Here is an 82,605-nt window from a genome sequence, read left to right as displayed (position 1 = left end):
CACATTTATTGGCTGTTGATTGTTAAAGAACTGTATTCTTTTCTGCTATCGCTGCGAAGCGTTGTGTTCGTCAGCAGCAGAGAAGCGAGATTATGAAGAAACGCGGGACGTATGTCAACAACCTTCAGCAAAAAAGCTGTCAAACACCAGTTTTCTTTACCGCATTACAACAGAACACAGCAAACATTGAAGGGTGATTGTGCATAGATCACAATAAGACCGCTAAAAAACGCTTTCTACGATTTTTCAGGAGTCAAAGTGCCGTCACCTCAACTTGATACCGATCTGGTCGCAGCAGCGATCATTGCGGATGACCAGCGGGCATCATCAGAACATACACATCACGGGAGTTGCCTGAATTGCGGTGCGACGCTGGCGGGAAAGTATTGCCACGAATGCGGTCAGGTCTCTCATTTACACCGTTCGCTGTTTCATATTGCTGAAGAACTGCTGCACGGTTTATTTCACTTCGACACAAAGATGTGGCGCACGATACCCGCATTGTTTTTCAATCCGGGGAAACTGACGCGAGAGTATATTGATGGCAAACGTGTTCGCTACGTCGCACCGCTGCCACTTTATCTGTTTCTGATTTTTCTGATGTTCTTTGTCTTTTCGATGACAGCTCATTTTTCGGGGCATGACGAAAAAGAGCCCGCAAGCGATAAGGCCGTCGTCAGCGATGCGAGTCAGAATAAATCAGCAAGATCAGATAAACCGGCCGCGCCGGCATCTTCGGCTGCCTCCACGGTAAGTAGCTCTGTTGAAGATGACAAGGAGAATGTGACGACGCACAGCAATCCTGAAATCGCAGCGATTCCTAAAATTGTTGCCGATCTGGAAAGTGATTCCGAGATATATAAAAACACGCCGAACTGGCTGCAGGAAAAACTGAACCACGCCGCAGCAAACCCGGAGCTGGTGATCTACAAGATGAAAGGCAGCGCTTCAAAGTTTGCATTGCTGTTGCTTCCGCTGGCATTACCGGTGATGTGGCTGTTATTTCCATTCAGTCGCAAACATCTGATGTTTGATCACTGCGTGTTTATTCTGTACTCGCTCAGTTTTGCTGCCTGTGCCATGATGATTTTGTCACTCATGTCATTAGCCGGGTTCGCCGGCACCGGATTTATGCTGGTCAGCCTTGCCATGCCCCTGCATATGTACAGACAGTTAAAAGGCGCGTATTTACTAAGCCGCTTTCACGCTGTTTGGCGCACCGTCGCACTGATGTTAGCTGCGTTTATCTCCCTGGCATTTTATGCGACTGCTTTACTTGCTTTCAGCCTGTAAGCAGATCCTGCCAATCTATCACCCACTACAAACGGAAATAAAAAATGAAAACTAAAATGATCGCAGCATTTGCACTGTTGACCGCTGCCATGATGAGCAATACTGCGATGGCGCAACAGAATTATCTGGATGAAATTGCACAGCGTGCATGTACCTGTGTGGATAAAGTGAAGACAAACGGCGCAGGCGAAAATGAAGTTACATTGCAGATGGGGATGTGTCTTTTGCAGTCAGTTGGCCCGAATGACCGCGACAAACTGATGAATGATTACAAGGTCAACATCAATGATCCGCTGAAAGATGGTCAAAGGACTGGCGCAATCATTGGCGCAAGAATGGCGGCATTCTGCCCAGCTACACTCCTGAAAATGACCAACTTTGTAAAAGAACCCGGCGCTGGCAGCAGCGTAACCGGCAATATTATCAAGGTTGACTCTGACGGCTTTGTCACGTTTTCGGTAAAAGAAAACGCCGGTAATACGCAAAAATATGTCTGGCTATTCCCGACTAAAGGCGGACTCGATCTGCCAGCCATGTATAACAGCATGACAGGCAAAACCGTGACATTGAAATACGAAACGAAAGACATCTTCGATCCGCGCATCGGCGATTACCGTCAGATTCGCATCATCACCCAAATTACTGAAGGGTTTGCGAAAATTCAGTAATCAAAATTTTTACAGGCGGGCGATGAAGTCGTGCGCTCATGGCAAAAAGGCAGAGAAACTCCGGTTTCCCTGCCTTTTTGCTTTTTATTTTGGCGTATTCAGTCAGGTGCCTTAACGCGGCCGAACCGCCATCGGAATTACATGGTGGAATGCGTGTTCAGATGCAGACGGCGGCCATCCGCTTCCAGCTCGCCCTGACAGCGTATGCAGCGTTCTGCAGTTGGCTCCACTTCCAGACGGGCGAACGGAATCGTTTCGCCGCATTCCTTACAGACATCCGCAATGTTTTCCGCCATTCTTGCAGATGCACGCTGTACTGCCTCCCATTCTGCATGCTGATGCAGATACTGTGACATTGCATCGTGCTGCAGAGTATCGTCAATCGACGCATCGCCGATTTCGACATGGGCAAATTGCGCAGGGTCGCGGTGTTTCAGTTCTTCCTGAATCCGACGCTTCATCGCGTCGAGTTTCTGTTTCAGGGCGTCATATTGTGCACTGGTCAGTGTCATTGTTACTCCGTAAGTGATGATCGGTATGGCACCAATTTACTCCTGAGTCACATACTGAGTTTGATGCTGCGCAATTCCAGCGTGCAGCACAGTATCAGATGCAGCGCGTCTGATCCCGGCCGTCATGTTTTGCCAGATACAGTGCGCGGTCGGCGCGCTCCATCAGTCTTTCCAGCTGACGGTCTTCCGGCTGATTCGCACTGATACCGATACTGACGGTCACACTGAAGTTGGCACCTTCATCATCAAAAAACCGCAATTGTGAAATACGGTGACGAATACGTTCTGCAACAATGCCGGCGTGCTCCGCGCTGGTGTGCTGCAATAAAACACAAAACTCTTCGCCGCCGAGACGACCGAATAAGTCGATTTCACGCAATTCGCGTTTTACCTGCTCGGCAAAACGTACCAGCACCTGATCGCCGACGATGTGGCCATGTTCATCATTGACGGTCTTAAACAAATCAAGATCCAGCATCAGCATGCTGACGACAGTACCGTAACGCTGTGCACTGCGGAATACGTGATCGGCGTGTTCGAGGAAGGCGCGGCGGTTTTCGATATTCGTCAGCGCATCGGTGGTGGCCAGACGTTTCAGCTCCTGTTCCATTTCCAGACGCTGACTGACGTCGCGGAAGATGCCTTCGATACCGGCAAATTTTCCTTCGTCATCCAGAATCGCCTGGCTGTTTAAAGAGATATCGACAATACGGCCGAACTTACTGCGCATTCTGGCCGGAAAATCCGTCACGCGACCATGCTGCAGAATGCGCTGGACATACGCTTCACTGTCCGTATCTTCGGTATAAAAACGGCGTACGTCTTCGCCCTTCAGTTCCTCGGCGCTGTAACCGAGCATGGCTTCAACGGATGGGCTGACCTGCACCAGCATGCCGCCCACATCGGTGCGATAGTACACATCCTGCATATTGGTAAACAGGCGGCGGAAATTGTGCTCGCTTTCACGCATTTGCGCATCCAGCGCTTCATGGTCCGTCATGTCCAGCCCGGACACCATCAGCGCATCGCGGCCTTCATGCTGAAAGGCACGACTGCTCAGTAACACCATGCGGTAAGCACCTTTGACGGTACGGATACGGAATTTCGCCGCCGGATTCACGAAAGACTCCCCCTCGCGGCGGGCTCGCGCCTGTGAGCGCGGCTGATCGAGCGGATGCACAAAATCCGACAGCTCGCGGCCTGTCAGTTCACTCAGATCCTGCGCTTCCAGCAGATTCAGTGCTGCCTGATTGGCTTCTTCAACCCGCCCGTCCACCGCAATGATCACGGCGGCAGGCAGAATGTCATTGAACAGCTGGGATTGCGGTATGAGGCTCAAGAGACACCTGTGTGAGTAGAAATTATGCAGAGATCATTGTAACCCTTGTCGCGGCATTGGTGGCAGTCCGCGAAACCGTAAATGCCGGAATCTGACGCTGTTTCACTCACCTGACATAAAGCGCTGGCAGGATACGCTTTGCAGGAATTTTGCAGAAGCATGGTCAAGCCCGCACAGTTGCAATATCATCCAGTGCCGGGTTTTGCTTTGCATGACACCGTCCATATTGGCCCAACTTTTTTCGGAATCCACATGAAGAATTTTCGCAGAACATGGCTGTCTGCCTTTGTCAGCCTGATCGTGATGACACCGGCGCTGAGCGTAGTCGCCGCCGATAAAACCGCAGTCGTTAAAGACAGCAAACCTAAGCTGGTGGTGGTGCTGGTGGTCGATGGTTTGCCGCAGGAACAGATCGTCCGCTACCGCGATCAGTTCGGTGAAGGCGGTTTGCGTCGTATGCTGGATCAGGGTGCCTGGTACAGTCAGGCACATCAGGCGCATGGCGTCACGCTGACGGCGGTTGGTCACTCTGCGGTGCTGACCGGCGCGTATCCTTACCAGCACGGCATTATTGCCAACGAATGGGTGGATAAAAACACGCTGGAGCAAATGTACTGCACCGAGGACAAAGCCCACACTTATATCGGTGAAGAAACCAAAAAAGGCGCGGGAACGTCTCCGGCCAATCTGCGCGTTGCCACAGTCGGCGATGAATTACGCTACGCCACCGGCAATCAGAGCAAAGTTGTGACCGTGTCCGGTAAAGACCGTGGCGCGATTCTGCTGGCGGGTAAAACCGGTACTGCCTACATGTATATGAGTAAAACCGGCCGCTTCGCCAGCTCGACTTACTATATGCAGCAACATCCGGCATGGGTCACCAAATACCATGAAGGCAATCCGCAAAACCGTTTCTACGGACAAGCATGGAAACCATTACTGCCTGACAGCGCTTATAAAAATGATGTGCCGGACAACATGGTCGCCACCGAAGACAAAGGCATGCCAATCACTTACGGCAGCTCTTCCGGCAAAGAAGACGCCGAATACTATGGCAAATTGCTGACCGGCCCGTTTGTCGATGAAATGACACTGGACTTCGCCCGCGCCGCAGTTGAAGGCGAACAACTCGGCAGCAATCCGGCCGGTGTGACCGATATGCTCGGCATCAGCCTGTCCAGCCATGATTATGTGAACCATGCTTTCGGCCCGGAAAGCCGTATGTCGCATGATCACTTACAACGTCTGGACCGCATGCTGGCGAAATTCTTCAGCTATCTGGATAAAAAAGTCGGCCTGAACAATACCATTGTGCTGCTGACTGCCGACCACGGCTTCCCGAATGTGCCTGAGATTTCAAAAACCATGCAGCGTGATGCCGGTCGTGTTGATGGCAAGGCGCTGGTAGATGACGTGAATCAGGTGCTGCTGAAGAAATTCGGTGTGGACAAACTGGTCAGCAAATGGTCTGGCCCGACCATGCTGCTGAACTATGCGCTGATCGAAGAAAAAAATCTGAAAGCAGCTGACGTGGAAAACGCTGCGTCAGCCTTCCTGCTGACCCGTCCGGGCATTGCGCAGGTATTCACCCGTACCCAGCTGGAACAGGGCGCCCTGCCGGATACCCGTCTGGGCAAGCTGATGCAGCGCGCATGGCACCGCCAGATTTCCGGTGATCTGATGCTGGTGGCCAAGCCTTACTGGTATTTCGGTTCCGGCAAATCCGGTACATCGCACGGTTCGCCGTATGCGTATGACACCAATGTGCCGCTGATGATCATGGGCACACCGTGGATTCGTCCGGGCTATTACAGCCAGTACGCCGAAGTGGTGGATATTGCACCGACACTGGCGCATATCCTGCAATTGCGTCCGACGGCAGCAGCCGATGGCCGCGTGCTGACAGAGGCGCTGAAGTAATCCTGTCGTTGCTGTTCCGCTGGCAGCATTCTGCGGAACCGGTGACAACACATAACGGGCTGGCACTGACCAGCCCGTTTTGCATTCTGATCCGTAACCGGCGCAACAAGCACCAAAGATCACGTTGTTTATGCAGAGATCGTCATTTCCATTTTCCGGAGGCCCAGACTTTCTGCCGACGACCGCCGGATCGCTGTGCCGGACTCCGCATTTGAGGCATTTTCGGGCAAAAAAACGGCTTTGCGGACGCTGTACCGGCCTCTTACGCAGACTGCATGTGATGACACAGTATCTGTCGAAGTCAGTCGCCATAAAAAAACGCTGCCGGTCAGGGCAGCGTTTTTGTTTTCCGTCAGCGGCGGGCTGTATCAGCCTTTGCCGCAGCAGCCGGTACTCAGGCTGAACGGTAATTGTTTTGCATTTTGTAGGTACGTGCGTACAGGGCAAACAGGAAAGCTGCCAGCAGCGCGAAGCCTGCAAAGAAGAACATCTGGAATGCGGTCACGCTGATGCCAGTCTGCTTGATTTGCTCGGTCACTGCCGGGCTCTTCACGCTGGAGTTCGACAGCAGCACCCACAGGTTACCGATGGTCACAGACAGGTTCCAGAAACTCATGATCACGCCTTTCATCGCCAGTGGTGCCTGGCTGTATGCGAACTCCAGACCCGTTGCCGATACCAGCACTTCACCGAACGTCAGCAAGGCGTATGGCAGAATTTGCCAGACGATGGAGATGGCATCGCCGCCGTCAATCGCCAGCTGCATAAAGCCAACCACAATCCATGCCAGACCGGAGAAGGCAATGCCCAGACCCATGCGGCGCAGCGCAGTCAGTTCGATACCCAGTTTTTTGAACAGCGGGAACAGAATCAGGTTATTGAACGGGATCAGAATCATCACCAGCGCCGGATTCAGCGCCTGCATTTGCGCAGACTGGAACCACTCCGGTTTGGTCATTGCATCTGCCTGCAATACCCAGGTCGATGCTTTCTGATCAAACAGGGACCAGAACGGTGTCACCAGCGCAAACACCACCAGAATACGCAGCACGGAACGCACGCCGTCCACGGCTTCATCAGGATGGATGCCGCGCGCTGTTTCCAGCTGCATCCAGGCACCGATACCACCGAAGCCCAGCACCAGTACCAGCGCCAGACAGAATGACGCCACGATACCGATCGCAGGAATCAGCGTCAGCGAAGCGACTGCCGCGATCATACCGATCACAGCGATACCGGTACCGGCACCTTTATGATCAAACAAAGCGGTACGCACCACGTTCAGGAAAGAATGCGGATTCTTCGCGGAAATCGGTACGTGTACATATTTTTTACGGCCGGACCAGAAAATCACCGTCGCAATGAACATCAGGATGCCCGGAATACCGAAGGCGACGCTGGCACCGAATTTCTTCAGGAAAATCGGCATCAGCAGCGATGCAAAGAAGGAACCGAAGTTGATGATCCAGTAGAACGCATCAAACACTTTTTGCGCCAGACTGCGGTTGCTCTTATCGAACTGATCGCCGACAAACGATGACACCAGTGGTTTAATACCGCCGGAACCGAGTGCAATCAGGAATAAGCCGAAATAAAACCCGTTGATATTATTTTCAAAAATCGCCAGACAGGCATGGCCGCAGCAGTACACCAGACTCAGCCAGAAAACGGTGTTGTACTTACCGAAGAAACGGTCAGACAACCAGCCACCCAGCAGCGGGAAGAAATACACGCCGATCACGAAGGTGTGGAACACTTCTTTTGCCATCGCTGCGCGTAAATGCTCAGGAATCGACAATAAAAGGCTGGTGATCAGGAACGGTGTCAGGATATTGCGCATGCCGTAAAAGCTGAAGCGCTCACACCCTTCGTTCGCAATAATGTACGGGATCTGTCCCGGCATCTTAGGCTTGGTCTGCCCAGTGGTGTCTGTCATCTGTCTCTCCGAGTTAAACATTTTATTTTTTCCGGACCTGCATAATGCTGTCCGGCGTTACGTCAAACCGGCTGCCCCTACAGCCGGTTTGTCTTTCAGGATGCCTGTCTGCGACCGGTCACCGCTCTGAAAATGCTGCGTGGCAAACGCCACAGGAAACGCAGTAAAGTCAGCGTTGCCAGTACTTCCAGTCCGGTCAGCACAAAGGCAACACCGGTATTCCAGCGTTGTTCACGACGATGGAATTTGGCGATCATGCGGTCGCGCGCAATTTCCACACCATCGTAGAACGTCGGCACGACCAGCAAAGTCAGTAACGTGGAAGTGATGGTGCCGCCGATAATCGCAATCGCCAGCGGACGATAGAATTCACCGCCCTCACCCAGCCCCAGCGCGACCGGCAGCATACCTGCAATCAGCGCGAATGTCGTCATCAGAATCGGACGCAGACGCTTGCGGCCCGCCATCATCAGCGCATCTTCGCGATCCATGCCTTCACGTTCCAGTTCGCGCGCGCAATCCAGCAACAGAATCGCATTTTTCGCAACCAGCCCCATCAGCATGATGATGCCGATAAAGCTCATCAGGTTCAGCGTGCCATTGGTCAGTATCAGCGCCAGCACCACACCGATCAGACTCAGCGGCAGCGATACCATCACCGGCATTGGCGCAGTGAATGAGCCGAACTGCATGACCAGAATCAGATACATCAGACCGATACCCATGATCAGCGCGATCAGCATTTCGGTGAACAACTCTTTCTGATTACGCGCAGCACCGCCCAGCTCCAGTGCATAACCGGCCGGGAAGCTCATTGCTTTCGCGATCTTCAGCGCATCCGCCGTTACTTCACCGGCAGAACGTCCCTGCGCATTCGCAGATACCGACACCATACGTTTACCGTCATAGTGCTGAATCTGCGACGGGCCTTTACCCATAGTGATGCGTGCGATTTGTTCCAGCGGCACCAGCCTGTCACTGCCGGTCACGGTGACTGGCAGGGATTCGATATTGCTCAGGCTGACGCGGTCGGAAGGTTGCAGACGTACCGCGACATCGCGGGTTTCACCAGTCGGGTCCACCCAGTCGCCGACTTCCACACCGGCGAATGCCACACGCAAGGCCTGCGCTGCATCATTGGCGGAAATGCCCAGATTATTCGCCAGACCACGGTCTAACTCGATCTGCAATTCATCTTTCGGTGCCTGTTCCGACAAACCGATATCCACCGCACCCGGTACCTGACGCAGCTTATCCATGAATTCATTGGTCAGCTCCAGCAAGCGGCGCGCATCCGGGCCGGAGAACTGAATCTGCACCGGCTTGCCTCCGCCATTGTTCAGGTCATCCTGCACCACATATTCCGCACCGATTAACGTGCTGACGCGCTGACGCAGTTCAACCGCGACTTCCTGCGCAGAACGCTTACGCTGGGTACTCTTGCCGATATCCACATACACACGGCCGCCATTGATATTCACGGTGGCATTGGTGGCTTTCGTCTCCGGCAGGGTTTGCGCCAGCTCCGCGGCTTTCGCCACTTTCAGACGCGAATATGCCAGACTGGAACTCGGCGGCGTACGGATGTCCACGAAAATCGTGCCGTTGTCTGCCGTCGGCAGGAAGGAAGAACCGCCCTTATAAGCATGCAATACCAGCGCACCGACCAGCGATGCCACCGCGATGGCACCCATCGATTTACGGTGATGTAAAGCCCACGCAATCACGCGGCCATAACGGTCGGCCTGATGATCGAACCAGTCATTGAAGCGGCTGAGTGCCAGGCTGATGCCTTTTTTCGGCGCATGATGATGTCCCGGCGGATCACCCCAGTACGCAGACAGCATCGGGTCCAGTGTGAAGGAAATAAACAGACTGACCAGCACCGAAGTCGCCACCGTCAGCGCAAACGGACGGAACCATTCACCCGACACACCCGGCATAAACGCCACCGGAATGAACACTGCCACAATCGAGAATGTGGTCGCCGCCACTGCCAGACCGATTTCCTGCGTTCCTTCAGAAGCCGCAGTACGGCGGTCTTTGCCCATCTCCATATGGCGCACAATGTTTTCACGCACCACAATCGCATCATCAATCAGCACACCAATCGCCAGCGATAAACCCAGCAAGGTCATGAAGTTCAGCGTGAAGCCGCACAGCCAGATCGCGATAAACGCTGCAATCACCGACGTTGGCAGACTCAGCGCCGTAATCAGTGTGGAGCGCCAGCTGTTCAGGAATACATACACCACAAAAATCGTCAGTACCGCACCGAAGATCAGCGATTCAATGACGTTGTTCAGACTGCTTTCCGCATCCTTACCGCCATCCTGCGTCACTTCCAGTTTGGTTCCCTGTGGCAGGGTTTTATTGATTTCCGCCACCAGCTCACGTACTTTTTTCGCTACCGACACCGTACTTGCATCACGCGAACGGGTGATGGAAATACCGACGTTAGGATTGCCGTTGCGCATGCTGTAACCGCCAAGCTCTGCAAAGCCATCCTGAATTTCTGCGACCTGCGCCAGACGCACGATTTCATTGCCGCGACGCTTAATCACGATGGACTGAAATTCCGCCGGCGAACCGATGCGGCCGATCAGACGAATATTCTGTTCACGCAACTCACCTTTGACTTTACCGACCGGCGCGGTGGTGTTTTGCGCGCGTACTGCTGCCACGACTTCTGCAACCGACACATTGAATTCGCGCAGTTTTTGCGAACTGATCAGGATGCTGAGTTCACGCTTCAGCGAACCGTTGACCGTGACTGTCGCCACGCCGTCAATGCCACGGAATTTATCCGACAATTCATCTTCTGCAATCCGCGAAATTTCCGCATGGGTTTGCTGACTGGCGGATAAAGCCAGCTGCATAATCGGTTGCGCCGACGGATCAATCCGCTGCAGCACAGGCTCGCGCATTTCCACCGGTAATTTATAGCGAACCGCCGCAATCGAATTGCGTACCTCGTCCGCCGCTTCCACCATGTTTTTCTTGAAGTTAAAGAAAATCAGGATGCTGGCATTGCCTTCACTGGCAGTCGAAGTCAGGCGGTCAACACCGGAAATGCTTTGCAGCGATTTTTCAATCCGGTTGATGATTTCGCGTTCAACTGTTTCCGGCGATGCGCCCGGATACGGCACATTCACTACCAGCAGCGGTTGTTCGACATCCGGAATCTGGTTGACCTTGAGTTTTTTCAGCGCCAGTAAGCCAAATGCCATCAGGGCGATGATGATCACAATCATCGCCACCGGACGTTTAATACTGAAATCGGAAAGGAACATGATTATTTCCCTGCGCTTGCAGCAGCCTGTGCAGAAGCAGCGCCCGCAGCGGCAGAAGCCGGTGCTGCAGCGCTGTTCGGTTTCGCGGATGGCACCAGCGTTGCAGTCTGACCATCTTTCAGCGTGGACATCGGCGTACGGATCACCTGATCACCGTTTGCCAGACCGCTGACGATTGCATAGTTACCGGTGCGCTGGTCACGCTCGCCCAGTTGCAGCAAGACTTTTTTCAGCACGCCATTTTTGAACTGCCATGCATACGCTTTGTCACCTTCACGCACCAGTGCAGAACTTTCCAGACTCAGCACTTCGCGGCTGCTGGAAGCAATCGTGCCTTCGGCATACAAACCGGCAATGCCCGGCACCTGACCATCGGTAAAGCCAATCAGCACGGCCAGCTGACGTGTGGTTGCATTAGCGCTGGTATCCACGCGTTTGACTTTGCCGGTAAAGGTTTGTCCGGCATAACCATTGATACGGAAAGTCACATCCTGACCGGCTTTGACCTGCGCCACGCGGTCAGCGGAAATCAGGCCTTCCAGCCGCATACTGGCCGGATCGATCACTTTCAGCATTTCTTTACCGATTGCCGCGGTGTCACCGCCGGACACTTTACGCTCGCTGACCACGCCATCAAACGGTGCGCGTATTTCAGTACGCTGCAATTGCTGACGCGCCTGTACGGTACGTGCCTTCGCTGCCACCAGATCACTCTGGGCGTTATTGCGGCGCACTTCGGCATCTTCTAACTGCTGCGCCGATGCCATGCCGGAGGCACGCAGGGTTTTATAGCGCTGCAGCTGGCGTTCTGCCTGATCAAAGCTCTGGCCGGAAGCACGTTCCGCTTCTTCTGCCGAACGCAGACTGTCGCGGATCGCCGTGTCATCCAGACGCACCAGCAAATCGCCGCGTTTGACCGGATCGCCGTTTTCTTTCAGCACCTGCAATACCACCGAACTGATTTCGGCGCGCAGATCGGCTTTACGTTCCGGTTGTATGGTGCCTGTTACCACCGGGCCGGATGTCTGGGCACTGGTTTTGACGGTATACAAATCTTCCGGTGTGACTTGCAGTGCTTTCGCAGCTTGTGCGCTGGCACTAGCACTGGCGTTTTTATCCTCTGCCGCTTTATCGCCTTTGGAACAGGCCGATAACATCAGCGCAATCATCACTAACAACAGACCAGGTCGTAACATAAGAATTTCTCCGGTAAAAACAGCTGCAAAGCCGGGGTAAGGCGGGGAAAATACAAACGGGCTGAGACAAAATTCGCGCAGACTAGTTCCATTTGTCGTTAAATCCGGCAAATTCCTGCAAGTATCGTTTGCATTTCTGCCATATGTCAACGCGCCTTTCGGGCAACTACTTGCCAGTGAGCGCAAACTCTTGTACCCTTCGCGACCTTTCTTTTGGATCGTCGTTGGTACGGATGTCTGCTGAAGCACTTGCCCCTGTTGTCATGCTGGTTACGGATGTGTTCGGACACACGCCGGCTGTGGATGCGATGCTGCGCACCCTGAATGTACAAGCCGTAATTGTGTCGCCCTTCGACGAAGCCGGTTTTCACTTCGATACCGAACCGGATGCCTACCAGAGCTTTGTGGTGAATGGCGGTGTTGCTGCCTATGCACGCAAGGTGCGCGATATCCAGCAACGCTATCAGTCCAGCCTGCGTTACATCATTGGTTTCAGTGCAGGTGCCAGTGCCGTGTGGATGGCATCTGCCCATGCAGAATTTGCCGGTATACAACAGGCAGTGTTGTTTTATGGTTCGCGTATCCGCGATGCACGCAATGTGCGGCCGGTCTGCCCTACCCGTTTAATCTTTGCAGAACAGGAAGTGGCGTTTAAACCGGCAGAACTGGTGGCGGACTTATACAAGCGCGGCCATCAGGCAGAACTGATACGCGGCACCAGCCACGGATTTATGAATGTCTACTCCGCCGGTTCCTGCGTCAAAACTCAGGATCGTTTCCTGCAGGAATTACATCAGTTAATTCACCAGCCTGCACTCGACGACGCGGCGTAAATTTGCCGCACTACGCAGCATCCGCATTTGCCCCTGAACAGGGCTTCGCTTTATACTCTGCCCCGCGTGACACAATCACCGCCCGCCCCGGTCAGGCATCAACCCGCATGCCGGGACACCCGTTTTCAGCATCAGAAGTCGCTTAATCACCTTTTTTCATTCACTTTTTGTGGACAGATGAGCCCGCCTTATCCGGCATTCCGGTTCAGTTCTTCCACGCGGAGCCATAAGCATGACCGCTTTTGTATTTAACGAAATCAATTTTGACAATCACGAACAAGTCGTTTTTGCCTCTGAAGCCAAGTCCGGCCTGAAAGCCATTATCGCCGTTCACAACACCAACCTCGGCCCTGCCATGGGTGGTTGCCGTATGTGGAACTACGCGACCGAAGCCGAAGCAGTACGCGATGTACTGCGCCTGTCGCGCGGCATGACTTACAAAAACGCCGTTGCCGGCCTGCCTATCGGCGGCGGTAAGAGCGTGATTATCGGTAATCCGAAAACCGATAAAACCCCTGCACTGTTTGAAGCACTGGGCGAAGCACTGGAACGTCTGGGTGGTCGTTACATCACGGCAGAAGACGTCGGCACCAGCCCTGCTGATATGGCAAATGTTGCCAGCAAAACAAAATACGTTGCCGGTCTGGGCGATCGCGGTGATCCGTCTCCGTTCACTGCGCTGGGTTGTTTCGTTGGTGCACAAGCTGCGGTAAAACACAAACTGGGCCGCGACAGCCTCGAAGGTCTGGTCGTTGCCCTGCAAGGTCTGGGTCACGTTGGTTATGATTATGCACGCCGCCTGAAAGAAGCCGGTGCAAAACTGATCGTTTCCGATATCGATGAAGGCGCACTGAAACGTGCCAAAGAAGAACTGGGCGCAGAAATCGTTGGTACCGACGCAATCTACGACGTACAGGCTGACATCTACGCACCATGCGCACTGGGCGCCACCGTGAATCCGGACACCCTGAAACGCCTGAAAGCGAAAATCATCGCCGGTGCAGCGAATAACCAGTTGTCCACACCGGACATGGGTATCGCCTGCCGTGAACAAGGCATCCTGTACGCACCGGACTTCGTAATCAACGCCGGCGGCATTATCAAAGTCTGCTACGAATACATGAACACACCGGAAGACGGCATGGACGCCCACGTACGCCGCATCGCCGACACCCTGACCGAAGTATTCCAGCGCGCTGACGCAGACAACCTGCCAACCAGCGTCGTTGCCGATCAGGTCGCAGAAGCCCGCTTCCGCAAGTAATTCCTGCCAGTTTGCTGATCCGGCTCTGCCGGATCAGCGCTGCAAACAGTACAAAAAATGCCGTTCCGCCTGCTGGTGGAACGGCATTTTTGTCTGGTGTGCCGAGTGCGCAAGACACACCGAAATTATCTTCTCTGTGCCAATATCCGCATCTGCCATTTCCGGACGACCAGACTTTCTGCCGACGACCGCCGGATCGCTGTGCTGAACTCCGCATTTGAGGCATTTTCAGTGCCTCTGAGCCGTTTCTGAGCACTCATCCGCGAACATCTTTACTTTTCAGCATCTTCTGATTACGCTGCCTCGTCTGTGTTTATCCATTTCAGGAGCCGGAATATGACGATACTGCACACGGCCAGACTGCGTCTGGAACCCATCAGCATGGCGCATTTTGAGGGATTGCGCGCGATGAACAGTGATGCGGAGGTGATGCGTTACATCACCGGAAAACCGGATACCGAAGCGGATACGCTGGCCGGTATCGAACGCATTGGGGCTGCCTGGCAGCGGCTCGGATATTCGTGGTGGGCGTGGATAGACAAAGACAGCGGCCAGCTGGCTGGTGCCGGTTGCATACAGCATTTAAACCGTGATCCGGCGCAGCCGCTGGAAATCGGCTGGCGTTTGCGCAAAGATCAGTGGGGCAAGGGACTGGCGACTGAGGCGGCGGTCTGCATGGCGAACTTTGCGTTTCATACCCTGCAGGGGGAATTGCTGATGGCGATTTGCGATCCCGCTAATCATGCTTCATCGCATGTAATGAAAAAACTCGGCATGCAGTATCGCGGACTGGAACGCTGGTATGAGACGGATGTGGATACCTATGTGATCCACCGTCAGGACTGGCTGGCATCAGCGCTGAACCAGCCTGCTCTGGCAGCCGCTGCCAGCAAGGCCTGATTCACCGGTGCGACGCGGCTTTGCGCCGGTGTCAGCACCGCACGCAAGCCCAACAGCATCGCTTCTGAACGCAGCACCCGCTCCAGATTCTGCGGTACATCTTCACTCAGCGCGGCACAAGCCGCCGCATCATACGAATGCGCTTTACGGCAGACACCGGGGCGCACTGCATACACGGAACATCGTCCCTGCTCCAGCATCACGCAAGGCTGATGCGCTGCAGTGGCTTCACTTTGCTGCAAGCGTTGCAGTAATGCTTGTTGTTGCGCAGCGTCGGTGAAAACGCTGAGCATCAGATCCGCCTCGGCTTCACTGATTTCAATTTGCTTTAACTGGCGACAGCAGTGATCGCAACCGGCAGCGCAGGCCAGCGTCATGCCCTGCGGCCCCGGCGCATCGGCAATCTGATCCAGCTGACGGTGTACAAAGCGGATTACGCTGACGCTGTCTGCACCGGCGGCGATCTTTTGCTGCAAATGCGCTGCAACGGCTTGTATGCCTTGCTGCAGCATCTGCTGTTCCTGTGCGCTGATCTGATTGCTCATGTTTTTCCTCAAAAAAAATCGCCAGCACAGGCTGGCGATTGGTATTACCTGCGGCGTGCTGCTTTATTCTGCCGCTTTTTGTGTTGCTGCTGGTGTTTTTTCTGCAGATGTTGTCGCTGCTTTTTCCACCGTCGGATCACTGGCTTTTTTCAGCGCCGGTTTAAAAAGCGGTGTCACATCACGCTTGCCGCGTTCCAGATACGGAGTCGGTTTCTCCATCCACTCCGGACGCGGTTTGCCGAGCAGGAAGTGATCGAAGAACTCTGCCATGTGCACGGTGTAATGCTTGACGTTTTCACGGTCACGCAAGCCGTGTTTTTCACCGTTGTAGTTGAACCAGTAAGCTTCTTTGTTCAGACGGCGCAAGGCAGTGAAGAATTCAATCGCCTGATACCACGGCACTGCATCGTCTTCATCATTGTGCTTGGTCAGCCACGGCGTCTGCACTTTGTCGATATGGAACAGCGGCGAATTCTCAATATATTCTTTCGTCTTATTCCATGGTGTGCCACCCATACGGCTCTGGCCGGTTTCATACTGGAAGGCACGGCTGACACCGGCACCCCAGCGGATACCACCGTAACCACTGGTCATGTTTGCCATCGATGCACCGGCTTCCGCTGCGCGGAACATATTGGTTTGCGTGATCAGGTAATTGATCTGATACGCGCCCCAGCTGTGACCCTGAATACCGATACGCTTCGCATCGACAAAGCCCATGCCCACGACTTTATTCACCGCGCCAGTCACGGCCTTCAGCGCACTCTGCCCCGGATGGCCGGTGGTGTAAGTAATATCAGGACGCAGCACCACATAGCCATTGCTCAGGTAACGGGTGACGTTGATGTTCTGGCTCGGGCCGGGCGGTACATGCAGATGCAGATTGTCCGTCATCTTTTCATAGATGTAGACCATCATCGGGTACTTCTTCGCCGGATCAAAATTCTCCGGTTTCGCCAGCAACGCACGCAGTTTGCGACCATCGGTTGTGGTGTATTCGATCAGTTCCTGCGTACCCCAGTTGTATTCTTTCTGCTGCGGATTCACATCAGAAATCTGTTTCGGTGTATTCAGATTCAGATCGGTACTCCACAGATTCGGGAATTCTGTGAACGACTGACGTGCGAATAAAACACGGTCTGCATTTTTCGCTTTAATCAGGCTGCTGTACAAGTGCGCGTCCTGCACCAGCTTACGCGGCTCTTTTCCGGCTGCGGTCAACTGGTACAAACCGGTGGATAAATCTTTATCTGCCAGCGCAGACAACATCCACGGCATCGCCGGCAGCGCTTTGCTGTCGACTACCGGGCCATCATCCATCGGCTCGTTACGGTTATTTTCCAGATTCACATAACGCAGGCGGGTTTGCGCCTTCTGACCTGCACCGGCGGTCAGATTCACTGCTTTGCCGGTTTGCGGTTCGATTTCCCACAGGTCGTAACGGTCATACAAAACGACGCTGCGGTCGTTCGCTGTCCAGCCTGCATAGCCGTAAGCAGAACGCGGTTCCGGCGTATCGTGTTCATGATCATGGAAACGGGCGCGGGTTTTGCTGGTCAGGTCTATACGCTGACCATCGCTGGTACGCCATGCATTCCACTGATAGGTATTCACATCAAATCCAAGAACGTACTGGCCGGATGGCGATAAGCTAGGGAAAGCGCGCTGTTTTTCCGCCAGCTTTTTCGACTGACCGGTTTTCAGATCAATCGCATAATAATCACGATAAGAACCATCCCAAGACAACAGTTGCTTGTATGGCACATCGCTGACACCCAGTGCATAACCGGCGTTTTCATTCACCAGCACCGACGGAATTTCTGCAGTGCCTAACTGCACAAAACGTTTGTCTGCCAGATGGAAAACAGCGCGGTAATTTTTTTGTTTATCTTTATCAGCACGGATTTTCTGTACTGATTGCAGCTCCGGGTCTTTCCAGTGCCAAAGGTCCACTTTCACCGGCTCCGGCGCATCTTTCGGTTCTGCTTTCGGTAACGCAGCGGTACCGAAGAACAGACGGGCACCGTCTTCACTGAAACCAGGCTCAGCAAATTCGCTGACGCCCCAGCCTGCTGGCATACCGGCAGTTGCGGCATTCACGGCAATCACTGCATCGGTTTTGCTGTCGCGCTGCCAGTGATACAAATCAAATACGGCAGGGTCTTCTTTTTCCGCTGCAGCATCTGCAGGCTTATCGGATTTTTCAGATTTTTCTGCTTTCTTCGCTGCTTTTTCCGCCTGTTTGCGCTGGAAATCTTCGCGGCTGCTGAGGAAGGCAATCTGCGTTCCTTTTTCGTCAGCGACCAGATGCTTGGTTACGCCAGCGCCTTTGAATACCTGCACAGCTGCACTGCCCGGCACGATGATCCAGACACCGTCACGGCTGACTTCTGCTGCTTTTGCCGGTGCACTTTCTGCGGCCGGTTTAGCATCGGCAGTCGCTTCCGCTTTGGTATTTTTTTCGTCTTTCTTCGCTTCTTTCGCGGCTTCTTTCGGTGCTTCTTTCGGTGCTTCTTTCGGTGCTTCTTTCGGCGTTGTTTTGATATTCAGCGCCAGCAATCCACCGTTTTTCGCCCACGCGAAATCCGTTACATCCTGATATTTTTCGCGCTTGCCATCGGCGGCATGCCACAGAATGAATTCATTACCGGCATCTTTTTTACGTGCACCGGCTGCGGCCGCTGCTGCGGGACGCGCCTGATCGTCGTCCTCATCTTTGGCTGCTTCCGGTTTTTTTTCTTCTTTCTTCGCTTCCGCTGCTTCCATCAGCACTGCCAGTATGGCCGGACCTTCCTGAGGCCATGCAAATTGTTTGACGCGTTCCAGTAATTCGGTTTTACCGCTTGCCAGATTCAGCAGACCGGCTCCGGCTTTCGGGCTGTCTTCCGGTTTTTTCTTTTCTTTACGTGCTTTGTCCAGATCAGCTTTCAGCGGACGCACGCTGAATGCCACGAATTTACCATCCTGACTGAATACCGGTTTTTCACCACGCGGCACACGGATTTCGCGCTGATCGTTCAGGTTACGCACCACCAGTTCACCATCCGCGTCCGGCGAAGACTGCGCCCATGCAGCCCACTGACCATCACGCGACACCACAGTGCCCTGCACCGAGCGCCAGTTTGCATACACATCATGGGTGATCACTTTTTTTGCTGTCGAAGGCACAGGTGCTGCGATGCTGGCTTCAGCAGCCAGACTGCGCGCATGTGCCTCCGGTGTCCAGTTACCGGCCAGCAGGCCGATCAGCAGCGCTGCAGCACAGGCAGAACGCCATCCGGATAAGGATGTAGTGGTATTCATAAGACCTAATTTCCCCAAAAAAGCAGTCGGTCAGACTGCGGCTCCCCCTGAAAACTCAGGACAAAATTTGTAAAGATTTATTCACGCGACTATCAGCGCGCTCACCGGCACCGGAGCTGCTGACGCGGCGCTCTTTTTTCAGCACGACCAGACGGTCTCCGGCGACACCAAAGGTCAGTTGTTCTTCATCTCTGGCTTCAAAGCTGATCACAACAAACGCGCGACCGGACATCACCTCGGTTGCTTTCATTTGCAAAGGCGTACCGTCGCTATCAATCCAGACTTCCAGCGTGCCGTCATACTTCTTAATATACTTTTTATCTTTTTCACTGAGCTTATCTATCGGAATTTCAAAGTTCAGCACCCTGACGTTCTTACCGTTCAGCACATCCTGACGCTCACTGCGCAGCACGGCTTTTTCCAGTCTGCGGCTGAGTTGCGGCGCAGAGGATGTCATGGTGCGCAAATCCGATATACCCAGTTCACGCATCGCCACGCTGACCGGCGAACGCGCTTTACTGTCTTTTTCTTTGGCCCGCTCTTCCTGCTCCACGCGCTGCAAGGTCTCACGACCGAAATGCATTTGCAAACCGCGCGGGCCGTCTTCCACCGTCAGACTGGCGCTGCCATTGATTTCTTCCTGATCTTTCCCTTCACCGTTACGGTTCAGCACTTTTGCTTCCACAGTTGCTTTCAGCATCGTGGTGCCGGGATAACGCCCGAGCGCCGATTTCAGATCCGTCAGGCTGTCTGCTGCCGCATAGCTGCAGCACAAGGACAAGATTGCAAAGCCTGCAATTTTCCAGCGTTGTTTCATGTTTATTTTTTTCAAAACAGATGGATTAGACAAAAAATGCCGTTCAGAGTTCAGCGTATCGGCTTACGGCCGTCACGCTTCCAGCATTCATAAATGCGTAATGCGCTCAGCGCATCATTCACGGCATACTGTATTTGTTTTTCACTCAGCGGAAACTGCGACCAGTCCGAAGTGGAAATCCGTTTGGATTTCGGCAGGTCCACTCCCAGATAGACTGCACTGGCTTTTTTCGCTCCGACTTCTGATTGCTTACGCTCGCGCAGCAAACGCGCCAGATCCACGGCATTCTGCACGCTGATGCCCAGTTTGCGTTTTACTGAACGCAAGTCATCAGATAAACCAAAACCGGCTTTGATGATGTCCGGATGTTCCAGCACACTACTCAGCATCGCACTCACCGCGCTGTCATTCTGGTCACGTACCGGAATCAGGTAAGCATCGGTCTGTGTCGCCAGCTGAATCAGGTGCGGCCCGGTATGTTGTACACCGCGCTGAAAAACCGGCCGGGTTTCGGTATCAAAACCTATCACCTGCTGTCGTAATAAATCCTGCACCGCCTGTTCTGCCTGCACCGCGCTGGTGACGATATGTATGTGCGCGGCTGACAATCCGGCAAATAGCGGCAGTGCCGGTGCCGGTTGTGCAGCCCCTGTTTCATTGTTGTCCGTTCTGCTGCCGTCCCGCACTACTGCCTGCTGACGCTCACCCTTCATGAATATCCACTTTCCTTCTTCCTTTTGTATTAGTGCCTGCGCCTTTTATCAGCACGACTTCACCAGCAGGCAGACTGATCACAATCTGTTCCTGACCTTCCAGCAGTAACTGGTACAGCGTACCGTTACCTACCGCCGCTGAACTTTTCAGCTCTGCATCGCTGAGTAAGCGTGCCAGTGCTTCCTCGCTGATTTTCTGCCATTCCAGTGCCTGCATGGATCAGTCCTCCTGTCGTCTGATGTAAGCAGCAAACTGCTCAGCTTCGACCGGGCGTGAAAAATAATAGCCCTGGCCCTGATGACATTTCATTTCGCGCAATTGTGCGGCCTGCTCTGCATTTTCGATACCCTCAGCGACGACATCCAGCCCCAGACTCAGGCTCATTGCAATCACTGCACTGGCAATCGCCGCATCATCCGGATTGGTATGAATGTCGTTGATGAATGACTTATCGATTTTCAATTCATCGATGGGGAAACGGCGCAGATAAGACAGGCTGGAATATCCGGTACCGAAATCATCCAGCGAAATCGATACCCCCAGATTCTTCAGAGAACGCAGGGTCGCCAGTGTACTGTTTAAATCCTGCATCACCATGCTTTCTGTCAGTTCCAGTGTCAGACGCGCTGGCCGGATGCCGGTATCGGCAATGATCTGAGCGACACGGCTGGCCAGATCATCCTGCCGGAACTGGCGGGAGGACATATTCACCGCCATTTGCAGCTCAGGCATGCCGGCTTCACGCCAGCGCACTTGTTGTTCGCAGGCATGGCGCAGCACCCATTCTCCGAGCTGAATGATCAGCCCGCTTTCTTCGGCTATGCCGATAAATTCCACGGGATGAATCAGGCCGATCTGCGGATGCTGCCAGCGTATCAGTGCTTCTGCGCCTACGACTTTTCGCGTCAGCAAATCAATCTTGGGCTGAAAGTGCAGCAGAAATTCATTCTGCTCCAGACCGCGCCGCATGGCCGCTTCCATGTTCAGCCGGCTGATCGCGTTCTGCCCCATTTCGGGAATGAACTGGCGCACGCTGTTACGGCCGTGTTCCTTAACGCGGTACATCGCAATATCGGCGTAGCGCAACAAAATTTCACCATGGTCACCGTCTCGCGGATATACCGACGTACCGATGCTGGCTGTCACAAAAATTTCCTGATCCTGAATCAGAATCGGGCGTGCCAGTGTCTGCAGAATTTTTTCTGCGACTACATCAATATCGGCAGTGTCTGCCAGATCGGTCAGCACGACCACAAATTCATCACCGCCGAGACGGGCGACTGTATCCGTATCACGCACGCACTGGGTCAGACGCGCCGCGACCTGACGCAGCATTTCATCACCGGCACCGTGACCGGATGCATCGTTAATCAGTTTAAAGTGATCCAGATCCAGCAACAGTACACCGGCAAATAAGCCGCTTCGCTTCGCCCATGCAATTGCCTGCGCAATCCTGTCGTTCAGCAGACTGCGGTTCGCGAGTCCGGTCAGGCTGTCATGTGTGGCCTGATATTCCAGTTCCTTCTGGTAGCGCACCCGCTCACTGACATCATTAATCACGCTGACGAAATGGGTGGTGACAGCGCCCTGCGCATCTTTTACCGGCGAGATGTGTAACTCATTCCAGAACTGAGTTCCATCTTTACGGTAGTTACGCAACAAGGCAGTTCCTGCCCGCTTTTCGCGCAGTGCGGTACGAATTTCTTCCAGATCGGGTTGCTGCAAATCATCACGAACCAGAAAACGTCCTTCGCGGCCGATCACTTCGTCCGCGCTGTAACCGGTGATTTTTTCAAACGCAGGATTCACATACACAATCGAATGATCGGTCGCATCGCTGCGGGTAATCATGATGCCATTGCTGCTGGACACCAGTGCCTGCTCGCGCAGCAACAGCGCTTGCTCCACTTCGCGCAACTGGCGTTGCGCATGACTCAGCGCCCGGCGTATTGCCACCAGATGGGTAACGGTTCCGTTGTGTGTCAGCACACTGACGGTTTGCTGCTCCCAGAAATGTCTGCCGTCAGCGCGTTTGCTGAGAATCTCGCCTTCCCAGCATTCGCCCTCCTTCAGAGCCAGTAGCTGACCGCGCAGGCGGTTATCAAAGCCATCGCCGGAACGCCATAACACTTGCTGACCACGCTGATCCTCCGGACAGTAACCACTGCTGACCGCGTATGCCTGATTGGCGTAAATCAATTCACCGGCAGCATTCAGAATCAGCACTGCAAAGGGGCTCTGTGCTGTCATTGCGCTGAATAACGCGATATCTTCATCCGCTTTTGCACCTGCCATCAGACCGGCCGCTACCGGCAGCATGCCACGCAGCCAGCCCTCCAGCGTTGCATGCATCAGCGGATGGGCGCGTAAGTGCAGCAGCAAACTGAATCCGTCATCACCCTTGTACTGCACTGTCAGCGGCGGCGTGCTTCCATCACCGGCGCTCACCGAACCGACTTCATCCGCACCGGTCAGATCCTGCCAGCAGATTCTGGCCTCCTGTACACCCGGCATCGCAACGATCAGTTGCAACAAATGGCTGGCCACCGTCTGTCGGCCTGTATCTTCCGCATTCAGTTGCAAAAACTGCCCGAGCTGTGCCACCCAGACACTGACGGGATGCTCGCGGATATCGCTGCCTTGCGGTTGGTTTGGTTCCATGCGCTGGTAGTCTCCCTCCGGCTGCGCCGGTTATTTTTCTGATCAATGGATTGTTATACGCCCGTTTTTGACCGGATATACAGCATTTCCGTGTGAACTTAACATTTTCATCATGCGGAGCGTCAGAATTTATACCTTCTGACCACATCCGTGGCAACCAGTTCAGAGGATGCAGCGCAGCAGATACGACAGGCTGTGCGGCAGTGCAGCGTAAAAGCAGGTCACGCATACCCCGGAAGCGCTGAAACACGCTGTTTCTGGGGTAAAATCAAGGGTTTCACGAACATTAACTCAGCCCCGGATGGGGCGTATCAGGCAGATCAAACGATGCTCACATTTCAACAAATTATCCTCAAGTTACAAGAATACTGGGACAAGCAAGGCTGCGCCCTGTTGCAACCGTACGATATGGAAGTGGGCGCAGGGACATCGCACACCGGCACCTTCCTGCGTGCCATTGGCCCTGAACCATGGCGTGCAGCCTATGTGCAACCTTCCCGCCGTCCGAAAGACGGCCGTTACGGTGAAAACCCGAACCGTCTGCAGCACTATTACCAGTATCAGGTTGTGCTGAAACCGGCACCGGCCAATATTCTGGACTTGTATCTGGGCTCGCTGGAAGCGCTGGGTCTGGATCTGAAACAAAACGATATCCGCTTCGTGGAAGACGACTGGGAAAACCCGACACTGGGCGCATGGGGTCTGGGCTGGGAAGTCTGGCTGAATGGTATGGAAGTCACGCAATTCACTTACTTCCAGCAAGTCGGCGGCCTCGATTGCAAACCGATTCTGGGCGAAATTACCTATGGTCTGGAACGTCTGGCGATGTATCTGCAAGGTGTGGAAAACGTCTACGACCTGATCTGGACTGAACGCGAAGAGAATGGCCAGACTGTGCGCCTGCGTTACGGTGACGTATTCCATCAGAACGAAGTCGAACAATCGACCTTCAATTTCGAATATTCGAATACCGAATTCCTGTTCTCGCTGTTCACCAACTACGAAGCAGAAGCGAAGCGTCTGCTGGCTGTCACCGAAAAGTCGCTGGCACTGCCTGCCTACGAAATGATTCTGAAAGCAGCACACACCTTCAATATGCTGGATGCGCGCGGTGCGATTTCCGTCACCGAACGTGCTGCCTATATCGGCCGTATCCGTAACTTGTCACGCGCGGTTGCCGCTGCGTATTACGCATCACGCGAAGCGCTGGGTTTCCCGATGTGCGCGGAAAACGATCCGCACAAACCGGCGCCGGTCAGCACTGAGGCTTAAACCAGAATCAGTACTTGCACAGCAAGTCATCAGGATATGAATATGAATCAGACATTATTAGTTGAATTATTTACCGAAGAACTGCCGCCGAAAGCGCTGGCAAAACTGGGCGATGCGTTTTCTTCCGCAATGGTTGCCGGCCTGAAAGCACGCGATTTTCTGAACGATGATTTCAGCGCAGAAAGCTTTGCGTCGCCGCGCCGTCTGGCCGTCAGCATCAAAGGTGTACGCGCTGTATCGCCGGATAAAGCGATGCGTGAAAAAGTATTGCCGGTGACTGTGGCACTGGATAAAGAAGGCAATCCTTCCGCACCGCTGGCGAAAAAACTGGCTGCGATGGGCTTTCCGGATGTAACGCTGGCACAGCTGGAACGTGCAGTGGATGGCAAGGCAGAAGCCTTCTTCTACAGCTATACGGCACCGGGCTCTGCGCTGGCACCGGCATTGCAAACCACGCTGGAAGAAGCCGTCGCCAAACTGCCGATTCCGAAAGTGATGAGCTATCAGCGTCACGATGGGCAGACCGTGCATTTCGTGCGTCCGGTACACCGTCTGACTGCGCTGCTGGATGATCAGATTATTCCTTTGTCGCTGCTGGGTTTGCAGAGTGACCGTATCACCGAAGGTCACCGCTTCCTTGCGCCGGGTCAGATCAGCCTGAGCAACGCCTCCGTTTATGCTGATGCGCTGCGTGAACAGGGCAAAGTCATTGCGGGCTTCGCTGAACGTAAAGAACGCATCCGCAGCGCATTGCTGGAAAAAGCTGGTGACGATCTGGTACTGATGCCGGAATCGCTGCTGGATGAAGTCAGCGCGCTGGTCGAATGGCCGGTGGTGTATGCCTGCGAATTTGAACAGGAATTCCTGTCCGTACCGCAGGAATGCCTGATTCTGACCATGCAGACCAACCAGAAATATTTTGCCCTGACCGACAGCAACGGCAAACTGCGTTCCCGCTTCCTGATTGTGTCGAATCTGGAAACCAGTACGCCGGAACACATCATTGGCGGTAACGAACGCGTTGTGCGTCCGCGCTTGTCCGATGCGAAGTTCTTCTTTGAACAGGATAAAAAGAAAACTCTGGAATCCCGCCTGCCGCAACTGGCCAGCGTGGTGTATCACAACAAACTGGGTACACAGGCAGAACGTACTGAACGTGTGCGCCAGCTGGCAGGCAAAATTGCCGCCAGCCTGAACGCCGATGTGGCACTGGCCGAGCGGGCAGCATTGCTGGCAAAAACCGATCTGCTGACCGATATGGTCGGCGAATTCCCGGAACTGCAAGGCATCATGGGTGCTTACTATGCGCGCCATGACGGTGAGCATGAAGAAGTGGCTGCGGCTGCGGCGGAACATTATCAGCCGCGCTTTGCCGGTGATGCACTGCCTGCAACCACCACTGGTACCATCGTCGCGCTGGCAGACAAACTGGAAACCCTGGTCGGTATCTGGGGCATTGGCCTGCAACCAACCGGCGATCGCGATCCGTTCGCGCTGCGCCGTCATGCGCTGGGCATCCTGCGTATGCTGCTGGAAAAACGTTTGCCATTGTCCCTGAATACGCTGCTGGATCAGACCGTTGCACTGTTTGCCGGTAATGCGCAGTTCACTGACAGCCGCACCGATATCCTGAACTTCCTGTACGACCGTCTGCGCGGTCAGCTGCGCGAACGCGGTTTTGCGCAGAATGAAGTCGAAGCGGTTGTTGCGCAGACGCCGGATCAACTGGCGGATCTGAATGAACGTCTGGAAGCGGTGAAAGTGTTTGCCGGATTGCCGGAAGCCGAAGCACTGGCTGCTGCGAACAAACGGATCACCAATATCCTGAAAAAATCGGATATCACACCGGGCGACGTCAACACCGCATTACTGACGGAAGCTGCGGAAATCGCGCTGGCACAGGCGGTTGAGCGTATTCGTCCGGAGGTCGATGCTGCGTTTACCGGTTCTGATTTCACACAGGCGCTGAAAGCCATGGCCGCGATTCGTCCGGAAGTCGATCAGTTCTTTGCGGACGTGATGGTGAATGCAGAAGATCCTGCGCTGCGTCTGAACCGTCTGTCCCTGCTGGCCAGCCTGCACCGCATGCTGAATCAGGTAGCAGACATTTCTAAACTGGCGGCCTGATGCAAACGTCCGGGAGAGCACCGATGAAACTGATTATTTTAGATCGCGATGGTGTCATCAATCATGATTCCGACGCCTTCATTAAATCACCGGAAGAATGGGTGCCGGTTCCCGGATCGCTGCAGGCAATCGCCCGTCTGAATCAGGCGGGCTACACCGTGGTGGTGGCAACCAATCAGTCCGGCGTTGGCCGCCGTTTGTTTGATATGACGACGCTGAATGCGATCCATCAGAAGATGCATCAGCTGGCGCAACAAGCCGGTGCCACCATCGATGCGGTGTTTTATTGTCCGCATATGGCGGACGATAACTGCGATTGCCGCAAACCACGTGCAGGTATGTTTCATGAAATCGCCCGCCGCTATGACACCAGCCTGAAAGGCGTACCTACCGTCGGCGATTCGCTGCGGGATTTACAAGCTGGCTTTGTTGCCGGTTGCCGCCCGTATCTGGTGCAAACCGGAAAAGGCAAAAAAACACTGGAAAAAGGAGGCCTGCCACCAGGCACCGGTGTTTTTGCAGATCTTGCCAGCGTCGTTGACCATTTGCTCGAACAAAATAACAGCCTGTCCGGTGAGTAATTCACCGGCCTGTATGGGGACTTTATGTATCGTATTTTTTTATTTATCCGCTCACTGATTTTCTTACTGGTCATGATCACTGCCACCGTGATCTGGGCACCGGTCAGCATGTGCTTTGCGTTTCTGCCGTATGTGCAGCGCTACAAAGTGACATCGATGTGGAACCGCTTCATCATCTTTGCTGCCCGCATTATCTGCGGCATTGAGTACGAAGTTCGTGGCAGAGAAAACTTCCCTGACAGCCCCGCAATTCTGCTGGCAAAACATCAGTCCGCATGGGAAACCATTTTCCTGATGACCATGACACCGCGCCCGCTGGTGTTTGTATTTAAAAAAGAAATCCTGTATCTGCCGTTTTTCGGCTGGGCAATTGCGCTGCTGCGTATGATTCCGATTGACCGCAGCAAAGGCAAAGATGCGTTCAACCATGTGGTACGCCACGGCACACGCCGTCTGGCAGATGGTCAGTGGATTGTGATGTTTCCGGAAGGCACACGGATACCGGTCGGCAAAAAAGGTACGTATAAAATGGGCGGAACCCGCCTTGCCGTTGCGACAAAATCACCGGTGATTCCGGTTGCACTGAACTCCGGTGAGTTCTGGCCGAAAAACAGTTTCATCAAGCGTCCGGGCAAAGTCATCGTCTCGGTTGGCAAACCGATTTCCAGCGAAGGCAAAGATGCCGGCGAACTGATGCAGGAAGTGGAAAGCTGGATTGAAGGCGAAATGCGTGTGATTGCACCACACTCCTATCAGGATAAAGCGGCAGCCTGATAATTCGCCGCACACCGGTTCGCCAGCACGCGAACCGGTCACTTTCCGGTGCAGCGCTGCCTGCGCTGCACATCCGCAAAAAATCCTGTAAAGTTGGCGTTTGTCTGCATAACACCAACAGCCTTCATGCCCGTTTCCCAGGTTTTTGACCGCGCGCTACAACTCGCCCTGCAGCTGGATTTATTCAGCGATCTGGTGACAGCACCGCGCACTCCGGTCAGGGAACCGCTTGCCACGCAACCACCACCGCAACAACCACTTCCGCCAGTTGCACCGACAGCCACAACACCCCGCACGACAGAACCGGAAACACCTCCGCCGTCGCTGCGTACCCGTCAGCTGCGCTGCGGTGACCAGCTGATTGCCTACACATTAACCCGCAGCAGCCGTCGTTCTATCGGACTGGCCATCCGGGATGCGCAATTACACATTACCGCGCCGCGCCGGGTAACGATTGCAGCAGTGGAAGAAGCCATCATCGCCAAACAGCGCTGGATTCTGAATAAGATTACCGAACAGAAAAACCGGCCGGCACGTCAGCGTGAAACGCAGCAGTGGAATGATGGTGCGTTGCTGCCGTTCATGGGGACTTCCCTGCAATTGCGCTTTGTGCCGGAATGCAAGCGCGTCGCGCTGACCGACGCCCGCTGGCTGGATCTGCCGGCTTCCGCACAGCTGGATGAAGCAAAAAGCCGTCTGCTGATCGAAGGCTGGCTGCGCAAACAAGCCTTACAGGTTTTCGAACAAAAGATTCGTGCAGCTGCATCACGGCTGGGCGTCAGCATCAGCAGCCTGCATTTATCTTCTGCCCGCACGCGCTGGGGTTCGTGCACAAGCAAAGGCGAAATCAGGCTGAACTGGCGACTGATATTTTTGCCGGAAAGCATGATCGACTATGTGGTGGCGCACGAACTGGCGCATCGCCGCGAAATGAACCACAGCCCGCGCTTCTGGGCGCAGGTGGAATTGATTTATCCGGCGTACCGCGAGGTACGCAAACAATTACAGCAATACCCGATTTCATCCCTGCCTTTGTAAAGGCAGCTTTGTTTAATTTGCCGGTCTGTTTGCAGTCCGGCGCATGATCTGACAGGAAAAAAGATGCGTATTCTTCATACCATGCTGCGCGTTGGCAACTTACAGCGCTCTATCGATTTTTATACCGGCGTACTGGGCATGAGCCTGCTGCGCACTTCGGATAACCCGGAATACAAATACACACTGGCATTCCTCGGCTACGGACGTAATCCGGAACATGCAGAACTGGAGCTGACCTATAACTACGGCGTGGAAAGCTATGATCTGGGCACCGCGTACGGCCATATCGCGATTGCCGTACCGGATGCCTACGCAGCCTGCGAGGCGGTGAAAGCCAAAGGCGGCAACGTGACCCGTGAAGCCGGTCCGGTCAAAGGCGGCACTACCGTCATCGCCTTCGTGCAGGACCCGGATGGTTACAAAATTGAACTGATTCAGCGCAGCAGCGAAGTCACGCTCTGATCCCCGCAACGACGCTGACAACACAAACGGGCTGCTTGATGCAGCCCGTTTTGCTTTCAACGAATAAAGTCGGATGACAACAGTAATGTGCAATATTCGTCATTTCGCTTTTCCGGACGACCAGACTTTCTGCCGACGACCGCCGGATCGCTATGCAGAACACCGCATTTGAGGCATTTTGAGGGGCGCAGCGGCATCCCGAATCAGTTCTGAGTTGCCGCCTGCAATTTCTGTCGCAGAAAATAAAAAAGCACCGTTTCCTGCAACAGAAACCGTGCTTTTTTGTTTTCTGAGTCTGAGCAGATCAGATCAGCGCATATCCGGCGTTGATGCTAATGTGAAGAATGGCTTTCAGCCGAAAGCCGGGAATTGTCTGCAGAATATGCCGGATAGGGCGACGCCTCTGTTTTCGTCACCTGACGCATCGCCTGCACAAGAAACCAGATACTCAATCCAAATAACAGCACTAATCCTGCCAGAAAACCCAACCAGACCATCACACTATTCCTGAAAGCAACAATGCTTTATAGCAATCCGGCACAGGAATCGTCAATCGCCTTGCGGCAAATCAAAGCAAATTTGGTCGAAGTGTCGTTATTTCACCGGATCTGCCGCAAAAACCAGCAGCAGACCAGTGTTTACTTTGTCAGTTCAGACGTGGCCGTGACGACGGAAATAATCAATCAGACCACGTGTGGACTGATCCAGCTGCGCATCTGCTTCCGACTGCCCCATGATCGCAGGCAGTAAGCGGCTGGCCAGCTGCTTACCCAGTTCCACGCCCCACTGATCAAAGGAGTTCAGCCCCCAGATCACGCCCTGCACAAACACTTTGTGCTCATACAGCGCAATCAGCATACCCAGCTGGAACGGATCCAGCGCAGGCAACAGAATTGTGGTCGATGGCTGATTACCGGCAAACACTTTGTGCGGCAACAAACGGGCAATCTGTTCTGCACTCATACCGGACTGCTGCAACTCTTCGCGGGCCTGTTGCTCGGTTTTGCCGAACGCCAGCGCTGCACTTTGCGCCAGACAATTCGACAGCAATGGTGCCTGATGTCCGGGCAAAGGATGATCACTGGAAGCCGCCACCAGGAAATCGCACGGAATCAGCCAGCCGCCCTGATGCAGTAACTGGAAGAACGCGTGCTGACCATTAACCCCGATTTCTCCCCAGACAATCGGATTCGCCGGGCAAGCCAGCGCTTCACCATCGCGGCCCACGGTTTTACCGTTCGATTCCATTTCCAGCTGTTGCAGAAAGGCCGGTAAATGCCGGATCGATTCGTTGTACGGCAGGATCGCGGTGGTTTCCGCACCGAGGAAATTGGTATTCCAGATCGAAATCAGTGCCATCAGCACCGGCAGATTCTGCTCCAGCGGCGAATCGCGGAAATGCTGGTCCATCGCCTGCGCACCCTGCAGCATGCGTTCAAACCCGTTCATGCCAATCGACAATGCCACCGACAAACCAACTGCCGACCACAGCGAATAACGGCCACCGACCCAGTCCCACATTTGCAGAACGTTTTCGGGTGGAATACCAAACTCAGCCGCTTTGGCGGTATTGGCAGATACCGCGATAAAGTGTTTCGCAATCGCCCACTCTTCCATCGCCGCCGCCATCAGCCAGGTACGCGCTGTCTGCGCATTGATACTGGTTTCCTGTGTCGTAAACGTTTTGGAAGCGACGATGAATAAAGTCGTGCGCGGGTCCAGCTTTTCCAGCAGTGGCGATAAATGCGCACTGTCCAGATTAGAAACGTAATAAAAATTAATATGCGGATGCGCGAATGCCGATAAAGCGCGGGTCGCCATTTTCGGGCCGAGATCAGAACCGCCAATCCCGATATTCACCACGTTCTGAATCGCATCACCTTTAAAGCCGCGCCACAAGCCGCTGCGCACGCGCTCCACGATGTCCCGCATCTGGCGGCGAACTGCGCGTACCTGCGGCATCACATCATGTTCATTACACGGAAACGGTGTCGCATCCATATGGCGCAAAGCCGTGTGTAATACCGCGCGGTCTTCGCTGACATTGATTTTTTCACCGGCAAACATACGGTCACGCCAGGCTTCCACATCGGCCGCGCGCGCCAGATCAATCAGACTGACCATACAACCGCGATCAACGCGTTGTTTCGAATAGTCAATCAGCAAGCCATCCAGTTCAGCTGAAAAATGGCTGAAACGCTGAGTGTCTTCAGCGAATAACTGGCGTAAATGGACATGCTGCAAACGGTCACGATGTTGCAGCAAAGCTTTCCATGCATTCGTTTTAGTGATATTCATTGTGCTCAGGATTTCGGTGTTTTTTGCGACCACAAATTGGCCAGTGCAACGTAGATTTCGAGGGAAATGGTTTCCGGTCTTGCCTGCGGCTCTGCGCCCGCCCGCAGTAATTCTTCTTCGGTGAACATGCCGCTCAGGCAGTTGCGAATCACTTTACGACGCTGCGTAAAGGCTTTGGTCACAACCTCTTCCAGTGCCGCACCGTCGCATGCCGGTACATCTTTACGCGGAATCATACGCACGATCGCAGAGTCTACTTTCGGCGGCGGATCAAAGGCTTCCGGTGGCACCACAAACAGCAATTCCATGTGATAACGCCATTGCAGCATCACGGATAAACGGCCATACACTTTCGAACCCGGCTCGGCCACCATGCGCTCGACCACTTCTTTCTGCAGCATAAAATGCTGATCCAGTACGTGCTCAGAAATCGTCGCAAGGTGAAACAGCAAAGGACTGGAAATGTTGTACGGCAGATTACCGACAACGCGCAGTTTTTTTCCTTCCGGCACCGGAATCGACAAAAAATCGAATTTCAGTGCATCGCCTTCATGGACTGTCAGACGCTCCGCCGGATACGATTTTTTCAGGCGCGCGACCAGATCGCGGTCCAGCTCCACCACATGCATATGCGGCATCGCCTGCAATAACAAATTCGTCATTGCCGCCAGACCCGGTCCGATTTCCACCATCACATCATCTTTGCCGGGACCAATGCCACGGATAATCTGATGCAGTACGCCATCGTCGGTCAGAAAGTTTTGGCCAAAGCGTTTTCTTGCAATATGTTTCATGAAAATTCCATTATTTTTTGATCATGGACGCGGCAACCCGCATCGCGACCTGCATGCTGCCGGCATCTGCCAGACCGGTACCCTGCGCAGCCACATCCAGTGCCGTACCGTGATCGACCGACGTCCGTATCACAGGCAAGCCCAGCGTGACATTCACACCCTGCCCCAGACTGGCATGTTTCAGCACGGTTAAACCCTGATCGTGATACATCGTCAGTACCGCATCGGCCTGTGCCAGATATTTATGCTGGAACAGAGTATCAGCCGGATACGGGCCGTGTACATCGATACCGGCCGCTTTCGCTTTTGCCAGCGCCGGAATGATCACATCCAGTTCTTCGCGTCCCAGATAACCGTTTTCACCGGCATGCGGGTTCAGTCCGCAGACCAGAATTTTCGGTGCAGAGATACCCCATTTGGTTCGCAAATCCGCATCGGTGATGCGCAATACTTCCATCAGCAATGTTTCGGTAATCGCGTCCGGTACAGCACGCAATGGCAGATGCGTGGTTGCCAGCGCAACCCGCAACGGATACGGCAAATGCGCATTGGCTTCACAAGCCAGCATCATTACGACGCGATCGGTATGCGTTTTTTCAGCCAGATATTCGGTGTGACCGGAAAACGGCACACCGGCATCATTGATCACAGACTTTTGTACCGGTGCAGTCACCATCGCATCGCACCAGCCATCACGTATTGCTTCCAGTGCGATATCCAGCGTCTGAACAACACTGCGCCCGTTACGTGGATCCGGAATACCGGGCCGCACATGCGCCTTCAACGGACAATCCAGTACCGTAATCCGGTCCGGCAAACCAGCCGGCAAACCGGTATGACGAACTGCCGCCATATTCGTCGCCTGCAGACGGATGTCGGGATCAAGTTCTGACGCAATCATCGCCAGAAAAGCGGCGTCACCAATAAGAACGGGCCGGACCTCATGGCGCAGCGACCAGGCTGCACGCAGAGAAATTTCCGGCCCGATACCTGCCGGCTCTCCTGTGGTGACAGCGAGAACCGGCAATCCGGATTCAGACATTATTTTTCTTCCGTACGGTATTCAACATAAGTTTTGTCACGCAGTTCGCGCAACCATTCCTGCAGCGCTTCATCGAATTTACGTTCACGCAAAGCCTGACGTGCCGCGGCGCGTTTGCGGTCTTTTGACTGCTCATCGGATTTACGCTCCAGCACCTGAATCAGATGATAGCCAAACTGGGTTTGTACCGGCTCACTGATTTCATTGACCTTGAGCTTGTTCATCGCTTGCTCAAATTCCGGCACCAGTGCATCACCCGGGAAAATCCAGCCCAGTTCACCGCCTTTGGCTGCCGAACTATCGACAGAATTGGCTTTCGCCGCATCTTCAAAGGAAATTTGTCCTGCTTCAATTTTCTTTTTCAGATCTGCCAGTTTCTGACGCACTTCCGCATCCGGCACGATCTGCGTTGGTTTGATCAGGATATGACGCACGCGTGATTGCTGTACCAGATCGCTGCCTGCTTTACCGTCATTGGTGCGCTTACCATTCAGTTTCAGAATATGGAAACCATTCGGGCTGCGGATAATTGCCGATGCCTGTCCAGGCTGCAATTTCGCGACGGCATCCAGAAACAGTGGCGGAATTTTGTCCTGTTCACGCCAGCCGATATCGCCGCCTTTCAGTGCTTCTGCGCTGTCAGAGTAAGTAACAGCCAGACGACCGAAATCTTCGCCAGCCTGCAGTTTGGCTGCGACTTCTTCGGCGCGTGCACGTTTCGCTGAAATCTGTTCAGCAGTTGCGTTTTCCGGCAAACGAACCAGAATATGCGCCAGATTCAGTTCCTGCTTCGCTGCTTTACCGGCGCTTTCCTGTGCGAGATAGTTGTCGACTTCGCTTTCAGAAATAAACAGTTTGCTTTCAACTTCACGGTCGCGAATCCGCTGCATCATGATTTCATCGCGGATTTCTTCACGGAATTTTGCGTACGGCGTACCTTCACGCTCAATCTGATTACGCATTTCCTGCAACGACATTTTGTTTTGCTCAGCCATTTTGACCAGCGTACGGTCCAGCGTCAGATCATCGACACGCATACCGTTTTCTTTGGCCAGCTGAATTTGCGCGCGGTCCAGAATCATACGTTCGACCAGCTGTTTCTCGAGTTCAGCACGATTCGGCGCCTGTGTTCCCTGTGCCTTCAGACGTTTTTCCAGCGCACTGATCTGTTCGTTCAGTTCCTGACGTGTGATCACTTCATCATTGACGACCACAACAATACTGTTCACCAGCTTTGGTTTGCTGGCCGGTGCGGATACCGAGGTTGCCTGCTTCAGTTGAGCGATGGCGGGAGATTGCGCGAACAAACCGGCTGATACAGCGATCAGGGTAAACAAAGTGCGTTGTTTCATGAAGAAAAATTGTCGCATAAATAATAGTTGATTGAAGCAACCCGGGCAAAACGCCCTCTTAAAGCACAAAGCCTGCAATATACACGCTGGCAGGAAATTCATAAACCGGAAACCGCGCCGGCACAGCACCCGGTTCCCTCAGTACTGCAACACGGGTCATCCCTGTACGGACATGAATCCGGTTTTGCATTCGACTGTTTGCGTCAGCAGAATAGTATCCGTTAATTAACGCTCAGAGACTGACTGGTAACCGGCAATATTCCGTTTCAGCGCTTCCAGCGGGTTTCCACCGACGCCAAGACGTGCCAGACCGGTCAATTCCAGCTGCAGTGAAAAGCCAGTATTGCTGGTTGTAGTGCTGGTGGCAAAACGCTGCGCGACAAAACGCAGCGACCAGCAGTCTGCTTTATATTCAAGGCCAGCTATCCCGTCGACGACACGCTTATCCATCAGCGAGTAATTAACCCGGCCCACACCGTACAAACGATCTGCCAGCGGCCACTGACCGGAAATATCGACTTGCTCCAGCGAGTCACGCTGGAAGCGGTAACCGAGATTCAGCACCTTCTTCGCTTCCGGCTGCCATTGCACCGAATAGCTGGTCTGAATCGCACGGCGGTTACTCTGACTCAACTGAAATGCCAGATCGCCGCTCAGCGTGGATGACCAGCGACCGGTTGCGGCCAGCAACAAATCTGAGCGGCTCGGGCTAGGTGCATTGTCCAGCGTCACGCGCTGATGATTGAAGTAAAAACGTTGCCCGACTGCCAGTTTCAGACGCTCAGAACCATCGTTTTCCAGATAGCGAGACACCAGCGCAGTCGTCACCTGATTCGCGTCACCGATACGATCCTGACCGACAAAGCGGTTTTCCGTGAAAATCTGTGCGAAGTTAAAGTCGGCAGGCGCGCTGTCAAAATTCGGCAAACGACTCTGATCACGATACGGAATATTCACGTAGTACAAACGCGGTTCCAGCGTTTGCGTGAAATCACGGCCGAACAAACGGGTATCGCGCTCAAAAACCAGCCCGCTGTCGAGGGAAAATATCGGTACCACGCGATGTGCATCCGCATCCTGTTTGGCGGAAGGATTCACCAGATGGTAATTGGTGGCATGCACACTGACCTGAGGTTTAATGAAATAACCTGAACGCACAAACGGCAGCGACAGATTCGCCGCTACCACAGCACGGTCACCTCGCACCAGATCCGGATGCCAGAAACGGGTCAGCATCGTATCGACGCTCATATCAAACCCGCCGACATCCAGTTGCTCTGCATGCAGTTGCAGTTGCGGCAAGCGGTCATACGGACGTGTAATCGGTGCATTCACATCCTGCAGCACCTGATAGCCACTGGCCTGAAACGAAGCATTCCAGAATGAACCGCCGTAGCTCAGTTGCAGATCACGCGGCAATAAGCGGACGGAGGTCTTGGTAATCGAATTCGAAAAATCGGTCGGATAATTATCATCAGAAGCCATGTTCAGGTTCCACGATAATTTCAGATCCGGCATCAGGTACTGCTCATGCAGCGATGTCAGCGCATAGCGGTTAGTGCTGGTCTGACGATCGCCGACGATACCCTCCAGCGTGGATTCACCACGGTACTGCTCGCCCAGATAGCGCGCTTCCGCACCCAGTTGCAAACCGCGACGGCTGATAATTTTCGGATACAGTGTCACGTCGCGGTTAGGCGCGATATTCCAGTAATACGGCAAGCCAAATTCAACACCGCCCTTCGATGTCGCGCCGGTTACCGGTGGCAGAAACCCGGAGTGACGTGCGCTGGACAGCGGAAAGGTAATCGAAGGCGCCACCAGAATCGGCGTATCTTTGAAGTACAACACAGAACGGCTGGCTGTCCCCGTATCCAGCCCGGTATCCAGCTGCAGTGTCTCGGTTTTCAGATACCAGTCGGGACTCACGCCCTGACAGGTACTGTAAGTTCCCTGATGCACCACCGAACGTTCTTCATCCAGAAAATCGATGCGTTTCGCCTGCCCCTGCGCATGATTCCGTATCAGGCGATACACAGGATTTTCGACAAAACCGGTACGGCGCTCCAGTTGTACGCGCACACGGTCGCCGTCATAGCAATCGCCATTGCGCGTCAGACTGACCTGCCCTTCTGCTTCCGCTTCATCTTCGAGAAAGCGGTAGGTTGCCTTGTCGGCTTTCAGGCGCAGATCACCGCGCGTCATTTCGACTTCTTTTTCGAAATGCACGAAACGGTCTGTGCGCCCCCAGACTTTTAAGGCGGTCACTTCCAGTGGCGGTTCCGGCTTGACAGGATTCGCAGCTGAACTGCGGCGCTGCGCAATATCCTCGGCAAAAGTCGCTGGTGCGGGAGTTGCCTGCTTAGCCTGCTCCTGACTCTGAGCATGGGCCAGCGCAGCCGGTAACAGGACCGACGCGATAATCGCCGGAACAGTAGGAAACCAGAGCGGCGAGTGCGATAATAGAGGTTTGCTGCGCATGTAAATTGACGATCCTGACATTTCTGCAAGCAATCCGGTCTTGTTGCCTGATTGCTGACTGACGGAAAATGAGCCGCTTATTATAGGTGAAATGTCAGCGAAACCATCTGAACTTGCATCATAAACAGTTTTCTTTGCAATATTACTCATGACTTCCCCAACTTCCCCTCAGGCGACTGCGCCGGATGCGGCTGCACGCCGCAATGAATTGCAATTATGGCTGAGCAGCCTGCAAGGTTACGATCTGTTACCGGATACCCTGCAAAGTGCCTCTTCGGATGCCAGTTTCCGCCGCTTTTACCGCGTGCAGACCAGCACGGGCGGCAGCCTGATCGCTGTGGATGCACCACCGGCAACGGAAAATTCTGCCGGCTACGTCAAAGTTGCCGCCTTATTCAAAAGCATGAACCTGACAGTGCCGGACGTGCTGGCCAGCGATCTGGAACAGGGTTTTCTGCTGGTCACCGATCTCGGTCAGTACACCTACGCACAAATTCTGAATCCGGATACCGCACATAAACTGTATCTGGATGCGCTGTCCTCACTGGTACTGATGCAGACCCAAAGCCAGCCGGATGTGCTGCCGGAATATGACCGCGCCTTCCTGTCACGCGAACTGGGAATTTTTACCGAGTGGTACATCGGCCGCCATCTGGGCAAAACGCTGGATGAAAGACAGCAAGCCACGATGAACAAAGTATTCGACCAGATTCTGGCCAGCGCCCTCGCGCAGCCACAAGTGTTCGTACACCGTGACTACCATTCGCGCAATCTGATGTGGATGGACAAAGGCAATCCCGGCATCGTCGATTTCCAGGATGCGGTCTATGGCCCGATCACCTATGACGCAGTTTCGCTGCTGCGTGACGCCTACATTCAGTGGGACGAAGAACTGGTGCTGGACTGGGCGATTCGTTACTGGGAAATGGCGCGCAAAGCCGGTCTGCCATTGTCGAACGATGTGGATGCGTTCTACCGCGATTTCGAATGGATGGGCTTGCAGCGCCATCTGAAAATTCTGGGCATTTTCACCCGCCTCGCCCACCGCGATGGCAAAACCCAGTATCTGGATGATATTCCTACCGTGATGGATTACATCCGCCGTACTACCAATCGCTATAAAGAGCTGGTACCACTGTGGCGTCTGATCGAAGAACTGGAAGGCAGTGCCACCCAGGTCGGTTACACCTTCTGAGGCCGCGATGAAAGCCATGTTACTTGCCGCCGGACGCGGCGAACGCATGCGTCCGCTGACCGACAGCACGCCCAAGCCTTTGCTGAAAGTGCGCGGTCGCCCGCTGATCGTCTGGCATATTCTGAATCTGGTCAAAGCCGGTATTACCGACATCGTCATCAACCACGCTTACCTCGGTCAGCAGATTGAAGATGCACTCGGCGACGGCAGTCAGTTCGGTGCCAGCATCAGCTACTCACGCGAAGCGGAAGCACTGGAAACCGCGGGTGGTATCGCCACCGCGCTGCCTTTGCTCGGTGACGAACCGTTTGTGGTGGTGTCTGCCGATATTTATATTCCGCATTTCGATTTCCGCGAGTGTCTGAATACGCTGGAAGATGAAGATCCGTGGGGCAATCCGCTGCCGGAAGAAGAACGCGATCTGGCCTGGCTGTACATGGTCAAAAATCCGGACTTCCATCCGCAGGGCGACTTTGCGCTGAGCCTGATGGGCCTCAGCAATGAAGGCGAACCACGTTACACCTTTGCGAATATCGGCGTGTACCGTCCGGAAATGTTCCGTCAGATTCCTGCCGGCAGCTACGCGAAACTCGGCCCGCTGCTGCGTGAACTGATTGATCAGGGGCGCATCGGCGGCGAGCTGTATCGCGGCGACTGGCATAATGTCGGCACACCGGAACAGCTGGCGCAACTGAATCAGCCATTCCGTCCGGCAGTCTGAAACTTGTCTGCGGGCAAAGCAGAAACCGGCAGCGCGTGGCATGATGCGCGCACCGAAGATGATGGAATTTCAGCATGACAGCGATACTGAATGATGCAGACATTGCAATTGCAGGTGCCGGACCGGCTGGTCAGGCACTCGCTTCCTTACTGATACGCGGCGGCTTTCCGGCAGCGCGGATTGCGGTATTCGATGCGAAAACCGCTGAACAATCGCAGCAGGACGTGCGTACGATTGCGCTGTCTGCCGGCAGTCGTCAGATTCTGGAACAAGCGGGTGGCTGGCCGGTGCGAGCGACTGCAATCCATGAAATTCATGTATCGCGGCGCGGGCATTTCGGCCGTACCCTGATCCGGCATGAGGATTACCAGTTACCGGCGCTTGGTTACGTCGCCCGTTACGGCGACATCATCCGTCCGCTGGAGCAGGCTTTGCAGCCAAGCGATGTACAGTTTTTGCGTCCGGTAAAAATCACCGGCTTGCAGGAACAGCATGATCATGTGCAGATTCAGACCGTCAGCGCCGATGGCCGTACACATCAGTACGCCGCCGGTATGGTGATACAGGCAGAAGGCGGTACGTTCACCGATCAGGAAGCGCGTGGTCAGCGCCGCGATTACGGCCAGACTGCCGTGATTGCCCATGTCTGTTTCAGTGGCAGCATTGCCCACCGTGCGTTTGAACGGTTTACCGATCAGGGCCCGCTGGCACTCTTGCCGGAAGACGATGGTTACGCGCTGGTCTGGTGTGTGCGCCCTGAACTGGCGGAACAATTAATGCAACTGGATGACGCCGCATTCTGCGCCGCCCTGCAGCAAGCGTTCGGACAACGTCTGGGCAGCATCAGCAGTATCAGTACGCGCAATGCGTTTCCGCTGGGACTGAATGCTCAGCACAGCGCCAGCGCCCGTATTGTCAGCATCGGCAATGCCGCGCAAACCCTGCATCCGGTGGCCGGACAAGGTTTGAATCTGGGCTTGCGTGATGTGAGCGTACTGGCGCGCGCTATTCTGCAAAACGGTACGCAAACCGAAGCCGCAATTCAGGATTTCATGCGCCTGCGCGGCACTGACCGCCAGCTGACCATCGGCCTGACCGATACGCTGGCCAGAATTTTTGCCAGTTCGCCGGATGGCAGCCTGCGGCAATCGCTGCTGGGTGCCGGTCTGGCCTTACTGGATGTGTTGCCTCCCGCCAGACATGCGCTGGCAGGGCATATGATGTACGGCTGGCGCAACTGAGCGCCTTGCCGGAATTTTTTATAAAGGAAAATACGATGAAATTACGTCAACGTCGCCGCCTGATGAACTATGGCCGTCTGTACAACCACCAGCTGGCAACAGTCCTGGAAGCGGCTTACGCAGAATTCAAAGCTGAATTCCTGAAAGAAGGCGGCAATCTGGATTCCGCAGGTCCTGCATTCCAGAAACTGGGCCAGAGCTACCGCGCATTCCGCAAGTTCGTATTCCGCTTCGTGGTGGTTCGCTAATCACGACCATCCGCCGGCATACCCGCCAAGTCGCCGGCGAGCAGAATAAAGCACCGCAGACTGTCATGGTCTGCGGTGCTTTTCTTTTATGTCTGCTTAGAACTCATTTCATAAATATCCGCGAGATGCGTTTGTCTCATAGCGCGGGCTGGCAAGGCGGACAAGGCAGTGAATAGCGGTGCTATTCACAACGCGTCCAACGCTGTCCAGCGTGCGCTATGAGACAAACCCTCCGGGAACGGAGGTGCCGGGCGCATTGCTTTGTTGCGTCGCTTGCACAGGCACCAGCCTGTGCTGCGCAACGACGCCGCGCACTGCATCCCGGCACCTCGCGTTCGCACTCGTGGCTATTTATGAAATGAGTTCTCGTCACCTGCTTTGATGCCTGCGCTGATCCGTCCTGCAGCCGGCTGACAGCGCAAAACAGGCCAAAAATGCCTCAAATGCGGTGTTCTGCACAGCAGCTGCGCTGTCGTCGGCAGAAAATCCGGGCCTCCGTGATTGCCTGATGACGATCGCTGCACAATCGCCGGCTGATCATCACAAGGATTCAGCGGTATTCCTCGGTTATCGGCAAGCCGCTCGGTGGTTTGATTTCTTCCATACAAATCATGGAACGCAGCGACGCCACGCCCGGCACCTGCATCAGCGTATCGGTCAGAAACTGCGACAGGCTTTTCAGGTCTGCTGCGACGACTTTCAGGATGTAGTCAAAGTCGCCGGAAATCGTGTGGCATTCGATCACGTTTTCAAACGCTTTCAGCTTGCCCTCCACTTCCCGCACATTGCGGAACTGTTCACGGTCCAGCGACAGATTCACAAACGCCATCACGCCCAGCCCCACCGATTCCGGATTAATCTGCGCCACATAGGAACGGATCACCCCTTTTTCTTCCAGCGCCCGCACCCTGCGCAGAGTTTGCGGCGGCGATAAATGGATGCGCTCGGACAAGTGCAGATTACTGGTGCGGCCATCTTCCTGCAGGATGCGCAAAATACTCTGATCGTAGTGATCCACAAAACCTCCGGATTTTTGCTGCAAAACAGCATAATTTTGTCATCAGAATGAAATATGAAATTTTCAGACGAAATTTCATAAACCATGAAACCTTATTTCCTTATCTTGCCGAATAACATGGTATTTAGCAATCTAATTATTCTGTCCCGTGGCTACAATATTCTCCGGAACACGACAATCTCACTGCACTCCGCGCGAATGCAGGAGGCTTTTGCGAAATTGAAGATTTCATAAATCTCGCAACGGCTTCGGGACATGCCCGCACGACCGGGCTAAGTTCATTGGCTGTGTTCTCACTATCTATAACGATCAGGAGAACAATCATGGTTAGCTATATCGGCACCAGAGAATTACAAAAGCATTTACAACAAGCCAAACCGGAAACCGCGATTTCCCGTATGGCAGAAATGATCCGCGAAGATTACCTGCGCTGGTCACAATTCGACAAAACTCCGCGCGTTGCCAGCCATTCTGACGTTGGCGTGATTGAACTGATGCCGATTTCTGACGGCACCCATTACAGCTTCAAATACGTGAACGGCCATCCGAAAAACACCCACGCCGGTCTGCTGACCGTCACCGCGTTCGGTGTACTGGCCGATGTGGATACCGGTTATCCGCGTCTGTTGTCGGAACTGACCCTGACCACCGCACTGCGTACTGCCGCCACTTCGGCGCTGGCAGCACGCTATATGGCACGTCCGGATTCGCGCAGCATGGCGCTGATCGGCAATGGCGCACAGAGTGAATTTCAGGCGATTGCCTTCCACACGATGCTCGGTATCAACGAAATCCGTTTGTTTGACGTCGATCCGGCAGCCACTGAAAAACTGATCCGTAACCTGAGCAGCCGCTACCCGTCGCTGCGCCTGATCCGTGCTGCGTCCACCGCAGAAGCCGTGCGCGGTGCAGATATCGTGACCACGGTCACCGCAGACAAAACCAATGCCACCATCCTGACACCGGACATGATAGAACCCGGTATGCACATTAACGGCGTTGGCGGTGACTGTCCGGGCAAGACAGAATTGCATGCAGATATACTGCAGCAAGCCTTTGTCGTCGTAGAATACGAACCGCAGTCAAGAATTGAAGGTGAAGTGCAGCAAATGCCGGCAGATTTCCCGGTGACCGAATTCTGGCGCATCGTCAACGGCAGCGTCGCTGCCCGTCAGAGCGCCGCGCAGGTCACGGTATTTGATTCCGTCGGTTTTGCGCTGGAAGATTTTTCCGCGATGCGTTATCTGGAAAAATTTGTACTGCACCGCGACACCCCGATGCTGGACCTGATTCCCGAAATGATGGATCCAAAAGATCTGTTCGGCATGGGAATGGCTGATCTGAACATCAGCAACGAAAAAACAGGTATTGCACCCGCAGTACCGATACACGCCTGACACAGGCATTTGACTGAGCCTATTTATCAACAGAGAAGAATGAAAACCATTTCCCTTATCGGGGCGCCAACCGATGTCGGCGCCAGCGTCAAAGGCGCAAGTATGGGACCGGATGCACTGCGTGTTGCCGGTCTGGCCGAAGCACTGCAGGGTCTGAACCTGCAAGTCATCGACCGCGGCAATCTGCACGGCCCTGCCAATCCATGGCAGGAACCGGTCAATGGCCTGCGCCATCTGAAAGAAGCGATCGACTGGAATCAGGCTGTGTATGATGCCGTCGAAGCTGCGTTCAAAGACGGCCATTTCCCGATGATGCTGGGTGGTGATCACTGTCTGGCGATTGGCTCAATCAGCGCGGTGGCGGCACACTGCCGCCGTCAGGGTAAAAAACTGCGCGTGCTGTGGTTTGATGCGCATGCCGACAGCAATCTGGCCACCATCAGCCCGACCGGCAATATCCACGGTATGCCGGTGGCCTGCCTGATGGGTCACGGTCCGAAAGAACTGATTGATTACGCGGGTTTCACACCGGCGATCCAGCCATCCGACATCCGCCAGATCGGTATCCGCAGCGTCGATGAAGGTGAAAAGAAATTCATTCACGAACTGAATATTCAGGTCTACGACATGCGCTACATCGATGAATACGGTATGCGCAATGTGATGAGTTCTGCACTGGCAGGTCTGGATGCAAATACGCATCTGCATGTCAGCTTTGATATCGACTGCCTCGATCCTAGCATCGCACCGGGTGTGGGCACTGCCGTGATGGGTGGCCCGACTTACCGCGAAGCGCAACTGTGTATGGAAATGATCGCGGACACCGGCCTGCTCGGCTCGCTGGATGTGGTGGAACTGAATCCGGCACTGGATGTGCGCAACCAGTCTGCAACACTGGCGGTCGATCTGATCGAAAGCCTGTTCGGTAAATCGACACTGGTACGCAACTGATTCTGCCCTGCTTTTTGCTGTAAAACACAAACGCCGCGTTCTGCGGCGTTTTGTTTTAGGGGGTCGATGATTGCATTTTCGTTGAATACATTCTGGTTTGATGAATTCCGGTTGAGTGAATTTTCGTTTGATGTCACATCGTTTTACAGCGCTCTGATCTTTCTGCTCCCCGGATCCGTTCGCCCCGAATAACTGTATCTTGTGCAGAAATCGTCATCAGGCATTTTCAGAGCACCCCGCTCAGCCACTGTTTTCGAGGACGTCCGCAAAAATGGCCGTTTTTCTGTGCCGAACTCCGCATTTCAGGCCATTTTGCGCCATTTTTCCTGATTCCCGCCACGCTCTGGTCAGCCCGTAAAAAAACCGCCACAGAGGGCGGTTTTCTTTGCGCTGCGATACTGGCTGAAACCGCTTGCGCAGCTTCAGCATCAGCCGGATTACTCCACTGCTTTCACCATGTCTTCGATGACTTTTTTCGCGTCACCGAACACCATCATGGTTTTATCCATGTAGAACAATTCATTGTCCAGACCGGCGTAACCGGAGGCCATAGAACGTTTGTTCACGATCACGGTTTTCGCTTTGTATGCTTCCAGAATCGGCATGCCGGCAATCGGCGATTTCGGATCTTTCGCAGCAGGATTCACCACGTCATTCGCGCCCAGCACCAGCACCACGTCCGCCTGACCGAATTCAGAGTTGATATCTTCCATTTCAAACACCTGATCGTAAGGCACTTCGGCTTCTGCCAGCAGCACGTTCATATGACCCGGCATACGGCCCGCCACCGGATGAATCGCGTAACGCACATTGACACCAGCGTGTGTCAGCTTCTCGGTCAGTTCTTTCAGTGCATGCTGCGCACGCGCCACCGCCAGACCGTAACCCGGCACGATAATGACGGATTCTGCATTCGTCATCAGGAAGGCGGCGTCGTCCGGAGAGCCGGATTTCACATTGCGCTGCGCCTGCGCTGCTGCGCCGCCCGAGGCTGCCTCGCCACCGAAGCCGCCGAGAATCACGTTGAAGAACGAGCGGTTCATCGCTTTACACATGATGTACGACAGAATCGCACCGGACGAACCAACCAGCGAACCGGCGATAATCAGCATCGAGTTATTAAGCGAAAAGCCGATCCCCGCTGCAGCCCAGCCGGAATAACTGTTCAGCATCGACACCACCACCGGCATATCCGCACCGCCGATAGGGATGATGATCAGCACACCCAGCACGAAGGCAATCGCCGTCATCGCCGCGAACGGTGTCCAGCTTTGCGTGACGCAGAACGCAACACCGAGACCGATCATCAGCAGCGCCAGCACCAGATTCAGCATGTGCTGACCGGCAAAATTCACCGGTGCGCCCTGAAACAGACGGAACTTGTATTTACCGGACAATTTACCGAAGGCGATCACCGAACCGGAGAAGGTAATCGCACCGACAAAGGTACCGATAAACAATTCCACACGGTTACCGACCGGAATCGCTTCCGCACGACCGGTGATATTGAATACCCATGGCTCTGCCACCACTGCCACCGCGATACAGACTGCCGCCAGACCAATCAACGAGTGCATCGCTGCTACCAGTTCCGGCATCTTGGTCATTTCCACGCGCTTGGCGAGAATGGCGCCGATACCGCCACCGACCACCACGCCCAGCGTGACCAGTCCGTAGCCGATACCGCCGCCGGTTGCTTCGGATTTCAGTTTGATAATCAGCGCCACGGTCGTGAATGCGGCAATTGCCATACCGGCCATGCCGAACGCATTTCCTTTACGGGCTGTGGAAGGATGAGACAAGCCTTTCAAGGCCTGGATAAAACAGACCGATGCAATCAGATACAGCATCGTGACCAGATTCATACTCATTATTTGCCCTCCGCTGCAGTGTTCTTCTCTTTCTTACGGAACATTTCCAGCATCCTCTGTGTGACCAGAAAACCGCCGAATACATTCACTGCAGCAAGCGCAACCGCGACCGTGCCCATGACCTGCGCGAGTACGCCTTCGGTCAGACCGGCAGCCAGCATGGCGCCAACGATGATAATGGCCGATACCGCATTAGTGACCGCCATCAGGGGAGTATGTAAAGCAGGTGTGACGTTCCACACCACGTGGTAGCCGACATAAACGGCCAGCACAAAAATGATCAGGTTGGTAAGGGTATGACTGACTTCCATGATGTCCTCTCTGGATAATTTATTCTGAGCTGACATGCAAAAGAAGCACTCCCGTTCAAACTGCGGGGCGCAGGTTCCGGCCGGAACTGCCGACCGGACCATGCTGCAACGGGCTTGCCGTTACTCCTTCAGACTGGTGATCTGATTTTTACCGTTCACAAACACGACTTTCGGTTTGTAGTTACGCGCTTCTTCTTCTGTCATCGGCGCGTAAGTGCAGATAATCATCAGGTCGCCCAGTTGCACCCTGCGAGCTGCAGCGCCATTCAGGGAAATTTCACCACTGCCGCGCTTACCTTTAATTGCGTAGGTGGAAAAACGTTCGCCGTTATTGACGTTGTACAGCTCAATCTGCTCGTTCTCAATGATGTTCGCAGCATCAAGCAGATCTTCATCGATTCCACAGGAGCCTTCGTAGTGGAGGTCGCACTGGGTCACAGTTGCGCGATGAATTTTGGCGCGGAGCATATTTCTTTGCATGATCTTTCAACTTTCAGGTACAAGTTACGGAATCTGACCTTATCCGCTACTTTCTGAGTACCTCCCCGCCGGCACACACCAGCGTCGCTGCGACGATCTCATCTTCGCGGTTAATCGCGAGTGCACCATCTTTGGTGATGATCAGTTTCAGGAAATCCAGCACATTGCGGGCATACAGCGCCGAAGCGTCCGCTGCCACCAGGCAAGCCAGATTTGGTTCTCCGATAATGTGTACACCGTGGCGGGTGACGGTTTTGCCCAGTTCAGATAAAGGACAATTGCCGCCTTGTTCCACCGCCATATCCACAATTACGGAGCCCGGTTTCATCGCTTTCACGGTCTCTTCGGAAATGAGCACCGGTGCTTTGCGGCCAGGTATCAGAGCAGTAGTAATAATGATGTCAGCCAGTTTGGCCCGCTCATGGACAAGAGCCGCCTGACGTTGCATCCAGGCTGCGGGCATAGGACGTGCATAGCCGCCGACACCCTGAGCGATTTCGCGTTCTTCATCGGTCTCGTAGGGGACATCAATGAATTTCGCACCGAGAGATTCTACTTGTTCTTTGACCGGAGGTCTAACGTCAGACGCTTCGATCACCGCGCCCAGACGCTTGGCGGTCGCGATGGCCTGTAAGCCTGCGACGCCGACCCCCATGATCAGCACACGGGCGGCTTTCACCGTACCGGCTGCCGTCATCAGCATAGGCATGAAGCGCTGGTAAGTGTTTGCAGCCAGCATTACCGCTTTGTAACCGGCAATATTGGCTTGCGAGGACAATACGTCCATCGACTGTGCACGGGTAATGCGGGGTGCCGCTTCCAGTGCAAAAGCGCTGAATCCTGCCGCCGCCATGGCCGCATTATTATCAGCATCATAAGGATTGAGCATTCCTACTAAAACGCTGTCCTTACGCATCAGCGTCCGCTCATTCGCATCCGGCGCACGGACTTTGAGTACCAGATCGGCACTCAGTGCACCGGCGGCATCGGTCAGCACCGCACCGGCTGCCTGATAAGCATCGTCCGTAATACTGGATGCAATCCCTGCACCGCTCTGCACCACGACCTCATGTCCTGCGGCCACATACTTCTTGATCGTTTCGGGGGTGGCCGCCACCCTGGTTTCCCCCGGCCTGATCTCGGCTGGAATGCCGATTCTCATAGCACTGCTCCCTGTTGATTAATGAAATCTTTCGAAAACTGCTGTTAAAACCGGTCATGACACTGCTGCCCCGGCATCCCGCCGGTCCGCATCACCCCGCTTGCGGCAGTGCACACAGGTGCACCATCAATGCTTACCACAAGCTTACATGTCATATTCGACAACGATATTACATGCAAGCATTAGCGCGAACAACGCTGATTTTTTTCAGAAAATGTAGCAATTTCGCCTCATTTCTGAACTGCAGAAATGCACCAAAACCGCACAGAGAATTTTATTTATCTTTTATATTCAATTACTTACATCAGCAACAAAGTTCACACACTGCCATCAGAACGACGGTTCTTTCAGTCAGCGCACTACGTACTATCCGTAAAGACAGAATTCGCATTAGCTAATGCTGTTTATGCTGCGCCACAGCACTGAACGCGCAGAAAAGAGCGCATGCAAGTACAATACCGGCCTGAACAGGAAATGCTATGTCTACCATCTGGAAACCCTCCGTCACTGTTGCGGCGATCATCGAACGTCAGAACCGCTTTCTGATGGTTGAAGAAGATACGCCGGACGGTGTACGTATTAATCAGCCAGCCGGTCATCTGGAAGCGAAGGAATCGCTGGAACAGGCCGTGATTCGCGAAACGCTGGAAGAAACAGCCTATGAATTTCAGCCGACAGCGCTGGTCGGCACGTATTTATCGACATTTGTATCGCCATCCAGTGGCGAAACCGTGACGTATCTGCGCTTTGCATTTACCGGCGATGCCGGTGACCTGACAGACCGCCCGCTCGATCATGGCATCCGCGCCGCGCGCTGGATGAGCTATGCTGAGATCCTGAACTGTGAACATCAGCACCGCAGTCCGCTGGTGCTGCAATGTATTGATGATTACCTGCGTGGCAAACGTGCACCTTTGTCACTGCTCTTCACCCATCCAAGTGCTTTATGAGTAAAAAACGTGTTGTGATCGGTATGTCCGGCGGCGTAGATTCGTCGGTTTCCGCCTGGTTACTAAAAGAACAGGGCTACGAAGTCATCGGCCTGTTTATGAAAAACTGGGAAGATGACGATGATTCCGAATACTGCTCCACCCGCGAAGACTGGATTGATGCGGTCAGCGTGGCAGACGTGGTAGGCGTCGATATCGAAGCGGTCAATTTTGCCGCTGAATACAAAGACCGCGTATTCGCCGAATTTCTGCGCGAATACGAAGCAGGCCGCACACCGAATCCGGATGTGCTGTGTAACGCCGAAATCAAATTCAAAGCCTTCCTCGACCACGCCATGACGCTGGGTGCCGATTACATCGCCACCGGCCACTATGCGCGGGTGCGTGAAGTCGATGGTCAGTTTCAATTGCTGAAAGCACTGGATGCGAGCAAGGATCAGAGTTACTTCCTGCACAGGCTGAACCAGAAACAACTGGCCAACACGCTGTTTCCGCTCGGTGAAATCCCGAAAACCGAAGTCCGCAAAATTGCAGAACGCCTGCAGTTACCGAATGCGCGCAAAAAAGATTCCACCGGCATCTGCTTCATCGGCGAGCGCCCTTTCCGCGACTTCCTGAACCGCTATCTGTCATTCCAGCCGGGTGAAATCCGTACACCGGAAGAGCAAGTCATCGGCAAGCACGTCGGTCTCAGCTTTTACACGCTGGGTCAGCGCAAAGGGATCGGCATCGGCGGCATCAAAACCCATCAGAAAGCCGATGGCTCCAGTGATGCCTGGTATGTCGCACGCAAAGATGTGAAAAACAACCGCCTGTACGTGGTACAGGGACATGATCATCCATGGCTGCTTTCCGGCGAGCTCGAAGCAAGCCAGACCAGCTGGGTCGCCGGCTCAGTACCGGAAGCCGGTAACTATTCCGCCAAAACCCGCTATCGCCAGCCGGATGTCGCCTGCCATCTCAGTGGCGATGCTCAAAGCTTCCGCTTGCAATTTCCGGATGCGCAATGGGCAGTGACTCCCGGTCAGTCTGCCGTGCTGTATGACGGCGATATCTGCCTCGGCGGTGGCATCATTCACAGCGCCAGTCGCTGAACACTGTTTCCTTATTACGACGGCAGCCCTCTGGCTGCCGTTTGTTTTTCCGGCAACCGGAATGACGTACAAACATGTTGCCGACGGAAGGGCAGCCAGCCGTGGCCGGTCACGCATTCAGCCTGCAGCAGCATAAAACTCTTTAATTCAAGAATATCGTTTGGCTATTTTTCGCATTAAAGAATTAAATTCTGCTCTAACGATGCGACCATTCGCCCTGCTGTCTGCTGCAGCATGTCAGGTCAGCGTTGGTATCGAACGACAGTACAGTGGTCTGTCTCGTGTCCGCAACTGACTGACAGGGGATGCAATGTTTTATTTCTTTACATTTCAAATACCCGAAACTATATTTACAAACCGATTTCCCGACTTCTCCCGCAGACCATGAATCGTCCTGACACACAAGCCCTTGGCGGCACCGTCAATGCCCGCATCGGCAAGGTATATATGAACTTGTCGAAAGCCCATAAAAAAGCAGCGGATTATGTGTTGTCAAATGTATTCCGCTCCGCCACGATGTCCATCGATGAACTGGCAAATGCCGTCGGCATTTCGGTCGCCACCGCCAACCGCTTTGCGCGGGCACTCGGCTTTGAAGGCTACCCGCAGTTCCGCGCCGAACTGGTCAGCGGTTTTGAAGCAATGCTGGTACCGATTGATAATCTGCGCAATGAAGTGCAGCGCCCTGCCACACCGGCAGAAATTATTGCAGGCACACTCAACGAAGATATTGCGAATCTGGAAGCAACACGCCGCGGACTGGATCCGGCACTGTGCGAACAAGCGGCGCGCATGATTCTGAATGCAGAACGGATTTATATCATCGGCTATGGTGCCAGTGGTTTTCTTGCCGGCCTGATGGCCCACAATCTGGACCCGTATTGCAAAACGGTACAGTCTGCTATGGGCACCGCCGGTCCGTCGACCGTGGCCCGACAGATGTTCAAATATACAGAAAAAGATCTGGTGATCGGGATTTCCTTCCCGCGTTATGCGGCAGACGTTGTGACCATTCTGACGCAGCTGAAAGAAAAACGGGTGCCGATACTGGCGCTGACCGATGCGCCCAGTTCACCGCTGGCAGCACTGGCAGATATCACGCTGTTTGCACAAACCCGCCGCCAGTTCTCCCCGAATTCCGAGGGCGCAGCGCTGTGCCTGATCGAAGCAATCTGCAGTGCAGTCGCACATCAGTCTGCGGCACCGGTTCATGCCGCATCGGAAATGACCAAATTCATTCTGCCGTGGCTGTATCAGGACCCGTCGCATCAGGCAGGTCGTCGCGCTGAAGAAGAAGCTGCGTTTCCGGAACATCCGTACAGAGCATGATCACGCCTGTCTGCGTCATTCATGGCGGCGCAGGCACGATTCTGCGTACACAAATCAGCGCTGCACAGGAAGCCGCCTGCCGCTCAGCGCTGGACGCAATTCTGCGCTCTGCGCAGCAATGTCTGTCAGCGGGTGGCAGTGCACTGGATACCGTAGAGCTGGCGGTCAGTCTGCTTGAAGACTGCGAATTGTTTAATGCCGGCAAAGGTTCCGTTTACACCGCCGCAGGCACCCATGAAATGGATGCTGCTATTATGGATGGCCGCCAGTTAGCTGCAGGAGCAGTCGCCGGCGTCAGCCGTTTGCGTAATCCGGTTCGCGCCGCACGTCTGGTAATGGAAAAAAGTCCACATGTTTTACTCGCCGGTGGCGGTGCAGAAGCATTTGCCTGTCAGCATGGTGCGGAGACAGCAGAAGCCTCTTATTTTCATACCGATTTCCGTTATCAGCAGTGGCTGCAGGCTAGACAGCAAAACACCGTGACGCTGGACCATCAGGCACGCCCTATCGATGAAAACCGCAAAATGGGAACCGTCGGCGCGGTCGCACTGGATCAGTACGGCAATCTCGCTGCCGCAACATCCACCGGTGGCATGACCAACAAACTGGCAGGCCGCATCGGGGACACACCGATTCCGGGCGCAGGATGCTATGCAGATAACCGCACAGCAGCGCTGTCAGCAACCGGCACCGGCGAAGCTTTTATCCGCAGTGTGGCACTGCATGATATCAGCGCCCGTATGCGTTATCTGAACGAAACCCTGACAGCTGCAGCCAGTCAGGTGGTGATGCACAGCCTGCCGGCAGTCCAGGGCAGCGGCGGCATAATCGGTATCAGTGCCACCGGCGAAGTCTGCCTTTGTTTCAACAGCGAAGGAATGTATCGCGGCGTGGTACGTGGTGACAGCACTCCGGAAGTAGCGATCTACCGTGACAATTGAGCGTCTGAACCCGCATCGCCACTACTGCTCACCGGTTCCCGCAACTGCGTTGCGGCTTCACAAAAAAACTGCAAAGCATTCTGTCGCTTTTTAACAGCGTGGTAAATCTGTATGCCGATTACCGCAGCCACGCACATCATCAAGCCATATACTCCGCTTGTCTTCCTGATATCAACGGAGTAATTCATGCAAAATCTGATCAAACGCGGCGCACTGGGACTGGGTGTGATTGCGGGCATTCTCATTATCAATCCGTTTGCAACTGTACCCGCCGGTTACCGCGGTGTGATCACCACCTTCGGTAAACCATCTGAAACCGTGTATGGTGAAGGCCTGCATTTCATCTGGCCGGTGGCACAGCGCATGCATAAAGTACAGGTAGCAATACAAAAAGGAGAAGGCGAAGGCGATGCGGCATCACGTGATCTGCAAACAGTGCATACCCGTATCGCAATCAACTATCACATCCGTCCGGATGCTGCAGTATCGGTGTTCCGTGATCTTGGAAATGAACCGGGCGAACGGATTATCATCCCCAGTGTGCAGGAAGCTGTGAAAGCGGTGACTGCGCGCTTTACCGCAGAAGAATTGATTACCCACCGTGCACAGGTACGCAATGAAATCGTCGAAGCGCTGCGCGAACGTATGGCAAGGCACGGTTTAATCGTCGATGAGTTTTCAATTGTAAATTTCAACTTCAGTAAAACTTTCAATGAAGCGATCGAAGCCAAAACCACGGCGGATCAGCTAAAAATGAAAGCAGAACGCGACCTGCAGCGGATTGAAGTGGAAGCGAAACAAAAAGTGTCACGTGCGCGTGCTGAAGCGGAAGCACTCGCCTTGCAGCGCCAGCAAGTCACGCCGGAACTGCTGCGTTTGCGTGAAGTGGAAAACCAGACCCGTGCGATTGAGAAATGGGATGGCCGCCTGCCAACAACGACCGGCGGCGCTATCCCGTTTCTGAACGTAGGAAACATTCGTCCGGACTCCGCGCCCTCACAGCGCTGAAATTTTCAGCACCTTTTCCTGACTGACCGCTTGCGCCGGTGCCTGCCACTGGCGCAATGCGGTAACGGCGAACGTTTTACCGGCCTGCACAATATGTCCGAGTTCTGCGTCCGCCTGCTGCTGATGCAAACCAATGCGCAACCGGGTACCGGGTTGTAAGCGGTAGCCGGAAGGCAGAATCAGCTGACGCGTAGTCTGATGTATTCCCATCAGCGCTGCAAAGCTGTTACTCCGCGCTGAAGGGCTGTGCTGATCGGTTTGCGCCTCCACTGTCACCGGTTTTATTTCTGAAGATAATAATTGAAACTGTATGGTTGCCTGACCATTAGCCCGTCTCTCAATCCGGCGGATACACGCCAGTGCCGGGCGCTGCCAGTCTTGCTTATCCAGCATCACCGCGGCCAGATCGCCGATTTGCATTGCCGTGGTGTAGGTCGTTTCCAGCGTCGACAGCAGCAGTGTTTCAGCTGTCTGCTGCAGCAAAAACCACTGGCTCTCATGGTGCGCAGACTGATCATCGGAAAAGACTGCCGAATGCTGTGCCAGCCTGTCAGCCAGCCGCTCGCCGATGGCCCGGATCGCTCCACCGCTTTCGATGTGTCGCAGCAAAGGATAAATCTGCTCCATGCCGATAAAAATCCGCAACTCCTTTAACTGACGCTGACGCAGCGGCGGCTCCGCCGGATGTTCATCGTACTGGGTAAAGCACTGATATTGCAATTCGGCTGCTGCCAGCCGGTCGCTGCTGCCGAGCAGGCTTAAATGTGCGGACAATCGCGATGTATCTGCTTGCACCGGATGACGGACAACCTCCGCCAGATCAGAAACAATCCTCTGCTGAAGCTGATCCCAGATCAGATACAAACCATCCTGCTCCTGCGATGCCACGCGGCGCACCGCCTGATGATCCCCGCAGACAATCCGGTTGGTCAGACGTGCAGCCGCTGCCTCTTCACGTGTTCCCAGTACCGGACGCCAGACACGCTGGTACAGCGAGGCGCGCAACAGCTTTTGCCACAGAACCGGCCAGTGCAGCATGTTCAGGCGCTCTACGGTATGAATCGCGGTGTACAGATCACGACTGCACAGGAAAAAGTGTGACTGGCGTCCGCTGAAATGCGGCACCTGCAATAATGGCTTCTGTACGGTATCGAAGCGCTGCGCCTGATGCAAAATACAGGCGAGCGTATGCAATCCTTCCCAGGTCTGACCTTCCAGACGCTGATAACGCAGAGCGCGGGCAGACTGCTCCATATAAGCCAGTTCCATCATGCGGAAACTGACCAGATCCAGATTTTTCAGTTGGCGTGCGTAGCGAAACCGCGATAAACCCTGATAGTGCTGCACCATCGCACGGTAGGACAAACCCAGTGCTGTACACAATTCACTGACGGTATCCAGCCATTGCACCCGTTGCTCTGAATCAGGCAATCCGCCTTCGCTGGAAAAACGCAGAATCACGTTTCCTGCGGGTTGTATCATCAGTCGCGCGATATCTTCTGTAAACGCCAGCCGGGCAGCAGGACGCAGCCGCACACGATTCAGCAAGCGCACCTGTTTCAGCAGAATACTCAGCAGCGTTTCATCGTCAGCATCGCCGCGCCGCCGCTTCTCGATCTGCCACGCTTCATTCAGGACAGGCTTACGTGCAGCGCGTACCAGCGGCAGTGTGCATGGCATGCTGTGTATGCGTTCGGGCAAATCCAGCCCCAGAAATTGTCTTACCCAGCGGACAGGTTTCATTATCTGAAGAAAGAAATTGATTAAATTAGTTACAATTGTAACGAAAAAATAATTATCTTCCTACAAATATGCGAATTACAACAAATGAAGATTAAAAATATTCTTTAGATATATCGCAGACTTTTCATCAAATTCCTTTTACAAAAGTGCTTTTTTTTGCTTCAATGTTTCCATCAGGAAATTTAACAGGAGCGTAAAAATGACGATGCGTATTCTCGATGAAGCAGAAATTCAGTTAGTCAGTGGCGGTGAAGAACCACCGAAAAAGCCGGATGATCCGATTATTGTTCTCGCCAGCATCATGGAAGCTCCGGTCAACGAAATCAAAATCCTGCCACCACCAACGCAGGACCCGATCCGTAAATAAACGGAGCTGCAATGAAAAAAGCCGGATCGCTCCGGCTTTTTTTGTTTTCAGCGTGGCTAACAGCAAGCTGGTGTTTCAGATGCTGTTCCGGCTGGCTGAAAATCTTTCTTACTGACGAATCAGATAATCAAACGCACCTAACGCAGATTTCGCCCCCTCACCGACCGCAATCACAATTTGTTTGTACGGTACGGTGGTGACGTCACCGGCAGCAAACACACCCGGCACGGATGTCTGACCATGCGCATTGGTCTGAATTTCACCGTGGCGCGACAATTCCAGCGTGCCTTTCAGCCATTCGGTATTCGGTACCAGACCGATCTGAACAAACACACCTTCGAGCTCCACCTTGTTCAGACTGCCGCTGACACGGTCTTCGTAGCTGATCGCATTCACTTTTTTGCCGTCGCCGTGTACTTCCGTGGTGCGGGCATTGGTGATGACGGTCACATTTGGCAGACTGTGCAATTTGCGCTGTAACACCGCATCGGCTTTCAGCTGATCAGCGAATTCCAGCAAAGTCACGTGCTGCACAATACCGGCCAGATCAATCGCGGCTTCGACACCGGAATTACCGCCACCGACCACAGCAACACGCTTGCCTTTGAACAGCGGGCCATCGCAATGTGGGCAGTAAGCGACGCCACGGTTACGGTATTCTTTTTCACCCGGCACATTCATTTCGCGCCAGCGTGCACCGGTCGCCAGAATCACGGCTTTGGCTTTCAGTGTTGCACCACTTGCCAGCTGCACCTGATGCAAACCATCCTGCTGCGTCAGCTTTTCAGCGCGCTGCAGATTCATGATATCCACATCATAGGCTTTGACGTGCTGTTCCAGGGCGACAGCAAATTTCGGGCCTTCCGTTTCTTGTACCGAGATAAAGTTTTCAATCGCCATCGTGTCCAGCGTCTGACCACCGAAGCGTTCCGCCACGATACCGGTGCGGATACCTTTACGCGCTGCGTAAATCGCCGCTGCGGCACCGGCAGGACCACCACCGACAATCAGCACATCGTACGGCGCTTTTTCATTCAGCTTTTCTGCTGCTTTGCTGCCTGCGCTGCTGTCCAGTTTGGCAAGGATTTCTTCCACCGTCATGCGACCCTGACCAAATACCTGACCATTCAGGAACACGGTCGGCACTGCCATGATTTCGCGCTGCTCGACTTCAGACTGGAACAGTGCGCCGTCAATCATCACAGCACGGATTTTCGGATTCAGTACCGCCATCAGATTCAGCGACTGCACCACTTCCGGGCAGTTCTGGCAGCTCAGCGAGATATACACTTCAAACAGCATCTCCTGATCGATGGCGCGGATTTGTTCAATCACGCCGGCATCGGTTTTCGGAGGATGTCCGCCGGCCTGCAGTAATGCCAGTACCAGCGAAGTAAATTCGTGCCCCATCGGAATACCGGCAAAACGAATGCCGATATCATGACCCGGCGATGTCACAGCAAAGCTCGGGCGACGCAGTGCGGGATCTGCATCTTCAGCAATCGAAATCTTGTCAGACAGCTCAGCAATTTCGCTCAGCAGTGTCTGCATTTCACGGGACTTGTCGCTGTCATCCGGAGTCAGAATCAACTGTACGGGTCTGGTCAGACGTTCCAGATAAGCTTTTAATTGCGTTTTGAGATTCGTGTCTAACATGATGCTTCCTGATAATTTTGTCAGAGCTCCGGACCACCCGGAGCTCCTTTACGACACAGGCGCTAATCGCCTGTTACATTAGATCTTGCCAACCAGATCCAGGGATGGTGTCAGTGTTTCTGCGCCTGGAGTCCATTTTGCAGGGCAAACCTGACCTGGATTGTTTGCAACGTATTGTGCAGCCTGTACTTTACGCAGCAATTCTTTTGCATCACGGCCGATGCCCAGATCGTGGATTTCTACTACTTTGATCTGACCTTCAGGATTGATCACGAAAGTACCGCGCAGTGCCAGACCTTCTTCTTCGATCAGAACACCGAAGTTACGGGAGATCGCTTGTGTAGGATCGCCGATCATCGGGTATTCGATTTTACGGATAGTGTCAGATGCGTCAGCCCATGCTTTGTGGGTGAAGTGTGTATCTGTCGATACTGCGTATACTTCCACGCCCATTTTTTTGAATTCAGCGTAATTGTCTGCCAGATCGCCGAGTTCGGTCGGGCAAACGAAAGTGAAGTCAGCCGGGTAGAACACGACAACAGCCCATTTACCTTTCAGATCTTCATCCGAAACGGAAACAAAATTGCCGTTGTGGTATGCAGTTGCTTTAAATGGTTTGATCGTAGTATTGATCAGAGACATGGTCTTTCCTTTCGTGTCAGACGTTGTTGATGAACATGTGCACATCTTAAGACAGACAAGCACATTAATAAAGACAATTAAATTTATCGTTACGATTAAATTTAACTATCAATAACCCTAAGTATACCTGATTCTGATGAAGCCGTTGTGTCAGCAGCCACTGCGGTGCAGCATAAAAATTCCGCAACATACTACGATTTCCTCAGGCGCAATCGTAGGAGAGCACTGCTGTCAACGTTATAATGCGCGACCAACTGAAATGCGAGGAATTTGAGTATGTCTGATCGTCTGGCCGTGTTACCCCAGTATTTGCTGCCGAAAAAAGCACTGACCGCATTTGCCGGTTTCGTCGCCGGTGCCGAAGCCGGTAGCCTGACCACCGCGCTGATACGCTGGTTTGCCGGACGTTACAACGTCAATATGCAGGAAGCCGCCAATCCGGATTTCGCCAGTTATCCCAGCTTCAATGCTTTCTTTACCCGTGCGCTGAAAGCGGGTGTGCGTCCGCTGGCCGATGCGGATCTGGTATGTCCGGTTGACGGCGCGATCAGCCAGTTCGGGCCGATTCGTCAGGGACAGATTTTTCAGGCCAAAGGTCACGATTATTCCGCCACCGCTTTACTGGCTGGTGACAGCAAGGAAGCCGAACGCTATCACGGCGGCCAGTTCGCCACGATTTACCTGAGCCCGCGCGATTACCACCGCATTCATATGCCTTGCGATGGCAAGCTGACGCGTATGGTGTATGTGCCGGGTGATTTGTTTTCAGTGAATCCGACCACAGCACGCGGCGTTCCGGGTTTGTTTGCCCGCAATGAGCGCGTGGTTTGCTATTTTGAAGGCGAGCACGGCCCGTTTGTATTAGTGCTGGTCGGCGCAACTATCGTGGGCAGCATGGCAACTGTCTGGCACGGCGTGGTCAATCCGCCGCGTTTGCCGCAAGTCACAGAATGGCGCTATGACGATCAGTCAATCACGCTGAAAAAAGGCGAAGAAATGGGCCGCTTCCTGCTCGGCTCTACGGTGGTCTTGCTGTTCCCGCAAAACAATCTGCAATTCAATCCGGAATGGACCGCTGCGCGTCCGGTACGTCTGGGTGAAAGCATGGCGAACCAGCCTGCCTGATCTTCCGCACGGCGCTGGCGGCCTGCGTCGCCGCGCCTGTCTGCTGCACACCTCTCAATCTGCTTCGCCGCATGCTGCTGCATCAGCATCTGCGCAAACCTCTGAAAAGATACCTGACCGCGTACACCAGCTGTGCACTGACTGCGTGGCTTGCCTGTATGAAGCCTGCGCTAAGACTGATTACGATGCACTTTTACCGCCATTAGCTGTTTAAATCAGCGTCATTTCATCTCAAAAACAGATACTCCCCCTCCCCGTGCGCTGATTGTCGGCAGAAAGTCTGGCCTGCAGGCACATACCCCCAGGGGGTATTTTTTAGCGAAATCGGCATCATTTTTCTCATTTTTTGCCATTTTTTGCCATTCTTCACCGCTTCCGCAGGCCGCTTCCCGCTTACCCCATCAATGCCACCGCCTAACAAGCGCACCGGCGGAATCGCCGGCAAACCGGCAGACGCAAACGCGCAAAAACCGGTCAGCCACCTCCGCTGGTCCCGGTCATTACAGGCGGTATTTTTTCCCTTGCTGCGCAGCGAATCCGGCGGACTGAACCTAAGTCTGCAGGCGGGCGACTGTTCTTGCCGTACCGGCTATCTGATCCCGCACAAATTTTCAGCAGTAAACCGAGAAAAACGCTTGCCAAAAAAAGAAATATACACAATAATCTAAATAAGAATTGTTCTCATTTATATTCAGAGGAGCAGCGATGGCTGAACTGAAACATGCTGAAACCGGTAACACCGGTGCAACGCGCCTGCCACGTGAACAACGCGTGGTGCCGCGTCTGAAAAGTCAGGATCTGATGCAGCAATCCCGTGAACTGGAAATTGACCACGAAGGCCGGATTTACCGCCTGCGTGTGACCCAGCTGAACAAGCTGATTCTGACCGCCTGACAGCGTTCCACGGGTCGCCAGCCGGAGAGTCTCCCCCTCTCAGCCAGTCAGACACCGCGTCTTTGAAGGAGTGTGAACATGCACCACCGAAACGAAAGCGGCACTGAAATGCAGCCAAACCCGCAAGCGACCCAGCCGGAAATTCTGGTGTCTGCTGTTCTGCACCTGATGTCGCATTACAGCGTGCATGCCAGACAACCGGACCGCCAGCAGGCTTGCCAGAATCTGGCGCCGGTGATTGAGCGGCATCTGAATGTGTTATCCGGCCTGCCGGAACTGACACCGGTACTCAGAGCCACGTGTCAGCAACTGGCAGAACAATGGTCGGCAGTGGTGCAGCGCCCGCAGCCGGCAGCAAGAACAAAGCGATTTTCCTGGCTGATGCCGGAAAAACTGATTTAACCAAGAGGAAACCATGATTGTCTGTGTTTGCCATAACGTCTCTGATTCGCGTATCCGCCGCAGTATTGATGCCGGCGCGGAAAGCTTTGCAGATTTACGTCAGGAATTACAGATCGGCAGTACCTGCGGCAAATGCGCAGGCTGCGCCCGCCAGATTCTGCGCGAACATCAGCCAGCCATCATCCTCAGCCCCGGCGTTCAGCGTTTGCTGAACGGCCTGCAACTCGGACAAGGAGCTGTCGCAGCATGATGTCCCCCGCTCTCTCTTCCGGCCCGTCGCTCAGTTTTCATGTGAATGGCGCGCCAGCCTCCGGTAAATGGATTTCCGTCGGCGTGATTCTGCTGGCGCACGTCGGCCTCGCAATGGCCTTACTGCAAGGCATCACGGTGCCAGCCAGTCAGCCGAAAGAAGTGGTGATGACGCTGATTGCGCCACCGGCACCGCCAACACCGCCGAAAGCACAGCCGGAATTACCAAAACCGAAAACCACCCAGACCACCACCACACCGGCAGTGATTGCGCCTGCCGCCGCACCGGTACAACCGGTAGTTGCCGCGATCAGCACCAGTCCGGAACCGGCACCGCGTGCAGAACCGGTCAGCAGCCATCAGGCAGCCGCACCGGTAGCAGCGCCAGCGGCACCGGTCAGCGCAGGCCCGAAAGTGGTTTCCGCCGTCGAATACCTGCGTCCGCCGCGTCCGGAATATCCGGCCATGGCACGCCGTATGGGTGAAGAAGGCAAAGTCGTGATGCGCGTACTGGTGAACGACAAAGGTCAGGCGGAAAAAATCGATATCCAGCAATCCTCCGGCTCACAACGTCTGGACGATGCCGCACGTATCGCAATTCAGCGTGCGCTGTTCAAACCGTATTTTGAAGATGGCAAAGCAATCGCCATGATCGCCACTGCAACGATCAATTTCGCGATCGATAACTGAACCAGCAATTCACTGACTTACCCTTTGCGGGATGCGGACCGGCAAGCACCGGCCACATCCCGTTTTATTTTTTCTCATTACAACATCCGCTGCACCGGCACTGTCGCTGCTGCCCGCGCGTCCCGTTCACTGCCTGTTGCAGCGCGGTAGCGATGCAACAGCGCAACTGCTATGATGAAGCGGATTTCACCTGAACCATGCAGAAAGGAAGCCGTATGAAAGGCGATGCAACCGTCATCCAGTGGCTGAATGCCCAGCTGACCAATGAACTGACCGCGATTAACCAGTATTTCCTGCATGCCCGCATGTACAAGCACTGGGGTTTCGACAAAATCGCCAAAAAAGAATACGACGAATCCATCGGTGAAATGAAGCATGCCGATAAACTGATCGACCGCATCCTGATGCTGGGTGGCCTGCCGAATCTGCAGGCGCTGCATAAAATCATGATCGGTGAAGATACCAAAGAAATGCTGGAATGCGATCTGAAGCTGGAACAAGGCGCGCAGCAAACCGTGAAAAACGGTATCGCCGCTGCGGAAGCTGCGGCCGACTATGTATCGCGCGATTTACTGCTGGCGATTCTGGAAGATACCGAAGAACATATCGACTGGCTGGAAACCCAGCTGGAACTGATCGATAAAATCGGTATTCAGAATTACCTGCAATCGCAAATGTCGCAGGACGAATAAGCCGCGCAGTCACTGCTCGGAATACCAAAAAAAATGGACGCCGCGGCGTCCATTTTCAGTTATTGGCATGCGGTTCAGGCAAACGGCACGGTGTCGCGGAATGACGGGCGTTCGGACAGTTTATCCGCCAGCTTCGCCAGATTCGGATATGGCGTGCGCCAGTCATATTCCGGAAAACGGAAACTCAGCCAGCCCACGGTACACACCACCGCAATATCGGCCAGCGTCATATGATTACCGAGGTAGTAAGGATGGTCGCCCAGCTGTGCCGACAAAGTCTGCAAACCGGCATCGACCTTGCCCATCTGACGGTCTATCCATGTCTGGCTTTGCTGCGCGTCAGGGCGCAGGGTTTTCTCCAGACGCACCAGAATCGCCGCATCCAGCACGCCGTCTGCAATCGCTTCCCAGCACTTCACATCGGCACGCTCACGGCCCAGACCCGGAATCAGTTTTCCAACCGGTGTCAGCGTATCCAGATATTCCACGATGACACGTGAATCGACCATGGTTTTACCGTCTTCCATGACCAGCGCCGGTACTTTGCCCAGCGGGTTGGTGTGCTGAATCTGTGTTTCTGCTGCCCACACATTTTCCAGGACGAATTCGTAATCCAGCTTTTTTTCCGCCATCACAACGCGGACTTTGCGGACAAAAGGACTTGTTGTTGATCCGATCAGTTTCATAGTGCTTCACAAAAAAGTTTGGTCTGGATTATAACACCGGCCTGTTTTTATCCCTTTTCAGCAGGCCGCTGAAGTCTGCCCGTGATACCCGATACGATACAGTTGATGCGTAATCTGTTCCGATACAGAACAGACTGGAATGCTAAAATGCTGGCTGTCGCGCCCGGTACAACGATGCGGCAGTTTTCTCTGCAAGCTTAGTGGAAAATCTGATCAGACAGACAAAATTTCCACCCGCTGTTGTATTTTGCGCAAGCAATTCTTTTTTACTTTTCATTCTGACCATCATGTCCTTATCTCCGCTTTCTGCTTTGTCCCCGATTGACGGCCGTTACGCCGCCAAAGTTGACGCTCTGCGCAGCACCCTGTCCGAAGCCGGTTTCATGCACCACCGTGTGAAAGTGGAAGTGGCGTGGCTGCAGGCTTTGTCTGAAGCCGGTTTCAGCGAAATCCGTCCGTTCTCTGCGGATGCGGTCGCGCTGCTGAACCGCCTGGTCAGCGAATTTTCCGAAGCCGATGCGCAGCGCATCAAAGAAATCGAAGCCGTCACCAACCATGACGTGAAAGCGGTGGAATACTGGCTGAAAGAAAAAGTTGCCGGTTCTGCAGAACTGGTTGCTGCCAGCGAATTCATTCACTTCGCCTGCACCTCCGAAGACATCAACAACACTTCACACGGCATGATGCTGAAAGCCTCGCGTGACGATGTGATGCTGCCTGCGCTGAACAAACTGATCAGCAAACTGACGGAACTGGCACATCTGAATGCAGAAGTACCGATGCTGTCCCGCACACACGGTCAGCCAGCCAGCCCGAGCACACTGGGTAAAGAACTGGCCAACGTGGTCGCCCGTCTGCGCCGCGCTGCAGACCGTATCGCCAAAGTCGAAATCCTCGGCAAAATGAATGGCGCGGTCGGTAACTACAATGCACACTTGTCTGCCTATCCTGAGCATGACTGGGAAAGCTTCTCCAAAGCTGTGATCGAACAGCGTCTGGGTCTGGTGTACAACCCGTACACCATTCAGATCGAACCGCATGACTACATGGCAGAAATGTTCGATGCCTTTGCCCGCGCTAACACGATTCTGCTGGACCTGAACCGCGATATCTGGGGTTACATCTCCATCGGTTATTTCAAGCAAAAAACCAAAGCCGGTGAAATCGGTTCTTCCACCATGCCGCACAAAGTCAATCCTATCGACTTTGAAAACTCTGAAGGCAATCTGGGGCTGGCAAATTCTCTGCTGCGCCATCTGTCTGAAAAATTGCCGGTATCGCGCTGGCAGCGTGACCTGACCGACTCCACCGTACTGCGCAATATCGGCGTGGCGCTGGGATACACACTGCTGGCCTACGATAGCTGCCTGCGCGGCCTGAATAAACTGGAAACCAATCCTGAACGTCTGGCTGCTGATCTGGATGCGACCTGGGAAGTGCTGGCAGAACCGGTGCAAACCGTGATGCGCCGTTACGGCATTGAAAATCCTTACGAACAGCTGAAAGAACTGACACGCGGCAAAGGCATTTCCAAAGAAGCACTGCGTGAATTCGTTGAAGGTCTGGCGATTCCGCAGGAAGCCAAAGATTTGCTGCTGGCAATGACCCCAGCCAGCTACACCGGTATTGCCGTCAAACTGGCAAAAGCCATCTGACCTGTATCCGCGTCAAAAAAAAGCCAGCCTGTGTTTCACCGGCTGGCTTTTTTATTTGCTGCAAGCTGTTTAGCCGGCTTACTGAACCACGCTGACTCATACCGCTTCATGCTGGCTCAACCTGACTCGCGCAGGTCTGTGCCACTTTATCGGCAAATTGTTGAACTTCCTGCATTCCCAGCTATCCTAAGCAGAATTGTGTTTCCGGTATCAGTGCAGCATTGCTGAATGCCACGTCCGGCAGCAGGTACTGGTGCATTTCCGGAAAATACAGCGGACTTGTGCAGACTTTTTAAAATTGCGCTATATTAGTTCTAATCAGAACCAATTATTTGTTTTGCAGAGGATAGTATGGCTACGCCTTCCCGTTATTCCCCCATCATGATCGCCTTGCACTGGCTGATGGCTTTGCTGATCATCGCCGCGTTCACACTCGGTTTCATTATGACCGATATGCGCATCAGTCCGACCAAACTGCAGTTTTACGCCTGGCATAAATGGCTGGGCGTTACCGTACTCGGACTCGCAGCCTTCCGTCTGATCAGCCGTTTGCTGAGTCAGGTACCGGCACCGGTGGCAGGTCCGGCATGGCAGGAAAAACTGGCGGCCGGTACGCATCTGGCCTTGTATGTGCTGATGTTCGCCGTTCCGGTTTCCGGTTATCTGCATACCTATGCCGCTGGCTATCCTGTTGTGTATCTGGGCTTGTTCGAACTGCCTGCACCGTTTCCACCGCAACCGGAATGGAAACACACGCTGGAAGAAATTCATGAAGTGTTATCCAAGCTGATGCTGGTGACTTTGCTGATGCATATCGCCGGTGCCATCAAACATCAGGTCATTGATAAAGACCGTATTTTCCTGCGCATGATGCCGGGATCTCAATCTGACAAGGAATAAAACATGTCACTCCGCTCAACCATCACCCGTTCCGTTTTCGCCCTGAGTATGGCTGCCGGTTTGCCTTTGCTGGCACAGGCTGCACCGCTGAAAGTCGATACCGCAAAAAGTCAGGTCGCCATTACATTTAAACAAATGAATGTACCGGTCGATGCGACATTTAAAAAGTTCAGTGCGGCGATTGATTTCAATGCCGCTGCCGTCACCAGCTCCAAAGCCAGTTTCGATCTGGATGTTGCCAGCTTTGATCTGGGCGATGCGCAGTACAACAAAGAAGTACAGAAAAAAGAATGGTTTAACGCACCGCAGTTTCCGAAAGCAAATTTCGTCAGCACCGGCATGAAGCAGGCTGCTGGCGGCAAACTGGAAGTGAGCGGCAACCTGACTATCAAAGGCAAAACCACCGCCGTCAGCTTTCCGGTGACGCTGAAGAAAGAAGGCAACAGCCAGATTTTTGAAGGCACACTGCCAATCAAACGCCTGACCTACAACATTGGCGAAGGTGAATGGAAAGATACCAGCATGGTGGCGGATGAAGTTGTAATCCGCTTCCGTATCGTGACGAATCCCTAATCCGGCGCACAATGTGCTCGCTGCAAACAGCGTTTCACAGAATTTTAATTAAATTTGTTTATTAAGATACCCGCCGGAAAATCCGGCGGGATTAACGCAACCCACCAATCCACTGGAGTTTCTCATGTCTGTAAAAAAACTCGTTGCTGCTTTATCCCTGATCGCTGCTGCACCGGTATTCGCTGACAACTACGTTATCGACCCGACCCACACTTACCCAAGCTTTGAAGCAGATCACTTCGGCGGTCTGTCTGTATGGCGCGGTAAGTTCGACAAATCCAGCGGCAAAATCACGCTGGATAAAGCGAAAAAAACCGGTACTGTTGACATCACGATCGATGCAACTTCGGTGAACTTCGGCATGAAAAAAATGGACGATCACGCGAAATCTGCGGATATGTTCAATGTTGAAAAATTCCCTACCGCTACATATAAAGGCAGCAACATCCGTTTTGACGGCGACAAACCGGTTGCTGTTGACGGTGAATTCACTTTCATGGGCGTGACAAAACCACTGACACTGAAAATCAATCAGTTCAAGTGCATCATGCATCCTATGCTGAAAAAAGAAGTCTGCGGTGCTGATGCATCTGCAGAATTTAACCGCGCTGACTTCGGTCTGACTTACGGTCTGCAATACGGTTTCAAACCGGAAGTACGTCTGTCGATTCAGGTTGAAGCCGTCAAAGTTGACTAAGACCTGCAAAGCCGGATGCCGCTGCATGCGGCTTCCGGCGACTGCAAAACTGTGACCGGCTGCTGCCACAGGCAGCACTGGTCACAAAAAAGCAATCTGGCTGCAACGCAACCCTGTCCGTATAATGCGGGCTTCACCGCAGTTGCCGGCCAGAAATCATGCCCGGTGCGGAAACCTGATTATTCCTCCCTTATGGCTAAGAACTATCTGCGCAGCATCCGTCTGCTCTCCGAATGTATGCAATTGTTTGAACTGGCATCGGCACGCACGGTGCGCCAGTTCGGGCTGACCCATTCCCAGTTCGATATCATCGCGACACTTGGCAATACGCCCGGCATGACCTGTAAAGAACTCGGCGAAAAAACCCTGATTACCAAAGGTACGCTGACCGGCGTGCTGGACCGGCTGGAACAAAAAGGCTGGATACAGCGTGAACGCGGCAATGATGACCGCCGCCAGTTATTTATCCGCCTGACGGCAGAAGGCGAACGCTTGTTTGATGAAGTGTTCCCGCAAGTGGTTGCCACCGGTGCGCGCCGCTTTACCGATTACGCAGACGAAGATTTCGATACGCTGGAACAGGCGCTGATCAAGCTGAAACAGCATCTGAGCGACGCTGTCTGATCTCTGCATCCCACCCTGCTCTTTTCTGCCGGAACATCCGCTCCGGCACTGACAACTCCGGTTTTGCCGGCACACATTATGCAGCTATCGTCATTTGCAATTTCCGGAAGCCCGGACTTTCTGCCGATGACCGCCGGATCGCTGTGCCAAACTCCGCATTTGACCTGTTTTTGGCCGTTTTTCAGGCATTTTTGAAGATTCACCAGGCTGCCTGACGCCTTCAGTCCAACCGCCATCAACACCAGCACGCCAATCAAACAAACAGCCCCGCTCTCTTTTCAGAAAGCGGGGCTGTTGTGCTGCAAGCCTGTCCTGCTCAGCAGGTCTTCGCTTCAGACCCTGGCAGATGAAGACGGTGCGTCGTGCAGATCGTCACCGGTAATCGGGCCTTTACCGCTGTATTTATCCAGCGCCAGATAAATCACCGGCGTGATGAACAGCGTAATCGCCTGTGAGAATACCAGACCACCCACCACCGCCAGACCCAGCGGCTGACGCAGCTCTGCGCCGGCACCGAGGCCTAAGGCAATCGGCAAGGCACCGACTGCCGCCGCCAGCGTGGTCATCATGATAGGACGGAAACGCTGAATACAGGCTTCGCGTATCGCTTCTGCCGGTGTCATGCCCTGATGGCGCTGCGCATCCAGTGCGAAGTCAATCATCATGATCGCGTTTTTCTTCACGATACCGATCAGCAGCAAAATACCAATCGTCGCGATCAGCGTCAGATCTTCGCCAAACCATTTCAGCGTCAGCAAAGCCCCCACCGCTGCCGAAGGCAAACCGGCCAGAATCGTAATCGGATGAATATAACTTTCATACAGTACACCGAGCAGCACATAAATCACCAGCAAGGCTGCCACGATCAACACCACCTGACCGGATTGCGTATCTTTAAACACCGCAGCATCGCCACCGTAAGTGGTGATAATGGACGATGGCATTTTGATTTCATCGCGGAATTTTTCGATACGGGTGGTTGCCTCACCCAGCGCCAGTTCCGGCGACAGGTTGAACGATACCGTGACCGCCTGTAACTGCCCCACGTGGTTAATCGAGGTCGGGCCAACGGTACGGCGCACAGTCGCCACGCTGCTCAGCGGAATCAGGCTGCCGGTATTGGTGCGAACGTAAATCCCTTCAATCGCGTTCTCATCCTTTTTCTGATCCGGTGCGACTTCCATGATGACCTGATAGCTGTCCACGCTGGTAAACATGGTCGATACCTGACGTTCACCAAACGCGCTGTACAACGCTGAACGGATCGCATCCATGCCAACGCCATAGGTATTCGCACGGTCACGGTCGATATCCACGGATGCCTGCAAACCTTTTAACTGCGCATCCGTCGTCACATCTTTAAAGCCCGGATCTGCACGCAGTTTTTCCTGCAGCTTATTCGCCCAGCCGTTCAGTTCACCGGCTTCCACACTTTGCAGAATGTACTGATACTGGCTCTTACTCTGACGTCCGCCCAGCTGCAGATTCTGCGTAGGACGGAAGAAGACAGTAATGCCCGGCACTTCCGCGACTTTTTTACGCAAGCCCTCCACCACTTCTTTCATCGGCTTACGTTCGCCGCGTGGTTTCAGGTTGATAAACATACGGCCATTGTTCTGCGCACCGCTGCCGCCGTTAAACGAGGTTGCGGTGGCGACATTCGGATCTTCACGGATAATGCGCGCGACTTTGTCCTGCAGCTGCACCATCGCCGGGAATGAAGTTTCTTCCGAGGCTTCTGTCGTCACGTTGATCTGACCGATATCTTCCTGCGGGAAAAAACCTTTCGGAATATCGTTGAACAGATACGCGGTTGCAACGAAGGTTCCCAAGGCAACCATCAGCACGGTTTTACGATGCGCGAGCGCCGCATCCAGCCAGCGCGTATAAAACTTCAGCGACGCGTCGAAAGCAGATTCAAAGCTGTGCAGAATCGCTGCAACGGCTTTCGGCGGTTCTTTCATCTCATGCTCACTGCGCAGGAATTGCGCTGCCAGCATCGGTACCAGTGTCAGCGATACAAAGGCCGACGCCAGAATCGCCAGACTGACAATCACCGCAAATTCATGGAACAGCTGACCGATGACGCCCGGCATAAAGAAGATAGGAATAAACACCGCCACCAACGAAGTGGAAATCGAAATAATCGTAAAACCGACTTCGCGTGAACCTTTCAGCGCGGCCTGAAACGGTTTCTCGCCCATCTCGATATGACGCATGATGTTTTCCAGCATCACAATCGCATCGTCCACCACCAGCCCGACCGCCAGCGTCAGGCCGAGCAGCGAAATATTGTCCAGCGTATAGCCAAAGCCCCACAACAAACTGATCGCACCGACGATGGAGACTGGCAGAGACAGCGTTGGAATCACAGTGGCGACCAGACGGCGCAGGAACAGGAAAATCACCACCACCACCAGCACGATGGTCAGGATCATGGTCAGATTCACGTCATGCAGCGCTTCGCGTATCGATACAGAGCGGTCGTTCACCAGCGTCATCTTCACGGATTCCGGCAACTGCGCCTTAAAGCCCGGCAGTGCGGCTTTGATCGAATCGACGACTTTCACGGTGTTCGCGTCCGACTGACGCTGAATCGCCAGCGTAATCGAACTTTCACCCATGAAATTGGCGGCGGTTTTGACTTGCTCGTAACTGTCTTCCACGCTCGCGACATCACGCAGACGCACCACCTGACCACCTTTATTGCTGACCACCAGATTGGCAAATTCCGCCGCACTCTGTAACTGGCGGTTTGCCAGAATCGTCAGCGTTTGTTTGTCGCCGTCCAGTGTTCCTGCGGGCGTGTTGGCATTCGCTGTGCGGATTGCCGCAGACAGCTCATCCAGCGTCAGATTACGTGCTGCCAGCGCGCCCGGATTCACGCGGATACGCACGGCGTAACGTTTGATACCGAAGATATTCACCTGCGCCACACCTTCCAGCGTGGACAGCGACGGCGAAATCAGATGCTCCGCGTAGCTGGTCAGTTCTGCCAGACTCAGCGACGGTGACTGCAGTGCGATAAACAGTACCGGTGCATCGGCCGGATTCACCTTGCGGTAAGAAGGCGGCGATGTCATTTCCACCGGCAGCGAACGCTGCGCACGCAGCAAAGCTGCCTGCACATCGACCGCGGCGGCATCGATATTGCGGTTCTGATCAAATTCCAGCGTCAGCGAGGTATTGCCGAGTGTGTTGTTCGAGCTGATCACAGACAAGCCGGGAATGGTGGCGAACTGCTTTTCCAGTGGCAACGCCACCGAGGTCGCCATGGTTTCCGGACTGGCACCAGGCAAGTTTGCACCCACGTTAATCACCGGCGTGTTATAGCTCGGTAACGCAGCAATCGGGATATAGCGATAGGCCAGAATACCGGCGATCACAATCGACAGATTCAGCAATACTGTCATCACCGGACGGCGGATAAACAATTCAGACAAATTCATGATGCGCTCGCTGCGGATGCACTGGCGGAAGCGGCCGGAGCCGGTTTGGCATCTTTCGCATCCTTCAAGTCTGTGCTGCCATCTTTCGCGCTGTCCTTCGCGCCGGATTTATCTTTAGTGTCTTTGCTTTCTGCAGAACGCTCTTTGATCAGCGATCCCGGACGCAGATTCTGTTTACCATCCACCACAACGCGCGCACCGGCTTCAATACCGGTAATCACTGCATCATTCTGCAGGCTGGTCACGACTTGCACCGGTTTCAGTTCTGCCTTGCCTTCAGCACCGGCAATATACACGGCAGAACCCTTAGGATTGACGATCACCGCTTCACGCGGCACCACCAGCGCATCTTTCAGGGTCTGTACACTGAAATCGACATTCACATACGCACCGGGCCACAACTTCATCTCTTTATTTTCAAATTCAGCTTTGACTTTGACAGTACCGGAGGAAGCATCCACCACATTATCTACAAACTTCAGTTTGCCTTTGAACTTGCCGCCATTGTCCGGCAGGCTGGCATACACATAGCTGTCGCTGCGCTGCAGGCTTTGCAAAGCTGCACTGAGATGACGCTGTGGTAACGGGAAAGTCACGGTAATCGGATCCATCTGCGTGATCGTGACCAGTGCCGCCGAACCAGGCTGCACCAGCGACCCCGGATACACACTAACAATACCGGTACGGCCGGAGGAAGGCGCGACAATGCGCTGATAGCTCAGCGCGACTTTGGCCGCTGCCACCGCCGCTTTGTCCGAAGCGACAACTGCGGTCTGCGCATCGACCTGTGCCTGCGCAGTATCCACTGCGCTCTGGGCGACGAACTTACGTGCCACCAGTTCTTTGCTGCGTGCCAGCTGGCGCTGGTTGTCTGCCAGTGTCGCGACATCTTTATCCAGCTGCGCCTGCGCTTTGGCCAGATTCACTTCATCGGCGCGGCTGTCAAAACTGAACAGTAAGTCACCGGCCTTCACAAACTGACCTTCTTTAATATGCACTTTGGTAATGGTGCTGGTGACTTGCGGACGGATGTCGACCATATTCGGTGAAGAAACGACACCGTTAGCACTGATCGTTACCGGAAAATCTTTTTGCTGAACACTGACTAAAGAAACGCTTACCGGACGGGCCGGTTTCTGCTCTTTGGCGCCGGCCGACGGAGCATTTCCTTCTGCCTTTGGTGCATTACCCCATTTCAGATAACTGCCACCTGCAATCGCGGCAATGGCCGCAACAATTGTCAATGTTTTTAATTTACTCATAACGGTATTCCCTGTGCAGACCGCCTTCTGACCGCGTGTGCGGCAGAAAGTTCTGTGATTACGGTGGCCACCGGTACGGCCAGCGGATTGAAACCGGATTATCCTTCCGCCATCTGACAGCGGAATTACAGCGTCGCAGCACGTGCCCGTATGCGGCAGTATTGCTGCTGACATGCCTGCTGTGCGGGCTGAATGCCATCGCGCAGCAGCTGAGGACTCATACGCGCAATGCTAACAAATAAAAAAAGCCGGCAATCAAGCCGGCTTTCCTGAGATACCTTCTGTTACAAAACACGATCAGACCACAGCGCCGTCTGTATCGTCTTTTTCTTTGACAGGTTTAATCAGATCTTCACGGGATACACCCAGCCACATTGCAATCGCTGCTGCAACGAACACTGATGAGTAAATACCGAAGCAGATACCGATCGTCAGCGCAATCGCGAAGTAATGCAATGTCGGACCACCCAGCAACAGCATGGACAACACCATCATCTGCGTACAGCCGTGGGTGATGATGGTACGGGAAATCGTGCTGGTAATCGCGTTATCAATAACTTCCTTCACAGACATTTTGCGCTGCTTACGGAAGTTTTCACGGATACGGTCAAAAATAACCACCGATTCATTGACCGAGTAACCGAGTACGGCCAGTACCGCAGCCAGTACGGACAGGTTGAATTCCCACTGGAAGAATGCGAAGAAGCCGAGAATGATCACAACGTCATGCAAGTTCGCAATAATCGCCGCGACCGCGAATTTCCATTCGAAGCGAATCGCCAGATAACCCATCACGCCGATCACCACAAACAGCAGCGCCATCAGACCATCATGTGCCAGTTCGTCACCAACCTGCGCACCGACCTGTTCCACGCGCTGCAGTTTTACCGCCGGATCTTTGGCTTTCAGTGCAGCCATCACCTGATCAGCCTGCTGTGCAGAGGACATCGTTTTCGATACCGGCAGACGAATCACCACGTCTTCAGCTTTACCGAATGGCTGCACCGGCGCATCGATGTAGCCCAGTTCTTCCACCATCTTACGAATGCCGTTGACATCTGCCGCTTTGCTGTAAGAAACCTCCAGCACAGTACCGCCGGTAAACTCAACGGAAAAATGCAAACCTTTGGCCAGCAGGAAAAAAACTGCTGCCACAAAAGTCAGTGCGGAAATGACATTGAAAATCAGCGCATGGCGCATGAAAGGAATGTCTTTTTTAATGCGGAATAATTCCATGTGCGCCTCGCTTATTTAACTGCCGGTGTGGAATCTGTCGATTCCTGTGGCTTCCAGACCTGACCAATCGAAATCGAAGCCAGTTTTTTCTTGCGGCCATACCAGAGATTGACCACACCGCGCGATACGAATACTGACGAGAAAATCGAAGTCAGAATACCGAGGCAGTGCACCACAGCAAAACCGCGAATCGCGCCGGAACCGAAAATCAGCAATGCCAGACCGACAATCAGGGTAGTCACGTTGGAGTCCAGAATCGTATCCCACGCGTGTGCAAAACCTTCTTCAATCGCTTTTTGCGGTGTGCGGCCTGCACGTAATTCCTCACGGATACGTTCATTAATCAGTACGTTCGCATCAATTGCCATACCCAGTGCCAGCGCAATCGCCGCCATACCCGGCAAGGTCAGCGTTGCCTGCATCAGCGACAGAATTGCGACCAGCAACAACAGGTTGATACCCAGTGCCAGCACACTGAATAAGCCGAACAGCATGTAGTACAGCATCATGAAAATCGCAATCGCGATGAAACCATACAGCGTGGAATGCATACCCTGCTTGATGTTTTCAGCACCGAGCTGCGGACCAATGGTACGTTCTTCGATGATTTCCATCGGCGCGGCCAGCGAACCGGCGCGCAACAGCAATGCCAGATCTGCCGCCGCACTTGCAGTACCCATACCGGTAATATTGAAACGTGAACTGAGCTCATCCTGAATTGTCGGTGCGATCAGTACTTCACCCTTGCCTTTTTCAAACAGCACGATTGCCATGCGTTTACCAACGCGGCTGCGTGTCGCTTCACGCATCTTACGGCCACCGTCACCGTTCAGATCAACCGATACCGCCGGTTGCTGACGCTGATCGAAGCTCAGTGCTGCGCCGGTAATGTAATCACCGGTCACAACCGGGTCTTTCACCAGCACAATCCATTCGCCGTCACGATTCGATTTAAACAATTCAGAACCGTAAGGTGCTGCTGTGTTCTGGTCAACAATACCGACTACCGAATCATCCAGCAAACGGACTTCCAGCGTTGCTGTACGACCAATAATTTCCTTCGCACGTGCCACATCCTGCACGCCGGGCAATTGCACCACAATGCGGTCCGGGCCTTGCTGCTGAATAATCGGCTCTGCCACGCCCAGCTCATTTACACGCTTGGAAAGCGCGGTAATATTTTGCTTCACACCTTCCGCGACAACGCTTTTCAGCGCTTCCGGTTTCAGTCCGACTTTCAGTTCGAATTCGCCGTTATCTGCTGCGACAGATTCCTGTACAGCGACTTCCTGCATCTGCGAGGTCAGTACGCCCTTCGCAGCGTTGCGGGTATCCGCATCACGGAAACGTACATTAATCGCATCGCCATCACGTGCAATACCGGCGTAGCGGATTTCTTTTTCACGCAGTACCGATTTGATGGTGGACTGCATGCCCTGTACACGTTTGTTCAAAACCGCTTTGGTATCCACCTGCATCAGGAAGTGCACGCCGCCGCGCAAATCCAGACCCAGGTACATCGGCAATGCACGCAGGTTTTGCAGCCATTTCGGTGTGTTCGACAACAGGTTGAATGCGACGGTGTAGGTCGGATTGTCGTGATCAGGATTCAGTGCCTGTTCCAGCGCGGCTTTCGCCTTGAACTGGGTGTCAACATCAGCAAAACGGGCACGGACACTGCCTTGTGCGCCATTGAAGTCAAAAAACACGCCGGTGTTCTGCAGACCGGATTGCTTCAGCACGGTTTCCACGCGCTCTGACATGCTGCTTTCCACTTTTACAGTGGATTTTGCACTGCTGATCTGCACTGCCGGAGATTCTCCGAAGAAATTCGGCGCTGTGTACAGCGCACCGAATACCAGCGCAATAAGTATCAGTATGTACTTCCAGATTGGATAGCGATTCATAATAATTGATTTGGAATGCCGGAAAGTACAACGCAGTCACGATGCGGACTGCGTTGTGGGTGAGGCTTAAGCTGACTTGATCGTACCGGTAGGTAAAACGACGGATACGGCGTTTTTCTGGACTTTCACTTCGACCTTATCGGCGATTTCCAGTGTGACGTAGCTTTCGCTGACCGCAGTCACGCGACCAATCACACCACCAACAGTCACCACTTCATCATTTTTTTTCAGTGCGTCGATCATCGCACGCTGTTCTTTCTGGCGTTTCATCTGTGGACGAATCATCACGAAATACAGCACCACAAACATCAGCACCAGTGGCAGGAAGCTCATCAGGCCGTTTTCAGCACCAGCACCCGCACCTGCGGCCTGGGCATAAGCATTCGAAATAAACACAATCAGACTCCGTTCGTTATCATTTTTTCAGCAATCCTGCATTTTTTGCAGGGGTAAGCCTACGATATATCATGCCTTTACAGCATTTTTCAATCTGCGGGGCGCCACATTCTAGCACCGCCCCGCAAAAATACTTGTTTTTCAGCTCAGGCGGACCTGAACTGCGTCTGTTTAAACACCGCGGCTGCGGTCAGCATGGAATTGCTGAACAAACTGCGGGAAGCGGTCTTCATCCAGCGCATCACGGATGTTTTGCATCAGATCCAGGTAATAGTGCAGGTTATGGATCGTATTCAGACGCGCACCAAGGATTTCGCCGGTACGGTGCAAGTGATGCAGATAGGCACGTGAGAAATTCCGGCAGGTGTAGCAGGAACAGGTCGCATCGAGCGGCTCTTTGTCGTTTTTATAACGTGCATTCTTAATTTTGACGTCACCAAAACGGGTGAAGATCCAGCCGTTACGCGCATTACGGGTTGGCATTACGCAGTCAAACATATCGATACCGTTCGATACGCCCGCCACCAGATCTTCCGGTGTACCGACGCCCATCAGGTAATGCGGTTTATTTTCCGGCAATTTCGGGCCGGTGTGCGCGAGGATGCGCATCATGTCTTCTTTTGGCTCACCAACCGACAAACCGCCGATGGCGAGGCCATGGAAACCCATTTCGCTCAGGCCGGCCAGCGACTCATCACGTAAATGCTCATACATACCACCCTGCACAATGCCGAACAGGGCATTCGGGTTTTCGGTGTTATTGAATTCATTGATGGAACGTTGCGCCCAGCGCAAAGACATGCGCATGGACTGGCCGGCTTCTTCGGTCGTTGCCGGTCTGCCATCAATTTCATACGGTGTGCATTCGTCGAACTGCATCACGATGTCGGAATTCAGTGAACGCTGAATCTGCATCGAAATTTCCGGTGACAGGAATAAACGCTCGCCGCTGATCGGGGACGAGAACTTCACACCCTCTTCCGTAATCTTGCGCATAGCACCGAGAGAGAACACCTGAAAACCGCCGGAGTCAGTCAGAATCGGTTTATCCCAGCCCATAAATGCATGCAGACCGCCAAACTGATTCATGACTTCCAGTCCCGGACGCAGCCACAAGTGAAAAGTATTGCCGAGAATAATTTGCGAACCGATTTCTTTCAGTTCCAGCGGTGACATGGCCTTCACAGAACCATACGTACCCACCGGCATGAAAATCGGCGTCTCAATTTCGCCATGGTTGACTTTAACGCGGCCACGACGGGCTGCAGTTGTCGCATCTTTTTTAATAAGGGTAAATTCAAGCATCTTGCTTCCCAGAAGTATTCGTTAACATCATGGCATCGCCATAACTGAAAAAGCGGTAACGCTGCTGAATCGCATGCGCATAGGCATCACGGATTTGCTGATAACCGGCGAAAGCAGACACCAGCATCATGAGCGTCGATTTTGGTAAATGGAAATTCGTAATCAGGCGATCTACCGTCTTAAAGCGGTAACCCGGCGTGATAAACAATCGGGTATCACCACTGCCTGCCACCAGTTGTCCGCTTTGCGAAGCACTTTCCAGCGCACGCATACTGGTTGTGCCGACAGCAATCACTGATTTACCTGCCGCTTTGGTTTTTTCGATCAGTTCCGCAGTTTCTGCCGGTACGGTGTACCACTCGCTGTGCATCTGATGCTCCTGCAGATTTTCTGTACGCACAGGCTGAAAAGTGCCCGCGCCGACATGCAGTGTGACATAAGCCAGTTGCACGCCGTTCGCGACGCATCGGTCCAGCAAAGCCTGATCAAAATGCAAGCCGGCAGTCGGTGCAGCAACCGCGCCCGGCACTTTGCTGTACACCGTCTGATAACGCTCTTCATCGTAATCATCGGCTTCATGTGCTATGTACGGTGGCAGCGGCAGACGGCCATACTGCTCCAGCAATTCGAATACGTCGGCAGGAAAATGCAGGGTAAAAAATTCACCTGCACGCTCACCAACGACCACATCAAAGGCATCTGCCAGACGAATCCGGCTGCCGGGTAACGGCGACTTCGATGCACGCATCTGTACCAGCACACGACGGTCATCTTCGGTATTACTCAGTACACGCTCAACCAGCAACTGCACTTTGCCACCGGATTCTTTTTGCCCGAAAAAGCGGGCTTTCAGAACACGGGTGTTATTAAACACCAGCAAATCACCGGGTTGCAGTAAACCTGTAACATCCGCGAAAACGCGGTCGTGTAACTGCCCTTCCGGCTCAACATGCAGTAGGCGTGAAGCTGTACGATCCGGCAGCGCAGTTTGCGCGATCAGATCGTCAGGCAATTCAAAGTCAAAATCACTCAGGGTATAAGTTGTCATGGTCATCAACATCGATGGTGGATACCGGGCTGACACCAGTGAAAAACCACTGGCAGCACTTCATCCGGCGTATCCAACACTGTCACCATGGCGCCGGCTGTGTAAAGCCCTGTACATACTGTATAAAAACTCAGTAGAATAAAACTATCAGTCTGCGCATCCCGGTAATTTCTGGCCACTGAGACAGTCAGAGACCACTCCGGTTCTGCAGCAAAACCCACCATTGTACACTTATGGCAGCTGAAGCCCCAAGCAATCCGGAACAAACCACGCGACCTGAAGCCACTGAGGCCGCTGCATCCACCCGAAAAAAAACGAAAAAAGCGCCAGCCACACAAATGAAAGCCAGCGAAAAACTGGCCAAACTGGGCTTACGGAAAGATATCGATTTTTTACTGCATCTGCCGATGCGGTACGAAGATGAAACGCGTATTCTGACGATTGCAGAAGCCAGCCTGCGCGGTGGTTCTCAAGTGCAGATTCAGGGTGTTGTCACGCATCAGGAAGTCCAGTACCGGCCGCGGCGGCAACTGGTGGTAAAGCTGGAAGATGAAAGTGGTGAAATTTATCTGCGCTTTCTGAATTTTTACGGCAGTCAGACCAAGCAACTGGCAACCGGTGCCAGTGTCAGAGCGCGTGGCGAACTGAGACACGGCTTCTTCGGCGCCGAACTGGTACACCCCACCTACAAAATTGTGCAGGATGACACACCGCTGCCGACAGCGCTGACACCTGTTTATCACAGCGGCGAAGGCGTACCGCAGGCGCTGCTGCGCAAGGCAATCAGTAATGCGATTCAGCGCACTAACTGGCGTGACACGCTGGCACCACGTTATCTTGAACGCATGAACCTGCTTGGTTTTGAAGAGAGTATCAGGACATTGCACACGCCACCGCCTGACGCGGATCAGTATGCACTGGTTGAGCGCGAGCATCCTGCCTGGACACGGATGAAATTCGATGAATTGCTGGCACAGCAATTGTCCCTGAAACGGGCGCAGAAAAGCCGGCGAGCAAAAGGCGCACCGGCAATGCCAGTCGTTGGCGAACTCAGTAATGCCTTTTTACTCAATCTGCCATTTACGCTGACCGGTGCGCAGGAAAAAGTATTACGCGAAATCCGCGCCGATCTGGCGCAGTCTTTTCCTATGCAGCGCTTGTTGCAGGGCGATGTCGGCAGTGGCAAAACCATCGTAGCTGCACTCGCGGCAGCACAGGCAATTGACAATGGTTATCAGGCTGCCCTGATGGCACCGACTGAAATTCTGGCGGAACAACATTTTCGCAAAATTGCCGCGTGGCTGGAACCGCTGGGGGTGCGTACCGCGTGGCTGACAGGGAGTTTGCGTAAAAAAGAAAAAGAGCAGGCGCAGGCGCTGATACAAAGCGGCGAAGCCAGACTGGTGATTGGTACGCATGCACTGATTCAGGACAATGTTCAGTTTCACAAACTGGGACTGGTGCTGGTGGACGAGCAGCACCGTTTCGGCGTCGGGCAGCGTCTGGATTTGTCACATAAAGCCCAGGCCGGCCTGATTCCGCATCAGTTAATGATGTCGGCGACGCCGATTCCGCGCACACTGGCAATGACCTACTACGCTGATCTGGAGGTGTCGGTTATTGATGAACTGCCACCGGGCAGAACACCGATTGTGACCCGCGTCATTGACCAGAACCGGCGCGACGAAGTCATAGAGCGCATTCATGCTGCTGCACTGGAAGGTAAGCAAGTCTACTGGGTGTGCCCGCTGATTGAAGAATCAGAAACACTGCAGTTGCAAACCGCGACAGAAACCCATGCCATTCTGGCGGAAGCCTTACCGGATATCCGCACGGGGCTGGTACATGGTCGTCTGAAACCTTCAGAAAAACAGCAGGTCATGGATGATTTCCTGCACAACCGGATTCAGGTGCTGGTTGCCACAACGGTCATTGAGGTCGGCGTGGATGTGCCAAACGCCAGCCTGATGGTCATTGAACACGCAGAACGCTTTGGTCTGTCACAGCTGCATCAGCTGCGCGGACGTGTCGGGCGTGGCGCTGCCGCTTCGGTCTGCCTTCTGATGTATCAAGGCCCATTAGGACAAGTAGCAAAACAGCGTCTGGGCATCATGCGCGAAAGCACAGATGGCTTTGAAATTGCGCGCCGCGATCTGGAGTTACGTGGCCCCGGAGAATTTCTGGGTGCACGCCAGTCCGGCGAAGCTATGCTGAAATTTGCTAATTTAGAAACAGATCAGTGGCTGGTTGAACAAGCACGCGATCTTGCAGATTACCTTCTGCGTCATGACGCAGCCACCGTCGCGGCTCATCTTGAACGCTGGATGGGGAACAAAGAAGAATACCTGCGGGTCTGACAAGCAATCGCCTAAGCCTATCGCCTACAATCACCGATATGAACATCCAGATTCTGAAAGCCGATCTACATAATCACGAGCATGCTGCAGATTTAGTTGCAATGTTAAACGTCTATGCCTCCGATGCCATGGGTGGTGGTGAACCACTGACAGAATACTGCCGGCATCATCTGATTCATGAGCTGCAGAAACGTCCGGCCGTTCACGCTTTCTTACTTTACTGCGACGGGCGCGCTGCCGCTTTTTCGATTGCCATTGAGGGTTTTTCTACTTTTGCCTGCAAAGCCTTACTCAACATTCATGATTTTGCGGTTCATCCGGAATTTCGCGGTGCCGGATTAGGAAAACAGCTGATGCAATACATTTGCCGCTTTGCTCAGGAGCAAGATTACTGCAAAATCACGCTGGAAGTTCTGGAAGGCAATCATCCCGCACGCTCACTCTACGCAGCGGAAGGATTTGCACCATATGCGCTGGACCCGGCCATGGGTGGTGCACTGATGCTCCAGAAAAAACTCTGACCATTCAACTCTGACTGCCCTCTACCGAAAGGATTCACTATGACTTTGGATTTCACTGGACGCGTTGCGATTGTCACAGGTGCAGGTGGCGGTCTCGGACGCGAACATGCGCTCGAACTGGCGAAGCGCGGTGCTAAAGTCGTTGTGAATGATTTGGGTGCCGCCCGTGACGGCAGTGGCGGTTCAGGCTTCGCCGCTGAAGCAGTCGTGCAGGAAATCCGCAACGCCGGTGGTGATGCGATTGCCAGCGCAGCCTCTGTCACCGATTTCGCTGCTGTGGAAGACATGATCAGCACTACCATACGTACCTGGGGTCGGGTTGATATTCTGATCAATAATGCCGGCATCCTGCGCGACAAAAGTTTTGCGAAGATGGAGTTGGATGACTTTCGCACTGTGATGGAAGTACACCTGATGGGCGCAGTCCATTGCTGCAAAGCAGTCTGGCCAGTCATGACCGAACAGAAATACGGTCGTATTGTCATGACCACCTCCTCGTCCGGTTTATTCGGCAATTTCGGTCAATCTAACTACGGTGCAGCAAAAATGGCACTGGTAGGCCTGATGCAAACGCTGTCACTGGAAGGCGCTAAATATGATATCCGGGTCAACAGTCTGGCACCGACCGCTGCGACACGCATGACGGAAGCACTCTTTCCACCTGAATTTTTACAGGCATTGCAACCGGCAGACGTAGTTCCTGCGATGCTCGTACTTACGTGTGAACATGCACCTACACGTCAGATACTGTGCGCCGGCGCCGGCGGTTTTGAAGCCGCGCATATCTGCCTGACACAAGGCATCTGGCTGCCCCAGGCTGAAAACACTGCGGAACAGCTGGCACAACGGCTGCCCGATGTGCAGGACCGCACTCAGTCTGTCGTTCCGGAGAGCGGCCTTGCGCAAGGTCAGCTCGAACTGGGTAAAGCATTTAATAGCCGTAAATAAACTGTGCACGAATCCATTTTCTTTTTTACGGTATTTGTGCTAAACCTGATCAGGCGCACCTTTTCCGGTCTGTGAGCTGCTATGACCCTGACTGAACTGAAATACATTGTTGCGGTTGCCCGCGAAAAACACTTCGGCCACGCGGCTGAAGCCTGCTTCGTTGCGCAACCGACTTTATCTGTGGCCATCAAAAAACTGGAAGATGAGCTGGGGGTCACCATATTCGAACGTGGTGGCACCGAGATTTCAACGACGCCGATTGGCGCGCAGATTGTTGCACAGGCCGAACGCGTACTTGAACAAACTGCTGCGATCAAAGAAATTGCTAAGCAAAACAAAGACCCTTTAGCTGGTGCTTTCCGGCTGGGTGTTATCTACACCGTGGGTCCTTACCTGCTCCCTTCTCTGGTGAAAACCATGATCGAGCAGGTTCCGCAAATGCCATTGGTGCTTCAGGAAAATTACACCGTCAAACTGATGGAGTTATTGCGTCAGGGAGAACTGGATGCAGCCATTATGGCGCTGCCGCTGCCAGATCAGGGACTGATGGTTCAGGCTTTGTATGATGAACCATTCCTGGTTGCAGTACCGCATCAGCATCCCTGGGCAGACCGGGACAGGATTTCTGCAGCTGAACTAAAAACAGAAACCATGTTATTGCTTGGTGCCGGACATTGCTTCCGAGATCAGGTACTGGAGGTCTGCCCTGAAATGGCGCGTTTCTCGACAACTGGTGATGGCATAGCGCGTACTTTTGAAGGCTCGTCCCTGGAAACGATCCGGCATATGGTAGCTTCAGGCATCGGTCTGACAGTTCTGCCAGCCGCATCCGTCGTACGCCAGAACACAGAAAATTTGCTCAGATACATTCCGTTTGAACAACCGGTTCCCAATCGCCGTATTGTGATTGCATGGCGTAAAAGCTTCACCCGTCAGCCTGCCATTGAAGCAATCAGACGTGCTGTTCAGGCTTGCCAGCTTCCGGGTGTGACAATGCTCGATGAGTCTGCATCTGCACAATAACCATGTTTCCACAACTCACAACACCGCGCCTGCAGATGCGTGTACTGCAAGCCGGGGATCTTCAGGTTTATCAGCAGTATCTGTTAAAAAACAGAGAACATTTACGCCCCTGGGAGCCAGAACGACAGGACAGTTTTTTCAGCGATCCGGAATGCCTCGCGCGTATTACCCTGATGCAGCAACATGCTGAGACAGGGATCGCTGTGCCGTTCAGTATTTTCTCCGG

General features: G+C 53.7%; 72 protein-coding genes (1 of these 72 running past the window's edge). 40 read left to right on the top strand and 32 right to left on the bottom strand.

Annotation, left to right across the window (positions count from 1 at the left end; genetic code table 11):
• Positions 1–258: 258 nt before the first annotated feature.
• Positions 259–1,293 carry a DUF3667 domain-containing protein gene (locus IE092_RS13430; RefSeq protein WP_189357702.1) on the top strand — a complete coding sequence of 345 codons (1,035 nt, stop codon included), beginning with the start codon at positions 259–261 and terminating at the stop codon, positions 1,291–1,293.
• 44 nt (positions 1,294–1,337) lie between these two features.
• Positions 1,338–1,961 (top strand): hypothetical protein, encoded by a 624-nt coding sequence (locus tag IE092_RS13425; protein ID WP_189357701.1) that lies wholly within the window; start codon positions 1,338–1,340, stop codon positions 1,959–1,961.
• Between the two features lie 137 nt (positions 1,962–2,098).
• Here the strand turns inward: IE092_RS13425 and IE092_RS13420 are convergent, their stop codons facing one another.
• Both IE092_RS13420 and IE092_RS13415 read right to left on the bottom strand, forming a co-directional pair.
• On the bottom strand, positions 2,099–2,473 hold the full coding sequence (locus tag IE092_RS13420) for a TraR/DksA family transcriptional regulator (RefSeq protein WP_189357700.1): 375 nt from the start codon (positions 2,471–2,473) through the stop codon (positions 2,099–2,101).
• A gap of 94 nt (positions 2,474–2,567) precedes the next feature.
• The gene (locus IE092_RS13415) at positions 2,568–3,812 is read right to left on the bottom strand and encodes a sensor domain-containing diguanylate cyclase (RefSeq protein ID WP_189357699.1); all 1,245 of its coding nucleotides are present in this window, start codon (positions 3,810–3,812) and stop codon (positions 2,568–2,570) included.
• A gap of 252 nt (positions 3,813–4,064) precedes the next feature.
• On the opposite strand from IE092_RS13415, the gene IE092_RS13410 reads away from it, so the two are divergent.
• Entirely contained in the window at positions 4,065–5,732 is a 1,668-nt protein-coding gene (locus IE092_RS13410; RefSeq protein WP_229793167.1) for an alkaline phosphatase family protein, read from the top strand.
• Positions 5,733–6,126: 394 nt separating this feature from the next.
• Here the strand turns inward: IE092_RS13410 and IE092_RS13405 are convergent, their stop codons facing one another.
• The 3 genes from IE092_RS13405 to IE092_RS13395 all read right to left on the bottom strand — a co-directional run bounded on the left by IE092_RS13405 (position 6,127) and on the right by IE092_RS13395 (position 12,157).
• Complete coding sequence (locus tag IE092_RS13405; RefSeq protein WP_189357698.1) at positions 6,127–7,668, bottom strand: POT-type proton-dependent oligopeptide transporter; 1,542 nt, start codon at positions 7,666–7,668, stop codon at positions 6,127–6,129.
• Positions 7,669–7,763: 95 nt separating this feature from the next.
• Positions 7,764–10,961 (bottom strand): efflux RND transporter permease subunit, encoded by a 3,198-nt coding sequence (locus IE092_RS13400; RefSeq protein WP_189357697.1) that lies wholly within the window; start codon positions 10,959–10,961, stop codon positions 7,764–7,766.
• Between the two features lie 2 nt (positions 10,962–10,963).
• Positions 10,964–12,157, bottom strand: coding sequence for an efflux RND transporter periplasmic adaptor subunit (locus IE092_RS13395; protein ID WP_189357696.1), 1,194 nt, complete (start codon positions 12,155–12,157; stop codon positions 10,964–10,966).
• Positions 12,158–12,390: 233 nt separating this feature from the next.
• Between IE092_RS13395 and IE092_RS13390 the strand changes: the two genes are divergently transcribed.
• The 3 genes from IE092_RS13390 (at position 12,391) to IE092_RS13380 (ending at position 15,154) form a co-directional block, all read left to right on the top strand.
• On the top strand, positions 12,391–12,990 hold the full coding sequence (locus IE092_RS13390) for a dienelactone hydrolase family protein (RefSeq protein WP_189357695.1): 600 nt from the start codon (positions 12,391–12,393) through the stop codon (positions 12,988–12,990).
• A gap of 232 nt (positions 12,991–13,222) precedes the next feature.
• The gene (locus tag IE092_RS13385) at positions 13,223–14,254 is read left to right on the top strand and encodes a Leu/Phe/Val dehydrogenase (protein ID WP_189357694.1); all 1,032 of its coding nucleotides are present in this window, start codon (positions 13,223–13,225) and stop codon (positions 14,252–14,254) included.
• A gap of 336 nt (positions 14,255–14,590) precedes the next feature.
• The gene (locus tag IE092_RS13380; RefSeq protein ID WP_189357693.1) at positions 14,591–15,154 is read left to right on the top strand and encodes a GNAT family N-acetyltransferase; all 564 of its coding nucleotides are present in this window, start codon (positions 14,591–14,593) and stop codon (positions 15,152–15,154) included.
• Here IE092_RS13380 and IE092_RS13375 read toward each other — a convergent pair.
• The 6 genes from IE092_RS13375 to IE092_RS13350 form a co-directional block, all read right to left on the bottom strand.
• Positions 15,091–15,699, bottom strand: coding sequence for a YkgJ family cysteine cluster protein (locus tag IE092_RS13375; protein WP_189357692.1), 609 nt, complete (start codon positions 15,697–15,699; stop codon positions 15,091–15,093). The genes IE092_RS13380 and IE092_RS13375 overlap by 64 nt on opposite strands.
• A 63-nt stretch (positions 15,700–15,762) precedes the next feature.
• Complete coding sequence (locus tag IE092_RS13370) at positions 15,763–19,002, bottom strand: S9 family peptidase (protein ID WP_189357691.1); 3,240 nt, start codon at positions 19,000–19,002, stop codon at positions 15,763–15,765.
• 55 nt (positions 19,003–19,057) lie between these two features.
• Positions 19,058–19,819 (bottom strand): hypothetical protein, encoded by a 762-nt coding sequence (locus tag IE092_RS13365; RefSeq protein WP_189357690.1) that lies wholly within the window; start codon positions 19,817–19,819, stop codon positions 19,058–19,060.
• Positions 19,820–19,869: 50 nt separating this feature from the next.
• Positions 19,870–20,532: a 3'-5' exonuclease gene (locus IE092_RS13360; protein ID WP_189357689.1), complete on the bottom strand. Its 663-nt coding sequence runs from the start codon at positions 20,530–20,532 to the stop codon at positions 19,870–19,872.
• The gene (locus IE092_RS13355; protein WP_189357688.1) at positions 20,522–20,749 is read right to left on the bottom strand and encodes a hypothetical protein; all 228 of its coding nucleotides are present in this window, start codon (positions 20,747–20,749) and stop codon (positions 20,522–20,524) included. The genes IE092_RS13360 and IE092_RS13355 overlap by 11 nt, the downstream gene beginning before the upstream one ends.
• Before the next feature lie 3 nt (positions 20,750–20,752).
• Complete coding sequence (locus tag IE092_RS13350; RefSeq protein WP_189357687.1) at positions 20,753–23,194, bottom strand: putative bifunctional diguanylate cyclase/phosphodiesterase; 2,442 nt, start codon at positions 23,192–23,194, stop codon at positions 20,753–20,755.
• Between the two features lie 327 nt (positions 23,195–23,521).
• Between IE092_RS13350 and glyQ the strand changes: the two genes are divergently transcribed.
• The 6 genes from glyQ (at position 23,522) to gloA (ending at position 29,448) form a co-directional block, all read left to right on the top strand.
• A complete protein-coding gene (gene glyQ / locus IE092_RS13345; protein ID WP_189357686.1) occupies positions 23,522–24,466 on the top strand; it encodes a glycine--tRNA ligase subunit alpha in 945 nt (314 codons plus the stop codon).
• A gap of 42 nt (positions 24,467–24,508) precedes the next feature.
• A complete protein-coding gene (gene glyS / locus IE092_RS13340; protein ID WP_189357685.1) occupies positions 24,509–26,593 on the top strand; it encodes a glycine--tRNA ligase subunit beta in 2,085 nt (694 codons plus the stop codon).
• A gap of 23 nt (positions 26,594–26,616) precedes the next feature.
• Entirely contained in the window at positions 26,617–27,174 is a 558-nt protein-coding gene (gene gmhB / locus IE092_RS13335) for a D-glycero-beta-D-manno-heptose 1,7-bisphosphate 7-phosphatase (protein WP_189357684.1), read from the top strand.
• A gap of 24 nt (positions 27,175–27,198) precedes the next feature.
• Positions 27,199–27,948 carry a lysophospholipid acyltransferase family protein gene (locus tag IE092_RS13330; RefSeq protein WP_189357683.1) on the top strand — a complete coding sequence of 250 codons (750 nt, stop codon included), beginning with the start codon at positions 27,199–27,201 and terminating at the stop codon, positions 27,946–27,948.
• 126 nt (positions 27,949–28,074) lie between these two features.
• Positions 28,075–28,986 carry a M48 family metallopeptidase gene (locus tag IE092_RS13325; RefSeq protein ID WP_189357682.1) on the top strand — a complete coding sequence of 304 codons (912 nt, stop codon included), beginning with the start codon at positions 28,075–28,077 and terminating at the stop codon, positions 28,984–28,986.
• A 63-nt stretch (positions 28,987–29,049) separates the two neighbouring features.
• Entirely contained in the window at positions 29,050–29,448 is a 399-nt protein-coding gene (gene gloA, locus IE092_RS13320) for a lactoylglutathione lyase (RefSeq protein ID WP_189357681.1), read from the top strand.
• 651 nt (positions 29,449–30,099) lie between these two features.
• On the opposite strand, the gene pgi is transcribed toward gloA, so the two are convergent.
• The 5 genes from pgi to IE092_RS13295 all read right to left on the bottom strand — a co-directional run bounded on the left by pgi (position 30,100) and on the right by IE092_RS13295 (position 37,415).
• Entirely contained in the window at positions 30,100–31,746 is a 1,647-nt protein-coding gene (gene pgi, locus IE092_RS13315; RefSeq protein WP_189357680.1) for a glucose-6-phosphate isomerase, read from the bottom strand.
• Positions 31,747–31,751: 5 nt separating this feature from the next.
• On the bottom strand, positions 31,752–32,540 hold the full coding sequence (rsmA, locus tag IE092_RS13310; RefSeq protein ID WP_189357679.1) for a 16S rRNA (adenine(1518)-N(6)/adenine(1519)-N(6))-dimethyltransferase RsmA: 789 nt from the start codon (positions 32,538–32,540) through the stop codon (positions 31,752–31,754).
• A 10-nt stretch (positions 32,541–32,550) separates the two neighbouring features.
• Positions 32,551–33,582, bottom strand: a complete 1,032-nt coding sequence (pdxA, locus tag IE092_RS13305) for a 4-hydroxythreonine-4-phosphate dehydrogenase PdxA (RefSeq protein ID WP_189357678.1) — start codon at positions 33,580–33,582, stop codon at positions 32,551–32,553.
• A complete protein-coding gene (locus IE092_RS13300) occupies positions 33,582–34,934 on the bottom strand; it encodes a peptidylprolyl isomerase (RefSeq protein ID WP_229793166.1) in 1,353 nt (450 codons plus the stop codon). Before IE092_RS13300 ends, pdxA begins: the two co-directional genes overlap by 1 nt.
• A gap of 225 nt (positions 34,935–35,159) precedes the next feature.
• Positions 35,160–37,415, bottom strand: a complete 2,256-nt coding sequence (locus IE092_RS13295; protein WP_189357676.1) for an LPS-assembly protein LptD — start codon at positions 37,413–37,415, stop codon at positions 35,160–35,162.
• 148 nt (positions 37,416–37,563) lie between these two features.
• Here IE092_RS13295 and IE092_RS13290 point away from each other — a divergent pair, with 148 nt between their 5' ends.
• The 4 genes from IE092_RS13290 to IE092_RS13275 all read left to right on the top strand — a co-directional run bounded on the left by IE092_RS13290 (position 37,564) and on the right by IE092_RS13275 (position 40,820).
• Complete coding sequence (locus IE092_RS13290; protein ID WP_189357675.1) at positions 37,564–38,610, top strand: aminoglycoside phosphotransferase family protein; 1,047 nt, start codon at positions 37,564–37,566, stop codon at positions 38,608–38,610.
• 7 nt (positions 38,611–38,617) lie between these two features.
• Complete coding sequence (gene murU, locus IE092_RS13285) at positions 38,618–39,331, top strand: N-acetylmuramate alpha-1-phosphate uridylyltransferase MurU (RefSeq protein WP_189357674.1); 714 nt, start codon at positions 38,618–38,620, stop codon at positions 39,329–39,331.
• A gap of 74 nt (positions 39,332–39,405) precedes the next feature.
• Positions 39,406–40,572: an FAD-dependent monooxygenase gene (locus IE092_RS13280; protein ID WP_189357673.1), complete on the top strand. Its 1,167-nt coding sequence runs from the start codon at positions 39,406–39,408 to the stop codon at positions 40,570–40,572.
• Positions 40,573–40,607: 35 nt separating this feature from the next.
• Positions 40,608–40,820 carry a hypothetical protein gene (locus IE092_RS13275; protein ID WP_189357672.1) on the top strand — a complete coding sequence of 71 codons (213 nt, stop codon included), beginning with the start codon at positions 40,608–40,610 and terminating at the stop codon, positions 40,818–40,820.
• Positions 40,821–41,370: 550 nt separating this feature from the next.
• On the opposite strand, the gene IE092_RS13270 is transcribed toward IE092_RS13275, so the two are convergent.
• Positions 41,371–41,838 carry an Lrp/AsnC family transcriptional regulator gene (locus IE092_RS13270; protein WP_189357671.1) on the bottom strand — a complete coding sequence of 156 codons (468 nt, stop codon included), beginning with the start codon at positions 41,836–41,838 and terminating at the stop codon, positions 41,371–41,373.
• Positions 41,839–42,161: 323 nt separating this feature from the next.
• Between IE092_RS13270 and IE092_RS13265 the strand changes: the two genes are divergently transcribed.
• Together IE092_RS13265 and rocF are read left to right on the top strand one after the other, a co-directional pair.
• Complete coding sequence (locus tag IE092_RS13265) at positions 42,162–43,235, top strand: ornithine cyclodeaminase (protein ID WP_189357670.1); 1,074 nt, start codon at positions 42,162–42,164, stop codon at positions 43,233–43,235.
• Between the two features lie 39 nt (positions 43,236–43,274).
• On the top strand, positions 43,275–44,186 hold the full coding sequence (rocF, locus tag IE092_RS13260) for an arginase (RefSeq protein WP_189357669.1): 912 nt from the start codon (positions 43,275–43,277) through the stop codon (positions 44,184–44,186).
• Positions 44,187–44,623: 437 nt separating this feature from the next.
• Here rocF and IE092_RS13255 read toward each other — a convergent pair whose 3' ends face one another.
• The 4 genes from IE092_RS13255 to IE092_RS13240 form a co-directional block, all read right to left on the bottom strand.
• A complete protein-coding gene (locus IE092_RS13255) occupies positions 44,624–46,057 on the bottom strand; it encodes an NAD(P)(+) transhydrogenase (Re/Si-specific) subunit beta (RefSeq protein WP_189357668.1) in 1,434 nt (477 codons plus the stop codon).
• The gene (locus tag IE092_RS13250; RefSeq protein WP_189357717.1) at positions 46,057–46,368 is read right to left on the bottom strand and encodes an NAD(P) transhydrogenase subunit alpha part 2; all 312 of its coding nucleotides are present in this window, start codon (positions 46,366–46,368) and stop codon (positions 46,057–46,059) included. Before IE092_RS13250 ends, IE092_RS13255 begins: the two co-directional genes overlap by 1 nt.
• A gap of 120 nt (positions 46,369–46,488) precedes the next feature.
• Positions 46,489–46,848 (bottom strand): aspartate 1-decarboxylase, encoded by a 360-nt coding sequence (gene panD / locus IE092_RS13245; protein WP_189357667.1) that lies wholly within the window; start codon positions 46,846–46,848, stop codon positions 46,489–46,491.
• Positions 46,849–46,894: 46 nt separating this feature from the next.
• On the bottom strand, positions 46,895–48,010 hold the full coding sequence (locus IE092_RS13240; protein ID WP_189357666.1) for a Re/Si-specific NAD(P)(+) transhydrogenase subunit alpha: 1,116 nt from the start codon (positions 48,008–48,010) through the stop codon (positions 46,895–46,897).
• Between the two features lie 479 nt (positions 48,011–48,489).
• Between IE092_RS13240 and IE092_RS13235 the strand changes: the two genes are divergently transcribed.
• The 5 genes from IE092_RS13235 to IE092_RS13215 all read left to right on the top strand — a co-directional run bounded on the left by IE092_RS13235 (position 48,490) and on the right by IE092_RS13215 (position 53,332).
• The gene (locus IE092_RS13235; protein WP_189357665.1) at positions 48,490–48,960 is read left to right on the top strand and encodes an NUDIX hydrolase; all 471 of its coding nucleotides are present in this window, start codon (positions 48,490–48,492) and stop codon (positions 48,958–48,960) included.
• Positions 48,957–50,054: a tRNA 2-thiouridine(34) synthase MnmA gene (gene mnmA, locus IE092_RS13230; RefSeq protein WP_189357664.1), complete on the top strand. Its 1,098-nt coding sequence runs from the start codon at positions 48,957–48,959 to the stop codon at positions 50,052–50,054. The genes IE092_RS13235 and mnmA overlap by 4 nt, the downstream gene beginning before the upstream one ends.
• A gap of 384 nt (positions 50,055–50,438) precedes the next feature.
• Complete coding sequence (locus IE092_RS13225) at positions 50,439–51,383, top strand: MurR/RpiR family transcriptional regulator (RefSeq protein WP_189357663.1); 945 nt, start codon at positions 50,439–50,441, stop codon at positions 51,381–51,383.
• A complete protein-coding gene (locus IE092_RS13220; protein ID WP_189357662.1) occupies positions 51,380–52,324 on the top strand; it encodes an isoaspartyl peptidase/L-asparaginase family protein in 945 nt (314 codons plus the stop codon). Before IE092_RS13225 ends, IE092_RS13220 begins: the two co-directional genes overlap by 4 nt.
• A gap of 186 nt (positions 52,325–52,510) precedes the next feature.
• A complete protein-coding gene (locus IE092_RS13215; RefSeq protein WP_189357661.1) occupies positions 52,511–53,332 on the top strand; it encodes a prohibitin family protein in 822 nt (273 codons plus the stop codon).
• On the opposite strand, the gene IE092_RS13210 is transcribed toward IE092_RS13215, so the two are convergent.
• A complete protein-coding gene (locus tag IE092_RS13210; protein WP_189357660.1) occupies positions 53,321–55,075 on the bottom strand; it encodes a hypothetical protein in 1,755 nt (584 codons plus the stop codon). The two genes, IE092_RS13215 and IE092_RS13210, sit on opposite strands and share 12 nt — an antisense overlap.
• A gap of 199 nt (positions 55,076–55,274) precedes the next feature.
• On the opposite strand from IE092_RS13210, the gene IE092_RS13205 reads away from it, so the two are divergent.
• On the top strand, positions 55,275–55,442 hold the full coding sequence (locus tag IE092_RS13205) for a hypothetical protein (protein ID WP_189357659.1): 168 nt from the start codon (positions 55,275–55,277) through the stop codon (positions 55,440–55,442).
• Between the two features lie 108 nt (positions 55,443–55,550).
• Here the strand turns inward: IE092_RS13205 and ahpF are convergent, their stop codons facing one another.
• Together ahpF and ahpC are read right to left on the bottom strand one after the other, a co-directional pair.
• A complete protein-coding gene (gene ahpF / locus IE092_RS13200) occupies positions 55,551–57,098 on the bottom strand; it encodes an alkyl hydroperoxide reductase subunit F (RefSeq protein WP_189357658.1) in 1,548 nt (515 codons plus the stop codon).
• A gap of 78 nt (positions 57,099–57,176) precedes the next feature.
• Positions 57,177–57,740 carry an alkyl hydroperoxide reductase subunit C gene (gene ahpC, locus IE092_RS13195; RefSeq protein WP_189357657.1) on the bottom strand — a complete coding sequence of 188 codons (564 nt, stop codon included), beginning with the start codon at positions 57,738–57,740 and terminating at the stop codon, positions 57,177–57,179.
• A 276-nt stretch (positions 57,741–58,016) separates the two neighbouring features.
• On the opposite strand from ahpC, the gene asd reads away from it, so the two are divergent.
• From asd to bfr, 6 genes are all read left to right on the top strand, one after another.
• Entirely contained in the window at positions 58,017–58,865 is an 849-nt protein-coding gene (gene asd, locus IE092_RS13190) for an archaetidylserine decarboxylase (protein ID WP_189357656.1), read from the top strand.
• Positions 58,866–59,570: 705 nt separating this feature from the next.
• On the top strand, positions 59,571–59,759 hold the full coding sequence (gene hemP, locus IE092_RS13185; RefSeq protein ID WP_189357655.1) for a hemin uptake protein HemP: 189 nt from the start codon (positions 59,571–59,573) through the stop codon (positions 59,757–59,759).
• A gap of 78 nt (positions 59,760–59,837) precedes the next feature.
• Complete coding sequence (locus IE092_RS13180) at positions 59,838–60,161, top strand: hypothetical protein (protein WP_189357654.1); 324 nt, start codon at positions 59,838–59,840, stop codon at positions 60,159–60,161.
• A gap of 13 nt (positions 60,162–60,174) precedes the next feature.
• Positions 60,175–60,411 (top strand): (2Fe-2S)-binding protein, encoded by a 237-nt coding sequence (locus tag IE092_RS13175; protein ID WP_189357653.1) that lies wholly within the window; start codon positions 60,175–60,177, stop codon positions 60,409–60,411.
• Positions 60,408–61,100, top strand: a complete 693-nt coding sequence (locus IE092_RS13170) for an energy transducer TonB (protein ID WP_229793165.1) — start codon at positions 60,408–60,410, stop codon at positions 61,098–61,100. The genes IE092_RS13175 and IE092_RS13170 overlap by 4 nt, the downstream gene beginning before the upstream one ends.
• Before the next feature lie 215 nt (positions 61,101–61,315).
• Positions 61,316–61,792, top strand: coding sequence for a bacterioferritin (gene bfr / locus IE092_RS13165; RefSeq protein ID WP_189357652.1), 477 nt, complete (start codon positions 61,316–61,318; stop codon positions 61,790–61,792).
• 74 nt (positions 61,793–61,866) lie between these two features.
• On the opposite strand, the gene IE092_RS13160 is transcribed toward bfr, so the two are convergent.
• Entirely contained in the window at positions 61,867–62,478 is a 612-nt protein-coding gene (locus IE092_RS13160; protein WP_189357651.1) for a glutathione S-transferase N-terminal domain-containing protein, read from the bottom strand.
• A 287-nt stretch (positions 62,479–62,765) separates the two neighbouring features.
• Between IE092_RS13160 and purB the strand changes: the two genes are divergently transcribed.
• The 5 genes from purB to IE092_RS13135 all read left to right on the top strand — a co-directional run bounded on the left by purB (position 62,766) and on the right by IE092_RS13135 (position 66,927).
• Complete coding sequence (gene purB / locus IE092_RS13155) at positions 62,766–64,133, top strand: adenylosuccinate lyase (RefSeq protein ID WP_189357650.1); 1,368 nt, start codon at positions 62,766–62,768, stop codon at positions 64,131–64,133.
• Between the two features lie 330 nt (positions 64,134–64,463).
• Positions 64,464–65,033, top strand: a complete 570-nt coding sequence (locus IE092_RS13150; RefSeq protein ID WP_373295336.1) for a cytochrome b — start codon at positions 64,464–64,466, stop codon at positions 65,031–65,033.
• 3 nt (positions 65,034–65,036) lie between these two features.
• Positions 65,037–65,606 (top strand): YceI family protein, encoded by a 570-nt coding sequence (locus IE092_RS13145; protein ID WP_189357648.1) that lies wholly within the window; start codon positions 65,037–65,039, stop codon positions 65,604–65,606.
• Between the two features lie 124 nt (positions 65,607–65,730).
• Positions 65,731–66,303, top strand: coding sequence for a YceI family protein (locus IE092_RS13140; protein ID WP_189357647.1), 573 nt, complete (start codon positions 65,731–65,733; stop codon positions 66,301–66,303).
• A gap of 192 nt (positions 66,304–66,495) precedes the next feature.
• Positions 66,496–66,927 carry a MarR family winged helix-turn-helix transcriptional regulator gene (locus IE092_RS13135; protein ID WP_189357646.1) on the top strand — a complete coding sequence of 144 codons (432 nt, stop codon included), beginning with the start codon at positions 66,496–66,498 and terminating at the stop codon, positions 66,925–66,927.
• Positions 66,928–67,259: 332 nt separating this feature from the next.
• Here the strand turns inward: IE092_RS13135 and IE092_RS13130 are convergent, their stop codons facing one another.
• The 7 genes from IE092_RS13130 to queA all read right to left on the bottom strand — a co-directional run bounded on the left by IE092_RS13130 (position 67,260) and on the right by queA (position 77,530).
• Positions 67,260–70,376 carry an efflux RND transporter permease subunit gene (locus tag IE092_RS13130; protein ID WP_189357645.1) on the bottom strand — a complete coding sequence of 1,039 codons (3,117 nt, stop codon included), beginning with the start codon at positions 70,374–70,376 and terminating at the stop codon, positions 67,260–67,262.
• Entirely contained in the window at positions 70,373–71,638 is a 1,266-nt protein-coding gene (locus IE092_RS13125) for an efflux RND transporter periplasmic adaptor subunit (RefSeq protein WP_189357644.1), read from the bottom strand. Before IE092_RS13125 ends, IE092_RS13130 begins: the two co-directional genes overlap by 4 nt.
• A 297-nt stretch (positions 71,639–71,935) precedes the next feature.
• A complete protein-coding gene (secF, locus tag IE092_RS13120) occupies positions 71,936–72,874 on the bottom strand; it encodes a protein translocase subunit SecF (protein ID WP_189357643.1) in 939 nt (312 codons plus the stop codon).
• 11 nt (positions 72,875–72,885) lie between these two features.
• A complete protein-coding gene (secD, locus tag IE092_RS13115; protein ID WP_189357642.1) occupies positions 72,886–74,781 on the bottom strand; it encodes a protein translocase subunit SecD in 1,896 nt (631 codons plus the stop codon).
• Positions 74,782–74,847: 66 nt separating this feature from the next.
• A complete protein-coding gene (gene yajC / locus IE092_RS13110) occupies positions 74,848–75,177 on the bottom strand; it encodes a preprotein translocase subunit YajC (RefSeq protein ID WP_189357641.1) in 330 nt (109 codons plus the stop codon).
• Positions 75,178–75,348: 171 nt separating this feature from the next.
• Positions 75,349–76,482 carry a tRNA guanosine(34) transglycosylase Tgt gene (gene tgt / locus IE092_RS13105; RefSeq protein WP_189357640.1) on the bottom strand — a complete coding sequence of 378 codons (1,134 nt, stop codon included), beginning with the start codon at positions 76,480–76,482 and terminating at the stop codon, positions 75,349–75,351.
• Positions 76,475–77,530: a tRNA preQ1(34) S-adenosylmethionine ribosyltransferase-isomerase QueA gene (gene queA / locus IE092_RS13100; RefSeq protein WP_229793164.1), complete on the bottom strand. Its 1,056-nt coding sequence runs from the start codon at positions 77,528–77,530 to the stop codon at positions 76,475–76,477. Before queA ends, tgt begins: the two co-directional genes overlap by 8 nt.
• Before the next feature lie 233 nt (positions 77,531–77,763).
• On the opposite strand from queA, the gene recG reads away from it, so the two are divergent.
• From recG to IE092_RS13075, 5 genes are all read left to right on the top strand, one after another.
• Positions 77,764–79,887, top strand: coding sequence for an ATP-dependent DNA helicase RecG (gene recG, locus IE092_RS13095; RefSeq protein ID WP_189357639.1), 2,124 nt, complete (start codon positions 77,764–77,766; stop codon positions 79,885–79,887).
• A 38-nt stretch (positions 79,888–79,925) separates the two neighbouring features.
• Positions 79,926–80,408 (top strand): GNAT family N-acetyltransferase, encoded by a 483-nt coding sequence (locus tag IE092_RS13090; protein ID WP_189357638.1) that lies wholly within the window; start codon positions 79,926–79,928, stop codon positions 80,406–80,408.
• A 39-nt stretch (positions 80,409–80,447) separates the two neighbouring features.
• Positions 80,448–81,356 carry an SDR family NAD(P)-dependent oxidoreductase gene (locus tag IE092_RS13085; protein ID WP_189357637.1) on the top strand — a complete coding sequence of 303 codons (909 nt, stop codon included), beginning with the start codon at positions 80,448–80,450 and terminating at the stop codon, positions 81,354–81,356.
• Between the two features lie 81 nt (positions 81,357–81,437).
• Positions 81,438–82,379, top strand: a complete 942-nt coding sequence (locus IE092_RS13080; RefSeq protein WP_189357636.1) for a LysR substrate-binding domain-containing protein — start codon at positions 81,438–81,440, stop codon at positions 82,377–82,379.
• A gap of 2 nt (positions 82,380–82,381) precedes the next feature.
• Positions 82,382–82,605: the start of a GNAT family N-acetyltransferase gene (locus IE092_RS13075; protein WP_189357635.1), read on the top strand. 319 nt of this gene lie beyond the right edge of the window; 224 of the gene's 543 nt are visible here — the first part of the coding sequence; it begins with the start codon at positions 82,382–82,384; its stop codon lies beyond the right edge, outside the window.

This window comes from Cognatundibacterium squillarum (assembly GCF_014652435.1).
Classification (GTDB): domain Bacteria; phylum Pseudomonadota; class Gammaproteobacteria; order Burkholderiales; family Burkholderiaceae_D; genus Undibacterium; species Undibacterium squillarum.
This window is presented reverse-complemented; position numbering and strand designations above follow the sequence as displayed.

What these genes read in the sequence shown, in the direction of transcription:
- IE092_RS13235 (WP_189357665.1), top strand. Translation starts at nt 48,490, where the DNA reads ATGTCTACCATCTGGAAACCCTCCGTCACTGTTGCGGCGATCATCGAA.
- pdxA (WP_189357678.1), bottom strand. Translation starts at nt 33,582, where the DNA reads ATGTCTGAATCCGGATTGCCGGTTCTCGCTGTCACCACAGGAGAGCCG.
- recG (WP_189357639.1), top strand. Translation starts at nt 77,764, where the DNA reads ATGGCAGCTGAAGCCCCAAGCAATCCGGAACAAACCACGCGACCTGAA.
- tgt (WP_189357640.1), bottom strand. Translation starts at nt 76,482, where the DNA reads ATGCTTGAATTTACCCTTATTAAAAAAGATGCGACAACTGCAGCCCGT.
- IE092_RS13325 (WP_189357682.1), top strand. Translation starts at nt 28,075, where the DNA reads ATGCCCGTTTCCCAGGTTTTTGACCGCGCGCTACAACTCGCCCTGCAG.
- IE092_RS13410 (WP_229793167.1), top strand. Translation starts at nt 4,065, where the DNA reads ATGAAGAATTTTCGCAGAACATGGCTGTCTGCCTTTGTCAGCCTGATC.
- IE092_RS13350 (WP_189357687.1), bottom strand. Translation starts at nt 23,194, where the DNA reads ATGGAACCAAACCAACCGCAAGGCAGCGATATCCGCGAGCATCCCGTC.
- IE092_RS13385 (WP_189357694.1), top strand. Translation starts at nt 13,223, where the DNA reads ATGACCGCTTTTGTATTTAACGAAATCAATTTTGACAATCACGAACAA.
- IE092_RS13080 (WP_189357636.1), top strand. Translation starts at nt 81,438, where the DNA reads ATGACCCTGACTGAACTGAAATACATTGTTGCGGTTGCCCGCGAAAAA.
- asd (WP_189357656.1), top strand. Translation starts at nt 58,017, where the DNA reads ATGTCTGATCGTCTGGCCGTGTTACCCCAGTATTTGCTGCCGAAAAAA.
- IE092_RS13355 (WP_189357688.1), bottom strand. Translation starts at nt 20,749, where the DNA reads ATGCAGGCACTGGAATGGCAGAAAATCAGCGAGGAAGCACTGGCACGC.
- secD (WP_189357642.1), bottom strand. Translation starts at nt 74,781, where the DNA reads ATGAATCGCTATCCAATCTGGAAGTACATACTGATACTTATTGCGCTG.
- mnmA (WP_189357664.1), top strand. Translation starts at nt 48,957, where the DNA reads ATGAGTAAAAAACGTGTTGTGATCGGTATGTCCGGCGGCGTAGATTCG.
- IE092_RS13420 (WP_189357700.1), bottom strand. Translation starts at nt 2,473, where the DNA reads ATGACACTGACCAGTGCACAATATGACGCCCTGAAACAGAAACTCGAC.
- IE092_RS13135 (WP_189357646.1), top strand. Translation starts at nt 66,496, where the DNA reads ATGGCTAAGAACTATCTGCGCAGCATCCGTCTGCTCTCCGAATGTATG.
- IE092_RS13290 (WP_189357675.1), top strand. Translation starts at nt 37,564, where the DNA reads ATGACTTCCCCAACTTCCCCTCAGGCGACTGCGCCGGATGCGGCTGCA.
- IE092_RS13405 (WP_189357698.1), bottom strand. Translation starts at nt 7,668, where the DNA reads ATGACAGACACCACTGGGCAGACCAAGCCTAAGATGCCGGGACAGATC.
- IE092_RS13225 (WP_189357663.1), top strand. Translation starts at nt 50,439, where the DNA reads ATGAATCGTCCTGACACACAAGCCCTTGGCGGCACCGTCAATGCCCGC.
- hemP (WP_189357655.1), top strand. Translation starts at nt 59,571, where the DNA reads ATGGCTGAACTGAAACATGCTGAAACCGGTAACACCGGTGCAACGCGC.
- IE092_RS13400 (WP_189357697.1), bottom strand. Translation starts at nt 10,961, where the DNA reads ATGTTCCTTTCCGATTTCAGTATTAAACGTCCGGTGGCGATGATTGTG.
- gloA (WP_189357681.1), top strand. Translation starts at nt 29,050, where the DNA reads ATGCGTATTCTTCATACCATGCTGCGCGTTGGCAACTTACAGCGCTCT.
- IE092_RS13425 (WP_189357701.1), top strand. Translation starts at nt 1,338, where the DNA reads ATGAAAACTAAAATGATCGCAGCATTTGCACTGTTGACCGCTGCCATG.
- IE092_RS13180 (WP_189357654.1), top strand. Translation starts at nt 59,838, where the DNA reads ATGCACCACCGAAACGAAAGCGGCACTGAAATGCAGCCAAACCCGCAA.
- glyS (WP_189357685.1), top strand. Translation starts at nt 24,509, where the DNA reads ATGAATCAGACATTATTAGTTGAATTATTTACCGAAGAACTGCCGCCG.
- IE092_RS13255 (WP_189357668.1), bottom strand. Translation starts at nt 46,057, where the DNA reads ATGAGTATGAATCTGGTCACGATGCTGTATCTGATTGCATCGGTCTGT.
- IE092_RS13275 (WP_189357672.1), top strand. Translation starts at nt 40,608, where the DNA reads ATGAAATTACGTCAACGTCGCCGCCTGATGAACTATGGCCGTCTGTAC.
- IE092_RS13160 (WP_189357651.1), bottom strand. Translation starts at nt 62,478, where the DNA reads ATGAAACTGATCGGATCAACAACAAGTCCTTTTGTCCGCAAAGTCCGC.
- IE092_RS13220 (WP_189357662.1), top strand. Translation starts at nt 51,380, where the DNA reads ATGATCACGCCTGTCTGCGTCATTCATGGCGGCGCAGGCACGATTCTG.
- rocF (WP_189357669.1), top strand. Translation starts at nt 43,275, where the DNA reads ATGAAAACCATTTCCCTTATCGGGGCGCCAACCGATGTCGGCGCCAGC.
- secF (WP_189357643.1), bottom strand. Translation starts at nt 72,874, where the DNA reads ATGGAATTATTCCGCATTAAAAAAGACATTCCTTTCATGCGCCATGCG.
- pgi (WP_189357680.1), bottom strand. Translation starts at nt 31,746, where the DNA reads ATGAATATCACTAAAACGAATGCATGGAAAGCTTTGCTGCAACATCGT.
- IE092_RS13280 (WP_189357673.1), top strand. Translation starts at nt 39,406, where the DNA reads ATGACAGCGATACTGAATGATGCAGACATTGCAATTGCAGGTGCCGGA.
- IE092_RS13295 (WP_189357676.1), bottom strand. Translation starts at nt 37,415, where the DNA reads ATGCGCAGCAAACCTCTATTATCGCACTCGCCGCTCTGGTTTCCTACT.
- queA (WP_229793164.1), bottom strand. Translation starts at nt 77,530, where the DNA reads ATGACAACTTATACCCTGAGTGATTTTGACTTTGAATTGCCTGACGAT.
- IE092_RS13215 (WP_189357661.1), top strand. Translation starts at nt 52,511, where the DNA reads ATGCAAAATCTGATCAAACGCGGCGCACTGGGACTGGGTGTGATTGCG.
- IE092_RS13370 (WP_189357691.1), bottom strand. Translation starts at nt 19,002, where the DNA reads ATGAATACCACTACATCCTTATCCGGATGGCGTTCTGCCTGTGCTGCA.
- rsmA (WP_189357679.1), bottom strand. Translation starts at nt 32,540, where the DNA reads ATGAAACATATTGCAAGAAAACGCTTTGGCCAAAACTTTCTGACCGAC.
- IE092_RS13175 (WP_189357653.1), top strand. Translation starts at nt 60,175, where the DNA reads ATGATTGTCTGTGTTTGCCATAACGTCTCTGATTCGCGTATCCGCCGC.
- ahpC (WP_189357657.1), bottom strand. Translation starts at nt 57,740, where the DNA reads ATGTCTCTGATCAATACTACGATCAAACCATTTAAAGCAACTGCATAC.
- IE092_RS13130 (WP_189357645.1), bottom strand. Translation starts at nt 70,376, where the DNA reads ATGAATTTGTCTGAATTGTTTATCCGCCGTCCGGTGATGACAGTATTG.
- IE092_RS13300 (WP_229793166.1), bottom strand. Translation starts at nt 34,934, where the DNA reads ATGAAACAACGCACTTTGTTTACCCTGATCGCTGTATCAGCCGGTTTG.
- IE092_RS13145 (WP_189357648.1), top strand. Translation starts at nt 65,037, where the DNA reads ATGTCACTCCGCTCAACCATCACCCGTTCCGTTTTCGCCCTGAGTATG.
- panD (WP_189357667.1), bottom strand. Translation starts at nt 46,848, where the DNA reads ATGCAAAGAAATATGCTCCGCGCCAAAATTCATCGCGCAACTGTGACC.
- purB (WP_189357650.1), top strand. Translation starts at nt 62,766, where the DNA reads ATGTCCTTATCTCCGCTTTCTGCTTTGTCCCCGATTGACGGCCGTTAC.
- bfr (WP_189357652.1), top strand. Translation starts at nt 61,316, where the DNA reads ATGAAAGGCGATGCAACCGTCATCCAGTGGCTGAATGCCCAGCTGACC.
- IE092_RS13125 (WP_189357644.1), bottom strand. Translation starts at nt 71,638, where the DNA reads ATGAGTAAATTAAAAACATTGACAATTGTTGCGGCCATTGCCGCGATT.
- IE092_RS13250 (WP_189357717.1), bottom strand. Translation starts at nt 46,368, where the DNA reads ATGGAAGTCAGTCATACCCTTACCAACCTGATCATTTTTGTGCTGGCC.
- glyQ (WP_189357686.1), top strand. Translation starts at nt 23,522, where the DNA reads ATGCTCACATTTCAACAAATTATCCTCAAGTTACAAGAATACTGGGAC.
- IE092_RS13380 (WP_189357693.1), top strand. Translation starts at nt 14,591, where the DNA reads ATGACGATACTGCACACGGCCAGACTGCGTCTGGAACCCATCAGCATG.
- IE092_RS13375 (WP_189357692.1), bottom strand. Translation starts at nt 15,699, where the DNA reads ATGAGCAATCAGATCAGCGCACAGGAACAGCAGATGCTGCAGCAAGGC.
- IE092_RS13365 (WP_189357690.1), bottom strand. Translation starts at nt 19,819, where the DNA reads ATGAAACAACGCTGGAAAATTGCAGGCTTTGCAATCTTGTCCTTGTGC.
- ahpF (WP_189357658.1), bottom strand. Translation starts at nt 57,098, where the DNA reads ATGTTAGACACGAATCTCAAAACGCAATTAAAAGCTTATCTGGAACGT.
- IE092_RS13390 (WP_189357695.1), top strand. Translation starts at nt 12,391, where the DNA reads ATGTCTGCTGAAGCACTTGCCCCTGTTGTCATGCTGGTTACGGATGTG.
- IE092_RS13090 (WP_189357638.1), top strand. Translation starts at nt 79,926, where the DNA reads ATGAACATCCAGATTCTGAAAGCCGATCTACATAATCACGAGCATGCT.
- IE092_RS13140 (WP_189357647.1), top strand. Translation starts at nt 65,731, where the DNA reads ATGTCTGTAAAAAAACTCGTTGCTGCTTTATCCCTGATCGCTGCTGCA.
- murU (WP_189357674.1), top strand. Translation starts at nt 38,618, where the DNA reads ATGAAAGCCATGTTACTTGCCGCCGGACGCGGCGAACGCATGCGTCCG.
- IE092_RS13265 (WP_189357670.1), top strand. Translation starts at nt 42,162, where the DNA reads ATGGTTAGCTATATCGGCACCAGAGAATTACAAAAGCATTTACAACAA.
- IE092_RS13085 (WP_189357637.1), top strand. Translation starts at nt 80,448, where the DNA reads ATGACTTTGGATTTCACTGGACGCGTTGCGATTGTCACAGGTGCAGGT.
- gmhB (WP_189357684.1), top strand. Translation starts at nt 26,617, where the DNA reads ATGAAACTGATTATTTTAGATCGCGATGGTGTCATCAATCATGATTCC.
- IE092_RS13330 (WP_189357683.1), top strand. Translation starts at nt 27,199, where the DNA reads ATGTATCGTATTTTTTTATTTATCCGCTCACTGATTTTCTTACTGGTC.
- IE092_RS13240 (WP_189357666.1), bottom strand. Translation starts at nt 48,010, where the DNA reads ATGAGAATCGGCATTCCAGCCGAGATCAGGCCGGGGGAAACCAGGGTG.
- IE092_RS13205 (WP_189357659.1), top strand. Translation starts at nt 55,275, where the DNA reads ATGACGATGCGTATTCTCGATGAAGCAGAAATTCAGTTAGTCAGTGGC.
- IE092_RS13210 (WP_189357660.1), bottom strand. Translation starts at nt 55,075, where the DNA reads ATGAAACCTGTCCGCTGGGTAAGACAATTTCTGGGGCTGGATTTGCCC.
- IE092_RS13395 (WP_189357696.1), bottom strand. Translation starts at nt 12,157, where the DNA reads ATGTTACGACCTGGTCTGTTGTTAGTGATGATTGCGCTGATGTTATCG.
- IE092_RS13360 (WP_189357689.1), bottom strand. Translation starts at nt 20,532, where the DNA reads ATGAAGGGTGAGCGTCAGCAGGCAGTAGTGCGGGACGGCAGCAGAACG.
- IE092_RS13170 (WP_229793165.1), top strand. Translation starts at nt 60,408, where the DNA reads ATGATGTCCCCCGCTCTCTCTTCCGGCCCGTCGCTCAGTTTTCATGTG.